This is a genomic window from Reyranella massiliensis 521 (assembly GCF_000312425.1).
Lineage (GTDB): Bacteria > Pseudomonadota > Alphaproteobacteria > Reyranellales > Reyranellaceae > Reyranella > Reyranella massiliensis.
This window is the reverse complement of the sequence record NZ_HE997181.1, coordinates 3,776,149-3,875,487: the sequence shown is the minus strand read 5'-3', so window position 1 is coordinate 3,875,487 and position 99,339 is coordinate 3,776,149. Positions and strand designations below refer to the sequence as shown.

103 protein-coding genes, 1 tRNA gene and 3 pseudogenes (1 of these 107 only partly in view) are annotated in these 99,339 nt (G+C 63.8%); 71 read left to right on the top strand and 36 right to left on the bottom strand.

Going from position 1 to position 99,339, the window contains the following annotated elements; translation table 11 throughout:
* The 8 genes from BN60_RS18855 to BN60_RS18820 form a co-directional block, all read left to right on the top strand.
* Window positions 1-1,857, top strand: a 1,857-nt coding sequence (locus BN60_RS18855) for a ParB/RepB/Spo0J family partition protein (RefSeq protein ID WP_043284109.1), incomplete at its 5' end; no start/stop codon positions are given.
* A 56-nt stretch (window positions 1,858-1,913) separates the two neighbouring features.
* Window positions 1,914-2,135: a hypothetical protein gene (locus BN60_RS18850; RefSeq protein WP_043286148.1), complete on the top strand. Its 222-nt coding sequence runs from the start codon at window positions 1,914-1,916 to the stop codon at window positions 2,133-2,135.
* 108 nt (window positions 2,136-2,243) lie between these two features.
* Complete coding sequence (locus BN60_RS18845) at window positions 2,244-2,801, top strand: hypothetical protein (RefSeq protein WP_020697685.1); 558 nt, start codon at window positions 2,244-2,246, stop codon at window positions 2,799-2,801.
* Window positions 2,802-2,865: 64 nt separating this feature from the next.
* Window positions 2,866-3,282, top strand: coding sequence for a hypothetical protein (locus BN60_RS18840; RefSeq protein ID WP_020697684.1), 417 nt, complete (start codon window positions 2,866-2,868; stop codon window positions 3,280-3,282).
* Window positions 3,275-3,919, top strand: a complete 645-nt coding sequence (locus BN60_RS18835; protein WP_020697683.1) for a hypothetical protein — start codon at window positions 3,275-3,277, stop codon at window positions 3,917-3,919. Before BN60_RS18840 ends, BN60_RS18835 begins: the two co-directional genes overlap by 8 nt.
* A 156-nt stretch (window positions 3,920-4,075) precedes the next feature.
* The gene (locus tag BN60_RS18830; RefSeq protein ID WP_020697682.1) at window positions 4,076-8,407 is read left to right on the top strand and encodes a strawberry notch family protein; all 4,332 of its coding nucleotides are present in this window, start codon (window positions 4,076-4,078) and stop codon (window positions 8,405-8,407) included.
* Window positions 8,407-9,447: a DUF7146 domain-containing protein gene (locus BN60_RS18825; protein WP_020697681.1), complete on the top strand. Its 1,041-nt coding sequence runs from the start codon at window positions 8,407-8,409 to the stop codon at window positions 9,445-9,447. The genes BN60_RS18830 and BN60_RS18825 overlap by 1 nt, the downstream gene beginning before the upstream one ends.
* 342 nt (window positions 9,448-9,789) lie before the next feature.
* Window positions 9,790-10,716 carry a DUF2493 domain-containing protein gene (locus tag BN60_RS18820; RefSeq protein WP_043286146.1) on the top strand — a complete coding sequence of 309 codons (927 nt, stop codon included), beginning with the start codon at window positions 9,790-9,792 and terminating at the stop codon, window positions 10,714-10,716.
* A 50-nt stretch (window positions 10,717-10,766) separates the two neighbouring features.
* Here the strand turns inward: BN60_RS18820 and map are convergent, their stop codons facing one another.
* Entirely contained in the window at window positions 10,767-11,558 is a 792-nt protein-coding gene (map, locus tag BN60_RS18815; protein WP_020697679.1) for a type I methionyl aminopeptidase, read from the bottom strand.
* Complete coding sequence (locus tag BN60_RS18810) at window positions 11,555-11,767, bottom strand: ParD-like family protein (protein WP_020697678.1); 213 nt, start codon at window positions 11,765-11,767, stop codon at window positions 11,555-11,557. The genes map and BN60_RS18810 overlap by 4 nt, the downstream gene beginning before the upstream one ends.
* 417 nt (window positions 11,768-12,184) lie before the next feature.
* Between BN60_RS18810 and BN60_RS31010 the strand changes: the two genes are divergently transcribed.
* The 29 genes from BN60_RS31010 (at window position 12,185) to BN60_RS29920 (ending at window position 34,509) form a co-directional block, all read left to right on the top strand.
* Window positions 12,185-12,352 carry a hypothetical protein gene (locus tag BN60_RS31010; RefSeq protein WP_020697677.1) on the top strand — a complete coding sequence of 56 codons (168 nt, stop codon included), beginning with the start codon at window positions 12,185-12,187 and terminating at the stop codon, window positions 12,350-12,352.
* A 134-nt stretch (window positions 12,353-12,486) separates the two neighbouring features.
* The gene (locus BN60_RS18805) at window positions 12,487-12,927 is read left to right on the top strand and encodes a hypothetical protein (RefSeq protein WP_020697676.1); all 441 of its coding nucleotides are present in this window, start codon (window positions 12,487-12,489) and stop codon (window positions 12,925-12,927) included.
* 575 nt (window positions 12,928-13,502) lie between these two features.
* Window positions 13,503-13,829, top strand: coding sequence for a DUF736 domain-containing protein (locus BN60_RS18800; RefSeq protein ID WP_020697675.1), 327 nt, complete (start codon window positions 13,503-13,505; stop codon window positions 13,827-13,829).
* A 189-nt stretch (window positions 13,830-14,018) separates the two neighbouring features.
* Window positions 14,019-14,267 carry a helix-turn-helix domain-containing protein gene (locus tag BN60_RS18795; protein WP_020697674.1) on the top strand — a complete coding sequence of 83 codons (249 nt, stop codon included), beginning with the start codon at window positions 14,019-14,021 and terminating at the stop codon, window positions 14,265-14,267.
* Between the two features lie 98 nt (window positions 14,268-14,365).
* Window positions 14,366-14,647: a DNA -binding domain-containing protein gene (locus tag BN60_RS18790; RefSeq protein WP_020697673.1), complete on the top strand. Its 282-nt coding sequence runs from the start codon at window positions 14,366-14,368 to the stop codon at window positions 14,645-14,647.
* Between the two features lie 100 nt (window positions 14,648-14,747).
* Window positions 14,748-14,969: a transcriptional regulator domain-containing protein gene (locus BN60_RS18785; RefSeq protein WP_020697672.1), complete on the top strand. Its 222-nt coding sequence runs from the start codon at window positions 14,748-14,750 to the stop codon at window positions 14,967-14,969.
* Between the two features lie 79 nt (window positions 14,970-15,048).
* Complete coding sequence (locus BN60_RS18780) at window positions 15,049-15,513, top strand: DUF2285 domain-containing protein (protein WP_020697671.1); 465 nt, start codon at window positions 15,049-15,051, stop codon at window positions 15,511-15,513.
* 143 nt (window positions 15,514-15,656) lie between these two features.
* Window positions 15,657-15,938 carry a helix-turn-helix transcriptional regulator gene (locus BN60_RS18775; protein WP_020697670.1) on the top strand — a complete coding sequence of 94 codons (282 nt, stop codon included), beginning with the start codon at window positions 15,657-15,659 and terminating at the stop codon, window positions 15,936-15,938.
* 17 nt (window positions 15,939-15,955) lie between these two features.
* A complete protein-coding gene (locus BN60_RS18770) occupies window positions 15,956-17,116 on the top strand; it encodes a replication initiator protein A (RefSeq protein WP_043284104.1) in 1,161 nt (386 codons plus the stop codon).
* Window positions 17,113-17,766, top strand: a complete 654-nt coding sequence (parA, locus tag BN60_RS18765) for a ParA family partition ATPase (protein ID WP_020697668.1) — start codon at window positions 17,113-17,115, stop codon at window positions 17,764-17,766. The genes BN60_RS18770 and parA overlap by 4 nt, the downstream gene beginning before the upstream one ends.
* Window positions 17,763-18,014 (top strand): ribbon-helix-helix protein, encoded by a 252-nt coding sequence (locus tag BN60_RS18760; RefSeq protein WP_020697667.1) that lies wholly within the window; start codon window positions 17,763-17,765, stop codon window positions 18,012-18,014. The genes parA and BN60_RS18760 overlap by 4 nt, the downstream gene beginning before the upstream one ends.
* Window positions 18,011-18,532, top strand: coding sequence for a DUF2840 domain-containing protein (locus BN60_RS18755; protein WP_020697666.1), 522 nt, complete (start codon window positions 18,011-18,013; stop codon window positions 18,530-18,532). Before BN60_RS18760 ends, BN60_RS18755 begins: the two co-directional genes overlap by 4 nt.
* Entirely contained in the window at window positions 18,529-19,074 is a 546-nt protein-coding gene (locus BN60_RS18750; protein WP_020697665.1) for a S26 family signal peptidase, read from the top strand. Before BN60_RS18755 ends, BN60_RS18750 begins: the two co-directional genes overlap by 4 nt.
* A gap of 38 nt (window positions 19,075-19,112) precedes the next feature.
* On the top strand, window positions 19,113-19,445 hold the full coding sequence (locus BN60_RS18745; RefSeq protein WP_020697664.1) for a DUF736 domain-containing protein: 333 nt from the start codon (window positions 19,113-19,115) through the stop codon (window positions 19,443-19,445).
* Window positions 19,446-19,449: 4 nt separating this feature from the next.
* Complete coding sequence (locus BN60_RS18740) at window positions 19,450-20,172, top strand: lytic transglycosylase domain-containing protein (RefSeq protein ID WP_020697663.1); 723 nt, start codon at window positions 19,450-19,452, stop codon at window positions 20,170-20,172.
* 243 nt (window positions 20,173-20,415) lie between these two features.
* Entirely contained in the window at window positions 20,416-22,155 is a 1,740-nt protein-coding gene (locus BN60_RS18735) for a relaxase/mobilization nuclease domain-containing protein (protein ID WP_020697662.1), read from the top strand.
* Window positions 22,156-22,303: 148 nt separating this feature from the next.
* The gene (locus BN60_RS18730; RefSeq protein ID WP_020697661.1) at window positions 22,304-24,289 is read left to right on the top strand and encodes a conjugal transfer protein TraG; all 1,986 of its coding nucleotides are present in this window, start codon (window positions 22,304-22,306) and stop codon (window positions 24,287-24,289) included.
* A 3-nt stretch (window positions 24,290-24,292) separates the two neighbouring features.
* A complete protein-coding gene (locus BN60_RS18725) occupies window positions 24,293-24,742 on the top strand; it encodes a CopG family transcriptional regulator (RefSeq protein WP_020697660.1) in 450 nt (149 codons plus the stop codon).
* A gap of 165 nt (window positions 24,743-24,907) precedes the next feature.
* The gene (gene trbB, locus BN60_RS18720) at window positions 24,908-25,891 is read left to right on the top strand and encodes a P-type conjugative transfer ATPase TrbB (protein ID WP_043284101.1); all 984 of its coding nucleotides are present in this window, start codon (window positions 24,908-24,910) and stop codon (window positions 25,889-25,891) included.
* Window positions 25,888-26,220, top strand: a complete 333-nt coding sequence (locus tag BN60_RS18715; protein WP_020697658.1) for a TrbC/VirB2 family type IV secretion system protein — start codon at window positions 25,888-25,890, stop codon at window positions 26,218-26,220. The genes trbB and BN60_RS18715 overlap by 4 nt, the downstream gene beginning before the upstream one ends.
* Complete coding sequence (locus BN60_RS18710; protein WP_020697657.1) at window positions 26,220-26,501, top strand: VirB3 family type IV secretion system protein; 282 nt, start codon at window positions 26,220-26,222, stop codon at window positions 26,499-26,501. The genes BN60_RS18715 and BN60_RS18710 overlap by 1 nt, the downstream gene beginning before the upstream one ends.
* 12 nt (window positions 26,502-26,513) lie before the next feature.
* The gene (gene trbE / locus BN60_RS18705; protein ID WP_020697656.1) at window positions 26,514-28,967 is read left to right on the top strand and encodes a conjugal transfer protein TrbE; all 2,454 of its coding nucleotides are present in this window, start codon (window positions 26,514-26,516) and stop codon (window positions 28,965-28,967) included.
* A 2-nt stretch (window positions 28,968-28,969) separates the two neighbouring features.
* Window positions 28,970-29,746, top strand: coding sequence for a P-type conjugative transfer protein TrbJ (gene trbJ, locus BN60_RS18700; RefSeq protein ID WP_020697655.1), 777 nt, complete (start codon window positions 28,970-28,972; stop codon window positions 29,744-29,746).
* A gap of 10 nt (window positions 29,747-29,756) precedes the next feature.
* Window positions 29,757-30,041, top strand: coding sequence for a putative entry exclusion protein TrbK-alt (trbK-alt, locus tag BN60_RS18695; protein ID WP_020697654.1), 285 nt, complete (start codon window positions 29,757-29,759; stop codon window positions 30,039-30,041).
* 3 nt (window positions 30,042-30,044) lie between these two features.
* Window positions 30,045-31,400 carry a P-type conjugative transfer protein TrbL gene (trbL, locus tag BN60_RS18690; protein ID WP_020697653.1) on the top strand — a complete coding sequence of 452 codons (1,356 nt, stop codon included), beginning with the start codon at window positions 30,045-30,047 and terminating at the stop codon, window positions 31,398-31,400.
* Window positions 31,397-32,086 carry a conjugal transfer protein TrbF gene (gene trbF / locus BN60_RS18685; protein WP_020697652.1) on the top strand — a complete coding sequence of 230 codons (690 nt, stop codon included), beginning with the start codon at window positions 31,397-31,399 and terminating at the stop codon, window positions 32,084-32,086. Before trbL ends, trbF begins: the two co-directional genes overlap by 4 nt.
* Window positions 32,083-33,063: a P-type conjugative transfer protein TrbG gene (trbG, locus tag BN60_RS18680; protein WP_043284097.1), complete on the top strand. Its 981-nt coding sequence runs from the start codon at window positions 32,083-32,085 to the stop codon at window positions 33,061-33,063. Before trbF ends, trbG begins: the two co-directional genes overlap by 4 nt.
* Window positions 33,060-34,232, top strand: a complete 1,173-nt coding sequence (locus BN60_RS18675) for a TraB/TrbI/VirB10 family type IV secretion system protein (protein WP_020697650.1) — start codon at window positions 33,060-33,062, stop codon at window positions 34,230-34,232. The genes trbG and BN60_RS18675 overlap by 4 nt, the downstream gene beginning before the upstream one ends.
* Before the next feature lies 1 nt (window position 34,233).
* Entirely contained in the window at window positions 34,234-34,509 is a 276-nt protein-coding gene (locus BN60_RS29920; protein ID WP_083856184.1) for a DUF2274 domain-containing protein, read from the top strand.
* On the opposite strand, the gene BN60_RS18670 is transcribed toward BN60_RS29920, so the two are convergent.
* From BN60_RS18670 to BN60_RS18645, 7 genes are all read right to left on the bottom strand, one after another.
* Entirely contained in the window at window positions 34,406-35,380 is a 975-nt protein-coding gene (locus BN60_RS18670) for a LysR family transcriptional regulator (RefSeq protein WP_202949899.1), read from the bottom strand. The genes BN60_RS29920 and BN60_RS18670 overlap by 104 nt on opposite strands.
* A 341-nt stretch (window positions 35,381-35,721) precedes the next feature.
* On the bottom strand, window positions 35,722-36,402 hold the full coding sequence (locus tag BN60_RS31005; protein WP_215905920.1) for a DUF6010 family protein: 681 nt from the start codon (window positions 36,400-36,402) through the stop codon (window positions 35,722-35,724).
* A gap of 99 nt (window positions 36,403-36,501) precedes the next feature.
* The gene (locus BN60_RS18665; protein WP_051150158.1) at window positions 36,502-37,179 is read right to left on the bottom strand and encodes a DJ-1/PfpI family protein; all 678 of its coding nucleotides are present in this window, start codon (window positions 37,177-37,179) and stop codon (window positions 36,502-36,504) included.
* A 307-nt stretch (window positions 37,180-37,486) separates the two neighbouring features.
* Window positions 37,487-37,918: a CopD family protein gene (locus tag BN60_RS18660; protein ID WP_020697646.1), complete on the bottom strand. Its 432-nt coding sequence runs from the start codon at window positions 37,916-37,918 to the stop codon at window positions 37,487-37,489.
* A 10-nt stretch (window positions 37,919-37,928) separates the two neighbouring features.
* The gene (locus tag BN60_RS18655; protein WP_020697645.1) at window positions 37,929-38,261 is read right to left on the bottom strand and encodes a DUF3817 domain-containing protein; all 333 of its coding nucleotides are present in this window, start codon (window positions 38,259-38,261) and stop codon (window positions 37,929-37,931) included.
* Complete coding sequence (locus BN60_RS18650) at window positions 38,261-38,524, bottom strand: hypothetical protein (RefSeq protein ID WP_020697644.1); 264 nt, start codon at window positions 38,522-38,524, stop codon at window positions 38,261-38,263. The genes BN60_RS18655 and BN60_RS18650 overlap by 1 nt, the downstream gene beginning before the upstream one ends.
* Window positions 38,517-38,840 carry an ArsR/SmtB family transcription factor gene (locus BN60_RS18645; RefSeq protein WP_020697643.1) on the bottom strand — a complete coding sequence of 108 codons (324 nt, stop codon included), beginning with the start codon at window positions 38,838-38,840 and terminating at the stop codon, window positions 38,517-38,519. The genes BN60_RS18650 and BN60_RS18645 overlap by 8 nt, the downstream gene beginning before the upstream one ends.
* Window positions 38,841-39,483: 643 nt before the next feature.
* Here BN60_RS18645 and BN60_RS30550 point away from each other — a divergent pair.
* From BN60_RS30550 to BN60_RS18635, 3 genes are all read left to right on the top strand, one after another.
* A complete protein-coding gene (locus BN60_RS30550) occupies window positions 39,484-39,831 on the top strand; it encodes a hypothetical protein (protein ID WP_148283480.1) in 348 nt (115 codons plus the stop codon).
* 146 nt (window positions 39,832-39,977) lie between these two features.
* Window positions 39,978-42,143, top strand: a complete 2,166-nt coding sequence (locus tag BN60_RS18640) for a TonB-dependent receptor (RefSeq protein WP_043286139.1) — start codon at window positions 39,978-39,980, stop codon at window positions 42,141-42,143.
* Between the two features lie 19 nt (window positions 42,144-42,162).
* Entirely contained in the window at window positions 42,163-42,981 is an 819-nt protein-coding gene (locus BN60_RS18635; protein ID WP_020697641.1) for a DJ-1/PfpI family protein, read from the top strand.
* A 330-nt stretch (window positions 42,982-43,311) separates the two neighbouring features.
* Here BN60_RS18635 and BN60_RS18630 read toward each other — a convergent pair whose 3' ends face one another.
* From BN60_RS18630 to BN60_RS18625, 3 genes and pseudogenes are all read right to left on the bottom strand, one after another.
* Window positions 43,312-43,719: a DUF2000 family protein gene (locus tag BN60_RS18630; protein ID WP_020697640.1), complete on the bottom strand. Its 408-nt coding sequence runs from the start codon at window positions 43,717-43,719 to the stop codon at window positions 43,312-43,314.
* Between the two features lie 182 nt (window positions 43,720-43,901).
* A pseudogene (locus BN60_RS29910) lies at window positions 43,902-44,326 on the bottom strand (transposase); the annotation flags it as partial.
* Between the two features lie 141 nt (window positions 44,327-44,467).
* Window positions 44,468-45,379: an NAD(P)/FAD-dependent oxidoreductase gene (locus BN60_RS18625; RefSeq protein ID WP_020697638.1), complete on the bottom strand. Its 912-nt coding sequence runs from the start codon at window positions 45,377-45,379 to the stop codon at window positions 44,468-44,470.
* 127 nt (window positions 45,380-45,506) lie between these two features.
* Here BN60_RS18625 and BN60_RS18620 point away from each other — a divergent pair, with 127 nt between their 5' ends.
* Window positions 45,507-45,968: an Rrf2 family transcriptional regulator gene (locus tag BN60_RS18620; RefSeq protein WP_020697637.1), complete on the top strand. Its 462-nt coding sequence runs from the start codon at window positions 45,507-45,509 to the stop codon at window positions 45,966-45,968.
* Window positions 45,969-46,120: 152 nt separating this feature from the next.
* Window positions 46,121-46,324: pseudogene (locus BN60_RS30160) on the top strand (CopG family transcriptional regulator); the annotation flags it as partial.
* 87 nt (window positions 46,325-46,411) lie between these two features.
* On the opposite strand, the gene BN60_RS18610 reads toward BN60_RS30160, so the two are convergent.
* Window positions 46,412-47,029 carry a TetR/AcrR family transcriptional regulator gene (locus tag BN60_RS18610; protein ID WP_043284091.1) on the bottom strand — a complete coding sequence of 206 codons (618 nt, stop codon included), beginning with the start codon at window positions 47,027-47,029 and terminating at the stop codon, window positions 46,412-46,414.
* A gap of 80 nt (window positions 47,030-47,109) precedes the next feature.
* On the opposite strand from BN60_RS18610, the gene BN60_RS18605 reads away from it, so the two are divergent.
* From BN60_RS18605 to BN60_RS18600, 3 genes and pseudogenes are all read left to right on the top strand, one after another.
* A complete protein-coding gene (locus tag BN60_RS18605; RefSeq protein WP_043284089.1) occupies window positions 47,110-48,084 on the top strand; it encodes an alpha/beta fold hydrolase in 975 nt (324 codons plus the stop codon).
* Window positions 48,077-48,247: a hypothetical protein gene (locus BN60_RS31340; RefSeq protein WP_020697633.1), complete on the top strand. Its 171-nt coding sequence runs from the start codon at window positions 48,077-48,079 to the stop codon at window positions 48,245-48,247. Before BN60_RS18605 ends, BN60_RS31340 begins: the two co-directional genes overlap by 8 nt.
* Window positions 48,222-48,866 (top strand): annotated as a pseudogene (locus tag BN60_RS18600) (tyrosine-type recombinase/integrase); the annotation flags it as partial. The gene BN60_RS31340 and the pseudogene BN60_RS18600, both read left to right, overlap by 26 nt.
* A 260-nt stretch (window positions 48,867-49,126) precedes the next feature.
* On the opposite strand, the gene BN60_RS18595 reads toward BN60_RS18600, so the two are convergent.
* Complete coding sequence (locus BN60_RS18595; RefSeq protein ID WP_020697631.1) at window positions 49,127-49,372, bottom strand: hypothetical protein; 246 nt, start codon at window positions 49,370-49,372, stop codon at window positions 49,127-49,129.
* A 380-nt stretch (window positions 49,373-49,752) separates the two neighbouring features.
* Between BN60_RS18595 and BN60_RS18590 the strand changes: the two genes are divergently transcribed.
* The 3 genes from BN60_RS18590 to BN60_RS18580 all read left to right on the top strand — a co-directional run bounded on the left by BN60_RS18590 (window position 49,753) and on the right by BN60_RS18580 (window position 53,982).
* Window positions 49,753-50,061: a hypothetical protein gene (locus BN60_RS18590; RefSeq protein ID WP_215905919.1), complete on the top strand. Its 309-nt coding sequence runs from the start codon at window positions 49,753-49,755 to the stop codon at window positions 50,059-50,061.
* 97 nt (window positions 50,062-50,158) lie between these two features.
* Window positions 50,159-53,266 carry an N-6 DNA methylase gene (locus BN60_RS18585; RefSeq protein WP_020697629.1) on the top strand — a complete coding sequence of 1,036 codons (3,108 nt, stop codon included), beginning with the start codon at window positions 50,159-50,161 and terminating at the stop codon, window positions 53,264-53,266.
* Window positions 53,266-53,982 carry a hypothetical protein gene (locus BN60_RS18580; protein ID WP_020697628.1) on the top strand — a complete coding sequence of 239 codons (717 nt, stop codon included), beginning with the start codon at window positions 53,266-53,268 and terminating at the stop codon, window positions 53,980-53,982. Before BN60_RS18585 ends, BN60_RS18580 begins: the two co-directional genes overlap by 1 nt.
* A gap of 163 nt (window positions 53,983-54,145) precedes the next feature.
* Here BN60_RS18580 and BN60_RS18575 read toward each other — a convergent pair whose 3' ends face one another.
* The 6 genes from BN60_RS18575 to BN60_RS18555 form a co-directional block, all read right to left on the bottom strand.
* Window positions 54,146-55,177, bottom strand: coding sequence for a hypothetical protein (locus BN60_RS18575; protein WP_020697627.1), 1,032 nt, complete (start codon window positions 55,175-55,177; stop codon window positions 54,146-54,148).
* Window positions 55,174-56,364 carry a GIY-YIG nuclease family protein gene (locus tag BN60_RS18570; RefSeq protein WP_020697626.1) on the bottom strand — a complete coding sequence of 397 codons (1,191 nt, stop codon included), beginning with the start codon at window positions 56,362-56,364 and terminating at the stop codon, window positions 55,174-55,176. Before BN60_RS18570 ends, BN60_RS18575 begins: the two co-directional genes overlap by 4 nt.
* Window positions 56,357-58,402 (bottom strand): DEAD/DEAH box helicase, encoded by a 2,046-nt coding sequence (locus tag BN60_RS18565; protein ID WP_020697625.1) that lies wholly within the window; start codon window positions 58,400-58,402, stop codon window positions 56,357-56,359. The genes BN60_RS18570 and BN60_RS18565 overlap by 8 nt, the downstream gene beginning before the upstream one ends.
* On the bottom strand, window positions 58,399-61,179 hold the full coding sequence (locus BN60_RS18560; RefSeq protein WP_020697624.1) for a class I SAM-dependent DNA methyltransferase: 2,781 nt from the start codon (window positions 61,177-61,179) through the stop codon (window positions 58,399-58,401). The genes BN60_RS18565 and BN60_RS18560 overlap by 4 nt, the downstream gene beginning before the upstream one ends.
* Window positions 61,176-61,352, bottom strand: coding sequence for a hypothetical protein (locus BN60_RS31515; RefSeq protein ID WP_020697623.1), 177 nt, complete (start codon window positions 61,350-61,352; stop codon window positions 61,176-61,178). Before BN60_RS31515 ends, BN60_RS18560 begins: the two co-directional genes overlap by 4 nt.
* Window positions 61,353-61,726: 374 nt before the next feature.
* Window positions 61,727-61,803, bottom strand: a tRNA-Arg gene (locus tag BN60_RS18555).
* A 431-nt stretch (window positions 61,804-62,234) separates the two neighbouring features.
* On the opposite strand from BN60_RS18555, the gene BN60_RS18545 reads away from it, so the two are divergent.
* A complete protein-coding gene (locus tag BN60_RS18545) occupies window positions 62,235-63,242 on the top strand; it encodes a Bug family tripartite tricarboxylate transporter substrate binding protein (RefSeq protein WP_020697622.1) in 1,008 nt (335 codons plus the stop codon).
* Window positions 63,243-63,248: 6 nt separating this feature from the next.
* Here the strand turns inward: BN60_RS18545 and BN60_RS18540 are convergent, their stop codons facing one another.
* A complete protein-coding gene (locus tag BN60_RS18540; RefSeq protein WP_281015347.1) occupies window positions 63,249-63,965 on the bottom strand; it encodes an SDR family oxidoreductase in 717 nt (238 codons plus the stop codon).
* Window positions 63,966-64,064: 99 nt separating this feature from the next.
* Between BN60_RS18540 and BN60_RS18535 the strand changes: the two genes are divergently transcribed.
* The gene (locus tag BN60_RS18535; protein ID WP_020697620.1) at window positions 64,065-64,445 is read left to right on the top strand and encodes a Rid family hydrolase; all 381 of its coding nucleotides are present in this window, start codon (window positions 64,065-64,067) and stop codon (window positions 64,443-64,445) included.
* A gap of 6 nt (window positions 64,446-64,451) precedes the next feature.
* On the opposite strand, the gene BN60_RS18530 is transcribed toward BN60_RS18535, so the two are convergent.
* On the bottom strand, window positions 64,452-64,754 hold the full coding sequence (locus BN60_RS18530; protein ID WP_148283478.1) for a hypothetical protein: 303 nt from the start codon (window positions 64,752-64,754) through the stop codon (window positions 64,452-64,454).
* 83 nt (window positions 64,755-64,837) lie between these two features.
* Here BN60_RS18530 and BN60_RS18525 point away from each other — a divergent pair, with 83 nt between their 5' ends.
* A complete protein-coding gene (locus BN60_RS18525) occupies window positions 64,838-65,155 on the top strand; it encodes a hypothetical protein (protein ID WP_148283477.1) in 318 nt (105 codons plus the stop codon).
* Window positions 65,156-65,172: 17 nt separating this feature from the next.
* Here the strand turns inward: BN60_RS18525 and BN60_RS18520 are convergent, their stop codons facing one another.
* Window positions 65,173-66,165, bottom strand: coding sequence for an alpha/beta hydrolase (locus BN60_RS18520; protein ID WP_043284084.1), 993 nt, complete (start codon window positions 66,163-66,165; stop codon window positions 65,173-65,175).
* A 25-nt stretch (window positions 66,166-66,190) separates the two neighbouring features.
* Between BN60_RS18520 and BN60_RS29900 the strand changes: the two genes are divergently transcribed.
* From BN60_RS29900 to BN60_RS18500, 5 genes are read left to right on the top strand one after another with little or no spacing between them, the layout of a single operon-like run.
* Complete coding sequence (locus BN60_RS29900) at window positions 66,191-66,373, top strand: zinc-finger domain-containing protein (RefSeq protein WP_215905918.1); 183 nt, start codon at window positions 66,191-66,193, stop codon at window positions 66,371-66,373.
* Between the two features lie 9 nt (window positions 66,374-66,382).
* Window positions 66,383-66,841, top strand: coding sequence for a MaoC family dehydratase (locus tag BN60_RS18515; protein WP_020697615.1), 459 nt, complete (start codon window positions 66,383-66,385; stop codon window positions 66,839-66,841).
* On the top strand, window positions 66,841-67,617 hold the full coding sequence (locus tag BN60_RS18510; protein WP_020697614.1) for a crotonase/enoyl-CoA hydratase family protein: 777 nt from the start codon (window positions 66,841-66,843) through the stop codon (window positions 67,615-67,617). Before BN60_RS18515 ends, BN60_RS18510 begins: the two co-directional genes overlap by 1 nt.
* Window positions 67,617-68,426 carry a phytanoyl-CoA dioxygenase family protein gene (locus tag BN60_RS18505; RefSeq protein ID WP_020697613.1) on the top strand — a complete coding sequence of 270 codons (810 nt, stop codon included), beginning with the start codon at window positions 67,617-67,619 and terminating at the stop codon, window positions 68,424-68,426. The genes BN60_RS18510 and BN60_RS18505 overlap by 1 nt, the downstream gene beginning before the upstream one ends.
* Window positions 68,423-69,052 carry a LysE family translocator gene (locus BN60_RS18500; protein WP_177324844.1) on the top strand — a complete coding sequence of 210 codons (630 nt, stop codon included), beginning with the start codon at window positions 68,423-68,425 and terminating at the stop codon, window positions 69,050-69,052. Before BN60_RS18505 ends, BN60_RS18500 begins: the two co-directional genes overlap by 4 nt.
* A gap of 10 nt (window positions 69,053-69,062) precedes the next feature.
* Here the strand turns inward: BN60_RS18500 and BN60_RS18495 are convergent, their stop codons facing one another.
* The 5 genes from BN60_RS18495 to BN60_RS18475 are packed head-to-tail and all read right to left on the bottom strand — an operon-like array spanning window position 69,063 to window position 72,921.
* Window positions 69,063-70,085, bottom strand: coding sequence for an NADPH:quinone oxidoreductase family protein (locus BN60_RS18495; RefSeq protein ID WP_020697611.1), 1,023 nt, complete (start codon window positions 70,083-70,085; stop codon window positions 69,063-69,065).
* 22 nt (window positions 70,086-70,107) lie between these two features.
* The gene (locus tag BN60_RS18490) at window positions 70,108-70,875 is read right to left on the bottom strand and encodes a crotonase/enoyl-CoA hydratase family protein (protein ID WP_043284082.1); all 768 of its coding nucleotides are present in this window, start codon (window positions 70,873-70,875) and stop codon (window positions 70,108-70,110) included.
* A gap of 9 nt (window positions 70,876-70,884) precedes the next feature.
* Window positions 70,885-71,265 (bottom strand): hypothetical protein, encoded by a 381-nt coding sequence (locus BN60_RS18485; RefSeq protein ID WP_020697609.1) that lies wholly within the window; start codon window positions 71,263-71,265, stop codon window positions 70,885-70,887.
* On the bottom strand, window positions 71,262-71,729 hold the full coding sequence (locus tag BN60_RS29125) for a hypothetical protein (RefSeq protein WP_020697608.1): 468 nt from the start codon (window positions 71,727-71,729) through the stop codon (window positions 71,262-71,264). Before BN60_RS29125 ends, BN60_RS18485 begins: the two co-directional genes overlap by 4 nt.
* Window positions 71,730-71,733: 4 nt before the next feature.
* Window positions 71,734-72,921, bottom strand: coding sequence for a urate hydroxylase PuuD (locus BN60_RS18475; protein WP_020697607.1), 1,188 nt, complete (start codon window positions 72,919-72,921; stop codon window positions 71,734-71,736).
* A gap of 87 nt (window positions 72,922-73,008) precedes the next feature.
* On the opposite strand from BN60_RS18475, the gene aceB reads away from it, so the two are divergent.
* The 4 genes from aceB to BN60_RS18455 are packed head-to-tail and all read left to right on the top strand — an operon-like array spanning window position 73,009 to window position 77,592.
* Complete coding sequence (aceB, locus tag BN60_RS18470) at window positions 73,009-74,631, top strand: malate synthase A (RefSeq protein ID WP_020697606.1); 1,623 nt, start codon at window positions 73,009-73,011, stop codon at window positions 74,629-74,631.
* A gap of 10 nt (window positions 74,632-74,641) precedes the next feature.
* A complete protein-coding gene (locus BN60_RS18465) occupies window positions 74,642-76,174 on the top strand; it encodes an acyl--CoA ligase (protein WP_020697605.1) in 1,533 nt (510 codons plus the stop codon).
* Between the two features lie 10 nt (window positions 76,175-76,184).
* Entirely contained in the window at window positions 76,185-77,153 is a 969-nt protein-coding gene (locus BN60_RS18460) for a 2-dehydropantoate 2-reductase (protein ID WP_020697604.1), read from the top strand.
* A 10-nt stretch (window positions 77,154-77,163) separates the two neighbouring features.
* Complete coding sequence (locus BN60_RS18455; protein WP_020697603.1) at window positions 77,164-77,592, top strand: GNAT family N-acetyltransferase; 429 nt, start codon at window positions 77,164-77,166, stop codon at window positions 77,590-77,592.
* 25 nt (window positions 77,593-77,617) lie between these two features.
* On the opposite strand, the gene BN60_RS18450 is transcribed toward BN60_RS18455, so the two are convergent.
* Window positions 77,618-78,319, bottom strand: a complete 702-nt coding sequence (locus BN60_RS18450; RefSeq protein WP_020697602.1) for a GntR family transcriptional regulator — start codon at window positions 78,317-78,319, stop codon at window positions 77,618-77,620.
* A gap of 86 nt (window positions 78,320-78,405) precedes the next feature.
* On the opposite strand from BN60_RS18450, the gene BN60_RS18445 reads away from it, so the two are divergent.
* Window positions 78,406-79,323 carry a TauD/TfdA dioxygenase family protein gene (locus BN60_RS18445; RefSeq protein ID WP_020697601.1) on the top strand — a complete coding sequence of 306 codons (918 nt, stop codon included), beginning with the start codon at window positions 78,406-78,408 and terminating at the stop codon, window positions 79,321-79,323.
* Between the two features lie 25 nt (window positions 79,324-79,348).
* Window positions 79,349-80,341: a Bug family tripartite tricarboxylate transporter substrate binding protein gene (locus BN60_RS18440; protein WP_020697600.1), complete on the top strand. Its 993-nt coding sequence runs from the start codon at window positions 79,349-79,351 to the stop codon at window positions 80,339-80,341.
* Window positions 80,342-80,344: 3 nt separating this feature from the next.
* On the opposite strand, the gene BN60_RS18435 is transcribed toward BN60_RS18440, so the two are convergent.
* Both BN60_RS18435 and BN60_RS31510 read right to left on the bottom strand, forming a co-directional pair.
* Window positions 80,345-81,190 carry a uracil-DNA glycosylase family protein gene (locus BN60_RS18435; RefSeq protein WP_020697599.1) on the bottom strand — a complete coding sequence of 282 codons (846 nt, stop codon included), beginning with the start codon at window positions 81,188-81,190 and terminating at the stop codon, window positions 80,345-80,347.
* An 11-nt stretch (window positions 81,191-81,201) separates the two neighbouring features.
* Window positions 81,202-82,269: an alpha/beta fold hydrolase gene (locus tag BN60_RS31510; RefSeq protein ID WP_020697598.1), complete on the bottom strand. Its 1,068-nt coding sequence runs from the start codon at window positions 82,267-82,269 to the stop codon at window positions 81,202-81,204.
* Window positions 82,270-82,387: 118 nt separating this feature from the next.
* On the opposite strand from BN60_RS31510, the gene BN60_RS18425 reads away from it, so the two are divergent.
* Genes BN60_RS18425 through BN60_RS18415 form a run of 3 tightly spaced genes read left to right on the top strand, consistent with a single transcriptional unit; the run spans window position 82,388 to window position 86,668 of the window.
* A complete protein-coding gene (locus tag BN60_RS18425) occupies window positions 82,388-84,043 on the top strand; it encodes an electron transfer flavoprotein-ubiquinone oxidoreductase (protein WP_020697597.1) in 1,656 nt (551 codons plus the stop codon).
* 5 nt (window positions 84,044-84,048) lie between these two features.
* Window positions 84,049-85,818 carry a tetratricopeptide repeat protein gene (locus BN60_RS18420; RefSeq protein WP_020697596.1) on the top strand — a complete coding sequence of 590 codons (1,770 nt, stop codon included), beginning with the start codon at window positions 84,049-84,051 and terminating at the stop codon, window positions 85,816-85,818.
* Window positions 85,811-86,668, top strand: coding sequence for a 4-(cytidine 5'-diphospho)-2-C-methyl-D-erythritol kinase (locus tag BN60_RS18415; RefSeq protein ID WP_020697595.1), 858 nt, complete (start codon window positions 85,811-85,813; stop codon window positions 86,666-86,668). Before BN60_RS18420 ends, BN60_RS18415 begins: the two co-directional genes overlap by 8 nt.
* A 3-nt stretch (window positions 86,669-86,671) precedes the next feature.
* Here the strand turns inward: BN60_RS18415 and BN60_RS18410 are convergent, their stop codons facing one another.
* Both BN60_RS18410 and BN60_RS18405 read right to left on the bottom strand, forming a co-directional pair.
* The gene (locus BN60_RS18410) at window positions 86,672-88,345 is read right to left on the bottom strand and encodes an SEL1-like repeat protein (protein ID WP_083856177.1); all 1,674 of its coding nucleotides are present in this window, start codon (window positions 88,343-88,345) and stop codon (window positions 86,672-86,674) included.
* Window positions 88,342-89,364 (bottom strand): COX15/CtaA family protein, encoded by a 1,023-nt coding sequence (locus BN60_RS18405; protein ID WP_020697593.1) that lies wholly within the window; start codon window positions 89,362-89,364, stop codon window positions 88,342-88,344. Before BN60_RS18405 ends, BN60_RS18410 begins: the two co-directional genes overlap by 4 nt.
* Before the next feature lie 153 nt (window positions 89,365-89,517).
* Between BN60_RS18405 and BN60_RS18400 the strand changes: the two genes are divergently transcribed.
* Window positions 89,518-93,018, top strand: a complete 3,501-nt coding sequence (locus tag BN60_RS18400; RefSeq protein WP_020697592.1) for an FAD-dependent oxidoreductase — start codon at window positions 89,518-89,520, stop codon at window positions 93,016-93,018.
* On the opposite strand, the gene BN60_RS18395 is transcribed toward BN60_RS18400, so the two are convergent.
* Both BN60_RS18395 and BN60_RS18390 read right to left on the bottom strand, forming a co-directional pair.
* On the bottom strand, window positions 93,015-93,710 hold the full coding sequence (locus BN60_RS18395) for a class I SAM-dependent methyltransferase (protein WP_020697591.1): 696 nt from the start codon (window positions 93,708-93,710) through the stop codon (window positions 93,015-93,017). The two genes, BN60_RS18400 and BN60_RS18395, sit on opposite strands and share 4 nt — an antisense overlap.
* Before the next feature lie 29 nt (window positions 93,711-93,739).
* Entirely contained in the window at window positions 93,740-95,053 is a 1,314-nt protein-coding gene (locus BN60_RS18390) for an MATE family efflux transporter (protein WP_281015346.1), read from the bottom strand.
* Between the two features lie 117 nt (window positions 95,054-95,170).
* Here BN60_RS18390 and BN60_RS18385 point away from each other — a divergent pair, with 117 nt between their 5' ends.
* From BN60_RS18385 to BN60_RS18365, 5 genes are all read left to right on the top strand, one after another.
* A complete protein-coding gene (locus tag BN60_RS18385; RefSeq protein ID WP_020697589.1) occupies window positions 95,171-95,467 on the top strand; it encodes a cupin domain-containing protein in 297 nt (98 codons plus the stop codon).
* Between the two features lie 151 nt (window positions 95,468-95,618).
* A complete protein-coding gene (locus tag BN60_RS18380; protein ID WP_043284079.1) occupies window positions 95,619-97,172 on the top strand; it encodes a DEAD/DEAH box helicase in 1,554 nt (517 codons plus the stop codon).
* Window positions 97,173-97,198: 26 nt separating this feature from the next.
* Entirely contained in the window at window positions 97,199-97,438 is a 240-nt protein-coding gene (locus BN60_RS18375) for an Lrp/AsnC family transcriptional regulator (RefSeq protein ID WP_020697587.1), read from the top strand.
* A gap of 83 nt (window positions 97,439-97,521) precedes the next feature.
* Entirely contained in the window at window positions 97,522-98,583 is a 1,062-nt protein-coding gene (locus BN60_RS18370) for a serine hydrolase domain-containing protein (RefSeq protein WP_020697586.1), read from the top strand.
* Window positions 98,584-98,687: 104 nt separating this feature from the next.
* Window positions 98,688-99,224 carry a hypothetical protein gene (locus BN60_RS18365; RefSeq protein WP_020697585.1) on the top strand — a complete coding sequence of 179 codons (537 nt, stop codon included), beginning with the start codon at window positions 98,688-98,690 and terminating at the stop codon, window positions 99,222-99,224.
* Window positions 99,225-99,230: 6 nt separating this feature from the next.
* On the opposite strand, the gene BN60_RS18360 is transcribed toward BN60_RS18365, so the two are convergent.
* Window positions 99,231-99,339, bottom strand: the final stretch of a protein-coding gene (locus BN60_RS18360) for an amidohydrolase family protein (RefSeq protein ID WP_020697584.1). It continues 1,034 nt past the right edge of the window; 109 of the gene's 1,143 nt are visible here — the last part of the coding sequence; the start codon falls outside the window, past its right edge — the gene reads right to left on this strand; it ends in the stop codon at window positions 99,231-99,233.

The following is a 99,339-nucleotide window of genomic DNA, read 5'->3' as shown; positions in this document are numbered from 1 at the left end:
CTGGCCAAGACCGCTCCGGTCCCCTGCGTCGTCTCCGACTCCAAGGCCGATGTGCTGATCGACGAGGTGTCGCTGGCCGAGAATATCGAGCGTGCGCCGTTGCATCCGCTCGATCAGTTCCGCGCCTTCCAGGCCATGCGCGACAAGGGCATGACCGACGAAGCGATCGCCGCCGCCTTCTTCGTTCCGGTCCAGGTGGTGAAGCAGCGGCTGCGGCTCGTCACCGTCTCGCCCGCGCTTCTCGATATTTACGCCGAGGACGGCATGACCCTCGAACAGCTCATGGCCTTCTCGATCTCGGAAGACCACGCGCGTCAGGAGCAGGTGTGGGAAGCGATCAGCCATAGCTGGTCGAAGGAACCCTATCAGATCCGCCGCATGCTGACCGAGACCACTGTCCGCGCCTCCGACAAGCGCGCGGTCTTCGTCGGTATCGATGCCTATCAGGCCGCAGGCGGCTGCATCCTGCGCGACCTGTTCCAGGACGACGACGGCGGCTGGCTGCAGGACCCCGTTCTGCTTGATCGACTCGTCGCCGAGAAGCTGAAGACCTGCGCCGACGAGATCGCCGTCGAGGGCTGGAAATGGGTCGATGTGGCCATGAGCTTCCCCTACGGCCACGATCATGGCCTTCGCGAACTCTCCGGCGCGATTGTCGATCTGACCGATGAGGAGCGCGCCACGCGCGAAGCGTTGCGGGCCGAGTGTGATCGGATCGAGGAGGAATATTCCGAGGCCGATGAGCTGCCCGACGAGATCGATCAGCGCCTGGGCGAGCTCGAGCAGGCCCTGGAAGCCTTCGAGCGTCGGCCCGTCATCTACGATCCGGCCGAGATCGCCATCGCCGGCGTCTTCGTCAGCCTCGACAGCGACGGCTCGCTGCTGGTCGAGCGCGGCTATGTGCGTCCCGAGGATGAGATCCCGGTCGATCTTGAAGGCGGAGAAGAGGCCGATGCCGATGCGCCCGCGGTGCAGCGCGCGGTCATCACCATCGGAGGCCAGCCCGCCGAGCCGGAGGAGGACGAGGACGACGGCCTCAAGCCGCTGCCCGAACGTCTCGTGATCGAACTGACGGCCCATCGCACTGTGGCGCTGCGCAATGCCGTGGCGGAGAATCCGCGGGTCGCCATGACCATGTTGCTGCACAAACTGGTCAGCGACACCTTTCGGCATACCGCGCCGACGGGGTGCCTTGAAGCCAGTGTCCGGCACATCTTCTTCCCGGCTCAGTCGGACGAGCTGAAGGATAGCGAGTCCGCGCGCGCCGTGAACGAGCGGCATGAACGCTGGGGCGACCATGTCCCGGCCGACGACCAGGCCCTCTGGGACTGGCTCACCCATCTCGATGACGGCACACGCATGGACCTGTTGGCCTTGTGCGTGAGCTACGGCGTCAACGCGCTCTTCGAGCGGCCGAACCCGCATTCCGGTTCGGGCGTCAGTCGCCATGGCCTCGACGTGCGCCTAGCGCAGGCCGACCGGCTCGCTCGCGAAACCGGCCTCGACATGGTGGCGGCGGGCTGGCGGCCGACCGTTGGCAACTATCTCGGCCGTGTCACCAAGCCGCGCATCCTGGAAGCCGTTCGCGAAGGCGCCGGCGAGCGGGCCGCGCAGCTCATCGACCACCTGAAGAAGGGCGACATGGCGAAGGAGGCCGAGCGCCTGCTGGCCGACACCGGCTGGTTGCCCGAGCCGCTGCGCCTCGCCTCGCTCGATGGCGATCAGGCTCACGATGCCAATGCGCAGACGGACGGCGGCGATGACACGGCCCTGCCGGATTTCCTCGCCGAGGATGGCGAAGAGGACGAGGGTGCCGACGCCGAGGACGAGGAAACCGTCCTGGCCGCAGCCGAGTGAACACGACAACGGGGAGCGGTCTCGGCCGCTCCCCTTACTTCTTCGAGGAGATCATCATGCCCATCATAAACGCGACCCCGACGCGCCGCGTCGTGTTCCAGTATCTCGTGCCCGTCCATGTCGAGGTCGAGGACGGCCTTGTCACCCGCGTCACCGTCATCGACGAAACCCCGGTGCGCGATCCCGCCGTCGTCGAGGGGGACGCGACCTACCTGGCCGAAGCGGTCATGGCCTCCGACGACGGTCAGCCCTGGCCGTCCTGGTCCTTCGGCTACTGACCGGATCGGCTGCGGCGCCGGCAATGAGAGTGAGAGTTCGGGCCGGTCGGCCGTGACGGGCTAGCAGGTGGAGGAGAGGCCTCCGCCGTCCGTCGCGGAGTATTACCGATGGCCCATGCCAGTCCTGCCCCCTTCGCCTCGGTCGGTCAGATCCTTGGCGAGACGGTGCTTCCCAGACTTCACCGCGCGCAAAAGCTCCCGCTGCGCGTCTCATGCCTCGGCACGATCAGCTATGAAGGGGCCACCGACGGCGAGTGCCGCGACCGTAGTATCTCGCTGGGGGACGCGGCTTCCCCTCAAGACGCCATGGCCCTTGCCGCCCTGCGCGTCGCGCGCGGCGATATCCGCATCGGTCCGGACGACACGCTGCATTTCCAGCCACGGCTGATCGCGGTCCAGGACAACGCGCTGGGCCTGGTCCTCGCCGGGGACATCCGCGCCGGCGTCATCCTCTGGCAGCATCCCGTCGCCAGCGACCGCGAAGCCCGGCGCATCGTCACCGAAGCGAGCCGGATACGCGGCCTGGCTTTCGCCGCCTCCGGCCGCGGCGATCACGGATCGGCGCGCGACCTTCGCTATCAGGCCTCCTGCCTCGAAGCGCGCCTAGTCGATCCGCTCTGGCGCGAAACCGCCGCCGACCTTCTCCGGCTGCCGCAGGCCGCCTGACCTGCGTCCCATTCCTTCAATCAGCCCGGCCTCGCGCCGGACTTTGATATTTCGGGAGCCTGTCATGGCCGACTATTTCACGCATTTTTCTTGTCTGCTCGACGTCGGCACCCCCGACAACGCCGCACGCGCACTCGACCTCTACAGTCAGCTTTCCGAAGAGGGAGCTTCGGAGGAGCCGCCGTCCGAGGGCTTTCTTCTTTCGATCCAGCCCGAGCACGGCGGGACCACGCTCTGGATGCGCGACGACGTCACCGGCGATCCCGAGCGGCTGATCCAGTTCGTGAAGCGTTGCGCCGCCGCCTTCGGGCTGACGGGGCGCTGGGGGTTCCAATACGCCAACACCTGTTCGCGGCCGCGCGTCGACGCCTTTGGCGGTGGCGCGCATGTGCTCGACCTCGCCACCGGCGCGACGGTGGCCTGGACCTACACCAGCGGCTGGCTTGCCGAGGTGCTCGACGGAGGCGATCCCGATGCCTGAGATCATCGAAACCACCGTCTATCGGCTCGCCGAACTCTCCGATTCCGCCAAGGAGAAAGCCCGATCCTGGTATCGCGAGATCGGCTTCGAGCACGATTGGTACGAATTCGTCTATGACGACTTCGTCCGCATCGGCGAAATCCTCGGCCTGTCCTTCAAGACCCGGCCGGTGCGGCTCTATGGCGGCGGCAGCCGCCAGGAGCCTTGCATCTGGTTCAGCGGCTTCTGGAGCCAGGGCGACGGCGCCTGTTTCGAGGCTCATTATCGCTATCGCAAGGGCGCGCCGAAGGCCTTGCGCGATTATGCCCCGCACGACGAAGCCCTTCACCGCATCGCTGATGCGCTTCAGGCTGTGCAGCAGCGCAATTTCTTCCAGCTCCGCGCCGAAACCACGCATGGCGGGCGCTGCTATCACGAATACTGCATGTCGGTTTCTGTGGAACGCGACAGTCCGACCTGGCAGCCCATGACCGACGGTGCGGAAGAAGCCGTCACCGAGACGCTGCGCGACCTCGCCCGGTGGCTCTACCGCCAACTCGAACGCGAATATGAGCACCTGACCTCGGACGAGGCGATCGACGAATCCATCGTCGGCAACGACTACACCTTCACCGAGGCCGGTCGCCGGTTCGGTTGATGTCCAAGCGCCCAGCCTTCGCGGTTGGGCGCTTTTTTCATGTGAGCCATTGCGAGTCCCTTGAGAGGGAGAGGACCGCCGGGACAGGACGAGTCCGGGCGGTTGAGAGAGAGCGCCGCGCGGGCTTGTCCCTTCCGCTCTCCCGAGGCTTTTCCCATGACCCTGGCTTTGACGTCAGCGGCGGCCGACGCCGCCGCATTCCCTCATGTCGCTCCCGTTCCCGCCGCAGAGGCCGCCGCCTTCGGCGCGGCCCAACGCCTTGTGGTTCACCTCGAACGCGGCGAACGCATCGACGCCGCAGCGCTGCGCAGTGCGATGGAAGCGGCGTTCGGCGCGTCGGATACGACCGGCGCCTGGACCTGGAAGACGGCCTATGACGCCTGCGAGGCTGCGACCGTCCTCTTCCTCCAGAAGTACGGCAGGGCGCTTTTCCGTAAAGCCGCTTCTCCGGCTGCACGGCTTTCCGCCATCACGAAAATCGCCGGACTCCTGCCGACGCACACGCGCCGCTCCGAGGAAAGCCAGGCGTTGCAGCAATTCTCGACGCCGACGCCGCTTGGGCTCGCTGCCGTGACCGCGGCCGCAATCATGCCGCGCGACATCGTGCTTGAACCCTCGGCCGGCACCGGGCTGCTCGCGATCCTCGCCCAGATCAGCGGCGGCGCACTCCTCCTCAACGAGTTGGCTGACGCTCGCGCCGATCTGCTCGCCGCGCTCTTCCCGGCCGTCGCCATCTCGCGTTTCGACGCGGCCCAGATCGACGATCATCTCCCGCCGACCGCCGCACCCACCGTCGTCATCATGAACCCGCCGTTCTCGGCCATGGCCAATGTCTCCGGCCGCATGGCCGACGCTGCCTATTGCCATGTCGCCTCCGCTCTCGCGCGTCTCGCCGATGGCGGCCGCCTGGTCACGATCACCGGCGCGAACCTCGGGCCTGAGACTCCAGCCTGGTCCGACGCCTTCAGGCGGCTTCAGGAGCGCGGCCGCGTCGCCTTCACCGCGGCGATCGACGACTCGGTCTACGCCCGCCATGGCACGACGATCGAAACCCGGCTGACCGTGATCGACAAGCTCCCGGCGGACGATCCGACCGTCTTCCCGACCTCTGCGGGCGTCGCGCCCGATGTCGCCACCTTGCTCGGCTGGATCGAGGCTCAGGTCCCCTCGCGCCTTGCCATGCCGACGCCAGCGGCTCAGCCTGCCAGCCTAGCCGCGTCGCCGCGTACTGTGCGCGGCTATCTCGCGCGCGCCTCGGCGCCTCGCCCATCCGCGTCGCTCGCCATCGAGCCGGAGGGCGTCGAACTCGCCTATGAGACCATCGACTGGACGCCGCCCGAGGGCGCGCGCCTCACCGATGCGATCTACGAAGAATACGGATTGCAGTCGATCCGCATCCCCGGCGCACAATCGCATCCGACCAAGCTCGTGCAATCGGCGGCCATGGCCAGCATCGCGCCGCCCAAGCCGAGCTACCGGCCGATGCTGCCGGCGAACATCTGCGATCTTCTTTCGGACGCCCAGCTCGAAACCGTCATCTTCGCCGGCGAAGCCCATTCCGACTTCCTCACCGGATCATGGACGGTCGATGAGACCTTCGATCTCGTGAAGGCTGCTCCGCCCGAGGCCGAAAACGCCGTGCGCTTCCGGCGCGGCTACATGCTCGGCGACGGGACCGGCGCCGGCAAGGGTCGTCAGTCAGCGGGCATCATCCTCGACAACTGGCTGCGCGGTCGCCGCAAGGCGGTCTGGGTCTCGAAATCCGACAAGCTGATCGAGGACGCTCAGCGCGACTGGTCGGCTCTCGGCATGGAACGGCTGCTGGTCACGCCGCTCTCGCGCTTCCCGCAGGGCAAGCCCATCACCTTGTCGGAAGGCATCCTATTTACGACCTACGCCACGCTACGCTCCGACGACCGCGGCGAGAAGGTTTCGCGCGTCCGGCAGATCGTCGATTGGTTGGGCTCCGATTTCGATGGAGCCATCATCTTCGACGAGGCGCACGCCATGCAGAACGCCGCTGGCGGCAAAGGAGAACGCGGCGATGTCGCCGCCTCGCAGCAGGGCCGCGCAGGCTTGCGCCTTCAGCACGCCTTGCCGAACGCGCGTGTGACCTATGTTTCCGCCACCGGCGCCACCACTGTCCACAATCTCGCCTATGCGCAGCGGCTCGGCCTCTGGGGCGGCGAGGACTTTCCCTTCGCCACCCGCGCCGAATTCGTCGAAGCCATCGAGGACGGCGGCGTCGCGGCCATGGAGGTGCTCGCGCGCGATCTGCGTTCGCTCGGGCTCTACACCGCCCGGTCGCTCTCCTATGACGGCGTCCAATACGAGCTGATCGAACACCAGCTCACCGACGAACAGCGCGGCATCTATGACGCCTACGCCGGGGCCTTCGCGCTCATCCATAATAATCTCGACGCGGCGATGCAGGCCGCCAACATCACCGGCAGCGACGGCACGCTGAACAAGCAGGCGAAGTCCGCCGCTCGCTCGGCGTTCGAGTCCGCCAAGCAGCGCTTCTTCGGCCATCTGCTCACGTCGATGAAGACGCCGACGCTGATCCGTTCGATCGAAGGCGATCTCGATGCGGGCCATGCCGCCGTGATCCAGATCGTTTCGACCGGCGAAGCCTTGATGGAACGTCGGCTCGCGGAGATCCCGACCGAGGAATGGAACGATGTGCGCGTGGACATCACGCCGCGGGAATACGTCCTGGACTATCTCGCCCATTCCTTCCCGGTCCAGCTCTACGAGCCCTTCACCGACTCGGAGGGCAATCTGTCGTCGCGCCCGGTCTATCGGGATGGCCAACCTGTCGAGAGCCGGGAGGCCGTCGCCCGACGCAACGATCTGATCGAACGGCTCGCTTCGCTGCCGCCGGTGCCCGGTGCGCTCGACCAGATCGTGCAGCGGTTCGGCACGGAGATGGTCGCGGAGGTGACGGGCCGATCGCGGCGCATCGTGCGCAAGGGCCATTGCCTCGTGGTCGAGAACCGCGCGCCATCGGCGAACCTCGCCGAGACCAGCGCCTTCATGGACGATCAGAAGCGCATCCTCGTCTTCTCCGACGCGGGCGGTACGGGACGCAGCTATCACGCCGAACTCTCCGCCCGGAACCAGCGCCTGCGCGTTCACTACCTGCTGGAGCCGGGCTGGAAAGCCGACGCCGCGATCCAGGGCCTCGGTCGGACGAACCGCACCAACCAGGCCCAACCGCCGCTGTTCCGGCCCATCGCGACGGACGTGAAGGCGGAGAAGCGCTTCCTCTCCACCATCGCCCGCCGCCTCGATACGCTAGGCGCGATCACGCGCGGCCAGCGCCAGACCGGCGGACAGGGCTTGTTCCGGCCTGAGGACAATCTGGAATCGAGCTACGCTCGCGATGCCCTTCGCCAGCTCTATCTCCAGATCGTGCGGGGCAAGGTCGAAGGCTGCTCGCTCCAGCGTTTCGAGGACGCCACCGGCCTGAAACTGATGGACGAGGGCGGCATCAAGGACGAGCTGCCGCCGATCACGACCTTCCTCAACCGGCTGCTCGCGCTCACCATCGAGCTGCAAGGTATCCTGTTCACCGCCTTCGAAATGTTGCTCGAGGCGAAGGTGGCGGGCGCCATCGCCAGCGGCGTCTATGACGTCGGCCTGGAAACGCTGACGGCGGAGAGCTTCGTCGTCACCGAGCGGACCACCATCTACACCCATCCGGCGACGGGTGCGGAGGCGCGTCTTCTCAGCCTTGTCGAGCGCCGTCGCAATCGACCGACATCGACGGACACCGCGCTGGCCTGGCTGGACGATCCGCATGCCCGGCTGCTCGTGAATGAGCGCTCTGGCCGAACCGCCGTGCAGATCCCTGCGCCGTCGCTCATGCTCGACGACGGCGAGATCGAACGGCGCGTGCGGCTGATCCGGCCGATGGAGCAGCATCACGCCTCGCTGAAGATGATGGCCGACAGCCACTGGCAGGAGGCTGATCGCGAGACCTTCGCCGCCATCTGGCAGCGCGAGGTGTCGGAGGTCCCGGCTTTCACCGAGAGCACGATCCATATGGTCAGCGGCCTATTGCTGCCCGTCTGGAAGCGCCTGCCCAACGAGTCGACGCGCGTCTATCGCCTTCAGACCGACGACGGCGAGCGCATCATCGGCCGACGCGTCTCACCGGCCTGGGCCGCCAACGCCGCCTCGACCGGCGCGACCAACCTCGGCGCGGAGGACGCCTATGCGGCCCTGATCGACGGCCGCACCATCCTCGACCTCGCCGAAGGTCTTCAGCTTCGCCGTGTCCGTGTGATGGGCGCAAACCGCATCGAACTCTCCGGTTTCACGGACGCTATGCGCGACCGGCTGCGGAGCTACGGGCTGTATAGCGAGATCATCTCGTGGAAGCTGCGCTTCTTCGTGCCCATCGATGCGACCGGGCCGGCCGTCCTCGAAAGACTGCTCGACACCTATCCACTGACCGGCATCTCCGAGCGGTTGGCGGCATGATGGCTCGGATCGATGCCTCCGATCTGGCACATCGTCTCGGCCGACAGGCCGAGGCGGTCTGCCGCCACTATCTTTCCAACGGCCGCCGTCAGGGCGGCTATTGGCAGGTCGGCGACGTCCGCAACACCAAGGGCCGCTCGATGTTCGTGCGGCTCCGCGACACGCCCAAGGGGCCAGCGGGCAAATGGAATGATGCGGCCACCGGCGAGCATGGCGACCTGCTCGACGTGATCCGGGAATCGCTCGGCCTCATCGACTTCACCGATGTCGTCGAAGAAGCGCGCAGCTTCCTCAGCATGCCGCAACCCGAACCGCTGCCGGCGCCATCGCGACAGGGCAGAGCGCCAACCCCATCGGGATCGTCCGAAGCTGCGCGCCGCCTCTTCGCCATGTCGCAGCCGATCGCGGGCACCCTCGTGGAAACGTATCTCCGCAAACGCGGGATTACGGCTTTGCACGGAACCGGAAGCTTGCGCTTTCATCCGAGGTGCTATTATCGTCCCGAGGACGACGGCCCGACCGAGATCTGGCCGGCGATGATCGCCGCCGTCACCGATCTGGGCGGCACGATCACCGGAGCGCACCGCACCTGGCTCGCACCGGATGGCTCCGACAAGGCGCCGATCGACACGCAGCGCAAGGCGATGGGCAATCTGCTTGGCGCTGCAGTCCGCATCGGCGTGCCGGGCGACGTGATGGCGGCAGGCGAAGGCATCGAAACCATGCTGTCGCTGCGTCAGGTCGTGCCCGACATGGCGATCGCGCCCGCGCTCTCCGCAGCGCACCTTGCCGCCATCCTGTTCCCGTCGGCGCTTCGTAGACTGTACATCGTCCGCGACAACGACCCGGCAGGAGACGGCGCGGGGGACAATCTGATCGAACGCGCCAACGCGGCCGGGATCGAGGCGATCGTGCTCTCGCCGGTGCTCGGGGACTGCAACGAAGATCTGCGCCTGCTTGGGCTGGATGCGCTACGGTCCGGAATCCGCGTGCAGCTCGCCCCCCAAGACGTCGCCCGCTTCATGGCGATCGCAGCATAGCCGGTATCTGAAGGCGAGGCGGCCCGGCGCCGCCATGCTCGCTAGCTGCTGGATCCGTCAGAGGGACCGCGCCTCGGCCTTCGAGAGGGCGATCGGCCGTCAGCCGGGCCGGATCGGCAATGGCTGCGGCCGACGATTTTCCGGCGGCGCATGTCCACCCCATGCGGTAGGCCGCATGGGGACCCCGGACCCGCCCCTTTCCATCGCGAACCAAAATCGCCGGCCTCTGCCATCCTCCGCTGACGCTTCGGCCCTGCGCCTTGCTCCGGGTGCAGGTCCGACCCGTCCGACGGCTTCGTCGCCATGAAGGCCGCGGTCGCGGTCCAACCGACGGAGCATCCCATGAACGAGCACGACGACTTCGAACCGCATCACGACTCGTCCCCGACTGACGACATGCTGCAGGAACTCCAGCTTTACGGCTATCGCCCCTCCGAGGACGAACCCGATCCCCGCCCGGTTCCGGAAGACCGCGTCATCGAAGGCGCTGTCGCAGACATCTTCGACGCCCTCATCGCCACCCTGGCAGACACCAGCCTCGATCACGACCTGGGCGAACTGCTCTGGTCGACCGTCAATATGTTCCACCGCGCCGTCAGCCGCGTCGAGGATACGCTCGACGACAACGAGCAGGGCCAGAAGCGCCTCCAGCGCGAACAGGACGGCTCCGAGGTCAAGTCGCTGCAGCTCGAGAACCTGATCGACATGGGCAGGAGCCTCATCGAACGCCGCGACAGCCTAGAGGTCTTCCGCGAAAGCGCAGCCGAGCATTACCTTCGCGTCACCGGCTCGCCGTGGTCGCCCCGGACCGGATCACGGGTCAGCCATTGCCATCTCACCGCCGCGATGATCGACAGCCGCGACTTCCTCGCCGCCAAGCGACGCGCGGAAACCGAGGTGCTGGTTCCGGCCGGGCCGAAGATCGCCTTCTCCGGCGGCGACACCACCGACCACCAAGCCATCTGGGCCAAGCTCGACCAGATCCACGCCAAGCACCCCGACATGGTGTTGATGCACGGCGGTACGCCCAAAGGCGCCGAGAAGATCGCCGCCCGCTGGGCCGACACTCGCAAGGTGCCGCAGGTCGCCTTCAAGCCCGACTGGACGAAGCACGGCAAGGCCGCGCCCTTCAAGCGCAACGATCAGATGCTGACCGTCATGCCGATCGGTGTCGTGATCTTCCCCGGCACCGGCATTCAGGACAATCTCGCCGACAAGGCCCGCAAGCTGGGCATTCCGGTCTATCGGTTCGGATCGGGCGGCGCGTGAGCGCCGCCCTCAGCCTCGACGGTCTCGGTAGTTTGCTGGCGTTAGAGGGTCTATGCGCCTACGCCGCGCATAGCGGCGGCGGACCGTGCCTCGTCCGAACGCAACGTCAACACGCGGACGCCGTCACGAGTGACCGCAACGGTGTGCTCAAACTGTGCGGAGTGCTTGCTGTCCGCTGTGACAACGGTCCATCCGTCGTCCTCAGTCCGGACCGTCCTGCGCCCTTGGTTCAACATGGGCTCGATCGTGAAGACCATGCCCTCCCGCAGCGTAAGACCGGTGCCCGGCTTCCCAAAATGTAGAACCTGCGGAGCCTCGTGCATCTCGCGCCCGATGCCGTGGCCGCAGTATTCCCGCACGACTGAATAGCCGTTCCGCTTAGCGTGCCGCTCGATAGCGAAGCCTATGTCGCCAAGCTTTGCACCCGGGCGCACGGCGCGGATGCCCTTCCACATGGCCTCATAGGTGGTGTGAACGAGCCGCCTTGATGGGGGCGCCACATTCCCGATCAAGTAAGTTTTGCTGGAATCTGCAATATAGCCGTGCTTCTCGAGCGTGATGTCGAAGTTGACGATATCGCCGTCCCGCAGCACCTCGTCACTCGACGGGATTCCGTGGCAGACGACCTCGTTTCTTGAACTGTTCAAAACGAAGCCGTAGCCATACTGGCCCTTGCTTGCAGGTCTCGCGTCAAGTTGATCGACAATGAACGCCTCGACGAGGTCGTTAACCTGCAGGGTGCTCATCCCGGCGAGAGGCAGCCCATCCAGGTGCGCGAACACGGAAGCGAGCAGACGCCCGGACTCCGCCATCAACTCCACCTCAGTCGGTGTCTTCGTCATGCCGCCGCAGCCGCGAGATCAAGAGGGTCGACGCCCGCCGCCTTCAGCTCACGCGCCACAAGCTCCTGGAAGGTGAGGCCCGGGTTGAGCTCACAGAGCATGCCGATCCTGATCCAGAACGTCGCCTGGCCATTGATCGATCGACAGGACGCCTTGCTCGCTCGGCGAAGCTGCTCGTGGAGCTCATCCTCGATATTGACGATGCCCATTGCGCACTCCCACATACATCATATACGATTCGTAAATGTTTTATATATTCAGAGGCAAGGTGCGGCAAGAGGTACGCGGCAGGGTTACGCCGCAGCTCTCTCTTCTGCGACTCCAAGTGGGGAAGACCTCGTCGACGGCTCCCGCCCATGACCGCAAAGGGTCTCGTCACCCGCCACGTCGATGGTCAAACCTTCCTTGAGGGCAAGACTCGCGGCTCCTGAAGCGAAAACCACCCCCGCTTATCTGCGCTGATCCTTGGTCAGACTGATCGCCTGACGCCATCAACCCGTAAAGGGTCGGCTATGCGAGCATGCCGCCGCTTCGGCTGCGCCTACGCGGTGATTGCAGCGTTCAATCCGACACTTCGGGCGCCTGTCAGCGGGGGACGGTCCTCCGCTCAAACAGGAGCCGGAGCAATGTCCTTTCCCGACGCGCACGCCTACGCCTTCAGCCTCGCCACCACCTTGATGGCCGTCATCGTCATCTTCCGCGCCGGCGACGGCACTCTCTCGGTCACGCCCGCCAACGAGTTCGACGGCGACGAAACGGAGATCGTCAGCGAGATCGATCCGTTCGCCCCATGACGGGGCGACGTCCGTCCGATTGAAGCGGCAACCGATCGGTTTCCGCTCCCCGATGGCGCCATTCCCTGCTACAATTGAGCGGCGCCGTGGTGGTGGTGGCGCAACCGTCAGACCATTCTCACGGAGACACCACCATGATCTTCCTTGGCATCCTTCTCAGTTTCGCCGCCATCGGCTTCCTCTGCTGGCTGCTCTTCACTCTTGCCGTCTATGCGCTCCCGTTCTTCGCGGGCGTGAGCCTCGGCATGTGGGCGTATGGCACAGGCGCCGGCTGGCTCGGCGCGATCATCATCGGCTTCGTCGGTGCCGGCCTGACCTTCGGCATTGGCCAATTCCTGCTCGCCACCGTGCGTCCGATCTGGGCGCGGCTCCTGATCGCTATCGCCTTCGTCGCGCCTGCGGTGATCGCGGGATTCCACGCCACTCACGGCGTCGTCAAACACACCATGCCGTCAGACACCTGGCAGCTCGTGTTCTCGGTCATCGGCGCCCTTGCCGTAGGCGTGACGGCGTTTGCGCGGATCACCGGCATGGCGGCCACCGACCAATCGGGAGGGCATCTCTCCCGCGCCTGATACGAGGGCGTGCGTGGTCAAGCCTCATCAAGGACTCTTCCATCCTCGTCGTCGAGGCTGGGATCAGGTCGGGGGATCGCACCAATCGTCGGCACAAGCCCAATTGTGCGAATCTCGGATGGGGAGGGCTTGGATGGGAGGCGGTCTGCTGCACACGACCGACCGCCCTCAGGCCGGCGAACATTTCCGAGAATGGCGTCGAGGGCCTACGGATCGCGTCATGACCCGACAGGGAAGGCGAAGCCGGTGAGACTGGATCGGGGCGGTCTGTCGGTTCGGGCAGGTCGCCAGTGTCTCCGGTTTCTCTCCATTCAGCGACCGCTCCAAACGGCCTCTCCAATGGCCTGATCTGGCCGAAGGACGGCTGCGCCTCGAGCGCCTATGCCACAACGGCGCCTCCCGACTTTCTTCCCCTGCCGGCTGCGCCGTCATTCCTCGCGAAACAACAAAGTCGCGCCTGCGCCATCCTCCGCTGCGCTGCGGTCGCAAGCGATGTGCCGGCGCTCGCCCCCGGCCTGCCGATCGCCATCGAGGCCGCAATGGTGCGGGCTCGAAAATGGAAACGGAGACTTATCATGGCGACCATCGGCACCTTCAAGAAGACCGCCTCGAACGAATTCACCGGCGACATCGTCACCCTGAGCGTTCAGGCCAAGAACGTCCGCATCGTCCCCGACCTGCGCGCCAACGGCGAAAACGCCCCCAGCCACCGGGTCCTGGTCGGCCGAGCCGAGATCGGCGCTGCCTGGTCCAAGCGCTCCAACGAGGGCCGCGACTATTTGGGCCTCAAGCTCGACGATCCGAGCTTCAACGCCCCGATCTACGCCAACCTCTTCGACGACGAAGACGGCGAAACCTACTCCCTCATCTGGTCCCGGCCCAACGGCCGCCGCACCGACTGAAGCGACAGGAAACGGCCCCGACCAATCCGGTCGGGGTCCTTTCTTTGGCTGCAACGGACCTCGAATCAGTTCGCCACCCCTCGAACTTTCATCGCGACAAGGGGAGCTGAGGCGGTAGAGGGCTAGCAGAACGACTAAAATAGTCGTAGTTCTGGAGTACGCGAAGGCCCGAGTGGGAGGTGATCATGCATGATCACCGCCCGACAGTCACGGGCCGCACGCGCGTTACTGGGTTGGACACAGGAGACGCTCGCTGACAAGGCCCGAGTATCGCTGACCGCGCTCAAGCGCCTCGAATCCGAAAGCGGACTGGAGGTGTACGAGTCGACGCGGGATCAGGTTCGAAGGGCTCTCGAATCTGGCGGGATCGTCTTCCTCTCCACCGACAAGGGCGAAGGCGTGTTGCTCCTGCACGATAGGAGCGGTCTGCCGCGCTAGCGGCGCCGATCTCATAGCCGCCATCCTTGTCGTGCAAAGAGGGCGTCCAACCTCATAAGAAGGTTAACGAGGTTGATGCGCGCGACTATGGTAGCCTGATGGGACAGCCCAAACAGACCCTTCTGGACGAACCGCCGTCCAGCGATACGCTCACATCTTACGACCGCGAGCACATGAAGCTCTACCTGCGGCTGCTGGACGCCGAACGCGACGGCGCCGACTGGCGCGAGGCCGTCCATATTCTGTTCGGCCTGGACCCAAATCGTGATCCCCAGCGATGCCGCGGCATGCACGAGGCGCATCTCGCTCGCGCGCATTGGATGACCGAACACGGATATCGCGAATTGGTCAGAGAAAGCCAGCAGCGACCGTTCGCGTGATGCCGCTCCGGCATCACCTGCTGACAAATCACTGACTTCCCCGATGCAACTCACAAGGGAATCGTAAAGCCCCTAAAATGCGTAACTGGAGGGGATTGCGATGACACCCGATGCATCCACATGGCGCTCCGTGGCGGAATATGACCATCTGGATGCATTGACGGCGTCCGATCTGGCCTGGGAATGGCTTCGCCGCAATGAAGCGTATGACGCGGATTTCGAAGCGCTGGCTGCGGCCGATGTGCCGAAAGACCTGACCATCCAAATTCAGCAGCGCTGGGGTTTGCGATTTCCCCGTCGACCCACGGACGCCACCGCCTGAAGCTGCGGTCCTGTGGCTTCCGCAAGATGACACGAGCATCGTCATACTGACTGAAGCCCCGGCAGACCTCGAACGAGTGATGTCACGCACGCGCATCAGGGGCGACAGCTATCGGCCGTCCAACGACGAGGGCGAGACGGCGTTCCGCTACGTGCTCGGAAATGGTCAGCGCCTTCAGATCGTCGATTATGCCGAGAAAGGATCTGCAGAAGTCGCGGTCATTCCACTCGGCCTCGACGGCTTCGACCGGATCGAGGCCGTTCATCGGCTCCTATCGGCTTTGCATGGCCGCGCCATTCCGCCCGACAGGCGCTTGACGCGGCAGCAGCGCACGCGGTTGCGCAAGATGCTGCAAGCGATTGACGGGGATCGCGATGGAGCGACCCAGCAGGAGATCGCGCAAGTCCTCTTCAACATCGGCCATCTCGATCGCGACGAATGGCAGGCGTCGTCCGCACGTCACAGCGTGAAGGCCCTGCTGCGCGACGCCCGCGCGATGATCGCCGGCGGATATCGAAAACTGCTGCGCCATCGGCGCCGATAATAGCTGCCCTCGATCCTCCGCCGTTGGGCGAAATCAATACCCCCTAATTTCGCCCTGCAACACGCCAGCTTTCCTTCGCCACCGTGGTCGTTGTTCGCCGCTGAACCGCAGCGGCTTCCCGCAACACCACGGAGGCCCGTTCCATGCGACCCGATACCGCCGTTCTGCCGCCACGCTTCCTGCGGACCAAGGAGGCCGCAGAATTCCTCAGCCTTTCCGCCCGCACGCTCGAAAAGCACCGTACCTACGGTACGGGGCCAGCCTATCGAAAGCTCGGCGGCCGCGTCGTCTATTCCGTTGAGGACCTTGAGACCTGGGCCGCCCGTGGTGCGGTCACCTCGACCTCCGATCCACGCGGCTCCGTCCTTCCCGCCAAACGCCATACGCCATCGACGGGCCAGCCCGTCGGTCGCTTCGCCCGCTGATCGCGCCCGGTCCGTTCATGGCAGTGCGGCGTCGTCACCCATCGGAGCGCGGCCAGCTCGACCTGTTCCGGGCGCTCCCTGGCGACTTCGCGCCAAGAGACGCGCAGGATCTCATGGCCTATCCCTTCTTCTCCCTCTCCAAATCCCATCGCATCGCGCCGATCGACTTCGCCGTCGGCGGCGTCGCGATCCGCGTGGAAGCGGTGCCCGATCACGGCATGGCGACCATCTGGGACGCCGACATCCTGATATGGGCGGCGAGCCAGATCGTCGAAGCCCGTGACGCCGGACTGCGCACATCGCGCCTGATGGCTGCCACCCCATACGAGATCCTGACCTATGTCGGCCGCGGCACCAGCTTGCGCGACTACCAACGGCTCAAGGCTGCGCTCGATCGCCTGCAATCGACCACCGTCTCCACCTCGATCCGGCAACCGGCCGAGGGGCGTCGCCACCGCTTCTCATGGATCAACGAGTGGCAGGAACGCACCGACGGCAATGGCCGGCCGGACGGGATCGAACTGATTGTTCCCGACTGGTTCTACAAGGCCGTGCTCGATGACGCGCTCGTCCTGACCATCGACCGCGCTTATTTCGATCTGACGGGCGGCCTGGACCGCTGGCTCTATCGCCTGGTGCGCAAGCATGGCGGCCGCCAGCGCAGCGGATGGCGTTTCGACCTGCGCCATCTCCACCAGAAGTCGGGCAGCCTCTCGCCGTTCAAGCGTTTCGCTTTCGAGCTGCGCGACATCGTCCGCCGTCAGCCGCTCCCCGGCTACGCGCTCTTTCTCGAGGTCGAGACCGGCGGCCGCGTCCTGCTCGCCTTCGAGCCGCATGCGCCCTGTGGAAAGCCTGTGCACGGGCTCGTGCTATCAGGAACCCGAACTATCGTGCCATCGGGAACCCCAGGCTCGTGCTATCAGGAACCCAAACAGCGTTTAACGCACGGAAAGAAAAGCCGAAATCGGCCCCTTAACTTAGAGTCTAACCAAGAATCTAACTCTGAAGAGCGCGCGCGCGATGTGGAAAACCTCATCCGGGCGACGGCGCGCAACCTCAGCTCTGGCTCGTCGGATCGCAGAGCGACTGCGCCGAACGGCGCCCAGACAAAGCTGTTCGACGATCAATCCCAAGCCGGACAACGTCCCTTTCGGGGTCGCTCGGGAGGGGTGCGATGATCGTCGCATTCCTCAACCAGAAGGGGGGTGTCGGAAAGACGACGCTCGCCCTCAACCTCGCTGGTGAACTGGCCAGCCGCGGAAAGCGAGTCACCGTCATCGACGCCGATCCGCAAGGGTCAGCGCTCGACTGGTCGCAACAGCGTAGCCGCGAGGGCCTTCCGCGCCTCTTCGGCGTCGTCGGCCTGGCGCGCGACACGCTGCACCGCGAAGCGCCCGAGCTGGCACGCGATGTCGATCATGTGGTGATCGACGGCCCGCCACGCGTCGCCGCGCTGATGCGCTCGGCTCTGCTCGCCGCCGACCTCGTCCTGATCCCGGTGCAGCCGTCGCCGCTCGACGGATGGGCGTCGGCAGAAATGCTCGCGCTCCTCGCTGAAGCGCGCATCTACCGGCCCGATCTTCTGGCGCGCTTCGTTCTCAACCGCTGCGGCGCGCGCACTGTCCTGGCGCGGGAGACCGCCGAGACGCTGGCCGATCACGATCCGCCCGTGCTCGCCACAACCATCGGACAGCGCATCGCCTTCGCATCGGCGGCGCAGACCGGCCGCCTTGTCTGCGAGCTGGATGATGCGGCGACGGCGGCCCGGGAGGTCGTGGCGCTGGCGAACGAAATCGGCCGCCTTCGTGCAGGGAGGCCAAGCGCATGAGCGAGCGCCCAACGCGACGCGGCTTCGCAACGCGCCCTGCCGACGCCGAGCAGTGGATCAAGGCGGCCGATGCGCCGCCGCGCGAGGTCGCCGCTTCCAATTTCACCGCACGGCTCACCGTCGACATCACACCGGACCTGCGGGGCCGCATCAAGATTGTCGCCTTCCAGCACGGCGTCACCGTCGCCGACATGCTGCGTGCGCTGCTCGAGCGCGAGTTTCCCCCGAACGATGGAGCCACCTCATGACCGGCATTGCGGCCTCCCGCGTGCGCAGCGGTCCAGTGCCGCCGGCGCATCTTCACAACGACATGACCCGTGTCGAACTGACGTGGCTGGAGAAGAAGATCGAATACTGGATCAGGTTCGGCCGCCAAGCCCACGAACAGATCCTCGACCGCCGTCGACGTGTCGTCGGCTTCCCGCCGAACGCTGTCTTCGCCTTCGTTCGTTGGGCCGCCAACGACTACGGCACGATCATCTCACGCATCGACATCCTTCGCGCGATCGCGCGGGGCGAGGCCTACCAGACAGTTCCCTTCGTGCGCCCCGGCGGCGAAATCCTGCTCAAGGTCGAGAGCTGGCCGAAGGTCGAGGACGTGCTTCGACATATCGATGCCATCGAAGCGCTCGGCATCGACGCCTGCGATGTTGCGCCCGACCATTGGCGTCACGTCGCCCACCGGATGCAGGCCGGTCACGCGCCGCGCCCCTACACGACCGAGCGCCATCTGGCGTGGCTCAAGCGGCACGGAGTCGAAGGATGACCCGAGCCGCCTACGTCAAAGCCACGGTCATCGCCACGCTCGGCGCTACGATCGCCATCGCCGTTCCGACAACTACTAAGCTTGTCTGGAACATCACACCGAGCGTGCCGATCGGCCTCTACAGCATCGCGCCCTCTCACCGGCTCGAGGTCACCGATCTCGTCGCCATCATGCCACCCGAACCGCTCGCCGGTTTCATGGTCCGGCGCGGCTACATCGGTCCCGATGTGCCGCTGCTCAAGCGCGTGATGGCGCTGCCGGGACAGCGCGTCTGTCGCATCGGCGCGGCGATCACCGTCGATGATGTGCCGCTCGGCGATGCGCGCGATCGCGATCGCATCGGCCGCGAACTGCCGATCTGGCAGGGCTGCCGACAGCTCGCCGCGGGCGAACTCTTCCTCATGAATCCCGACGCCGGCGACAGCCTCGACGGGCGCTACTTCGGTCCGCTTGCCGACACGACCGTGATCGGCCGCGCGACGCCCGTCTGGACCGACGAGGACGGCGACGGCCGCTTCGTCTGGCGCGCGCCGACGCGCTGATCGCTCCCTTTTCCCACCCGCAACCAAGGAGACTTCCCATGCAGATCGGTATGTTCACCCGCGAAGCGAACGGCTTCACCGGACAGATTCACACGCTGACGCTGACCCGTGATCTCGCCATCATCCCGGCCGAACCGTCCGAGACGGAGAACGCCCCGGACTACCGCATTCACCAAGGCGGCGACGAAGGTCCCGAAATCGGCGCGGGCTGGACGCGCACCGGCGAACGTGCAGGCGAATACGTCGCACTCGTCATAGACGATCCGGCTTTCCCGCACCCGATCCGCGCCAATCTCTTCCGCGACGACGACGCCGGTTCGGCCTGGTCCCTGCATTGGAGCCGTCCGACCAAGCGCGACGCAAAGGACTGACGCCATGCAGCGCGCCGTCCTTCTCCTCCTTTCCGGCCTGGTCCTGACAGCGAACGCGGCGTTGCCCGTCCGCGCGCAGACCGCGCCACCGGCGCGCACGGCATCCGTCGATCCGCACGCCGGTCATGTGGCCGAAGCCTCGCAGCGCTTCGGCATTCCCGAAGCGTGGATCATCGCCGTCAAGCGCGCCGAAAGCGCAGGCGACGTGCGCGCGATCTCGTCGGCCGGGGCGATGGGCTTGATGCAGGTCATGCCCGACACATGGGCAGGGCTTCGCGTGCGCTATCGCCTCGGCCGCAATCCTTACGACCCGCGCGACAACATCTTCGCGGGGACGGCGTATCTGCGTGAGATGTATGACCGCTACGGCACGATTCCGGCGATGCTCGCGGCCTACAATGCGGGACCAGGCCGCTACGACGAGCACTTGGCGACGGGCCGAGCGCTGCCCGCCGAAACCCGCGCCTATGTCGCTCTTCTCGCCCCGCAGCTCGGCTCTGCGGCGCCCTCGAGCGGCGCTCCGGCTCCGCCGCCGCTGACGCCAGATTGGCGCGAGGCCCCGCTGTTCGTTACGCGATCGGCCGACGCTGGTTCTGCAAACGGCGCACCATTCGGCAGCCGTGCGGTCAACGCTCGCTCGTCCCTTACGGCTGCGCCGGATGGCGACGGAGGATCGCAAGCAGCGCCCATTATTCTCGCTCGCGACGATACCGGAGACCCGCAATGACGGCCCCGGTCCAAATTCGCACCCCGTCGGGCTCCAGCGTGGCATGGAGGGCGCGAGGGAGGGGGACAGGCACAACAACCGCACGATGGCAGGATAAAAGGGCGCACGGTGCGCCTCGGTCGGTCGGTTGTTTTTACAGCATTTTTGGGCGCGCCGCGCACCGTGCCGGGTTTGCCCGCACGGTGCGCGACACCCTCAATCTCTTATGTCCCCGCGATTTTTCGCACCGTGCGGGGCTGCGCCATGGCCGATGAGCACGAATTCCGCGTCCGGCTTGGGCGCATTCGCTCGACCCGTGCGCAGTCGGCGCGACCCTTCATCGCCCAGGCGCTGGCCGCGGCGAAGAAGGCCGGCGGCGGCGTGCCGCGTTCAGGCCGCGTCGTCTCCGGCAACCGCTCGCGGTTCGGGCGCGGTCAGCGCGCCTCCATCCAGGCCAACAGGCTCATCACCGCCCACACGCGCGGCGCCGTCATCAAGGCCCGCGTCGTGCGGCACTCGGCGCGATCGGCGCCGCTCGGCACCCACCTCGACTATCTGCGCCGCGACGGCGTGACCCGTGACGGAGAGAAGGCCCGGCTGTTCGGGCCGGGTGATGGGGAGGCGGACGGCCGCGCCTTCGCCGATCGTTGCGAGGACGACCGGCATCATTTCCGCTTCATCGTCTCGCCGGACGACGCGCTGGAAATGTCGGATCTCAGATCCTTCACCAGCGACCTGGTCGGCCAGATGGAAAAGGACCTCGGCACGCGGCTCGACTGGGTCGCCGTCGACCATTGGAACACCGAGCATCCCCACATCCACCTCATCGTGCGCGGCGTCCGTGACGATGGCCAGGACCTCGTCGTCTCCCGCGACTACATCAAGGAGGGGATGCGCGACCGTGCGCGCGATCTCATTACCCAGGAACTCGGGCCGCGCACCGATCTGGATATCCGCCGAACGCTCGAGCGGCAGATCGAGACCGAGCGCTGGACGCAACTCGACCGGCAGCTTGTCCGCGACGCGGGCAAATCCGGCATCATCGATCTCGCGCCGCGCGCAGACCAGACGCCGAATGAATTCCACGCGCTGAAGGTTGGTCGCTTGCGCAGGCTCGAAGTTCTCGGTGTCGCGGGACAGGTCGGCCATTCGCAATGGTTCATCAAGCCCGACGCCGAGTTGGCCCTGCGCGAGCTCGGCGAACGCGGAGACATCATCAAACGCATGCACCGCGCCCTGACCGAGCGCGGCATCGAGCGCGGCTCGGCCGACTATGTCATCGCCGGGGAAAGCCTCGACCTGCCCATCATCGGCCGCCTGGTCGAACGCGGCCTGGATGATGAGCTGAAGGGCACGGCCTACGCCGTGGTCGACGGGGTGGACGGGCGGACCCACCACATCAAGCTGCCCCATCTCGATGCCGCTGGCGACAGCGCTCCGGGTTCGATCGTCGAGTTGCGCAGGTTCGAGGACGCCCAAGGCGAACGCCGCGCCGCGCTCGCCGTGCGCTCCGATCTCGACCTCACCGCCCAGATCACGGCATCCGGCAGCACCTGGCTCGACCGGCAGGCCATCGCCCGCGAGCCGGCCTCGCTCTCCGAAAACGGCTTCGGCGCTGAGGTCCGCGATGCGCTCGACCGGCGCGCCGATCATCTGGTCGGGCAAGGGCTGGCCGAACGCCAGGGCAGACGGATCATCTTCGCCCGCAACCTGATCGAAAACTTGCGGCGGCGCGAGCTGGAGACGGTCGCCAACAAGCTCGCGGCCGATACGGGCCTGCCGCACAAGCCCGCCGCCAACGGCGAGTTTGTCGCCGGCGCCTATCGCCAGCGCCTGACGCTCGCCTCCGGCCGCTTCGCCATGATTGACGACGGCCTCGGCTTCCAGCTCGTGCCCTGGAGCCCCTCGTTGGAGAAGCAGCTTGGCCGTCATGTCTCAGGCGTCGCCCGCAATGATGGGGGCGTCGATTGGAGCTTCGGCCGTAAGCGCGGACTCGGTCTCTAGCCGGATCGAGGAGGAAGGCCGTCAGGCGAAACCGTCCTATGTGCGCGCCACAGTTTTCGGCTGTACTTCGCCTACATCTTTCCTGTTGCTTGTCCCGTGTCCGGCTACTTTCTGAACGGCTCCATCTTATTCGTCGATTGGAGCCAGCGTGCGCGGAGGCCAAGTCCTTTGGGGACAGATTGCAGTCGTCTTCACCATTATCTTGGTGACGACCTGGACAGCGACACAATGGACGGCCTGGCGTCTCGGCTTTCAAGGGCAGCTCGGCGAACCCTGGTTCGAACTTGCGGGCTGGCCGATCTACTACCCGCCTGCGCTCTTCTGGTGGTGGTACTTCTACGACGCCTATGCGCCGGAGGTGTTCGCCACGGGCGGGATCATCGCCGCATCGGGCGGTTTCATCGCCATCGCGGTCGCCATCGCCATGTCCGTCCGCCGGGCCCGCGAGGCGAAGAATGTCGCGACCTACGGTTCGGCTCGGTGGGCCGAGAAAGCCGAGGTCAAGGCGGCCGGATTGCTCGGACCGGACGGCGTCGTGCTCGGCCGCTACAACCACGAATATCTGCGGCACGATGGACCCGAGCATGTCCTGTGCTTTGCGCCGACGCGATCCGGCAAGGGCGTCGGCCTCGTCGTCCCGTCGCTCCTGACCTGGCCGGGCTCAGCCATCGTCCACGACATCAAGGGCGAAAATTGGCAGCTCACCGCCGGTTTCCGCGCCCGGCACGGCCGCGTGTTGCTGTTCGATCCGACCAATCCGAAATCGTCAGCCTACAATCCGCTGTTGGAGGTGCGCCGCGGCGAATGGGAGGTCCGCGACGTGCAGAATATCGCCGACATCCTGGTCGATCCCGAAGGCTCGCTGGAGAAGCGAAACCACTGGGAGAAGACCAGCCACGCCCTGCTGGTCGGCGCCATCCTGCATGTCCTCTATGCCGAGGACAACAAGACGCTGGCCGGCGTCGCCGCCTTCCTGTCCGATCCGCGGCGGCCGATCGAGTCGACGCTGGCGGCCATGATGAAGACCGCGCATCTCGGAGAGGCGGGACCCCATCCGGTGATCGCCAGCGCTGCGCGCGAGTTGCTCAACAAATCCGACAATGAGCGATCGGGCGTGCTGTCCACCGCCATGTCTTTCCTCGGCCTCTATCGCGATCCGGTCGTGGCCGAGGTCACGCGGCGATGCGATTGGCGCATCACCGACATGGTGGAAGGCAAGCGGCCGACCACTCTTTACCTCGTCGTGCCGCCCTCCGACATCAACCGCACCAAACCGCTGATACGCCTGATCCTCAATCAGGTCGGGCGGCGCCTGACCGAGGATCTGCAGGCGAAGGCCGGACGGCACCGGCTGTTGCTCATGCTCGACGAGTTCCCGGCTTTGGGCCGCCTCGACTTCTTCGAATCCGCGCTGGCCTTCATGGCGGGGTACGGGCTCAAGAGCTTTCTCATCGCCCAGTCGCTCAACCAGATCGAAAAGGCCTACGGCCCGAACAATTCGATCCTCGACAATTGCCATGTGCGGGTCAGCTTCGCGACGAACGATGAGCGCACCGCCAAGCGTGTTTCCGACGCGCTGGGGACCGCCACCGAGATGAAGGCGATGAAGAACTACGCCGGCCACCGTCTGTCGCCCTGGCTTGGCCATCTGATGGTGTCGCGCTCGGAAACCGCCCGCCAGTTACTCACCCCCGGCGAAATCATGCAGCTCCCGCCCAGCGACGAAATCGTCATGGTGGCCGGGACGCCCCCAATCCGGGCGAAGAAAGCCCGCTATTACGAGGACGGCCGCTTCAAGGAGCGCATCCTTGCGCCGCCCGCGTTGGTCAAGCTCGCGCAGGGACGTAAGGACGACTGGAGCAGCCTTCCTGTCCCGACTTGTCCCGAGGGGATCGATGCGACCGCCGCATCCACGTCGTCCGATGAAGACCCGACCGAATCCGAATGCCGCCATCAGCCCGAGCTCAATCGCACGGCGCCACAGGAGAAGAAGGCTCCGATCGAGAATGAATTCGAGTTCGATCTTCCCGAGGAGCCTGATGAAGAAGCGGCGCAGAACCGGCGCATGACCCGCTTGATGCAAGGGGTCGCCCGTCAGGTGTCGCTCGACCCCAATGACGGCATGGAGTTGTAGGCCATGGCCGGACAAAGGAAGAAGGTTAAGATCTCGGTCTATCTCGACCCGGACGTTACGACGATGCTCGGCGACTACGCCGCGCGACGGGAACAGTCGCAGTCGATGATTGCTGAGGCGGCGATCGCATCCTTTCTGTCTCCAGATGATGCCGAAAGACGTGAGGCGATTGTCGCAAAGCGTCTGGATCAGCTCGACCGCCGACTGACCCGCATGGAGCGGGATGTCGGCATCTCGGTTGAAAGCCTGGCGGTGTTCATCAAGTTCTGGCTGGCCACCACGCCGGCCCTCCCTGAGCCAGCGGCCCATGCCGCTCGCGCCAAAGCGGCGGAACGCTATGAGGGCTTTGTGACGGCGCTCGGTCGCCGTTTGGCCCAGGGCCCGAAGCTCCGACAAGAAATCTCCGAAGATATCGGAGCCGACTCGGAGAGCATTGGAGGCGGCAACCAGTAGGACGATGTTTGGTAGCGTCAGAAGCTGGCCGCCGCCGTTCTCCTGTATTTGCACGCCACACTACTACTACGCCCGATACTTGTTGAAGCGACCTGATTTCAGGCTCTTTTAATTGACCCCGATCCGGGGATCGACTTTCGCGCCCCGTCAAGAAGCGGGGCCGAGATGACGACCACAAGTCATAAACCTGAGGCGTTTGTTCGCGGCGCGCGCATGCTGCGCACAGCGCTCGGCCCGTCCATCACGCAATTTCTCGAAGATCCCGCCGTCGTCGAGGTGATGCTCAACCCCGACGGCCGCCTGTGGGTGGATCGCCTGTCAGAGGGCCTCGCCGATACAGGGGAGCGTCTTTCGCCCGCCGATGGCGAACGTATCGTGCGGCTGGTCGCCCACCATGTCGGCGCCGAAGTCCATCCGCGAAGCCCGCGGGTCTCGGCGGAGCTGCCGGAAAGCGGCGAACGCTTCGAAGGGCTGCTGCCGCCCGTCGTCTCGGCGCCCGCTTTCGCCATCCGCAAGCCGGCTGTCGCCGTCTTCAGCCTCGCCGACTACGTCGCCGCGAACATCATGACCGCCGACCAGGCGGAGATTCTTCGCCAGGCCGTAGCCTCACGCGCCAACATCCTGGTCGCCGGCGGAACCTCCACCGGCAAAACCACACTGACGAACGCCCTCCTGGCGGAGGTCGCCAAGGGCGCCGATCGCGTCGTCATCATCGAGGATACGCGCGAGCTGCAATGCGCAGCGCCCAACCTCGTCGCGATGCGCACGAAGGACGGCGTCGCGACGCTCTCCGAGTTGGTCCGTTCGTCCCTGCGCCTACGGCCCGACCGCATCCCGATTGGCGAAGTTCGCGGCTCGGAGGCGCTGGACCTGCTCAAGGCTTGGGGCACGGGTCATCCGGGCGGGATCGGAACGATCCACGCCGGCTCCGGCATTGGCGCGCTGCGTCGCCTCGAGCAGCTCATGCAGGAAGCGGTCATCACCGTGCCGCGCGCCCTGATCGCCGAGACGATCGATCTCGTCGCTGTTCTGTCGGGCCGCGGCACTGCGCGCCGGCTCGCCGAACTCGCGAGCGTCGAGGGGCTCGGCTCGGATGGCGACTACCGCATCACGCCAGCCACCACCCCCAGCACAGGAGAACTCTCATGATCCGCACGCTCGCGCGCGGCTGCCATGTCATTGCGACCTCGGCCGCTGCGATTTCCATCAGCGTCCTATTTTCCCAAGCGGCCCACGCGTCCGGCTCGTCCATGCCCTGGGAGGCGCCGCTGCAGTCCATCCTGCAGTCGATCGAAGGCCCCGTCGCCAAGATCATCGCCGTCATCATCATCATCGTCACCGGCCTGACGCTGGCCTTCGGCGATACCTCAGGCGGCTTCCGGCGGCTCATCCAGATCGTCTTCGGACTGTCGATCGCCTTCGCCGCCAGTTCCTTCTTCCTGTCGTTCTTCTCGTTCGGCGGCGGAGCGCTCGTCTGATGGCGGCTGTTCTCGAACAGCTCGCCGAAGTGCCCGGCTTCACCGTCCCGGTCCACAGGGCGCTGACCGAGCACATCCTGCTCGGCGGCGCCCCGCGCTCGATCGCGATCATGAACGGCACACTCGCCGGCGCGATCGGTCTGGGCCTGCGCCTCTGGCTTATCGGCCTCGCGATCTGGGCGATTGGTCATTTCGCGGCGGTTTGGGCGGCCAAGCGCGACCCGCTCTTCGTCGAGGTCGGCCGCCGACACCTGCGCATCCCCGGCCACCTGTCTGTCTGAGGAGCGCGACCGATGATGAATCTGGCTGAATATCGCCGAACCGCCACACGCTTGGCCGACTATCTTCCCTGGGTCGCGCTCGTCGCGGAAGGTGTCGTCCTCAATAAGGACGGATCGTTCCAACGCACGGCCCGGTTCCGCGGCCCTGATCTCGATTCTGCGGTCGCCGCCGAGCTGGTCGCCGTCGCCGGCCGCCTCAACAACGCTTTCCGGCGCCTGGGATCGGGCTGGGCCATCTTCGTCGAGGCCCAGCGCCATGAGGCGTCGACCTATCCGGCGAGCGTCTTCCCCGACGCCGCATCCGGTCTGCTCGACGCCGAGCGCAAGGCCGATTTCGAAGAAGCGGGCGCGCATTTCGTTTCCGGCTACTTCCTCACGATCACCTATCTGCCCCCTGCTGAGGAGGCGGCCCGTACCGAAGCCTGGCTCTATGAGGGCCGAGAGCGCGGCGGCCTCGATCCGCACGAAGTTCTGAACACCTTCGTTGATCGGACCGATCGGGTAGTGGCGCTTCTGGACGGTTTCATGCCGGAATGCGCGTGGCTCGACAGCGCGGAAACCCTGACCTACCTGCATTCGGCGGTTTCGACGAAACGCCATCGCGTACGGGTTCCGGAAACGCCGATCTATCTGGATGCGCTGGTCGCCGATCAGCCTCTGACCGGAGGGCTCGAACCACGCCTCGGAACCGCGCATCTGCGCATCCTCACCATCGTCGGCTTCCCGACCGCGACGACGCCCGGAATCCTCGACGACCTCAATCGCCTCGCATTTCCTTATCGCTGGTCGACACGCGCGATCCTGCTCGACAAGACCGACGCGACCAAGCTGCTGACCAAGATCCGCCGTCAGTGGTTCGCCAAGCGCAAGTCGATCGCCGCGATCCTCAAGGAGGTCATGACCAACGAGGCCTCCGCCCTCGTGGACACCGATGCTGCGAACAAGGCGGCCGATGCAGACCTCGCCCTGCAGGAACTGGGCGCCGACTACGCCGGCCAGGCATACGTCACCGCCACAGTCACGGTCTGGGATGATGATCCGCGCACGGCGGACGAGAAGCTGCGCCTCGTCGAGAAGATCATCCAAGGCCGCGACTTCACTTGCATGGCCGAAACCATCAACGCCGTCGATGCGTGGCTGGGCTCTTTGCCAGGGCACGTTTACGCCAATGTGCGCCAGCCCCCGATTTCGACGCTCAATCTCGCCCACATCATCCCGCTTTCAGCGGTGTGGGCGGGGCCGGAACGGGACGAGCATTTCGGAGCGCCCCCCTTGCTGTTCGGCAAGACCGAAGGCTCGACCCCGTTCCGGTTTTCCCTGCATGTTGGCGATGTCGGCCACACGCTGGTTGTCGGCCCGACTGGCGCGGGCAAGTCGGTTCTGCTTGGCGTCATGGCCTTGCAGTTCCGGCGCTACGCCAATTCCCAGGTCTTTGCGTTCGACTTCGGCGGCTCGATCCGGGCGGCGGCGTTGGCGATGGGCGGCGATTGGCACGACCTGGGCGGCGACCTCACCGAGGGCGTTGATTCATCCGTCTCGCTGCAACCTCTGGCCCGAACTCATGACACGCCCGAGCGCGCCTGGGCGGCTGACTGGCTGATCTCCATCCTGACCCGCGAAGGCGTGACGATCACGCCAGAGGTGAAAGAGCACGTGTGGTCCGCGCTCACCTCGCTCGCTTCCGCGCCCGTCGAGGAGCGCACGATCACCGGCCTGACCGTTCTGCTGCAATCGAATGATCTGAAGCAGGCGCTTCGTCCCTACTGCGTTGGCGGTCCATACGGCCGGTTGCTCGACGCCGAAATCGAGCATCTGGGATCGGCGTCGGTGCAGGCGTTCGAAATCGAAGGCCTTGTCGGGACAGGCGCGGCCCCGGCCGTCCTGTCCTACCTCTTCCATCGCATCGGCGACCGCCTCGACGGCTCGCCGACTATGCTCATCATCGACGAGGGCTGGCTGGCCCTCGACGACGACGCTTTCGCCGGCCAGCTTCGCGAATGGCTGAAAACGCTGCGTAAGAAGAACGCCAGCGTCATCTTCGCTACCCAGTCGCTGTCGGACATCGACAACAGCGGCATCGCGCCCGCGATTGTCGAAAGCTGCCCGACGCGGCTTCTTCTTCCCAATGAGCGCGCGATCGAGCCGCAGATCACGGCGATCTACCGACGCTTCGGCCTGAATGACAGACAGATTGAGATACTGGCAAGGGCCACGCCCAAGCGCGACTACTACTGCCAGAGCCGCAGGGGAAACCGCCTCTTCGAATTGGGCCTTTCCGAAGTCGGTCTCGCGCTCGCCGCAGCCTCCTCCAAGACAGATCAATCCCTGATCGCGCGCACCATGGCTGAGCACGGCCGCGAACGCTTCCTCGCGGCCTGGCTGCGTTTGCGCGGCGTCGATTGGGCGGCTGACCTCATTCCCGACCTCACCAACCTCATCCCTACGCTGCCCGAGAAGGAGGCTTGACCATGAAGACCCATAGTTCCCCCCGGCGCGCGCTCATGCTCGCCGCAACCATGCTGGCGATGCCGCTGGCTTTGTCGCCCATGTTGACGGCGCCCGCTCATGCGCAGTTTTTTGGCCGGATTGTTTACGACCCCTCGAACTACGCCCAGAACGTCCTGACGGCGGCGCGCACGCTCGAGCAGATCAACAACCAGATCAAAAGCCTCCAGAACGAGGCGCAGGGCCTGATCAACCAGGCGCGCAATCTCGCCAGCCTGCCGTACTCGTCGCTTCAGCAGCTCCAGCAGAACGTCCAGCGCACCCAGCAGCTCCTGCAACAGGCGCAGAACATCGCGTTTGACGTCCAGAATGTCGACCGGATGTTCCGGCAGCAATATGGCCGGGCTTCGCTCTCGGCGACGGACGCCGAACTGATCGCCGGCGCCCAGACCCGCTGGCAGAACACGGTCGGCAGTCTTCAGGACGCCATGCGCGTGCAGGCCGGCGTCGTCACCAATATCGACACCAACCGGACCGAGATGTCCTCGCTGGTCAGCCAAAGCCAGGGCGCGACCGGCGCACTGCAGGCGACGCAGGCTGGCAACCAGCTCCTCGCGCTCCAGTCGCAGCAGCTCTCGGACCTGATCGCGTTAATCTCGGCCAACGGCCGGTCCGGAGCACTCACCGAGGCCGAGCGCGCGGCCGCTGCCGAACAGGGACGCGAACAGCGCCGCCGCTTTCTGACGCCGGGCGCCGGCTATCAGCCGGGCAACGCCCGCATGTACGGCAACGGCAACTGAGGGCGTTGCCATGGACGGCAAGTTGCTGGCCCGGCTGGGCGCGGTCGTCTTCATCGCCATCGCCATCACGGCGACGGCGATCGAGATGACCCGAAAGGAATCACCTCCATTGCAGCAATCGGCCAGTCCGGTTCAGCCGATGCGAGATCCGCTTCGGGACGCGCAGCGTCGGTGCCAGCAGCTTGGTCAGGCGGCCGCCAGCGACACCGACTGCATGCGGGTATGGGCGGAAACCCGCGATCGTTTCCTCGGGCGTGCGCCGCTCCCAGCAGATCAGCAACAAGAAGGACGCTGAACCATGGGCGGCGCAGGCGTCATTGACAACTTCCTTGGAGTCTTCAGCTCCTACATCGACAGCGGCTTCGGCTTGCTTGGCGGCGAGGTCGCCTTCATCGCGACCACGCTGATCGTCATCGACGTGACGCTCGCAGCACTGTTCTGGAGCTGGGGCGCCGATGACGACATCATCGCACGGCTTGTCAAGAAAACACTCTTCGTCGGTGTATTTGCCTATCTCATTGGCAACTGGAACAATCTCGCCAAGATCATTTTCGAATCCTTTGCGGGCCTCGGGCTCAAGGGCTCGGGGACAGGCTTCACAGCTCAAGACCTGATGCGCCCCGGCAAAGTGGCTCAGACCGGCCTCGATGCCGCGCGACCGTTGCTCGAATCCATCTCCGATCTCATGGGTTGGATCAGCTTCTTCGAGAATTTCATCCAAATCGCGTGTCTGCTCTTCGCCTGGGCGCTCGTCATCCTCGCTTTCTTCATTCTCGCTATCCAGCTCTTCGTCACGCTGATCGAGTTCAAGCTGACCACGCTCGCCGGCTTTGTGCTCATCCCCTTCGGCCTGTTCGGAAAAACCGCCTTCATGGCTGAACGGGTGCTGGGCAACGTCGTTTCCTCCGGCATCAAGGTTCTGGTCCTCGCCGTCATTATCGGCATCGGTTCGACGCTGTTTTCGCAGTTCACGACCGGCTTCGGCGGTCAGACGCCAACGATCGACGACGCCATGGCCGTCGTGCTGGCTGCCCTATCTTTGCTCGGTCTCGGCATCTTCGGCCCCGGCATTGCAGCCGGCCTGGTCCAGGGCGGACCACAGCTCAGCGCAGGGGCTGCCGTCGGCACCGGCCTGGCAGTTGGCGGCGCGGCGCTTGCCGCCGGCGGAGCAGCCGGCCTTGCCGTTAAGGGAGGAGCGGCGGCGCTGTCCGGCGGCGCCGCGGTTGCGCGTGGAGGTGCAGCCGCCGCTGGTGGCGCAAGCGCCGCCTACAGCCTCGGCTCCTTGGGCAAGTCCGGCGCATCGGGCGTCGCCTCTGGTCTCGGCGGCGTCGCCCGCGCGGCCGGTGCGGCCACGGTTTCCCCTCTGAAACGCGCGACGTCGCGGGCCGCGGAGAGCATGAAGTCCAGCTTCTCCGACGGCGCGAAAGCAGGCTTCGGCGCCACTGGCGGCTCCTCGACCATGGGGACCATCGGCGGCGAAACCGCCGCCGACACGTCCTCCGCTTCCCGCGATGGTCCCCCGGCCTGGGCCAAGCGCATGCAACGCAGCCGCTCCATTGCCCACGGCGCAACCCTCGCGGCCCACGCCGTTCGGGGCGGCGACAGCCACGGCGGCGGCTCATCCGTCAACCTTTCCGAAAGTGACCGCTCATGAGCTTCTTCAAAAGACCCGCAGCCCATTACGGCAAGTCGCCCGAGCCCGTGACGCCCTACCAAAAGGCCGCACAGGTCTGGGACGACCGCATCGGTTCGGCCCGCGTTCAGGCCAGAAACTGGCGCGCCATGGCCTTCGGCTCCCTGATCCTGTCCGCCGGCTTCGCTGCGGCGCTCGTCTGGCAATCGGCGCGCGGGACCGTCGTGCCTTGGGTCGTGCAAGTCGATCGCCTCGGCCAGGCGCAGACCGTCGCGGCCGCTACGGCCGATTATCGGCCCACCGATCCGCAGATTGCGTTCCATCTCGGCCGCTTCATAGAGCAAGTCCGCGCCATCCCGGCCGATCCCATCATCGTCCGCCAGAACTGGCTTCGGGCCTACGAATGGACAACGGACCGAGGCGCAGCCGCGCTTAACGACTATGCCCGCGCCAATGATCCGTTCACCCGCGTCGGGCGTCAGCAGATCGCGGTGGAAGTCTCCAGCGTCATCCGCGCGTCACCGGATTCCTTCCGCGTCGCCTGGACGGAGAGGCGCTACGAGAACGGTCAACTCGCCACCACTGAGCGCTGGACCGCGATCCTCACCATCGTGATCCAGACCCCGCGCGATGCCGAACGGCTGCGCGCCAATCCGCTCGGGATCTACGTCAACGCCATCTCATGGTCGCGGGAGATGTCCCAATGAGCACGTCTTTGCGAAAACCAGGCAATCCGGCTTTCCGTAAACACGCTTTGGCGTTTGTGCTGCTCTCCGCCACGGCGCTGGCGGGATGCGCGACGACCAAACCCCCTCAGATCAGCTACGACGACAACGTGCCGTCCCTGCCGGCCGTGCCGCCGCCTGTCACCGAGGAGCGACCGCGACCCCTTCACACCCCACCGGCCTGGACGCCGGCGCGTGGGGGAACCGCTGCGAACACGCCGACCGGGCGCGTTCAGAACGCCAACGCCGCAGCACGCGTCGAGCCCCGGCGCGAAGGGTACTACAATTCCATCCAGATCTATCCGTGGAGCGAAGGGGCCCTCTATCAAGTCTATGCCTCGCCCGGTCAGATCACGAACATCGCGCTCGAGCCCGGTGAACGTCTCACCGGCGCCGGTCCGATCGCCGCCGGGGACACCGCCCGCTGGATCATCGGCGACACCGAAAGCGGATCGGGACTCTCCCGCCGCGTCCATGTCCTGGTGAAACCGACGCGCACGGGCATCACCACCAATCTGGTGATCACGACCGACCGGCGGATGTACATGATCGAGCTGCGCGCCGCCGAGACGCCCTACATGCCGGCGATCGCCTGGGCTTATCCCGAGCCTCCCACCTCACAGCGCGCGAATGTTTCGGCGACGCCAGTCATTCCCGCCGCTTCCGCGCGCCGATATCGATACGGACTGACCGGCGACACGCCGCCGTGGCGGCCGATCTCCGTCTATGACGACGGTCGACGGGTCTATGTCGAATTCCCCCGCGGCATCGTCCAGGGCGAAATGCCGCCCATCTTCGTCCTCGGCTCGGGCGGCGAAGCCCAGATCGTCAACAGCCGCATCTATCAGAACATCCTGATCGTCGACCGGATCTTCGGCGCCGCCGAGCTGCGCCTCGGCAGCGGCGATCGCCAGCAAACCGTCAGGATCGTGCGTACCGACGGGAGACCCGCGTCATGAGCGACAACGAAACGACCAATGACGAGGCCCCGACGACGGCGGCTGCGGAGTCTGCGGCGCCCATGCGCTTACGCGCTGAACCGCCCCGCGTGACGCGCCTTTCCCGCAAGGTCCTCGCGAGCGCGGGCCTCGTCGTCAGCATCGGCATCGGCGGGGCCCTCATATACGCGCTGCAGACGCGCGATGCCGGGCAGAGCAATGAGGAACTCTATTCGACGGAGAACCGCCCAACCGCCGACGGCCTTGCTGGCCTGCCGCGTGACTACACGGGTCCCGTGCTCGGTCCAGCTCTGCCCGGCGACCTCGGAAGGCCCATCCTTGATGCCCAGAATCGCGGCCAGCCAGTCGTTCCGCCATCGATGGCGACGCCGCAACCCGATCCCGAAGAACAACGTCGTCTCGCGGAGCTGGAAGCAGCGCGAACCAGCCGCGTCTTCTTCCAGACCGGACCGGGAGCAACCGCAACGTCGGCAGGTACGGCTGCGCCCGGCTTGCCAGGCTTGGGGACACAAGTCGGCGCCCAGACGGCGCAGGATCGCCAGCTCGCCTTTCTGAACGGACCGGTGGATCGTCGCACGGTGGCTGCGGATCGCGTGATGGCCCCGGCCTCTCCCTACGTGCTTCAGGCCGGCGCCGTCATTCCAGCCGCGCTGATCACCGGCATCCGCTCCGATCTTCCCGGGCAGATCACCGCCCAGGTCACGGAGAACATCTATGACAGCCCGACGGGCCGCATCCTCATCGTGCCGCAGGGAACGCGCATCATCGGTGAATACAGCAACGACGTCGGCTTTGGGCAACGCCGGGTGCTCCTCGTCTGGAACAGGCTGATCCTTCCCAACGGACGCTCCATCGTTCTGGAGCGACAGCCGGGAGCCGATCCGCAAGGGTACGCGGGCCTCCAGGACGGCGTGGACTATCACTGGTGGGATCTCGCGAAAGCCGCAGGACTCTCCACGTTGCTGGCCGTCGGCTCGGAGCTGGCCGTCAGCGATGAGGATCGCTTGATCCGCGCCATACGGGATGGAGCGCAGGACACCATCAATGACGCCGGTCAGCAGATCATCCGCCGTCAGTTGCAGGTCGCGCCCACGCTGACCATTCGTCCGGGCTATCCGGTCCGCGTCATTGTCACGCGCGATCTCATTCTCGAACCCTATGGAGGCTGATGTGGCGAAACTGAAGCTCGGTCCGATCGTCGACGAGAAGCCCGTAAAGGCGACCGTGGAGCTACCGGCGTCGCTTCACCGGGACCTTGCAGCCTATGCCGATGCCCTCGCTCGCGAGTCAGGCCAGCCCATCACCGATCCCACCAGGCTGATCGTGCCGATGCTGGAGCGGTTCATTGCAACTGACCGCGGCTTTGCGAAAGTTCGGCGCTCGCTTCAATCGACGAAGGCGGCGGTGGAACGCTTGACTTCGCCATCGAGCGGCCAAGCTCAATGAGCTGGAGCAGGGCTGGATTGTCATTCCTGGCAGACCACAGCGCGCAAAAGGGTAGAACCTCGCCAGCGATTGGCCGGTACAAGATTCCCGGGAACCGGGCCGCCGTCATCGCTTCGCTGACGACGGTCAGTCCCCGGTTCAGCGCGACAAGCGGCAGAAGATTTTCCCTACCAACATGCTGCACCTGTATCTCTGGATGATATCCGAAGGCTGCGAGGCGTTGTACCAGGTAGTCGTGAACCTCCTGACCTGGCGGAGCTTCGTTGACAATGAATTTCTCTCTCGCTAGCTGCCGCCACTCAACTTCGTCGCGCCCAGCCAAGCGATGGTCTTCGGGCAGTACGACGAACACGCGTTCCCACCAGAGCGACATTCGCTCACAGTCCGGCCACTCCCGCTCGCCGGTCACGAAGGCGGCCTCGAGCCTGAGCTGCCGGATTCGGCTAACGTGCTCGGCAGGATTGTCATCGATCAGATCAATCTGAATGTTGGGGTACTGATCGACATAGCGCCGCAGCAGCTCCGCCAGAAAACCGGACGCGATCGAGGAGTAGATGCCGATCCTGACATGACCGTGCTCGGAGCGGCCGATGGCGGCGACATCCAGCATGCCATCGCCGATGCTCCTTAGTATCTTTCGGGCGCGCCGCAGGAAGCGTTGACCAGCGAAGGTCAGGCTGACGCCTCCATTATGCCGATGGAACAAGGCGGCGCCGAGGTGATGTTCGAGATCGCGGATGCGTCGGCCGAATGCGGATTGGTGAACACCGATAGCAGCTCCAGCCTTACGGAAACTGCCATGCTCAGCCGCGGCCACGAAATAGCGAATATGGCGAAGCTCTATAGCATGGATCATCATTTTCACAGGCATGATCACACCTGCGGGCAGACGAGCGCGGCTCGCCACTGCTCTCGTCCGTATAGGATGGATCGAACGCTTGAGTGACGAAGCCGCGCTCGGTCATGGTCTGCGCATAGGTTCGACGACCGCCCCCTCATGGTCCTCAGTTCCATCGTTCGACTAGCCTCAGTATCGGTTGGATTTTCTTGAGGGCCGCCAATGCGGCGCATGGCTCCACCAGACCGACGACTAGTGCGTGTGTCAGCCGGTCCCGTAAAACGGAGGCATCCGCCTACTCTTGCATCACACGTCGACGCTGCCCCCCATAAAGCAGATGATCAAATTGTTGGCATGGACCACAAACCGCACGATCAATCAGGGCCATTCGGTGACGACGTGTCGCGTACACTGCCGCGTAAGAAAATTGCGAAGGGCACCAGAGCTCCGAGAATCCAATTATCCCGAGTTGCCCTGTTGCGCACCGTGTATGTGTGGACAGCAACGGCAACGACATGACTGACTAACGCCGCCGCGATCGCGTCTTCGAGATTAAACAGAAGCTGTGCTGGAATCGCGATGCATACAAGCGCAACGAGCGTGCAACCCTGAAGAATGGCGGTGAACTCACTCAATTTCTTCAGCCAGGTCTCGCGCCGCCACGGACTTGGTGCGCCGGCAAAATACCAAGCAGCAAGCCAGAAGTCGCTGACAAAACAGCCATAGGACGAAGTCGGAGCGAAGGGCAGAATGGGCTCCCCCCACAGATCGTGGGCAGCATCCCAGCAGGAATGTAGCACCCAAGCCAAGCCGATCGCCCGATAATCGCTCAATCCGCGATACGCGAGCAATGTCACGACACCGCAAAAGACCAGCTCAAGTGGACCAAACCCCGAGCCGAGATAGGCAGCCCCTGCGCCTGCCACGAAGATTGCGCTGAACCTTTGGCGAGTTGGCTCTGACGGAAGGGATAATACGGCAATTGCAACCAGCGCGACCAATACAGGCGCGATGGTCATCAATAGAGTAGCAGATGTTGGGGTCATCGGCGGCATGGGTGATTCCATTTCCAAGATAGACATGGATGGAGAGAAAGGGTTTCCGACGAAGTCGGGAACTGCATCGCAATAAGGCTCGGATGAGCCTGGGCGTGCCTAATCAGATGAGGTGTACCTGCGCATATCGGCTCCAGCAGCTCGAGCCGTTCCCACCATGTCGATGCCGTAGCCTTGTATCCACGCGACAGCCTCCTCGGTGAGGTCCGGGCCGGCCTTCACCGGAACCCCAACGTTGAATGGGGGCTGTGGATCGTATTGCATGGCAAGTTCTTGAACCTTGGCGACCCTCTCTCCCTGAAGCACCTTCAAGAGCATGAGCCCAAAATCGAGGCCTGCTGTGACGCCTCCACCTGTCATGCGATTGCGGTCAACAACCACGCGCTCGTCCACGGGCGTTGCGCCAAAAAACTGCAGAAGTGAAAGGGCAGCCCAGTGCGTTCCAGCCTTGTAACCTTGCAAGAGTCCCGCAGCTCCGAGCACAAGCGCTCCAGTGCACACGGAAGTAACATATTTTGCCCGCGAGCCACGGTCTGCGAGAAAGGCCAGCAACTCAGGATCCCGCATGACTTCCACTTGTCCAGGGCCACCAGGAACGAAAAGAACATCAAGATCTCTGGGACATTCATCTGGCGTCGTGTCAGGCTTCAGAACCATGCCGTTGTCGGACACGAGCAGATTCTTGTTTTTCCAGATAAGGTAAATGTCACTGGTGGCCGCCAGTGCCGACTGTGGGCCAACCAAATCCAGCAGCGTCAATCCCGGGAACATAAGCATGCCTATCTTTGGTCTAGGCCGTTCAGTGGAGCGGGATATGCGGTACCTAGAGCCCTGCAAGCTATGGTTTCCTGCTTTGCTCCCCGTCGCGCCGAGTAATGGCGCCGCCATAGCGCCAATTGCTATTATGCCGACAGTTCTTCTTTTTAGCGTGAGCACAATTAAGGTCTCCTTTTAATTAGATGCTGTGAAGTTTTAGAAGCGCGGGGATCCTTGCGACTCATCGCTCGATGCTTCGCATGTCGATTGCTCAACCGCTTGCGCACACCGGAACGCAAACGAAGAACCGATTGCCCCCCGAAAGTCTTCAGACAGGCTTCGTAACCACGAGAATTGCAACGACGGAGACCGCAAGAATAACCGCAAAGGGAATGCACCGCAGGCTGGGAGGCATTCGGGTCGAGTTTTGCTGGTGCAGTCGGCGGAGACGACCTGATAGCCATCCGTGCAGAGCCGAGAGCAGAAGGACGACACCAAGTTTGACAATCAACCACACGTCTGGGAACCAGCCGCCCAACAAAGCGAGCGCTAACCCCAACGCCCAAGTCAGGAGCATCGCAACGGAAGTGACCCTCTGATCCCAACGACGCATTGATGTGATGAACGCCGAGGGGCCATCGCTTTGTCTCTGCGGGCCGTTGCGAGTGGCTGCCGCTATCACGACCGCGGCAGCGAGCATTCCTCCGATCCAGGTGATTGCCGCCCCAACGTGAAAGGCTTTGAGCCAAAGGTAGACCATGGCAGCCTCGTCAAACCGCTTCGATCAATAAAGCTTGGCGACGCGCCAACGCTCGTTCATTTACGAATGCCCCGAACGGAACGAGAGCAGCTACAATCATGCGGGTCACTTCGCCCCGAGCCCATCCTCCGCCGGACACGATCTGGATGAGCATCCAAAAGTAAAAGACGAAGGCTATTCCGTGAATGGGCCCCATGATCGAGGTGGCGACGGCCAATCCGGCGAAGTGCTTCAGCGGAACAGCGATTCCAACCAGAATGATCAGAGTAGAGCCTTCCAGAAGCGAAGCTGCCCGCATTTTTCGTAATTGCCAGATTTCTTCGGCGGTCTCGGACGACTGCATCACTCGACCTCCTTGAGTACCTTTTCGATATTTACGAGACGGCTTTCTATCTCGGCGATCGCCTCCTTCATGGCCGGCATTGCACTGGCACATTCTTCTTGTGCTTTGATGGAGCGTGCGGCGAGATCGCGATAAGCGTCTTCGCTCATGATACGAAGCCGCGCAGATCGCGCTGCAGAGAAGTATTTCATTCCGAATATTAGCAAAACCACCATCAGCGCGAGAATGGTAACAAGTAGAAACGTAGAGGCATGATCATTCATGTTCGTCCCTTTCAGAGGCTCCGGATTTTATGGAAATGGCTAACGAACGAGCGGCGTCAGCAACAGAACTAGGATTCAGGACGACGTTGAACGGTGCGACCTCATAGAAATTCAGCGATTTCCCGTCCTGCGACAATTCCATCCTGCTCGTTACGAGCCCTGCATCCTCCAGCTTCTTGAGGTGGAGATGCAGCAAAGGACGGCTGATGCCCAGCTTTCGAGCAAGCTGACTGACATAAATCCGCCCGTCTGTATGGAGTGCCTCGAGGATCCGCAGCCGATGTGGATTCGCAAGAGCGGCCAACGTCTCCAGCATCCGATCTCCATTCATCCCCACCGCCGATGCAGCATAAAAATTCATTGCACATGTCATTTTTTTATGACACGTTGGCTGATATGTCAATAAATTCTTTCAGGTGGGGCGCATGTCCAAACTGACAAGCCGGCGTCGTCACAACAGGTCGGCAGGTGGAGAACAGTTCCTTGCAATGCAACCATCGGCGGCGCATCTCGTGCAGGATGGGTGCCACCCGACGTATCTCGGAGTATCGGAGCTCCGGCCGTCCTGGAGAGACCTGGGCCAAGTCTGCGATTCTGATCCGTCGGCGGAGCTACGGTGGATGGGCGTATCAACTTCGATTTCGTGAAAAAATTTGTACTTTTGAAAGTTCCATGATGTGCGGTTGTCTGTCGACTTCGGCTCCGAACCAGTTCGTTCTCAGCTCTGAAGGCCACTACGAACAGGGACACGCGACCATAAGACGTGCTGCATGTGCTTTTTGCATCTCGATCAGATCAAAGTGCCTGTCACGTCCGAAATCCTGCCCCTCGGCATGGGAACAAAACCGGCCGTCCTCGGGCTCACCATGTGGGGTCTCAAGTTCCCCCGTCACCTTTGATGGCTGCGACGCGAGGGAGCAGTCCCAATGAGAAGATGGTGGCAGCGTTCATGGGTTGCGATGATCGCAGCCTACGCGCTTGTCCTTCAAACGCTTTTCAGTTTCGCTGGTTTTGGCTCTATCAGTCAGCCGAAGCTTGATGCCTTCGGCAATGTCATCTGTTCCTCGGTCGAACAGCCGTCGCTTCCCGGCAAGGGCAACCCTTCAGAACGCAAGCATGTCCCCGACTGCTGCCTTGTCGGATGCACGATGACCGGCCACGTGGCCGTGCTCGCCTCAGACACCAGTAATCTCATCCAGCAACGGATATCGCTGTCCGAGCCCATTATTGTCATTCGCTCGGTACATCCAGGGCCGGGCCGAGAAGGCTCATCAGGCAATCCTCGAGCTCCACCTCAGACCGTTTGACTTCTCAATGGCCGGGCACCGGCCAGAGTGAATTCGTTCGTCGTCAATTCCTTCGCTCTGCCGAAATGCACGTGTGGGGGCGATCACCTGTGGAGTTCATTGTGCTATATCGACCGACCGCGTTCGCGCGTCGGGCGCGACGCAACATGCTTGCAGTCGCGTTGCCCGGCTCGCTTTTGCTCACAACGCCGAATCCTGCCGTTGCCCAGGAGAGTGGCGAAACCATTACCGTCCTGGATCCGATTGTCGTTACAGGTTCTTCTTCCGGGGTGCCTGACCCGCGCGACGCGACGCGACTTTTGCCAGCCGCATCCGGCGGACAGGTCGCAACTGGCAGTCAGCTCGGTATACTCGGCAATCGCGACACCATGAGCTCGCCGTTCAATGTGACGAGCTACACGGCCAAACTTATCGCGGATACGCAAGCACGTAGCATCGCCGATGTCGCCGCGAGCGATCCATCCGTTCGCGCCATCTTTCCGCGTTCCAGCTACCGGGATGTCTATTCGATCAGGGGCTTCAATCTCTTTTCTTACAACATGGGGTTTGACGGTCTTTACGGCATTGCGCCGAAGCAGCGTTTTCCAGCGGAGCTCGCTGAACGTATCGAAATACTCAAGGGTCCAGACACCTTTCTCAACGGCATTGCACTTGGTGGAAGTGTCGGAGGCGCCATCAACATCATTCCAAAGCGCGCAACCGATAATCCGGTGACCTCCGTTACGACGAGCTATGTGTCGGACGGTAATATGGGGACGCACCTTGATTTTGGTCGCCGTTTCGGTTCGCGCAACGAGTTCGGTGTCCGCTTCAACGGCATTATGCGCGGGGGCGACCTCGCTATCGATGATCAATCAGACCGTCTCGGTGCCGGGTCCCTAAGTCTTGATTACCAAGGCGATCGATTTCGATTCTACGGAGATTTCGGCTATGTGAACGAACGCTTCGATGCGCCTGATTGGGCCGTCACGGTTGCGCCTGGCGTAACGCGCGTTCCGGTGCCTTCCTCTACCGCCAGCCTTTCGCAACCATGGGCGTGGGTGAAGACAAAAGACGCCTATGGCGTCGTCAGAGCCGAATACGATCTTTCCGATAACTGGACCGTGTTCAGCGCCTTCGGCATCAGTTCGACTGAGACGACCGGCATCTTCGTGCAGCCGACGAGGTTGCAGGCCAATGGCAACTTCATCGGCTCAATCGCTTCGTTTCCTTCAGCCGGAGTGCATTACTCCGGGCAGGCCGGAGTTCGCGGGCGGTTTGAGACCGGACCAATCGAACACAATGTAACTGTCGCGATCGCCCGCTGGAATCAGGATCTTAAGGCGACCAGAACGGGACTTGGAACGTTTCCGTCCAATATCTTCAATCCGGTCATCATTCCGCGGCCGGACTCGTCATCCATCATTGATCTTGACGACATCCATCGCACCGCTGAGCATCGCTTCACCAGCCTGGTATTTGCAGACACGCTCGAAATGTTCGACGATCGGCTGTTGGTGACGTTGGGTGGGCGATTGCAGAATGTGGTCAGCACCAACTTCGCCGCGACGACAGGGCTTGAGACGTCCTCCTACGACAGGACAAAGTTCTCGCCGGCAGCCGGCGCTGTGTTCAAGCTCACCGACAATATTAGCTTGTATGGGAACTATGTTGAGGCTTTGCAGCAGGGAACGTCCGCGCCGGCAACAGCCAAGAACTATGGCGAGACATTTGCGCCGATCGTCTCCCGCCAGCTTGAGGGCGGTGTGAAGGTAGATTGGGGCGCTTGGACAACAAGCGTCGGCGTGTTTCAAATCGAACAACCCACAGGCATTACCGACCCCTTCACCAACATTTATTCCCAGGACGGCGAACAGCGGAATCGCGGATTTGAATTCAACGTCGCTGGCGAGCCATTCGACGGCTTCCGTATCCTCGGTGGCCTGATGCTGCTCGATGGCCGACTCACCCGCACCGCCGGTGGGAAGTTCAATGGCAACAAGGCGATTGGCGCACCGGATTACCAGATCAATCTTGGGGCTGAGTGGGATACCCCGTTCATCGAAGGCCTTACTGTGTCAGCTCGCATGATCAACACGGGTACACAGTTCGTTGACGCCGCCAACACGCAGTCGATCGATAGCTGGACCCGTTTCGATGTTGGTGCGCGTTACGTCTTCGAGCGCTCCGAAGGCAAGCCGATCACTCTTCGCTTCGCCGTCGAGAATCTTCTCGACACAAAATACTGGGCTTCGGCCGCATCTGGCCAGGCGGCAGGCATATCTCGCGGAGCGCCACGCACCTTCCTCGCCTCGACCACCTTTCAGTTCTGAATAGAACGGAGTCAAAACTATGATCAAGGCAATAGACCGACGCACCCTTCTCACGCTCAGCAGTCTTCTTGCAACTGGCACAGCTTTCTCAGCTGCAGCCGACGACAAACCCGCCAGTGATCAACGGCGTGCGATGATGGAAATTCCGCCGGATGCACCGAAGGTGGCAATGCTGATCCATCCCAAGATGGTCGCGATTGATCTCATCGGCCCGATGAGTGTGTTCAATATCATGCGCTTCAACGTTCAGTTGGTGTGGAAAGACAAGACATCCGTCACAACGGAACTGGGGATCCCGATTCAGGCGACGCAGACGTTTGAGGAATGCCCACGAGACCTTGATGTCCTGTTCGTCCCGGGCGGCCTAATGGGCACGATCGACTGCATGAGCGACCCGGAGGTGTTGGCGTTTCTCGCGGATCGCGGTGCACGAGCAAAATGGGTCACCAGCGTTTGTACGGGTGGGCTCCTGATTGGGGCGGCGGGTCTTCTCAAAGGATACGATGCGACCGCCAACTGGACCGTAACCGACCTTCTGCCGCTGCTCGGCGCGCGCCATGTCGATAAGCGCGTTGTGCGTGATCGTAACCGAATGACCGGAGCCGGCGCGACTGCAGGACTGGACTTCGCGTTGGCACTGTCTGGTGAGATGAGGGGCGAGGAAGCCGCGCGTCGCGTCCAGCTCATTCTCGAATATGCACCCGAACCGCCATTCTCGAATGGCACGCCAAAGGAAGCCGGGCCAGAGCGTGTTGCGGAGATGCGCAAGCGGCGTGCCGGGATGGACCGACAGGCTCGAGCTGCCGCACAAGCCGCGGGCAAACGCCTAGGAATCTAACGGGAATCCTGTGCTCCCCCTTAGCGAGATGAACCGCCCCCTGGGTTTCCCGAAGCCCCAATTCCTGAGTATCCTTGTTGGTCAAACACGGGTCGCCGCACCTCGACGACCGTCGCGGATGACTCAAGCGAGAGGGCCTCTGGAGAATCCGCTGCGGTTCAGAACATGACCGTGCTGGTTCAAGGTTTCCGCGAGCGGCTTGGGCAGCAGAACGAGCAGCCAGCCTTCACTACATCGGGATCTTCCGCTCCATATTGCTACGTCAAGGCGCGAATCGCGCCCTGACTTATGCGGGCAATGTAAACGCCGCCAATTGTCCGTCAGGGCGTGTCAAGAATGCAATTTGGCGCCCTTGGTGATCTTGTCGACCAACTTCTTTTCGGCATGCAATGCGGCGCCGACAATGGCTGCCTCAGGCAGTGAAAACTTGGCGAACACATCCCGGTTCGCTGCATCATGACCAGTCAAGAACATCTCTTCGATATAGGTCGAAATTCTTATCCCTCTTTCGATCGCCCGTTTACAGATCGTTCTCAACGCATCCTGGCTGGCAGACAAGACCACCATCGGTTGGCGCACCATCGGATTGAAAGCGGAGCCTGTAGAGTCGATGTAGGGCTCGCCGATCAGCCCAGGAGCCTGGGCGACAATTCCACTGGTCAGAAAAGCTGTGACGTTAAGCTTTTGCCAACTGGCAAGATCGTCACGAACAATGATAGCAATCTTGGTGTCGAACATTCCGATACTCCTCGATATCTAGTTTCTTCTGGTCAGAAAATCCTCCAGCCACGATTTGGCGCGCCCCAAGGTCGGTTTGTACAAGCATTGCGAACATGCTCGATGAACCGGGAGATCGGGGCGCCGTCGCGGATAGTGTTGGAATTTTGCCGAGCGGCCTCCGGTCGGCTAAGACTATCGGTTCAAGCGGTGAGGTCGATCGGTTGAGCGAGAGGTGCGCCAAGGGTCGCCCATCCGCCGATCTTTCGCATTGAGATTTGCCCCAGACGCCATCAGCACCCAGCATAGCATGACCGCCGTGTCGGCCGAAGGCAGCACGGTCTGCAGTTTGATGCGTCGTTTGAATTCCTCGTGCGGGCGTTCGATGGCGTTGGTCGTGCGGGCGCTTTTCGTAGAGCCTGACCCGAACCACCCTCCCGTCGAGGATCAGGCGCATGATCGGCTCGTTGGCACGCGGGCGGGCGTTCCAAGCATCCCAATCGCTCCTGACCTTGCGCCAAGTCCGGCTGACGACGTCCTTGTCGACGGCGCTCCCGAACAGGGCGACAAGCGCCCGGCGCACCCGGCGCGTGTTGGTGCCGACCAGATAGACCGAGGCGACCAGCGCGTGGCCGCCATTGGGATGGCATCGCCTGGTGGCTGCCGAGTCGGCAGACGCCCAGACGGCACGGTCCCTGCTGGCTGGCCGCCAGCTGCTGCAGGGCAAACTGCTCGATGTCGAGCTCAGCATCCGCGGGATCCTGCGCCGTTATGCGTGCTCCCCGGCACCGTAGATCAATGAGTGATGAGCACTGCCTGCGGCCATGGCGCCGGCGGCAGCAGCCATCGTTGCGTTTGCAATAGGGCTGGCGACATCTCCCGCCGCGAAGACGCCGGGTACGGAACTCTGCTGCCGCAAGTCTACATCGATAAATGGGCCCAACGGCCCAGCCTCGAGTTTGCAGCCAAGCTGCGCTGCCAAATCACTTGTTAGTTCGGTCCGTGGCGCTATGAAGAGGCCAGAGATCGCAACGGTTCTGCCGTCGGAAAGCCGCACCGCTTCGAGTGCTGGGCTGGTCCCGAGAAGCTCTGCAATCGGTGTAGGTTCGATCGTTACGCCACGAGCGACAAGCTGCGCTTCCTGCTCCGGCGTCGGTGTGAAGATGCCTTGCGTGAACAGGGTCGTCGGTCCCCAGTCCGGCACCAGCATAGCTTGGTGAAAGGCTATCTCGCTTGACGCCAGAACCCCAACGGGTCGCTCGTTCAACTCATATCCATGACAGTAGGGGCAATGCAGAACGCTTGAGCCCCATCGGTCCTTCACGCCGGAAATATCCGGCAAAGCATCTCGCACTCCGGTTGCCAAAATGATCCGACTGCTGGTTACTTCACTGCCATCTCCGAGCAGAACCCGGAACCCATCGTGGACCGCCCTGGCTTTGGTTGCGCGCCCTTCGCAATGCTCTACGGTCCGGTATTTGGCAAGCTGCTTCTTTGCTGTTGCTATGATTGCAGATGGTGCCTGTCCATCCTGCCCCAGAAAGCCGTGTGACGATTGAGCGAACCGATTGCGGGGCTGCCCCCCGTCGATAAGCAGGACTCGGCGTCGCGCCCGCGCCAGTTGCAGCGCTGCGGCTTGGCCAGCAAAGCTTCCGCCAATGATGATGATTTCGAAATCCATGAGTGAACGCTCCGCAGTACGCACCTTTGAATGTTACGAGACACTCCGGCGGCCGTCAACTCATACAACTTACATTGTTACGTGATAGGTAAGGTGATAGCTTCGTAAGTTTGAAAGGATAGGATCGATGCCTCGCGACAATCGCATGTCCCGCATGCTCCATGTACTCATCCATATGGGAAAGCACGTGAAACGGGCAACGTCGGAAGACATCGCCAAGATGCTCGGGACAAATCCCGTAGTGGTGCGTCGTATGATGGCTGGCCTGAGGGAGAAGGGAGTTATGACTTCGGCGAAAGGTCATAACGGCGGCTGGGAGTTAACCCGTGGACTAGACGCAATCACGCTTCTGGACGTCTATGAGGCAGTTGGCGGGCCTCCATTATTCAATATCGGCCCCCATCGAGATCAGCCACAATGCGTCGTCGAGCAGGCAGTTGACGCACGAATGGAGAAAACATTAAGCGAAGCGGAAGCGCTGCTCATGAAGCGTTTCCAGATGATCACCGTTTCGGATTTGGCAAAGGACTTCGAAGAGGCATTAGCCAAGCGTCGAGAAAGCGACAAAAAAATTTGCGTCTCGAAATAGATGGACACGATTCGCGTCGGAATTTCGCGGTGAGTTCAGTCACGATGAGGGGCAGCTCACGAGCCAGTCCGAATTGCTGGCCGGTAGGCACTGCTGTGAAGGATCTGCCCCTCGACGAGGACGTCGAGCATGTCACGGGCACTGCGCCCGTCGCCGTCGAGACGCTGGCGATCTTTGTCCGCTTCTGGCTGGCAACAACGCCGGTATTGCCCGAGCCCGCTGCCCAGGCCGCCCGTGCCAAGGCGCGCGAGCGCTATGATGCCTTCATCGCGGCGCTCGGACGTCGACTCGCAAACGAACCAAAGCTGCGGCAGGAGATTTCCGAGGACATCATCTCTCAATCCGACCAGGATTGACCGGACGATGGTCCGGCAGCAGTTGTTCGAAATCCTTGTGCTCCGCCAGTCCTGCCGATTCTGGGCTTGGCTGCACTTCGAGCTCCATCAATGTTTTCGCGCGTCCTTGGGAAGCCGTGCTGCGACGCCCGCCACCACGTCTTCAACGATCTCCTCCAGCTCTGTTGGCTCGCTACCGTCCCGCGCCTGGATCGAAATCCCCTGCATGACGGCAGCCAGATGGCGCGCCAAACGCCGAACCTCGTCTGCGCCGGCAAAGGACTGGAGCGCTTCCGCGATCCGCTGGCGCATAGCATCACGCCGCGCGGCCGCGTCGCGGGCGAGCGACGTATGCTCCGGGTGACATGCAATCATGCCGCTTGAGATCATACAGCCACGCTCAAGGTGAGGGTCTGTTACGGCTCTCACGGCTCCCTCGAGCAATACTCGCACCGCCTCCGCCAGCGACCCTGCCGATTTGACAGACGCCACGTCAAGGCATCCGAGCGTCTCTTCATAGCGGGTAACCGCTTCCCGATAGAGCTCCGCCTTGCTGCCAAATGCAGTGTAGAGGCTTGGGGGCGCTATCCCGATCTCCTTCGTGAGATCGCCGATCGACACCCCCTCATAGCCGTAACGCCAGAACAGCCTCATCGCGGTCTCGACCGCCTTATCCCGGTCAAAACTCCAGGGGCGCCCACCGCGCGATTTTGTATCTCGTTCCATAGTGAACACTAAACAACCCTTGACAGACCGAGTCAAGAGAGAATTAAATAGCGTTCACTAAACAACATGGAACAATACGCATGAACCACTCAAGACGTACCTTCCTCGCCGGCGCAGCCGGCATTGCCACCCTGGCCATCAAGGCCGCCTATGCGGCACCTCAAGCTCATGCGGCATCTAGGAGCAACGCTGCCCCCGGCTCATCCGCGGATGGAGTGCCCGCAGCTGCGCGTGAGCCATTTGCCGTCCGCTCGACGGATGGCGTGATGCTGGCTGGTGAGGCGCAAGGCGACAGCCAATCACCCGAGATCCTGTTCATCCACGGCCTGCGTCAGAGCCGTTTGAGTTGGCAGAAGCAGTTCGCTGATCCCGCGCTGGCGGGATTTCGCATGGTCGGCTTCGATCTGCGTGGCCATGGCGATTCCGACAAGCCGACCTCGTTCGATGCCTATTCTGATGCGGATCGATGGGCAGACGACGTTGCCGCCGTGATCGCAGGCGCGAGGCTTCGCCGGCCGGTGCTGGTCGGTTGGTCGCTCGGTGGTTTCGTGGTTGGCGCCTATCTGCGCAAATACGGAGGCTCTGCAGTTGCCGGCGTCAATCTGGTCGACGCCGTCACCAAGCTGTCGCAGGATCTCCTCACCGACGAGGCGGCGACCTTCACGCGCACATGCACCTCGCACGATCTGGCAGAACGCACCGCGGCCACGGTCGACTTCCTCGCCGCCTGCTTCCATCAGCCGCCGACCGCGGCGGAGATGCAACGCATGCTGGTCATCAACGGCATGACGGCCCGCGCGGTAAACGAGGGTTTCATCAAAACGCAGACATCCGATCTCGAGCCCGTCTTCAAAGCCTATGCTGGCCCGATCCTGCTGACGCATGGCGTCCACGACCGGCTGGTTCGCGTCGCGATGTCGGAACGGATCAAGTCCATTCACGCAAACAGCCGGCTGTCACTCTTCTCCGAGAGCGGACACAGCCCCTTTTACGAGGAGCCAGTGCGCTATGGACAAGAACTTGCGGCATTCGTGACGGCAGCAAACAATGGCTGAGAAGATAACCGTGAGCTTGGATCGACAACACAGTCCTGCAAATCTTTCAGCCGTTGATAGTACTGGCATCGACGCGGCGGCGTCGTTCTTTCCGGGCTTCCGCCCCCTGGACATCGACGTCGGCGGCGTGCGCTTCCATACTTCGTACGGCGAGCAAGAATGACAGGTATGGGATGACGGTGGAGATCATCCGACAACTCGCGCTGACCGGATGTCGTCGGTCGGAGATGATCGCGCTCCGCTGGGAAGAAGTCGATATTGAAGCAAGCTGTTTGCGACTGGCCGACAGCAAGGAGGGGGCGTCTATCCGACCGATCGGCCTGCCTGTCGTGGAATATCTTGAGGAGCGCGGCGCGAGGATTTCAAAGACTTACGTGTTTCCAGGAGGCGAGGAGGACAACTCTTTCGGCAGCTTTCCCAATCACTGGGAGAAAATTTTCCGGAATACGGGCTTGGCGGATGTCACGCCGCATGTCCTTCGGCATAGCTTTGCGAGTGTAGCCAACGACCTTGGATTTACAGAGTCCACTATCGCAGCATTGATCGGCCACTCGCGAGGCTCGGTCACCAGCAAATATATCCATACTCTAGACGCGGCGTTGATCATGGCGGCCGATACGATCTCTGGCTATATCGAAGGCCTCCTTGACGGTGTGGAGTTCAAGCAGACGTCCTATTCGCTCGACCGTGGTGCGAGGAAGTCTACCTTGACTCGGTTCCTAAGGAAGATGAGCAGCGCGCCAGACAATGGCCCGATCCCCGAGGAGCATTTGGCTGCATGATATTGAATCGTCAGCGCGTTGCATCTCGAAGGGGGAGCGCGGGTGCGGAAGTCATCCAACTCGTCGAACTTGCTGAACAGGATCGGCGGTCAATCGCGTCATCGCCCGTGCTCGATGAGCGTGACGCGATCGAGTTGCGAGCGCTCAGGAGCAACGGTGAAGTTCAAATTGTGTATTTACCGCCAAGGGCGGCGGGGATGATCAGGGCGTTGCTGGATAGCCTGAGCCGTGAAGAGCGAGTCGTTGTGTTATCGAAAGCTCTAAAACCTTACTTGCTGATCTAACCTACCGTAAGGGTTGAAGCAGTTCAATTCAGCTAGGATCGGATCTGCGCCGCGATCGAGCAGGGCCAGATACTGGATAAGCGTATATCCGGCTATCTGCCCTGTCGTCTCGTGGGTGATGCCGAGTTCGGTCAAGGTCTCCAGCGCCGCGCCGGCGGTCGGGAAAGGAAATCCCGAGCTTCCGGAGACCGTCTGAATGGTGACGATCGGACTACCCTGCATCAGTTCGTGGGCTATGGCTGACCGACGAGACCCTCGACGATAATCATACAATGCGCCTGCTGTAGGGGCTTCCCTTGCAGCGTGACGAAGCCCCCTCCACGACTGTTTACGGCCGAGGTCGGGTATGTTACCCGTTCTCTCGACGAGATCGGGTAACATACCCGACCTTGAGGAGGTGCCACCTGCGTTTCGTATCCACCCCGATCGCCTCGCAATTGACGGGGCTCTCAACGGACAAGCTCCGTGAATGGACCAGCCGGCGCGCGCTGATCCCTGCGGATCAGCGTCCGAAGAGGAAGGGTTCGCCGGCCAAGTTTAGCTGGCAGACAATCCTTGTCCTCCGGGTAGCGGTTCTTCTACGCAATGAGTTCAGCCTAGAATTGCAGGTGCATAAGGCGGCGTTCGCCGAGCTGCGAAAACAGCTGCGCTCGCAATCCTTCATCGCGCTCTGGGGAAAGCGGCTCGCACTTGTACCGGGTCGGACGTGGGCATTCCTGGATGGTGCCGATGCGATTCCCCCGACCGACGCACTGCTGATCTCCCTTGATCCCCATCTCGCCATTCTCCGGGACGGCTTCGCTTTGCCGGGCGCAAGCAAGGAACGGCAGTTCGATCTTTTCTCGCTGCCGAGCGTTCACGGCAAGCAGCGCGCCATACCTCAACAACTCCCTAATCGGCGAGCGTCATGAAAATGGCGCTGCCACATGCCCCGGCGCTCCTGAGCGACTATCCCCGCTGGCGTGTTCGTAATATGTTCTCATCGATGCAGTGGCGGATGGAACGGACATGACCGCTACCGCGGTCCAGAACTGGCTTGAAAAGCTTGGCTATGCGGCTGAGCCGGACGTGCTGCATCTGCGCGGCGAGGCGATACCTGAGACGCATCCCTATGCGCTGGAGATCAAGACCCTCCTGAAGCCGGATGGGGCGGTTCGCGCCCAGGCCGTCTTCGACGTGGAAGGCGTGCCAACCGTCGTCTTTGTGGCGGAGGACGGTGCATCGCTCACCAACGCAGAATTGGACAAGACGCGTCAGCGGATCTGGAACCAGAATCTCGCGACGATCGTCATCGAACTCAAGGGCGACGAAGCGATCGCACTTCCTGCCCGCAAGCTGAAGAACGCAGGCGAGCGCTTGCGCCTAGACGAAGCGCGGCCGGATGGTCCGTTTTCCGCCCTCGACGTCTCAACGGCGAACCTATCGCGGCGCATGCCGAAATGGTTCGACGTTAAGGCTAGGGTCGATCGTAAGCTCCTATCGAATTTGTCGACTACTGTCGCGAAGCTGACCGACGAAGGGCTGGACGGGATAGACGACAAACGTGCGCGCAGACGGCTCGCTGAGCTCCTGATGGGACAGGTGTTGTTCATCTCCTATCTCGAGCATCGCGAGATCGTCGGCGAGACCTATCGTGCCCGGCGCAAGGTCGACCAGCTTCCCGATTTGATCGCCAAGCGAAACCTTACGGGGATCGCCAAGCTGATCGACCGGCTGCGGTCGGATTTCAACGGCGACTTCCTTGGCGATGACCGGCATGATCCATGGACGGCGCTCTCCATCGGCGGCTTTGGTCTCCTCGACCAGTTCCTGAGCCGCACCGACATGCGCACTGGCCAGGGCGATTTCTGGAACTATGACTTCAGCTACATTCCGGTCGAGCTGCTGTCGGGCCTTTACGAGCAGTTCCTGACGCCGGAGCAGCAGGCCGAGGATGGCGCCTATTACACGCCCCGCAATCTCGCCATGCTCGCGGTCGACCAAGCATTGCTCGCCTCGCCCGATCCGCTTTCGGAGACCATCTTCGACGGTGCCTGCGGATCGGGAATCCTGCTCACGACGGCCTATCGCCGTCTAATCGCGCTCGCGGAAGCACGTGAAGGACGGCAACTCGGTTTCGCCGAGCGTGGTGAACTGCTCAAGCGGAGTATATTCGGCGGCGACATCAACTTCATGGCCTGCCGCGTTACCGCCTTCAGTCTCTATCTGTCGCTGTTGGAAGGGCTTGATCCGGCCGACATCCTGGAAGCCCAGGAGCGCGATGGCACTAAGCTGCCGCCACTCAAGGATCGGAATCTCGCGCACGGGCGTGATCGCGCCGACTTCTTCAAAGACAACCATGCCTTCTATGGTCGCCGGTTTTCCCTGATCATCTCCAACCCGCCCTGGGCCGAGCCGGAAGGCGAAACGCATACCTCGGCGGACGACTGGGCCGATCGCGCGGGAACGCCCTTCGCCCGCCGGCAGATGGCCGGGGCCTATGCCCTGCGCGCGCTCGACTTTCTGGAGGAGGGCGGACGAACCTGCCTGATCCTGCCGATCGGTCAGCTGCTTGGCGCGTCGAGCGAGGCGTTCGTCTCCTATCTCCTGCACGCCTACAAGCCGAGCCGCATCATCAACTTCGGCGATCTCCAAGGGCTGCTGTTCCCGACGGCCGAAAATACCTGCCATGTGTTCCTGGGCGCGCGCCGCGGCGAGGCGGTTCCCTCGACTATCCCGTTCGGCGAGACGTTCGACTATCTCGTTCCGAAGGCGGACCTGAGCTTGGCGCTTGGCCGCCTCACCATGCAGTCGGCCGATCGGCATGCGCTGCAGACCCGCTCGGTCGCGGAGGATCCACAGCTCCTCGTCACCATGATGTGGGGCGACGCCAACGACTTGGCGATCTGGAGCCGTCTGAGCATGCGCGGCACCTTCGCCAATTTCTGGCGCGGACCTCGCGAGTTCAGGCGCTGGACCTACCGCAAGGGCATTCATCTCGAAGACAAGAGCCGGGTGGCGGTCGATCCGGGTCCGCTTCGTGACATGCTTCACGTCCCGATCGCCGCGCTCAGCGCCGGCGTACCTGTCCTGCATCCCGATCTGCTTCGGCCCTGGCCCGAGGACAAGAATACTGTTGTCGGCCTCAACGAAGCCGTGCTCGCTGTGTTCGACGGCCCGCGCGTGATCTTTCCGGATGGCTTCTCGCGCGAGCAGCAGAATGTCCGCGCAGTTTACTGTGATGAGCCTGCGAGCTTCACCCACAGCATCGGCGTCATCGCCGGCCCGAAGCCGGACGCGCCGCTGCTGAAATTCGCCGCCGTCTATCTGCGCTCCACGCTGGCCCGCTATTTTCTGATGATGCGCGGCTGGAAGATGCTGTGCGAGCGCAATGGCATCCATCTAACGGATGTCGATGCCTTTCCGTTCTTCCCGCCCGAAGACGCGCCCGATCCTGGCGCAGCCGCCTCGGCGCTGGTGTCGATCACGGACCACGTCGACCAACTGAGATCCCAGCAGGAACTACTCCAGCTCAATCAGTACCAGTCGCTTCGCGGTGAACTCGACGCGGCCGTCTTCGCCTATTTTGGCCTGACGGACGAAGAGCAGACGCTGGTCACCGAGACCGTCGAGGTGCTTATGCCGTCGATCCGACCCCGGAGCTTCAAAAGCCTCGACACACCGGCCCAACGGACCGCCAACGCGCAGGATTTCCGGATCTACGCAGAGGCGCTGGCATCGGCACTCACCGCCTGGCGCGATAAGACGGGTGGCCGAGGGCGCTTCCATGTCGACGTCGTCGCCAATGACCCGGCCCGAGCCGGGCGCTCGGGGATCGTGAAGGTCAGCTATGCTGAAAAGGGTCGGGCGGCACCCGGTGTCGCGACCGCCGTGAACGACGAACTGGTGATCGAGACGCTGGCTGCGCTCAGGAGATCAGGCCTGCGCACCATTCCGTCGGGGGATTATCTCACCCTCGTCCCGGACGCGCAGCTCTGGATCGACGGCAACCTCTATCTGGTGCGACCGCTTACGCAGCGCAGTTGGACCGTTCGCCAAGCGCTGCGCGACGCCGAACATATTGTGCGGACCGTTCAATCCCGTGCGGGGTCCGACAGTTTGGCGGTGAGTGCGTGATGGCGGCTGCCGATTGGCTTTCGGCCTTCCCGCTGCAACCGGCAACTGAAGCGGTCGAAGCGCTGCGGCAGGGCTGGTCGGAGCTCGCGGAGCGACCAAGGCCAGATTTCAATCCCAAAACCAAGGAAGACGCGCTCACCAAGCGCCTCAAGGTCTATGTCGAGAACCATGTCGCGCGCGAGCGCGGCCTACTCGGCATGTGGGCGGCCGAGGACGTAATTGGTGAGGTCGATACGACGACCGGCGAGCTGATCGAGGAGCGCAGGACCGACATCGTCTACGGCTGGAACAGCGAGGTTCAGTCCATGAAGCTGGTGTTCGAGTTCAAGCGGCTCGGACGCCAGAAGAAGCACCGCGACCATTATCTGCGCGAGCAGGGGCTCGGGCGCTTCGTGACCGGAATCTACAGCCGGCGGCAGGCGGTCGCCGCTATGGTCGGCGTGCTTCTTGATCCGGAAGAGGAGATCGTGCCACCGATCCGGGATGCGCTGGCCGAGACAGCGCTAGCCACCCTCTTGCGATTGCGGCCGACGGTCGCCGGGGAACCTTACGCGCGACCGTCTCCGCTCTTCTCGGCCGCAGACTTCGACACGGAACATGAGCGCGAGCCGGCGCTGGCGCCCAGCCACGGAACGATCCGGGTGTCGCACTTCTTCTTTGCCTTTGGTTATCCCACGAGCACCTTGAAGCCGAAGACGGCGAAGTCCGCCGCGTAAGCCGCGGCGTTCGCTCAAGGCGCCGAGTTGGTGTCGACTCTCACATCTGGCAACGGGAACGCCTAGGCAGAACAGCTCCGCCATCGCTGCCACGTGCGACCGCGTAGACTGCTGCAAAGGTTGAAACTGGCTCCGTCATAACGTCGTGCCAAATAGTGATGCACTATGCGGCGATTGGTCCATAACGTCTTCCGCTCCCCATAGCCTTGACGTCGTACAGCCTGTTGCCAAAGGCCGTGAGGAAATCATCCGCTTCCAGTGCCCACATTTTGAACTGGTTCCCGCTGCGTCGGAATACCAGAACTTTACCGTCATAAAGGTCGAGCCCATGTGTCTCGGGGATCGGCAGCGTTATTTTCTCCATCAGATTATTGCCAAGTCTTAGGTCTCGCGAAACGAGGCCGCCGCTCGGCGGTTCAAATGTGATGGTGCCGATTACGGAATTGCGAGCGAGGTTCGCAGGGGGATTAAAGCCAAAGAAACCGCTCATCCCTCTCGGCAAATCGATTTGGTTGCCAGGGCGATCTGGCCCGCGATTCTGGGTGACATAGCCAGCCTCAATCCAGAACATGTCGGACGCTGGCTGGTCGGCTTCCGCTTCGTCTTCAGCTGTTACCGCAGCGAAGTCTACTTTCCAGCGCTCCTCATAGATCTCCAGAATATCATCCAACGGTGTGGCTTGTGCCCAAAGGTCGTTGGCCATCGCCTCTATATTACGGATACTGCGCTCGTATTCCGCCTGAACGTCGGTGCAGATCGAAGCTCCGGCCTCGATACTCTTGCGCAGGCCGTTCGAGGAAAAGTTGCCGGAACCTACGATCATCCCCGATCGACCGTTGGTACGGTTTGCCAATATCGATGACTTCGCATGGAAGTCTCGGCGGGGCAGAAATCCGCTTTGCTCGACGATCCACGCCCCATCATAGATGCGGACCTCAGCATTGGGTTTGCCGCTGATGATCCGTAAAGCCTGAGGCTGGGTCCGTCCATAATCCAGCCCGAACAACCATCGCGAACGCGTTCCGGCCCAAAAGACAGGTGACATCGCAATACTAAAGGAAGAAGCGCCGGACTGGGTAGCGTATGCGAATATACCCAAATATTCTTCCGAATCGACCCAGCCGTGAGCCCTTTGTATCTCCGAGAGGGTCGTAGGCGAATTCTCATCGTTGTGCAGAAACGTGCGCAGCTTCATGCCTCATTCCCCGATCGAACGAGCGCGGCTTTACTCGGATCGTAGATAAACCGTGTGATCGAGCCATCTTTGATCCGCTCGACCGCTTCGTTGATCACAAATAGCGGCACAAGGAACCACTCCTGCGGCACAACGGGAGTTCCGAAGCGATCGGTAATGGTGATGTTCAGCCTAGCAGGATTGAACACACGGTGGATGAGACGCTCCAGCTTCGCACGGTTGATGTTGAAGAGATCGTAGGTAGCGACGATTTCCACGTCGGCCATAATGAACGTTGGCTGCAAGCGCGCACCGGCGATGCGCTGCTCGACGCTCATGTTCGTCACGCCGATCTTGTGGACGAGATCACGATTGGCGGCGACGGTGGGATGATCGGATTTGCTCCGAAGGACATAGATCGTACCCGACGCCAAATCGTCTTCGGTGTGCACGCCGGAAAACAGCGGCCCCGCGATGGGATCGGTAATGCGTCTTCCGACCTCATCCTTGTGAAGCGCGCGCTGAAGCGAGCGCATGAGCATGTTGCTCTCGGTGCCGTTGTCGAAGATCACGCGGAGCCGCGCGTCGGTACGGCCCTGCGCGTTGATGAAGACCTCCTCCATGTCGGCGACATAGGCCTTCTGCCCGCCGACTATGAACCAAGCGCCAGGGCCGATCTCCGCTTTCAGCTCGAAGGGCCGCGTTTCGCGCACGCCGGAATCGAGTTCGGCTTGAACGGCGTCAAACAACGGTTTGAACCGATCGAAATCCTCACACCGCTCGCGATTGGCGATTTCCTCTGCCGCGCGTTTTTCAGCCGTGGGGCGCACATGGCGCAGTTCCGTGATGTCCGCCGATCCCGCCGCGCCTTCCAGTTCGGCGAGCAGCTCGTCCTCATCCATCTCCTCGACAGGCGAGGCAGACGCATTCTCGGCTCCCGCAAGCAACCCCTGGTGATCGAGCGGTGCTAAAAGCGAGCGGCACTCTTCAAGCTCGCATAACCGATCAAGCCGGACAGCGTAGAGCCGTTCGAAAATATCGCCGCCTTCGCCATGCCGCGGGACGCGACCACGCTCTTCGGTGAAGCGCTGGATTTCCTCGAATCCCGCAATGATGCGCTCCTCACGCGGGGTGCGTCCGGCCTTCTTCTCCGGCTGGGCAAACTCGGCCAGCTCTTCGCGCAGCTCATTAAGGTCGAGGTCACTCATAGCGTCCCTCATCCTTGAACCGAACAAAGGCGGCCGCCCCCTCGGCCATGCGCTTTTCCCACGCGTCAGTCGAGCTGATGGAAGGCAGCCGTCCGCGCTCCTTTTTGAATTTCACCGCACGCATAGCGAGGTCCTTGGCCTCTTCCGGCGTCAGGCTGGTGCGCTTTGCGGCGATGGCAGCGGCGACCTGCTTGAGGCTCTCCTCGCTCATCGTTTTGGCGAGGATGGCGTAGGCCTCGCCAAACGGGTTGATCCGGTCGATCAGATCGATGTCGAGCTCGGTGACACTCAGCGCGAATTTTCGCACGCCATCGATCAAGGCGGTGTTGGCACTTGGCTCGCGATCGGCTTCCTTCTTTGCCTGCTGCGTCAGCGTGAGTGCGGCGATGGCGTGCTGGCGCACGGTCTCCTGATCTTCATTGCTCAGCTCGGGATACTTATCTTTAATGATCTTGCCAAGGCGCACCTGTGTGAGTTCCTCAGCCACCAATTCCTCATCGAACAAGCCCCGCTCGATCGTGGTCTTGTCCTGCACGAAGGCGGCGATCACCTCGTTCAGGTCCTCCTGACAGATGCGCGCGGCTTCCTTGGACTTGGGTTCGGCGAGCCCGTTGATCTCGATCTGGAACTGGCCGGTCTGCTCGTTGAAGCCGACATTGCACTTGGTCGGATCGTATCCACCGTCGCCGTAATCGAAGCCAGGCACAGGGCCATTCGCAGGATTCTTCGGCTTGAACTCGAAGCGCGGCGCAAGCACCTGCTCCATGAGGAGGCTGGCCGCGATGGCCTTGAGCGTGTCGTTAACGGCCTCGGTAACAGCCGCTTCCGACGCGTCAGGCTCGGCGATCAGATTGGTAAAGCGCGCGCGGGTTTTATTTGGCGCGTCGCGCGTGGCGCGTCCGATGATCTGAACGATCTCAGTCAGGCTGGAGCGGTATCCAACCGTCAGGGCGTGCTCGCACCAAATCCAGTCAAAGCCCTCTTTCGCCATCCCGAGTGCAATGATGATGTCCACGAAATCGCGATTGTTCTTTTGAGCGGGATCCTTCAGCGCAAGCGAGACACGATCCCGCTTGGCCGGATCGTCATCAACAAGATCGGCAATGCGCAGAACGCGCCCCTCGGGCGTTTTGACGAGTTGGAAGCCTGTGAGCGGATCGGCACCCTGCCAGTCGCCCAGCTCGCCGATAATATGCTCAACCTCTTTAATCTTGTCCTTCGTGCTCTCGCGCGAATTAACGTTCGGAATGTGGATGATGGTTTTTTCGCCGGGATTGAGTACCCGGACAATGTCATCGGCGTAGGAACCAGAGTAGAAGAAGTATCCGATGTCGAGCTGCTTGAGATATTCATAGCCGTTAAGCTGCTCGTAATAAGTGTAGGTAACGCTTTCGAACTTGGCTTCGTCATGCGGGGCGAGGACGGCCTCGGCATCTCCGCGAAAATACGAGCCCGTCATGGCGACGATATGCACGCGATCACGGGCCATGAACTGGCCGAGATGCTGGCCGAGTTTGTTGTCGGGATTGGTGGAGACGTGGTGGAACTCGTCCACCGCAATCAGCCGGTCGTCAAATTTCTCAACGCCATACTCGTCTACTGCGAAGCGGAACGTTGCATGGGTACAAACCAGCACCTTCTCGTCACTTTCAAGAAACGCGGCGACGGATTTAATCTTCCCGCCATTGTCTCCGCCAGGTGCGTTGCAGAGGTTCCACCTCGGTTCGACGTGCCAGTCGGCCCCGAAGCCATATCTGGTAAGCGGCTCGTCGTTGAAACTTGAGCCGATCGACTTTTCCGGCACGACGATGATGGCCTGCTTCACGTCCTGATGCGCCAGTTTGTCGAGCGCGATGAACATGAGCGCGCGGCTTTTCCCCGACGCGGGCGGCGATTTGATGAGAAGGTACTGCTCGCCGCGCTTTTCGTAGGCGCGCTCCTGCATGGGCCGCATGCCGAGCGCATTAGCCTTGGTCGAAGCGCCGTTGCGCGCATAGGAAACCGAGACAGAGGGGATGGATTTCTTTTTGTCGGTCATGCGTTTGCCCCCGCCCTGCGTTTTTTGGTTTCGCCCTGCGCGGTGGTCATTTTGGTGTAAAGATCGAATAGCTTCTCCAGCCTCTCTGTATCGTTGCGAAATCTCCGCCCGATATAGATGCGCTCCAGAACCTCATCGTTGTGCTCATGCGCCTCCCGCAGGTCGGACGGCATGTGCTCGGGGTCATAGAGATCGGCAATCGTTGCAGGAAAATGGGCCTCACGGGCGAGGAGAATATCTTCCGCGCATCGTGTTAGGTCAGCCTTGTTCTTGTCGGTGAGGATTGGAACCGGAAAGGTGTTCCATCCAATCGTATTTGAGTATCGAAAGTCCGTTTTCAGCTTTCCGCAAACGGTAGCGACCCAGACTAGATGAAGCCGCGACGCCACGATCGACATATTCCACAACGGCGCATCGTAGAGAGCGAACAACAGATCGCTTACGATCGTCTCCCGATCGAAAAGATGCACCGGCAGGTAGGGGCGTCTTTCGGAAGACACCTTCGCCACGGCCAGTGTGTAGCGCTTGGCTGTGCCCGCAATCTGGACAAAACGATAGGACTTGGAAGCGAAATCTCGCGTCGATGCGGCTGCGCTGGCGGCGCGGAAATCGCGCACGCGTGCTAACAGCGCCCGCAAATAAGGGTGCTCTGCCGCAAATTCTGAGTCTTTGGCCTCGATCCACACGCACCAGCGGGGTTTTCCCTGAATCATCTGCTCGGAGCCCAGGTAGGGCCTAACAAACCGAGCCAGCTCGGGATATTGGTCGAGGATCTGCTTCCGCTCATCTGGCGACAATATGAAGTGGCCGCCATCTCGCGGCATGTTCCCGAAGAGCATCGGAGATAGACCTCCGATCGGGCTCCGCGCCGCCTCAACCGAAGTGTTGGAGCCTGCTGCAAGGTAGGCGTTGATGTTGCTCACCTGCCGCTCAATCACCGCGCCGTCATCGGCGATAGAGAATAGCCGTTTAGAGGCTGGCGCATTCCGTGAAATTGCGACGATGGCCACAATCACGCCTGCGTTGTGGCTTGCCAGATTGGACCATTTGAACGAGGTATGAGCGAAGGAAATCTGGTGTCCAGTCTGAAAAATCAGAGGCCACAGGATCGGGACCTGTTGTCCTTGGCAAACAGAATTAGTGGAGACGAATGCAGCAGAGGCGTTCGATCTCAGACCGTAATCTGCCGCTTTCATGAACCATCCGGCGACATAGTCGAGGGATTTCCATGCGGGCGTGCGGCTGTCAAAAATTGCTCTCAGATCGTCCTTCTGATCGTCGTTCTGCCACTTGCTCCCGAGGTAAGGCGGGTTTCCACAGATGTAGGTTTCGCCGCCCTCATTCTCGAAGTCGATTTGGGCCTGATCGAGCGGCATGCTGAAAAGGTCATCGCCGACCAGTTTCACGCCTGTACCGGTTGGTGGGCAAATGCTCAGCCAATCCAGTCGCAGGGCGTTGCCTCTGAAAATCCAGTTCTGAGCGTCAAGCGGCAATAGGTCCGCAAGAGCGAGTTTCTGCCCTCGATAGAGCACGTCGCACTGATATTCGGCGATTATGAGCGCAAGTCTCGCGATTTCCGCAGGAAAGTCGCGCAACTCGATACCGCGAAAGTTCGTCACAGGAATATCGGAAGGTCGATCGGCTTCGCCGCGCCGCTTGTTGATCGTAGCTTCGATGTCGCGCATCTCCTTGTAGGCAATGACAAGGAAGTTTCCGCTGCCGCAGGCTGGATCGAACACTCTGATTTTCGACATGCGTTTGCGCAGGTTGAGCAGCGTGCGTGGGTTGTCGCCTGCTTCTTCTAGGCGCTGGCGCAGATCATCGAGAAATAGCGGGTTGAGTACCTTCAGGATGTTCGGCACGCTGGTGTAGTGCATCCCCAGCGCGCTGCGTTCTTCGTCGTCCGCGACGGCTTGAATCATCGAGCCGAAAATGTCGGGATTGATCTGCCTCCAGTCGAGCTTTCCAATATGGATCAAATACGAACGCGCGATACGGCTGAAGCGCGGTACGTCCATGTTTCCGGAGAATAGCCCGCCGTTCACATAGGGAAAGGGCTCTGCCCAGCGAGGAAGGGACGCCGAACTCCGATCTTCACCCTTGGTGTTCATCGCGCGGAAGAGCGTGCCGATCACCTCATGGGTGTTCGACGAGTCCTTCGCGCTCATTTGATCGATTGTATCGGTGAACAGCCGTGTCTTGCTGAAGATGTCGGTGTCTTCGGCGAAGAAGCAGAAGATCAGGCGCGCCATGAAATGATTCATGTCGGGGCGGCGCTCTGCTGTGCCCCAGTCGGAGTTGTCCTTTAGAAGCTCAACATAAAGGCGATTGAGGCGGCTAGTCGCCCTGATGTCGAACGAGTTATCTCGGATTTGCTTAACGGTCGAAATTCCTGCTAGCGGCAGGAAGAAGCCGAAATGATCAGGAAAGTCCCGATAGGCGGACGCGACGGTCTCGCCGCTCTCAAGGTCCTCCGCCTCGAACATGTCGCCATCGGTCGCGAGCACGAACTGCGCCTTGGCCCGCGATGTGGCTGGACTTGCCTTGAGCGCAGAAAGGGTTTTCGTGACCTCTCCCGCAGCGCAGGCGACAATATGGATGTTGTTGGTTTGAAGGACACCACCCATGTCGGACTTGTTCGACACCCCGCTTCGTAGGCGCTTGATGGTGGTTTGCTTGTTGGCGAAGGCCTCCAAGAACGCGAAGGGAAACTCCGCTGGGTCGAATGGACGTTCGGCCAAAGCGCTGACAGCTTCCTCGATTTCGACCGCGTTCATTTCCTTTCCAACCCGCCCCTCGTTGCACCCGCATCACTAGCGTGGGCGCTGATATAGCTCTTCATAAATTCGCGAATGACTTGCGCGGCGGGCCGGTCCTGGTCGCGGCAGACTGCAAGGAATTTCTCCCTCAGCTCGCGTTCGATGCGGATACGAAGCCCCGAGTCCTTCATGGCACCATGTGTACCCGGTGGATACACACGGCGCCATCACTTTCCAACTTGGCGTGTCGCAGCAGCCCAGAATATCGGGGACACTTCGGTTAGCAGGCGGTCCAAGCGTTAGGGAACAATCCGTTCACTACACAGAAGGACCGACGTCCGGCAGCGAAGCCATCGTCGGGTCAGTTGGCGCTGCGCCGCAAACCTTAGTGAGCACCTCGGGGCTCATCGCCAATCTCGCCCAGGGTCGTAATCAGGTTGAGAGTTACGGAAACCCGACGCGGGTTCACTCCGGCTCTGCCGGCACGAACCAACACGTATGACAGAAGTCTGGGAAGCTCAAACGGGGAGCAGTCGCTCGACCCGAAGCCAACCTATGAGAGGGGTGGCGCGCCCGACACGATTCGAACGTGTGGCCTCCACCTTCGGAGGGTGGCGCTCTATCCAGCTGAGCTACGGGCGCATCGATATTCAGATAGTGTCCGAGATCGAACAGGGTCAATCCCGAATCCAACAATCGAATCGGCTCAAGCGGTGTGGGTCTGAACCCTACCGATCGTCGCCGTTCGTTCTCTAAAACCTCCTTTTGGTTTGCTTCCGTGGTGCTTCCGCGACCTCAGAAGCGATTTTGCTGCTTCCTTCGAGTTTTCCCAATCGCTTGGTTTTCCTCGATTTTTTCCACGCCCCCAACAAACCCGCTTGACTTACGCCTGCCTTCGGAGGGCAGCGCTCTATCCAGCTGAGCTACGGGTCCAATGCGGCCGGAACATAGCGGAGGGGTCCCGGCCACGCAACGCGGCCCTTTTGGCGTTTGGCCGCAATCGCCGCCTTGGCGAGGGCCGGCGATTGAGCGACAGTCCGGCCATAACGAACAACATTTCCGGGAGACGCACCGTGTCGAGCTACAATCGTAGGGATTTTGTCCGCGCTTCGGGCGCGGCCGCCGCACTCGCGACCTTGGGGCTTGCCACGCGCGCCGGCGCACAGGGTGCCGCGCCGCTGGAGACCGTACGCATCGTCACCGGGTTCCCGCCCGGCGGCACGTCCGACACGCTGTGCCGGCGCGTCGCCGAAGGGCTGCGTGGCACCAGCTACACCAAGCTTGCGCTGGTCGAGAACAAACCCGGTGCCGGCGGGCAGATCGCCGTGCAGTCGATGAAGGGCGCAGCGACCGACGGCAGCGTGATCCTGCAGACGCCGGCCTCGATGCTGATGATCTACCCGCACATCTACAAGAGCCTGGCCTACAACGCCTTCACGGATGTGACGCCGGTGTCGCTCGCCTGCACTTTCGACTTCGGCTTCTGCGTCGGACCGGCCGTGCCGGAAAGCGTGAAGACCATCCCGGAGTTCTTGGCCTGGTGCAAGGCGAACCCCGACAAGGCGAACTACGGCTCGCCTGCGGCCGGTTCGGTGCCGCATTTCATCGGCGTGCTGCTGGGTCAGGCGGGCGGTGTCGAGCTGAAGCATGTCGCCTATCGCGGCACGCAGCCCGCCGTCCAGGACCTGGTCAGCGGCCAGATCCAGGCTGTGTCAGGGCCGGTCGGCGAGTTCACTCAGCAGGCCAATGCGGGCAAGATCCGCTTCCTCGGCGTATCGGGCGACGCGCGCAACCGCTTCGCGCCGAACGTGCCGACCTTTGCGGAGCAGGGCTACAAGGACCTGGTCTTCTCCGAATGGTTTGGCTTCTTCGCGCCAGGCGGCACAGGAGCGCCGGCCGTCCAGCGCGCCAACGCCGCCCTGCGTACCGCGCTGGCGCGAAAGGATGTCGTCGACGGGCTCGCCGTGATGGGGCTGGAAGCCAAATCCTCGACGCCGCAGGAATTGGCCACGCTCCTGAAGGAGAGCTACGACCGCTGGGGGCCGATCGTGAAGAAGATCGGCTTCACCGCAGACTCCTGATCTCGCTCAGCCGCGCTTGTGGAACTGTGAGCCGCCGTAGGACTGATCGGTCGGCACGATCTCCATGTAGCTCACGTCCATGCGTTGCGGCGCGCCCAGGACGAACATGATCGCCTCGGCGATGTCGGCAGGCAGAAGGGTTTCAAAACCGTCGTAGAACATGCGACGGCTTTCCTCCTGGTTCTGCGACAGAATGAGATGCGCGCCGGTCTCGACCCGGCCCGGAGAGATTTCGCTCACTCGAACGCCGGAGCCATGCAGATCGAGACGGAGCGTGTGGCTGAGATTGTGAATGGCGGCCTTGGTCATCGCGTAGACCGGCATGCCGGGAAGAGGCCAGGTCCCGGATGTCGAGCCGAGATTGACGATATGGCCAAGCCCGCGCGCCTTCATGCCGGGTACCACCGCGGCCAGACAATTCAGCGTGCCGTGCAGGTTCACGTCCAGCAACGCATCGATGTCGTCGGGAGCGGTCTCCCACGACGCCGTCGAGCGGGCCAAGGCCGAGGCGTTGTTGATCAGCACGTCGGCATCGAGCGAACCCAACGCACTCATCACCGCGTCGCGATGTGTGATGTCGAGCGCCACTGGCCGGCACCCCGTCTCGTTGGCCAGCGCCACGAGATCGTCGGCCGAACGGGCCACGGCGTAGACTTCGAGGCCGCCGACCCGAAGCTCTCTCACCGTTGCCGCGCCGATGCCGCGACTTGCGCCCGTGACGATGGCGGTGCGATAGCGATCAAGAGACAGGGGCTCCTCCTTTGTGTGGCGCGAACGTCAGCTTACACTTTCACCATAGCGTATCGACAGCGGGGAACGATCATGGCCAAGAAACTCTTTCCGGACGGCACCGAGGTCGCGGGCTTCTATGTCCGTACGATCCGCAGCGGTCCTTTCGTCTTCGTGTCCGGGACGACCTCGCTCGACTCGAAAGGGCGCGTCCAGGGCAAGGATGCCGCGCAGCAGACCGCCATCACCATGCGCAAGATCGAGGCCGGTCTGAAATCCGCCGGCGCGCGCCTGTCGGACCTCACGCGCACGACGATCTACGTCACCGACATTCGCGACATGACGGCTGTCACCAAGGCGCTGGGCAAGGCCCTCAAGGGTTCGGTCGTCGTCTCGACCCTCGTCGCGGTCAGCGCGCTCGCGGTGCCGGGCTTGCTGGTCGAGATCGAAGCGACGGCCGTCGTCGATCGCTGACGTCGATCAGGCCGGCGGATAGGAGATCCTGTTGCGTTGGAGGAGATCCTCCAGCGTCTTGATGCCTTGTTGGTAGCGGCCTCTCTGGCAGTCGATGCCGGCGCCGAGGCGCTGCATGTCCGGCCCGCCGGAGCCTTCGCCGCGTCGCGTGTTGAACCTGTCGAAGAGGGCGCCCAGTTCGGCACAGCGTGCGGCGAGCTGTTCGTTGGTCTGTTGCGCCTGCACTGCAACCGGCAGGCTGGCAAGGGCGGCAAGGATCGATAGAAGGCTGGTTCGATGGCATCGCGTCATCATTGAACTATAAGCCATAACCTGCATCGCCTTGAACCTGCAGATGGCGACGATGTACTGTCATTCGATCGTCCGACCACTGGACGTACGGGGGGATGAAGATGGTTTCTCGATCGACGGTTCGGTTGGCGCTGGCTGTTGGCCTCGCGGCGTTGGCGACGGCCTGTGCCGTGGCCAAGAGCACGCCCGGCGAAGATCCGAGGAGCGGGACCAACGCCTCGATAATCACCTGGGCAGACGGCAAGGAAGCGATCGCCATCAGTTGCGGCGAGCCGGGGGCCTGCCAGACCCGCGCGGTCGCGATGTGCAATCGCACCAACGGCGACTACACCGTGCTCAAGATGGAGAACATGCCGACGCGCGGCGATCTCGGCACTGTACGCGGTGCGGCGTCGGCGGTCGTTCGCTGCGGCAAGTAACGGCGGTCGACTCCCAATCAGCGGCTTCGACGGGAGCCCCAGGCCGTCGCCATCTTGGGCTGCGACGAGGTCGCCTCGGCGCCCGAGGGCAGGGCCGCCTCGTGATCGGCGATCCAGGCCGCGACGTCGGCGGCCACAGTTGGCCCGGCCTTGTCGCGCATCAACAGGTGATAGCCGTCCTTGTAGAAGGCGAGCTTGGAGTCGGCGCGCGGCGGCATGACTTCGATGGCAGCCCGGACCGGCTCCTGCGGCACGATGCGATCGCCCAGCCCGTGCATCATCAAGTAGGGACGCTGCACGTGGCTTGCGGCGGCCGTCGCATCGTCCATCAGGTTGATCAGCCCGTAGGCCATGTCGAGCCGGGTCTGGCGCAGGATCATCGGGTCGTTGCGTAGCTTGTCGAGAGTCTTCGGATTGTCGGTCGGCTTGTAGTCGATCGAGGTGGGGCCCGACGGCATCCAGGGGATCGTATGGCCGAAGAACCAGAGCCCGGCACTCGCCATCGGTCCGAAGGTCTCGCGCGAACGAAGGGCGGTTGCCGACAGGATCAGCCCGTCGGCCTCCACGCCACGGTCGGCGGCCACCAGGACGACGGCGCCGCCCATGCTTTCACCTGCGAGGTAGAGCGGCACGCCGGGATATTTCGCCCGCAGCAGCGCCGCCACGGCCTTGGCGTCGTCGACCAGCGTGTCGGTGCCGGGCCAGCGGCCGCGTGTCGGGCTGCCGCCGAAGCCGCGCTGGTCGTAGGCATAGGTCGTGATGCCGTCCTTGGCCCATACCGTCGCGGGCTCTTCCCAGGCATTCCGATAATCGCCGAAGCCGTGCAAACCCAGGATCACCGCGGTGGGCGCGCCGTTTGCCGCAGGCCATGTCGACAGCGGTAGCGCGGTGCCGTCGGCCGCGACATAACGGTCTTCGGTCAGCCGCGGCGCCTGCACCGAGCCGCCCGCCGGAACGACGGTGGGGGCACAGGCGGAAAGCATGACCGAAACGGCGACGGCGGCTATCATGCGCCGGCGCAGAAGGAGTGGGATCGTGACTGAGCCGTTTGAAGTCATCACTGTCGATACTGACCGCGTCGCCTGCGATGGCGGTGGCGGCGCGTTAGGCCATCCCAAAGTGTATCTCAACCTGGGCTCGGAAGGGCATGTCGAGTGCCCCTATTGTAGCCGGCTGTACAAGCTGCGCGAAGGCGCCCACCCTGCGCACGCCCACTAGGATCGCCCCATGAAACAACTCGGCGAAGGCTGGAACTGGCGCGATCTCAAGATCGGCGACAAATTCACCACCTATGGCAGGACTCTCTTCGAGGCCGACCTTCTGAATTTCGTGACGCTTTGCGGCTTTTCCGAGGAGCTGTTCACCAACAAGGAATACATCAAGGAGCACGCCCCGATGCGCGGCGGGCATCCCGTTCCCGGGGCGCTGGTCTACTCCATGGCCGAAGGTCTGGTGATCCCGACCACCCTGCAGGGATCGGGGCTCGCCTTCCTGTCGATGGGCTTCGACATCAAGGGGCCGACCTACGTGAACGACACGATCCATGTCGAGATCGAAGTCACCGAGATCAAGCCGACGTCCAAGGATCCCTCGCGGGCGCTGGTCCGCACGACCAACCTGGTGAAGAACCAGAAGGGTGAGACTGTGCTGATCTACACGCCGCTGCGCATGATGCAGGGCCGGTGATGGCCAAGGTCGCCGTCGAGAAGGAAGGGACGACCACGATCGTTTCGATCGACCGCTTCGCGGAGGCGCGCAACGCGGTCGATCCCGAGACGGCGATTCTGTTGCGCGAGGCCTTCTTCGCCTTCGACGCCGCCGACTCGCAGTCCGTTGCCATCCTGACCGGCCGCGGCGGCACCTTCTGCGCCGGCTACGATCTCAAGGTCGCGGCCAGCCGCGAAAGTCCGTCGGCATTCGATCCGGCCGGTCCCGGTCCGATGGGGCCGACACGGCATCTCCTGTCCAAGCCGGTGATCGCCGCCGTCGAAGGCTATGCTGTCGCGGGTGGCCTCGAACTCGCGCTGTGGTGCGACATGCGTGTCGCCTCGGAGAGCGCCAAGTTCGGCGTGTTCTGCCGGCGCTGGGGCGTGCCGCTGATCGATGGCGGTACGGTGCGCCTGCCGCGTCTCGTCGGTCACAGCCGCGCCCTCGACATGATCCTGACCGGCCGCGAGGTCGGCGCCCGCGAGGCCTTCGACTGGGGGCTGGCCAACCGTCTTGCGCCCGAGGGGCAGGCGCTCGCCGAAGCCAAGGCGCTGGCCAATGTGCTGGCGAAGTTTCCGCAGACTTGCCTGCGTTCGGATCGCCAGTCGTCCTACGAGCAATGGGCGCTCGACCTACCGGCGGCGCTGATCAACGAAGCGCGGCATGGGATGCCGGCACTGCAGGCGGAAACCCGCAAGGGTGCTGCCCGCTTCGCCGCCGGCAAGGGACGCGGCGGCGATTTCGGAGAGATTTGATGAGCCTGCCGACCGACGCCGAGATCGCGCAATACCGTAGCGACGGTGCCATCTGCCTGCGCGGCGCCTTTTCGCCCGATTGGATCGAACGACTGCGCGCGGCCGTCGAAGCCGACATGGCGACTCCCGGGCCGATGGTGCGCATCAATACGCCCAAGGGTGCGCCGGGACTGTTCTTCGTCGACTTCCAGCTCTGGCAACGCCATCCCGACGCGCGCGCCTTCGTCTACGAGTCGCCGGCACGCGAGATCGCGGCGCGCCTGATGGGCTCGCGCGAGGTCGTCTACTATCACGACCATCTGCTGGTGAAGGAGCCGGGCACGCAGGAGCGTACGCCGTGGCATCACGACCAGCCCTATTATCCGATCGACGGCGAGCAGATCGTCTCGCTGTGGCTGCCGCTCGATCCGGTCGATCGTGCGACGTGCGTCGAATATGTGAAGGGCTCGCACCGCTGGGGCCGCTGGTTCCAGCCCAAGTTCTTCAAGCAGGGCGGCGTCGATCTTGCCGTGCAGGACCCTCGCTTCGAGCCGCTGCCCGACCTCGACGCCGAGCGCGACCGGCACGAATTCCTCGCCTGGGACATGGAGCCGGGCGACGTCATCGCCTTCCACGCGCTGACGCTGCACGGCGCTTCCGGCAATCGCTCGACCTCGCGCCGTCGCCGCGCCTGGGCGACCCGCTGGTGCGGCGACGATGCGCGCTACGCCGCACGCGTCGGCCAGGTCTCGCCACCGCTCGAAGGCCACGGCCTGAAGCCGGGCGACCGGCTCGAATGCGCGACTTTTCCAAAAGTCTGGCCGCAGTGAACGAACTGTTCGTGTTTGCCGGCGTGATCGCGCTGGCGTCGGTGTCGCCCGGTCCTAATGTCGTTCTGGTCGTCGATCACAGTTTGAGCTTCGGCGTGCGGCGCGTTGCGCCCACCATCCTCGGCAACATTTCGTTGCTGTTCCTCGTGGCGCTTGCCGCGGCGCTGGGCGTCGCCGCACTGCTGCTCGCGATGCCGGGGCTGTACGACGGCTTGCGGCTCGCGGGCGCCGCCTATCTCGTCTTCCTTGGCGTTCGGGCGCTGCGCAACGCCTGGCGATTGCGGAGCGATGCCGTCGTCGGTGCGCCGGCTGCCGAGGTGAGTGCGCTACGCCGATATCTTCAGGCCTTCTTCGTGAGCGCCACCAACCTGCAGTCCGTGTTCTTCCTGGCGGCGTTGTTTCCCAACTTCGTGCACCACGATCAGCCGCTTGCACCGCAATTCTGCGTGCTGTTCTCCGTGCTCATCCTGGTGGTGGGCTCAGTCCACTTTGCCTATGCGCTGTCCGCGGCGATGATCCAGTCCCGCGTCGGCGACCGCCGTTTCCGGCGATCAGTCCAGGCAGTGTCGGGCGTGGCGATGCTGGGCTTCGGAACAGCGATCGCCGCCAGCGTCCTGCGCCGCTAGCAGACGGGCTCTACGGAACGAGCACGGCCTTGCCGACGACGGTGCGTTCCTCGATGAGCTTGAAGCCCTTGATCCAGTCCGCGAGGTCGTAGGTCGCGGCGACCGTGGCCTTGAGCCTGCCTTCGACGAACCAGCGGGTCAGGTCTCGCTGGGCGTCGGCCACCATGGCGCGGCGCGTGGCAAGCGCTGCTTCCTCCTTGGGCGAGGGAGTTCCTTTGCCGCCCCAGCCATTCCAGTAGCCGTAGTAGAAGCCGATCACGGTCACGTTCTTGACCAGCAGGATATTGGCCGGGATCTGCGGGACGGTGCCGCTGGCGAAGCCCATCGGGATGATACGGCCCTCGGGCGCCACGCAGCGCAGCGACGCGTCGAACGCCGAACCGCCGACCGGATCGTAAATCACATCGGCGCCGCGTCCGCCCGTCAGCTCCAGCACCTTGGTGCGTATGTCTTCCGAACGGTAGTCGATCAGGTGGTCGGCACCGGCTTCCTGCGCGGCCTTGAGCTTGTCGGCGCCACCGGCACTCGCGATCACGACGGCACCCATCGCCTTGCCGACCTCGATGGCAGTCAGGCCCGAGCCGCCGCCGGCCCCGTGGACCAGCAGCACTTCGCCGGGCTGCATCGCCGCCTTCCACTTCAGCGCGCCGTAGGCGGTGGGATAGAGCGTCGGAAAGTTGGTCGCCTCGGCATAGGGCAGTTGCTCGGGGATCGGGATCAGGTTGGCTGCGGTCGCGACGGCATATTCGGCAAAGGCGCCCTGGCTGACGCCAGTCGCGATGCGGTCGCCGACCGCGACGTTGCTGACGCCCTCGCCCAGAGCCACGACATGGCCCGCGAGTTCGTTGCCCGGCACGTAAGGCAATGGCGGCTTGTTCTGGTGCTTGCCTTGCACGCCCAGCATCGCGGCGAAACTCACGCCGGCGGCGCGCACGCGCACCAGCACCTCGCCGGCCTTCGGCACGGGCTGCGGGATGTCCTCGATCTTCAGATTCTCGATCGGACCATAGGCATGACAGACCAGCGCCCGCATCTTCGTTTCCTTTACTTCTGCGCTACTTCTTGAACTGGCCGTGCCGGCCTTCGCCCTTGGCGAAGCGCGCCGCACCGCTTTGCGATTCCTGGCGCCGCGCTTCCAGCGACAGCTCCATCTCGCGCTGGATCGCGGCCGCCTGGTCGCGGTCGAAACTCTCATAGGCCGACTGGCGATCCGACGTCATGGCGATCGGTGGGAAGCCCGCGATCTGGAGGGCGAGCTTTTCTGCCTCGGCGCGCGTCGTGCCGCGCGCCACCTTGCGGGTAGCCAATCCAATGGCGATGGCTTCGTCGGCGCCGACCGCGCGGCCGGTCAGCAGCATGTCCATGGCGCGCCCCTGGCCCACAATGCGCGGCAGGCGCACGGTCGTGCCATCGCTCATCGGAACGCCCCAGCGGCGCGAGAACACGCCGAAGGAGGCGGTTTCGTCGACGATGCGGATATCGCAGAACAACGCCACGCCCAGCCCGCCGGCACAGGCATGGCCTTCGATGGCGGCAATCACGGGTTTGCTGAGCTGTGCGCGCAACGGCCCGTCCGCGCTGCCGGCCCAAGGGAAATAGTCCGTGCCGCCGCCCAGCTCCTTGAGGTCGGCCCCGGCGCAGAAGGCGCCCCCGGCGCCGGTCAAGACGGCGACTTTCGCCTGCGGGTCGGCTTCGAAGGCACGCAGCGCATCGGCAAGAGCGTGTGCCGCTTCGTTGTCGAGGGCGTTCTTGGCCTGCGGCCGGTTGATGGTGATCGTCGTGACCGGGCCCTGGGCCTCGACCATGATTTTGGGGGTACTCATGGCACCGTCTTATCTAACGGTCGCGAGTTCGTCTTCAAGCTGGGCGTTGGACCGCCTCGGTGTGCGGAAGTACCACCAGTTTTTCTGCGGGGTCCATTTTTCCTTGCGGGCCGTGCCATGGCCCCAGACACAACGCTTGAAGTCGCGCGTCGCTGCCGTGAAGGTCTTGTCGGCTTCATCTAGCTTCAGCGCGTGGTCACCCATCTCCTCGCGGCTGAACATGGGCAGCGCTTCGAGGATCAACTCGCGCACGTCGACGTCGTTCAACCAGTTGTCGAGATCGAAATTGTAACCCTGCCGTTCGAGATCGGCCGCGAATGTCGTCCATTGGTCGATCAGCTCGCAGAGGTCAGCTACGTCGGGAGGGCCGGGAGGGGGAGGAGGCTTCATCCGCGTCCTCGCTCGGCCTGTCGGCGATAGTATCGCTCGCCATCGTTCGGTTTGAAGAAAGTGCGGATCACGCCATTTGGATTGAAGGCGATGAACGCCCCGGTCTGCTTGTCGAAGCGGGTCGTCACCCCGTCGGCGCGCACTGTCTCCAGGATCGGACCGCCTGCACGGGCGTCGCGCAGCAGCTGCGCCTGCCTCAGATAGTCTTGCTTGGTGATCCGGCCAAACTCCGCCCCATGCTTCTCGAAATGCTCGTCGAGACGCCGCGAGTCTGCAAAACCGACACTGGCGCCCCAGCCGCCGGTATTCGAGACGGGCTCTCGTGCCTCTGCAACGGTGGCATTGCGCGCAGCGTCTCCGGCACTGCGGTCGCCGACCTGGAACCAGTAGAGAAAGATCGCGACCGCCGCCAAGGCGGCCGTCAGGAGACGACGCCACGGCAGGCCGCCGGTGCGGACATTCATTTCGCTATTGTGCGCCACCCTTGAACCACCGCGCAATCATGCGGCGCTCTGCGTCGGTGATCTCGGTCAGATTGCCGGGGGGCATGACCCGCGAGGCGGCGGCCTGCTGGTTGATGGCGGCGGCCAGGGCGCGGATCTGCGACGGCGTCTCCAGGAGGATGCCCTTGGGCGGCGCCAGGAAGCCTTCCTGTGTGGGCTTGGCGGCATGGCAGGAAGCGCAGCGGGCCTGAACGATGGGCTGGACCTGATCGAAGGCGACCGGCCCGCCGCCATCGGCGCTCGGTCGCGGCAGGGCGAGCAGGGCGGTGAAGGCGATGAACACGAAGCCCGACGCCAGCACCAGCGGATTGGCATTGCCCTTGTGGCGTTGCACGAACCAGACGCGGATCAGCGCGCCCGCCACCGAGATCAGGATCAGCAGCACCCAGTTCCACTCATGGCCGTAGAGGCCGGCATAGTGGTTGCTGATCATCGTGAACAGCACAGGCAGCGTAAAATAGGTATTATGGACCGAGCGCTGGCGACCCCTCAGGCCGTATTTGGGATCGAGCGGCCTTCCTTCCTCCTTGGCCTTCACCATTTCGCGCTGGCCCGGAATGATGACGAAGTAGACGTTGAGCACCATGATCGTGCCCAGCATCGCGCCGAAGTGGATGTAGGCGCCGCGGCCGGAAAAGATGTGGCAGAGCGCCCAGGCGGAGGCGATGCAATAGAGGAAGAGCAGGCCGCCCAGGACGGCATCGTCCTGGCCCAGGGCAGAGCGGCAGAGCCAGTCGTAGACCAGCCAGCCCAGGACCAGGAACCCCAGCCCGATGGCGATCGCGGCGGGCTTGCTGAGGTCCATGACCGAGGGATCGATCAGGGCGACTTCCGCACCGTAATAGTAGACGAGGCACAGCAGGAAGAAGCCGGTGATCAGGGTCGTGTAGGCTTCCCACTTGAACCAGTGCAGTTCGGGCGGCAGGCGCTCGGGCGCCAGGGCGAACTTCTTGGCGGTGTAGAAGCCGCCGCCATGGACCGCCCAGACTTCGCCGCCGATGCCCTTGGCGATGTCGGCCGGATCGAGCGGCTTGTGCAGATGGTTGTCCAGCCAGATGAAGTAGAAAGACGCTCCGATCCAGGCAATGCCCACGATCATGTGAGCCCAGCGCAGCAGCAGATTCAGCCAATCGACGATAAACGCAGCGTCCATGCTTCCTCGTAGCGCCTTGCCGGGCGGGGTCTCAAGGCGGTAAATCGCCCATTCACAGTGATTCGAACGATTTCAAGGGGAAATGCAATGACGGCTCTGGACCTTCCGGCGGGTGTTTCGATCGACGGCGCGATGAAGCCCGGCTTCGAAAAGGTGCTCACCAAGGAGGCTGTCGCGTTCATTGCCGACTTGCAGCGCAAGTTCAACGATCGTCGCGAGGAGTTGCTGGCCGCCCGCGTCGAGCGCCAGAAGCGGCTCGATGCCGGGGAAAAGCCGGACTTCCTGCCGGAAACGGCGAAGATCCGCGAGAGCGACTGGACGGTGGCGCCGTTGCCCAAGGACATCCTGGACCGCCGCGTCGAAATCACCGGGCCGGTCGATCGCAAGATGATCATCAATGCGCTGAACTGCGGCGCCAACGTCTTCATGGCCGACTTCGAGGATGCCTCGACGCCGACCTGGGCCAACATGGTCGAAGGCCAGTTCAACCTCGCCGACGCGGTGCGTCGCCAGATCGACTATGTCGATCCCAACAGCGGCAAGGCCTACAAGCTGAACGACAAGACCGCCGTGCTGTTCGTCCGTCCGCGCGGCTGGCACCTGCTCGAGAAGCACGTCACGGTCGATGGCAAGCCGATGTCGGGCTCGCTGTTCGATTTCGGCCTCTATTTCTTCCATAACGCCAAGGAAGCGCTGTCGCGCGGTACCGGGCCGTACTTCTACCTGCCGAAGATGGAGAGCCATCTCGAAGCGCGGCTGTGGAACGACGTGTTCGTCCATGCCCAGGACGCGCTCGGCGTGCCGCAGAAGTCGATCAAGGCCACGGTGCTGATCGAGACCATCCTCGCTACCTTCGAGATGGACGAGATCCTGTGGGAGCTGAAGGACCATTCGGCCGGTCTGAACTGCGGCCGTTGGGACTACATCTTCTCCTTCATCAAGAAGTTCCGCGAACAGGAGTGGGCGGTGCTGCCGGATCGCGGCACGGTCGGCATGACCTCGCACTTCCTCCGCTCCTACAGCCAGCTCGTCATCAAGACCTGCCATCGCCGCGAGGTCCACGCGATGGGCGGCATGGCGGCGCAGATTCCGATCAAGAACGATCCGAAGGCCAATGACGAGGCGATGGCCCGCGTGCATGCCGACAAGAAGCGCGAGGCCGGCGACGGCCACGACGGCACCTGGGTCGCTCATCCGGGGCTCGTGCCGATCGCCAAGGCCGAGTTCGATGCGGTGATGAAGGAAGCCAATCAGATCGCGCGCAAGCGCCAGGACGTGAACGTCACCGCGGCCGACCTGATCCAGATGCCGGCAGGCCCGAAGACCGAGGCCGGCCTGCGCCAGAACGTGGCCGTAGGCATCGGCTACGTCGAGGCCTGGCTGCGCGGCATTGGCTGCGTGCCGCTGTTCAACCTGATGGAAGACGCCGCCACCGCCGAGATCAGCCGCGCGCAGGTCTGGCAGTGGGTGCGCCACAACCAGAAGCTCGACGACGGCCGCGCCATCACCAAGGAGCTGGTGCGCGAGATCGTGCGCGAGGAGAACGACAAGGTGAAGGCGCAGATGGGCGAGGAGAACTACGCCAAGGGTCGTTACGAGGATGCCGCCCAGCTCATGATCGACCTGGTCGAGCAGCCGCAATTCTACGAGTTCCTGACCCTGCCGGCATACGACCGCATCATTGCCGACGAGAAGAAAGCTGCGGCCTGAGGGACGGACAATGGTTAACAACGTTTACGACGTCACGTCGGCCGGCAAGGCGGACGCGCCGGCGATCGGAGCCCCGGGACGCCCCTGGCTCAGCTATGCCGGTCTCAAGAAGCTCACCGACGACACGCTCGCCGCGTTGAACGGTGTCGGCATCGGCCGCGGCGATCGCGTCGCCATGGTCGTCCCGAACGGCCCGGAGATGGCCTCGTCGTTCATCGCCGTCGCTTCGGGCACGACGTCTGCGCCGCTCAATCCCGCCTATCGCGCTGACGAGTTCGAGTTCTACCTCGAAGATCTCAAGCCCAAGGCCGTGATCGTGCAGCAGGGCATGGACAGCCCCGTGCGTGCGGTCGCCGGCAAGGTCGGTGTGCCGATCGTAGAACTGGTGCCGACAGCCGACGCGCCCGCGGGTACCTTCACGCTCGACGTCTCGGCGCTGAGGCCTGCCAAGGCGGCCAAGCCCGGCACGTCGGTAGGCGAGGAGATCGCCCTGGTGCTGCATACGTCGGGCACGACGGCCCGACCCAAGATCGTGCCGCTGTCGACGGCGAACCTCGCGGCGTCGGCGCGTCATATCGGCAAGTCGCTGGCGCTCACGCCGGCCGATCGCTGCCTCAACATCATGCCGCTGTTCCATATTCACGGTCTGATCGCGGCGACGCTTTCGTCGCTGGGCGCGGGCGCTTCGGTGTCGTGTACGCCGGGCTTCAACGCGCTGCGCTTCTTCGCCTGGCTCGAGGAAGTGAAGCCCACCTGGTACACGGCCGTGCCGACCATGCATCAGGCAATCCTCGGCCGCCTGCGCAGCCATGTGAACGCGGCCAAGGCCGCCAAGCTGCGCTTCATCCGCTCCTCGTCGGCCTCTCTGCCGCCGCAGGTCATGGCCGAACTCGAAGCCGCCTTCGACTGTCCGGTGATCGAGGCCTACGGCATGACCGAAGCCAGCCATCAGATGGCGTCGAATGCGCTGCCACCCGGCAAGCGCAAGCCGGGCGCGGTCGGCCTGCCGGCCGGCCCGAAGATCGCCATCATGGACGATGCCGGCAACATGCTGCCGCAGGGCACGATCGGCGAGGTCGTGATCCAGGGGCCGAACGTGACGGCGGGCTACGACAACAACCCGGACGCCAACCTCAAGGCCTTTGCCAACGGCTGGTTCCGCACCGGCGATCAGGGCCGCTTCGACGAGGACGGCTACTTGTTCCTGACCGGCCGCCTGAAGGAGATCATCAACCGTGGTGGCGAGAAGATCAGCCCGATCGAGATCGACGTCATCCTGATGGATCACCCGGCGGTCGAGCAGTGCGTGACCTTCGCCATCCCGCATCCCAAGCTGGGAGAAGAGGTGGGCGCTGTCGTCGTCCTGCGCGGCGGCACTGAATGCACGGAGCGCGAGTTGCGTGATTTCGTGGCCAAGCACGTCGCCGACTTCAAGGTGCCGCGCAAGGTCGTGTTCGTGACCGAGATCCCGAAGGGCGCGACCGGCAAGCTGCAGCGTATAGGCCTTGCCGCCAAGCTCGGCCTCGGTGAAGCGACGGCCTGATGGAGAAGCCGTGACCTCGATCTGCGTTTTCGGCGCCGGCGCCATCGGCGGCTTCATGGCCGCCAAACTCGAGATGGCCGGCACGCCGGTCACAGTCGTGGCACGAGGTCCGCATGGCGATGCCCTGCGGACCAAGGGCCTGACCCTGCTGAGCGAGGGGCAGAAGTCCGTCACGCGGCCGCGCGTGGCGGCCGATCCCAAGGAGATCGGCCCACAGGACTATCTGGTGCTGACGCTCAAGGCACATTCGCTGTTGCCGGCGATGGCGCAGCTCGAGCCGTTGATCGGGCCGAACACGACCATCGTGGCAGCCATCAACGGCGTGCCCTGGTGGTACACCTACAAGCTTGGCGGTGAGTTCGACGGCCGGCGCATCGAGTCGGTCGATCCCGAAGGCAAGCTCACCGCCGGGCTGCCGCCCCCGCAGGTGCTGGGCAGCATCGTCTATCCGGCGGCCGACGTGGTCGAGCCGGGCGTCATCGAACATACCTACGGCGATCGTTTCTCCCTCGGCGAGCCCGACGGCAGCCGCAGTGAGCGCGCGACCAAGTTGTCCGAGCTGATGATCAAGGCGGGCCTCAAGGCGCCGGTGCGGCCGCGCATCCGCGACGAGCTCTGGGTCAAGCTCTGGGGCAACATGGCGTTCAATCCGCTGAGTGCGCTCACCACGGCGACGCTCGACCGGCTGATCTCCGAGCCCGGCACGCATGCCGTCTGCCGCGCACTCATGGTCGAGGGCCAGCAGGTGGCCGAGAAGCTCGGCGTGAAGTTCGCCATCGGCGTCGACAAGCGCATCGCGGGCGGTGCCGAGGTCGGCGCCCACAAGACGTCGATGCTGCAGGATCTCGAACGCGGCCGCCCGCTCGAAATCGAAGCGCTGTTGGGCGCCGTGGTGGAGATGGCCGAATGGGTCGGCGTCGACATGCCGATCGGCCGAACCGTCCTCGCGCTGGTGCGCCAGCGCGCCGCAATGCGCTGAGAGGGCCGACATGGACGAGAAGATCGATCTCGTCTTCGATCCCGACAATGAGCGCGCAGCCACTTATGTGCGCGACCGTCTCTCGATGTTCAATTCGAGCCGGACGGGCAAATCCGACTACTATCCCTGCTACATCTTCCTGAAGGGCGAGAGGAACGAAACCCTCGGCGGCCTGCTGGGCTACATCTGGGCCGACTGGTTGTTTGTCTCCATCCTTTGGGTCGACGAGGCGCTGCGCGGCAAGGGCCATGCGACGCGTTTGATGGATGCCGCCGAGGATTACGCCCGCCATCGCAACTGCCATTCCGCGTATCTCGACACGCACTCCTTTCAGGCCAGGCCGTTCTACGAGAGGCGTGGCTACGAACTCTTCGCCACGCTCGACGACTTCCCGCCCGGCCACCAGAAATTCTTCCTGAAGAAGACGCTGACGAAGTAGCGAGAAGCCGAAGCTCCTCGACGCTTCACTCCGCGCCCTGAAGCTCGGCGCGGACGGCGGCGGAGGAGTGTGCGAACAGAAGCCGCGCGCCAGCTTCGGCCGCGCTCGCATCGCCAGACCTGATCGCGCGTTCGATGATCCGCCAATCGTTGGCGGCTTCGCGGCGGCGTTCGGCTTTGAGAAAGCTCGTGGCGCGTCCTCGGATCATGCGCCAGCTGCTGATGTCGGAGAGATGATCGTACAGCGCCGGCAGCCGGCCGTTGCCGCTGGCATTGATCAACAGCGTTTGGGCGGCGACGGAACGCTCCGAGAAAGTCTGCGCGGGCGTGTCGGGATCGGCGGCAAGCCGCTCCATCTCGCCGGTGAGTTCCGCGAGCTTCTCGCGGGGCGCCGCGGGATCGAGCGCGCAGTTGCGCGCGGCGATCGCCAGCAGGGCGGCCCGGATCTCGAAAAGATGGAAGACGTCGTCCTTTGCGAAGGGGGCCACGCGCGCGCCGAAGCGCGGGACCTGCTCGACATAGCCGAGCTTGGCCAGCGCGATCAGCGCCTCGCGGACGGTGGCTCGGCTGACGGCGTGCTCTTCCGCCAGCGCGATCTCCTTCAGCCGCTCACCCGCAGGCAGGCGGCCGGACATGATGTCCTCGAGAATCTTCTCGGCCAGAAGTTCGGGAAGGGATTTGACAGCTTTGCCGAGGGGAATCGGCGCTTGGGGAGCGGTAGGGGACACGGCGTGACCCTATCACAATTCGTCAAATTGATTATTGTCAGACAATCGACAGTCGGCAATAGTGTGACAACGCGAGGAGGTAACGCATGAGCACGCTTCAGGTGAAGCCGATCGGGTACGCGCTGGGGGCTGAAGTCACAGGCGTGGAGCTGCGCCGGCCGATCGAGCCGGCCTTGAAGGACGCCATCAACGAGGCGTGGCTGCGTCACCTGGTGCTGGTGTTTCCCGGCCAGGATCTTTCGACGACGGAGCAGATCGCCTTCTCACGGTGCTTCGGCGAGCTCGACAAGCACGAGTTCCAGCCGCGCTACACGCACCCGGATCATCGCGAGATCCTGATGATCACCAACAAGCTCGTCGACGGCAAACCTTCGGATACCCGCAACACCGGCCGCAACTGGCACACCGACCTGACCTTCACGCCGCGGCCCGCCAAGGGCGCGCTCCTGCTCTGCCGGGAAAGGCCGCCGGTCGGTGGCGATACGATGTTCGCCAACATGTACCTCGCCTACGAGACGCTGAGCGCCCGTATGCGGGCTTTCATCGACGACATGGAGGCGATCCACGACGCCTCGCTGGTCAAGGGACTGGAGCAGCGCGATCCGGAGAAGGTCGCAGAGCTGAAGCGCCGCAATCCGCCGGTGGCGCACAGGATCGTGCAGACGCACCCGGAGACCGGGCGCAAGTCGTTGCTGGTCGGGCAGCGCATCCGCGGCATCATCGGCCTGTCGGATGGAGAGAGTGCGGCGCTCCTCCGCTTCCTGAACGAACACGCCGAGTCCCCGGAGTTCACGTATCGCCACCGCTGGACCGTCAACGATCTGGTGATGTGGGACAATCGGTGCACGCAGCACATCGCGTTGCCCGATTTCGATCAGCGTCAGCCGCGCCTGATGCTGCGCTGCTCGCTCCAGGGCGAGACGACTGGCCGTGTCCTGGAGCCTGCCGCGACGCGCACCGACGACCGCGAGGCGTTGATGCAGATGCTGGCTGCGGTCGCCTGAAAAACCAATAAACCGGAGGAATCACATGACGACGAGACGTGGGCTCATAGGGGGCCTGACGGCGGCTGCCGCCGTTCTGGCTGGTGGGCGTTCGACATTCGCAACGCCGGACTATCCGACCAAACAGATCAAGGTGATCGCACCGTTTGCGCCCGGCGGCGCGACGGACACCTGTGCGCGCATTGTCGCCCAACGGCTGGGCGAGCGCTGGGGCAAGCCCGTTGTCGTCGAAAACAAGACCGGGGCGTCCGGTTCCATCGGCGCCGCCGCGGCCGCTCAGGCCGCACCCGACGGCCACACGCTGCTGCTGGGCACGGTCGGCACGAGCGCCACCAACGCGCATCTCCTGCCCAACATGCCCTACGACACGCTGAACGACTTCACGCCGATCAGCCTTTTCGCGACGGTCGCGATGCTGGTCGTCGTCCATCCCAGCCAGCCAATCCATTCGATTGCCGAGCTGATCGCCTATGCGCAGAAGAACCCCGGCCGCCTCAACTGCGGGACTGCGGGCATCGGCTCGTCGCCGCATCTCGCGGCGTTGCTGTTTGAGAATCTGGCCAAGGTGCGCTTCGAGCATGTGGCCTATGCCGGCGTCGCGCCGATGATCCCCGACATCCTGCAGAATCGCGTGAACATCTCCCTGGGCGATGCGAGTTCCTTCCTGCCTCACGTGCGCAGTGGCGCATTGCGAGCGATCGGCGTCACCACGGCGACACGGTTCGAGGGGCTGCCGGACGTGCCGACGGTCGCCGAAGCCGGCGTGAAAGGCTACGAGGCGTCGGCCTGGTATGGCGTATTGGGCCCAGCCAAGCTGCCTCCCGCCATCGCCGCCAAGCTCAGCGGCGACGTCGCGGCGATCGCGCGCATGCCGGAGGTCAAACAGCAACTTGCGCCGCTGGCCGCCACGACCGTGGGCAGCACGTCGGACGAATTCGCAGCGTTCATCCGCGCCGAGTACGAGCGGTGGGGCAAACTGATCCGCGACAGCGGCGTGCAGGTGAAGAAGCCGAGTTAGCGCCTATCTCGCGCCCAGCTCTCTCAATTTCTTGTCTATCGACAGGAGATCCCACCAGCTTTGCCGTTTGCTGGCCGGGGTGCGCAGCAGATAGGCCGGATGGAAGGTCGGCAGCGCCGGCACTTCGGTGCCGTCGTCGAGGCGCAGGGTTGCCCACTTGCCGCGCAGACGCGTGATGCCCTCGGTCGTGTCGAGCACCGCCTTCACGGCCGTGCCGCCCGCCAGCACCACCAGCTTCGGCTTGGCGAGTTCGATGTGACGTCGCGTGAAGGCGAGACAGATCGCCTGTTCCGCCAGGGTCGGCGTGCGATTGCCGGGCGGGCGCCAGAAGAGAATGTTGGTGATGTAGAGGTCGCGCTCGCGGCTCATGCCGATGGCGTCGAACATGCGGTCCATGAGCTGGCCGCTCACGCCGACGAACGGCTTGCCCAGCCGGTCCTCGTCGGCCCCCGGCGCTTCGCCCACGATCATCACCGGCGCGCCGACGACACCGTCGGCAAATACCGTGTTCTTGGCCGTACGCTTCAGCGCGCAGCCTTCGAAGGCGCGCACCGCTGCTTCGAGTTCGGCGACGCTGGTGGCCTTTCGGGCAACCTCGCGGGCATCCTCGACGAGCTGCGGCGATTCGAGGGGGATCGGCGCGCGTTGAGGCAGTGGCGCAGCGGGGCGGATCGGTGTCGGCGCCGATGGCATTGCAGCCGGTGCAGCCAAGGGAGCCACGGAGGCAGCCGGTGGCGGCAAGGCGAAGCGGTCGATTGCCTCTTCGCCGATTGCCTCGTCGAGACCCTGATCGACGTACCAGCGGAGCAGGGCTGCCGCCGCATCAGGTGCCAGGGACAGCTCGGTCACGATGTGGGGCCTCAGGGCAGGCGCTTCAGGAAGGCGCCGAGAATCGGCGCCCACAGGGCGGCATCGGCATGGCTCGCCATATGGCCCTTGTTGGACGGCAGCTCCACATAGGTGACGTCGACTCCGGCCTTGCGCATGTCGCTGACATAAGCGGGCGACAGCGCGATGTCGAACAGCTTGTCGGTCGGAGACTGCACATAGAGCACCTTGGTGCCCTTGAGCTTGGCATAGTCGCCGGTGATGTCGATGGTGCCGATGGCCCGGCGCAGCGCGATCATCGAATGGCCGTCGTAGATTTGGGACCATGCCTGCGCGTTGGCACGGATCGCCGCCTCGCGCGCCTTGGGATCGGGCATGGTCTCGGCCAGGATCTCGTTCTGGCCGTAGTTCATCAGCGTCTCGAAGCGAATCTCTTCGAGGGTGCGGGCGATGCCGCCATTCTCGTAATACCAGCCGCCATTCCAGTTAGGGTCCGAGGCCAGCCGTTTCTGCAGGCTTTCCAGCCGGTCCAGCCCGCCTGGCGAGCGCGGCGCTGTCACCGAAGGCACGATCGCCTTCATGAAACCGGGGTAGGAGGCGGCCCACTGGAACGACTGGAAGCCGCCCATGGACGGCCCGATCACCGCCACCAGGCTCTTCAGCCCGAGCGAATCGATCAGGAGCTTCTGGCTGCCGACGATGTCCCGCATGGTGATCTCGGGAAAGGTCGGGCCGTAGGGTTTGCCGGTGCGCGGGTCCGTGCAGTTCGGCCCTGTGCTGCCATGTGCCGAGCCCAGCGCATTCACGGAGACGACGAAATAGCAGTCGGTGTCGACCGCCTTGCCGGGGCCGATCAGGCCGTCGAACCAGCCGACCGAACCCTCGGGAACGCCACGCCCCTGCTTACCAGGGGCATTTTTGCCTGCTGCGTGATGACTCGAGGTGTAGCCATGCACGACCAGAATGGCGTTGTCCTTGGCCGGCGAGAGCGTTCCGTACGTTTCGTAGGCAAGCTCCAGAGTGGGCAAAGTCTGGCCACTTTCGAGGCGATAATCGCGTGCAGAGAAGATCTTGCTCTCGATATCGGTCAACTCTGCCACGGGAATTCCCCCTCTCAGCGGGTGGCGATCCTGCCCCCGACAGGCTATCTAGAATCGAAGGATTGCCGCCCGACAGGCGCGCGTCCATCAGGAAAAGGCACTGCAGAGCGAGACAGGTATGACGCGCGAGGCGATGGAATATGACGTTGTGATCGTGGGCGGCGGTCCGGCCGGGCTGTCGGCGGCGATCCGCTTGAAGCAGCTCGCGGCAGAGCGAAACCACGAAGTCTCGGTCTGCTTGATCGAGAAGGGTTCGGAAATCGGCGCCCACATCCTGTCGGGCGCAGTCGTCGATCCGATCGGTCTGAACGAGCTCATTCCCGACTGGAAAGAGAAGGGAGCGCCGCTCGAGACGCAGGTTACCGACGACCAGTTCCTGTTCCTGACCAAGAGCGGTTCCTACCGCTTCCCCAATTTCCTGCTGCCGCGGCTGATGAACAACCACGGCAACTACATCGTGAGTCTGGGCGATGTCTGCCGCTGGCTCGGCCAGCAGGCCGAGGCGCTGGGCGTCGAAATCTATCCGGGCTTTGCCGCGGCCGAAGTGCTCTACAACGACGACGGTTCGGTGAAGGGCGTCGCCACCGGCGACATGGGCATCGCCAAGGACGGCACCCACAAGGACAGCTACACGCCGGGCATGGAACTGCATGCGAAATACACGCTGATCGGTGAGGGCGTTCGCGGTTCGCTGGCCAAGCAACTGATGGCCAAGTTCGACCTGCGCGACGGCGTCGATCCGCAGAAGTTCGGCATCGGCATCAAGGAACTCTGGCAGGTCGATCCCGCCAACTTCCGCAAGGGCCTGGTCGTGCATTCGCAGGGCTGGCCGCTGTCGGAGACCGGCAGCTCGGGCGGCTCGTTCATGTATCACTTCGGCGACAATCTGGTCGCCATCGGCCTCGTAGTTCATCTCAGCTACGAGAACCCCTACCTCTCACCGTTTGACGAGTTCCAGCGCTTCAAGACGCACCCCGATGTCGCCAAGTACCTGAAGGGCGGCAAGCGACTGGTCTACGGCTCGCGCGCCATCAACGAGGGTGGCGTACAGTCGGTGCCCAAGCTCACCTTCCCGGGCGGCGCGCTGATCGGCTGCTCCGCCGGTTTCGTCAACGTGCCGCGCATCAAGGGCAGCCATAACGCCGTGAAGAGCGGCATGCTGGCGGCCGAGGCGGCTTTCGAGGCGCTGGCGGGTGGCAAGACCGGCGGCGACGAGTTGATCGCCTATCCGGTGAAGCTCAAGGCGTCGTGGATCTGGAAGGATCTCGACAAGGTGCGCAACGTGAAGCCCGCCCTGAAATGGGGCACGACGCTCGGCACGCTCTATGGCGGCATGGACATGTGGCTGCACGATCTCGGTATCCGCTTGCCGTGGACCTTGCGCCATCACAAGGCCGATCACGAATGCCTCCGGCCGGCGAGCGAATTCCAGCCGATCCAGTACCCCAAGCCCGACGGCGTACTTTCCTTCGACAAGCTCTCCTCGGTGTTCCTGTCGAACACCAATCATGAGGAGGACCAGCCGGTTCATCTGAAGCTGCGCGATCCCTCGATCCCGATTGCGGTCAACCTGCCGCTTTACGCCGAGCCGGCGCAACGCTACTGCCCGGCGGGCGTCTACGAGGTGGTGACGGCCGACAACGGCCAGCCGCGCTTTCAGATCAACGCGCAGAACTGCGTTCACTGCAAGACGTGCGACATCAAGGATCCTGCACAGAACATCGACTGGTCCGTGCCCGAAGGGGGCGGCGGGCCTAACTATCCCAACATGTGAGACGCATGCGACGCATTCCTCTTGCGCTGCTCTCCGCAGCGCTGCTGTCCCTCTTCCCGCTCGCCGGCCAGGCCCAGCAGGGCAACCGGCCGCAAGCCAAGCCGTCGCAGACTCAACCCGGTGTCCGCCTTCAGCCGACTTCGTTGGCGGGCCGCTACCTGGCCGCCCGCGTCGGCGAACAGGGGCACGACTACGACATTGCCTCCGATCAGATGGATCAGGCGCTGGCGCTGACGCCCAACGATCCGGAAATGATCTACGCGGCCTTCCGGCTGCGCGTGTATGCCGGCCGGATCGACCAGGCGGCGCAGCTCGCACCTGCAGTTCTTGCGACGAGGCCGGGGGATGGTTTCGCCAACCTCGTTCTGGCTGTCGAGGCGATCAAGAAGGGCGACTATCGCGGCGCCGAGCGCCAGTTGGGCCGCATCGGGGCCGAGAACCAGCTTGGTGCGCTGCGCGAGTATGTGTTGGCTTGGCTGAAGGCCGGGGAGAAGGACTTCGCGTCGGCCCGGGCCCATCTTGCACGTCTCAGGCCTGCTGCGGGCGAGCGGGCGGAAGCGCCGGCGCTGGTTATTGAAGCGCAGATCGACGAGCTGGCGGGCGACAAGGCCGCGGCCGAGGCGAAGTATCGCCGTGCCATGACGCTCGACCGCAATGGTCTGCGGACGACGGTCGCGGTGGCCGAGGGGCTGCGCCGGCTCGGCAAGGATGCCGATGCGCGCGAACTCCTGAAGAACTATGCCGAGAAGTACAGCGACGCCGTTGTCGTCGATGCGCTGATTGCACCCAATGCGCCGATGCCCAAGCCGCCGTCGCCGGCAGCCGGCATTGCGGAAATCCTGTTCGACATTGGCGGCATCCTCGCTGCGGATCAACGCAACCAGCGTACGGATCTGGCGCTAATCTTCTACCAGCTCGCCACCGCCCTGAAGCCGGAGCAGGACTTCGCCTGGCTGATGATCTCGGGCCTCTACGAGCAGTTCCGCCAGGTCCCGAAGGCCGTCGCGGCGCTTGGCAAGATCGGGCCCAACTCGCCGCTCTACTGGCAGGCGCGGTTGCGCACGGCCGCGCTCGACGCCCAGGAAGACAAGCTCGATCAGGCGGTCAGCCGGCTGCGGGCTCTGGTGGCGGAGAAGCCCGCCCGGATCGACGCGGCCCTTACGCTGGCCGACTTGCTGCGCACCAAGGAACGTTATGCGGAGGCCGTTACGGCCTACGACACGGCGATCTCGCGCCTGCGCAATCCCGAGGAACGCCACTGGCAGGTCTACTTTGGCCGCGGCATCGCGCTTGAGCGCACCAAGCAGTGGCCGAAGGCCGAGCTGGACATGAAGAAGGCGCTCGAGCTTTCGCCGGAGCAGCCCTACGTCCTGAACTATCTCGGCTACAGCTGGATCGACCAGGGCATGAAGCTCGAGGAAGGCATGAAGATGCTGGAGCGGGCCACCGAGCTTCGGCCGGACGACGGCTCCATCACCGACAGTGTCGGCTGGGCCTTCTATCGCCTCGGCCAGTACGACAAGGCGGTCGATTGGCTGGAACGGGCGACCGAGCAGAAGGGCGAGGACCCGACGATCGCCGAGCATCTCGGCGATGCCTATTGGCATGTCGGCCGTCGCCGCGAAGCGCGCTTTCAATGGGAACGCGCCTCGAATCAGAAGCCTGAAAAGGATCGCGTGCCGATCATCCAGGACAAGCTCACGAACGGGTTGAACTCCGGCAACGACAAGCCGACGGTCTACGAGAAGGCTGCCGATTCCAAGCAGGGTGGCTGATCGCGCCGTGCCGCTCGCCCGAGCGAAGGTCAATCTGTGGCTGAACGTCGTCGGCCGACGGACTGACGGCTACCACCTGCTGGACTCCCTGGTTGCCTTCACCGATCTCGCCGATGAAATCGACGTGAGCGCCGCCCCCGACCTGACGCTCGAAATTGCAGGGCCCGGTGCCGGCTCACTCCGCGGCGAGGCCGATAACCTCGTCCTGAGAGCTGCTCGCCTGCTGGCAGGCCGTGCGGGATTGGCGCCGCGGGCCGTCCTTCGTCTCACCAAGCATATTCCCGTCGCCGCAGGGCTGGGCGGCGGTTCGGCCGATGCGGCGGCGGCGCTGCTGGCCCTGGTCGATCTGTGGCGGGTGGCGATGCCCGAGGAGGAACTGTTCGATCTGGCGGCCGAACTCGGCGCCGACGTGCCCATGTGCCTGGCCGGCAGACCGGCACTGGTTGCGGGTGTCGGCGAGCGTCTTGCGCCGGCGCCCCGGATGCCTCCCTGTGCCATCCTGCTGGTCAATCCGGGACTGCCCTTGCCGACGCCCCAGGTCTTCGCCGCGCGCCAGGGCAGCTTCTCGGCCGAACGCCCGGCGCCCGGAGGCTGGCCCGATCTCGCAAGCTTGGGCCGCGAGATCGCCGCCCGCGGCAACGATCTCACCGACGCCGCTGTCTCGCTGCGGCCCGAAATCACGAGTGTCCTGCAGGCCCTGAGGGGCAGCCAGGGAGTTGTTCATGCCGCGATGAGTGGCAGTGGCGCGACCTGCTTTGGCCTCTATGAAACCGTCGAGGCGGCGCGGCATGCTGCCGCGACCCTGCCGTCCTCCTGGTGGCGTCACGCCGGCCAGCTCGCGACGAGCTGACCTTTAAGGCTTCCCTGTCGTTCCAGAGCGCCGACGCTGCATCATCGAGTCGAACAACGCCTTGCTGGGCTCCCCCGTGATCTTGAGGCCGGCCGTTTTCTCGTAGTCACGGATCGCCGTGCGAGTCATCGGGCCGATTACGCCGTCAGGCGTGTCGCGCAGCAAATTGAGCTCGAACAGCAGCGTTTGCACGGCCTTGATCTGGTCGGCAGGCGCGGGCGGCCAGGTGGCATCGGCGGGCAGAGTAGGCCGCACGATATCCGCGGAGGTCGGGGGCGGCGGCGGGGGCTCGGGCCTGCCGATGTCGATTGTGTTTGCCGGCGGCTCGGCCTTGGTTTCCGCCGCGGCGGCCGCCACCTTCTCCTCGGCCTTCGGCGGCAGCGGCAGCGGCGAATTCGTGACGACGTCGCGATTGGCCAATGCCGCACGCATCGCGGCGTACAACTCCTTGCTGGGCTCGCCGGTTTCCCGCACGCCTGCGGTCTTCTGGAAGGCGCGGATTGCGTTGCGCGTCATCGGCCCGAGAGCGCCGTCCGGCGGATCGCGCAACAGCTTGAGGTCGAACAGGGCCTGCTGAATGGCCCTTACTTGCTCGGTGGCCGTTTGAGGCCAGCCGGGTGGATCGATGCTGGCGACTTGCGGCGGCGTCGGCTGCAGTCCGCTGGATTGCGGCAGCGAAGCGGGCTTGGGCGGCTGCAAGGCTTCGACGATCTGCTTGAACTCTTCCTGTCCGACCTGCTGTGCGCGCTCCAGCTCGGCGGGCGTGAGAAGGCGCTGCAGGGTCTGCGCGCGCTGCCCCGAAGTCTTGGAGAGCGGCGTTTCCTCGCCCTTGTTCATCTGGCGGTCGAGTTCGGAGGCGATGGTGAACCAGGCCAGGGCGACTGCCTGATCCTTCGGTGCGGCATCGCCGCGTTCGTAGATGTCGCCCAGGGTGAACATCGAAGCGACCATGCCCTGGCGTGACGCCGAGCGCAGCAGCTCGACAGCTTCCTTGCCGTTGCGGGCGGCGCCCTTGCCGTCGCGCAGCAGCAGGGCGAGGTTGTGCTTGGCCATCGGCAAGTCGGCCTCGACGGCCTTGCGATACCACTCGATGGCCTTGCTGGAATCGCGTTCGACGACGAAACCGCGCTCGTACATCACGCCGACATTAAAAGCCGCCTGCGTCGAGCCTGCCTGCGCCGCCCTCAGGAGCCAGCCGGCACCGGCCTGAGCATCCTTGGTGACGCCTGCGCCCTGCAGCAGCCGGCGCGCCAGCTCCTCCATAGCCAGAATCTCGTTGGCTTCCGCCCGGGTCCGCAGTTCCCGGATCGGCATCGCCTCCCAATCCGTCTTCGCATCGGCGGGCTTCAGTTCGGCAGCCTTCGTATCGACGGGCCTTGCTTCCTCAGCCTTTGCGTCGACGATCTTCACATCGACAAGGGTCGCGTCGCCGAAGTCGGCGCTGGTCGGCGGCGGTGGCGCACTAAGCGGCGGATCGACCTTGGCGACCGCCGCAGGTGTGGCGGCGTGCGCCGGATCCGCGGCGTTTGCGGCAACGGGCGACGCCCCGTAATTCGCTGGCCGCGTCAGCCAGGCGCCGCCTGCGGCCGCGGCCACAAGCACGACGGCAACCCCCGCCAGTACGGGGGGCCGTTTCAGGATGGCAAGCGGAGGGGGCCGGTCCGTGGTTCCGGTCATCGCTGGAGAATAGCCGAGACTGGCCGCTGCGGAGAAGCCATCGCGCGGTGACGGACGACGATCAGGGTGGTCAAAAGGAGTACCGCGCCGGCCTGATGTGCAGTCGCAATGCCGATATCGACGCCAGTCAGGATCGTGGCGATTCCGAGACCGAGCTGCAGGAAGGCCATCAGGCCGGCGGCCATCGTCTCGGGACGCGGCGCGCGCCAGGCCATCACCAGCACGCCCAGCACCAGAAGCTTGGCCAGCCAGCGATGGACGAACTGGATGGTCGTGCCGTTCTCGAAGAGGTTGATCCACCAGGGCGAGAGATCGAACAGGCCGGGCGGTATCCAGTGGCCCGACATGGTCGGGAAGGTGCTGTGTGCAGTGCCCGCGCGCAGTCCGGCCATGAACGCGCCCCAGGTCAGCACGACGAACAGGAAGCCGATGAGGGCGGTGGCCTTGCGCCGCGTCTTAGGATCGTCCCGGCGTGCCGACTGCGGTCCCAGTTCGAGGATCAGCCAGACCGTGTAGGCATAGAGGGCGATGGCGAGCAGGAGATGGGCTGCCAGGCGATAGTGACTGACCGACGGCCGATCGATCAGGCCCGACGCCACCATGGCCCAGCCAAGCGCACCCTGCAGTCCCCCTGCCACCAGCAGGGCGAAAAGCCTGGGCTTCAGATGTGCGTTAAGAGCGCCCCGCCACCAGAACCAGGCGAGCGGCAAGGCGAAGACGATACCGATGAGTCGTCCCCACAGGCGATGAATGTACTCCAGCCAGAAGATCTCTTTGAATTCGCCGACGGTGAAGGAATGATTCACCAATCGTCCCTGCGGCGAGGAAAGATACTTCTGCAGCTCGGCCTGCCATGCCGCATCGGAGAGCGGTGGCAGCCAGCCCGTGACCGGCCGCCACTCGACCATGGACAGGCCGGACTCGGTGAGGCGCGTGAGCGCGCCAATCACGATCATGAAGAAGATCATCGCCGCAACGACGATCAGCCAATTGCGCACGGAAGGAGGAACGGGCTGCATCGAGGCGGACCATGCGTGAAGCGGGCTACGCCGTCATCTGGCATAAATGTCGCTAATCGGCGACATGACTTGCGATGCCTTGCGCTTCCGGGGCACCTTGTTTAACGGTTCGTGCACGAACCATTTCCCCTCGCCTCATCCGGATATTTGGTAATGACTTCGTTCCCGCTGGCCCCGCCGGTTCCCTTCGGGCTCAGCTTCAATGACTTCTACGATCGCGAGGGACTGAGTCGTCTCGATGCCGCGTTCGTCGCTTGGCTGAAAGACGCCAGCATCGATCTCCATGCCCGCCTGATGATGGCGCGTGCGACTCCCGAAGCACTGGCGGTCAAAGACGAATCGAATCTGCTGATCGAGCTGGCGCGACCGCTTGAGGATTTCGTCGGCATCCTGTTCGGCGTCGGCGAGGAGGTCGCCGCCTTGCGCGGCCGGCACAGCCGCCTGGCGCCGCTGTACGATTGCAAGCGGCTCTTCGTGCAGCGCTACGTCACGCGCGCCATCAAGCCCGATGCTGCAGCGGTGCTCGACGGTGCGAGCGTCACCGCCAACATCGCTCTTCGCATCGACCCGTCTGCCGACTTGGAGGAATGGGAGCTCGCCTTCGCGCTCGCGGTTCGCGATCTCGTCGGAGCGGAGTTCAAGGTCGAAGCGCCGACACCGCAGATTACGGCGTTCGCGGAGTACGCTGCCTGGGCGCTGCACCATCCCGAAGGCAAGAAGCGTCATCGCGACGGGCCGCTGTTCAAGGTGCCGCACAAGCTCGACTTCGAGCACCTTGTGCCGATCGAGACCGAGACGGTCGACGGGGTCATCCGCATGAAGCTGCCGCGGCCGCTGCTGCGGCATCGCGAAGGCTTTGCGCTCACAGATCAGGGTTTCGATCTCGTCCGCACCCTTGATCAGGCAAACTACTGCATCTGGTGCCACAACCAGGGCAAGGACAGTTGCTCCCGCGGCTTGCGGGACCGCAAGACCGGCGCGTTCCAGAAGTCGCCCTTCGGCGTCACGCTCGCAGGCTGTCCGCTCGAAGAGAAGATCTCGGAGATGAACCTCCTGAAAGCGGAAGGTTTCTCCGTCGGCGCGCTGGCAATCGCCGCCGTCGACAATCCGCTGCTGGCGGCAACCGGCCACCGCATCTGCAACGATTGCATGAAGGCCTGCATCTATCAGAAGCAGGAGCCGGTCGACATCCCGCAGATCGAGACCCGCACCTTGAAGGACGTGCTCGGCCTCTCTTGGGGCTTCGAGATCTACTCGCTGCTGACGCGCTGGAATCCGCTCAACCTGCGCCGCCCGATTCCGCGTCCTGCGACGGGGCGCACCGTGCTGGTCGTCGGCCTGGGCCCGGCGGGCTTCAACCTCGCGCATCATCTGATGAATGACGGCCATACGGTGGTCGGCATCGACGGACTCAAGATCGAGCCCCTGCCCGAGGCGCAATCCGGCGTGGCGATGGATGGCACGCGCGTCGAGTTCCAGGCGGTGAAGGACGTTGCGGCCTTGCGCGAAAATCTCGGCGAGCGCGCGATGGCCGGTTTCGGCGGCGTCGCCGAGTACGGCATCACCGTGCGCTGGGACAAGAACTACCTGAAGATGGTGCGGCTCCTGCTGGAGCGGCGCGCCGAGTTCTCGATGTTCGGCGGCGTGCGCTTCGGCGGCACGGTGACGGTCGAGAGTGCGTTCGCAATGGGCTTCGACCATATCGCGCTCTGCGCCGGCGCGGGCAAGCCCACCGTGCTCGATCTGCCGAACGGCCTGGCGCGCGGCGTGCGCGCGGCGTCGGATTTCCTGATGGCGCTGCAGCTCACGGGCGCGGCCAAGAAGGAGTCCATCGCCAACCTGCAGATCCGCCTGCCGGTGGTGGTGATCGGCGGCGGACTGACGGCCATCGATACGGCAACCGAATCGCTTGCCTACTATCCGTTGCAGGTCGAGAAGTTCCTGTCGCGGCATGAAGCACTGGTCGCCGAGCGCGGCGAAGCGGCAGTGCAAGGCAACTGGACGCCGGAAGAACGCGAGATCGCCGGCGAGTTCATTGCGCACGCCAAGGCGATCCGCGCCGAGCGCGAGGCGGCGGCCCGCGAAGGCCGTGAACCTGCGATTGCCAAGCTGGTGAACGGCTGGGGTGGCGTGGCGCTGGTCTATCGTCGCCGTCTGATCGATTCGCCGTCCTATACGCTGAACCACGAGGAGGTGCTGAAGGCGCTCGAAGAGGATATTCGCTTCGTCGAAGGCCTCTCGCCGGTGGCGGTCGAGGTCGATGCGGTCGGCCAGGCCAAGGCGCTGAAGGTTGCCGGCGAGCAGAACGGCGCCAAGGTCGAGGCGACTCTGCCGGCGCGCACCATCCTGGTGGCGGCCGGCACGCAGCCCAACACCGTGCTGGCGCGCGAGGATGCCACGCACGCCTTCATCGACGGCAAGTACTTCCGCGCCCTCGACGAGGAAGGAAATCCGGCAACGCCCGAGCGCGTCGCCAAGCCGGCCGACGTGCGGGTGCTGATGTACCGCCATGCCGACAACCGCTTCATGTCGTTCTTCGGCGACCTGCATCCTTCGTTTGCCGGTAACGTCGTGAAGGCGATGGGTGGCGCCAAGCAGGGCTATCCGGTGCTGACGCGCGCCATGGCGGCGTTGCCGGCGCCCAAGCGGACACCGGCCGAGATCGTGAACGAGGTCAATCGGCAGTGGCGCGCCCGCGTCGTGCGCGTCGATCGGCTGACGCCCACCATTGTCGAGGTGGTCGTCGAGGCGCCCGCCGCGGCGCGCAACTTCGAGCCCGGCCAGTTCTATCGCCTGCAAAACTACGAGGCGCGGTCGCTTCAAAGCGAAGGCACATTGCTCACCATGGAAGGCTTGGCGCTGACCGGGGCCTGGGTCGACAAGGACAAGGGCCTGCTGTCGCTGATCGCACTGGAGATGGGCGGCTCGTCCGATCTCTGCGCGATGCTGAAGCCCGACGAACCCGTCATCGTCATGGGGCCGACCGGCGCGCCGACCGAGATCGAACCGGGCGAAACGGTCGTGCTGGTGGGCGGTGGCCTGGGCAACGCGGTGCTGTTCTCTATCGGCCAGGCCTTCCGCAAGGCCGGCAGCAAGGTGCTCTATTTCGCGGGCTACAAGCGGGTGATCGACCGTTACAAGGTCGAAGAGATCGAGGCGGCGGCCGATGTCGTCGTCTGGTGCTGCGACGAGGAGCCGGGCTTCGCGCCGGGCCGGCCGCAGGACAAGGCGCTGGTCGCCAACATCGTCGAGGCGATGCGCCGCTATGCGTCGGGCGAACTGGGCGACCAGCCCATTCCCTATAGTGCGGCGGATCGCATCGTGGCCATCGGCTCCGACGGCATGATGAACGCGGTGCGGCTGGCGCGGCACAACGCACTGAAGCCCTACCTCAAGGCCGATCATCGCGCGCTGGGTTCGATCAACTCCCCTATGCAATGCATGATGAAGGAGATCTGCGCCCAGTGCCTGCAGCTCCATAGGGACCCGGTGACCGGCAAGGAGAGCGTCGTCTTCTCCTGCTTCAACCAGGATCAGGAGCTGGACCGTGTCGACTTCGCAGGATTGCGCCAGCGGCTGCGCCAGAACTCCGTGCAGGAGAAGATCGGCGCGCTCTGGATCGATCGCGCGCTCAGAAAGATCGGCGCACGCTAAGGCGTGCGTACGAACCTGAACAGCACTTTATCCTGGCTGTAGTAGCGGAGCTGATCGACCACTTTCGGGAAATACTCGCTGCCCACCGTCACCGGCATGAAGGCATCGAGGTCGAGCGGGCGGACACCGACCGTGAAACCTGCTGCCGAGAAGGCCTTGGCGACATTGTCGAGCGAGTGATCGTAGATCGGGATCGACGAGGTCTCGCTGATCAGTTTGCGCCAGCGCGACCATACGGCGCTGTCCTTGTGGCAGCCCATGGCGGCGATATAGGCGCCGCCGGGGCGAAGGGCGGCTTTCATGTCGGCCGCATGCGCGGCAAGGTCGGGCAGCAAGTAGAGCACTTCATGGCTGAAGGCGAAGTGGAAGGGGCTGCCGAGCGCGGCCGCACTGTGGCCGACCTTGTAATCGATCGGACGCTGGCCTTTCAGCAGCTCGGCGCGTGCCACCGATTCGCGGGCGATGTCGATGCCGGTGGCCGCGCGAAAGGGATGCCGGTCGTAGAGCATCCGCAGGAAGCCGCCCTGATTGCAGCCATAGTCGAGGATCGTCGCGTCGCGGAGACTGCCGTGAATGGCGACGTCGATCATGCGTCGCCAGATCGGTGCATGCGCGGCGCCCATCGCCTCTTCGTCGGCGGGATTGCGGTTCCAGGTGTGGATCGTGCCGTAGGCCGGGGAGGGTCGTTGCATCGCTTCCTCCTGTTGAGGAAGCCAGCCTATCACGCCCGCGCGCGCCAGGGGTGAAAGAGCAACGGACCGGCGATCAGGCTGCCGAAGGCGATCATGCCGACGGCGATTGCCGTGAACACGCCGTGCAGGCCCCAGTCGAGACTTTCGATCATGAACCAGCCGCCGACCGTGGCGATGCAGAGGCGGGCGATGCCGGCGAAGAACGGCGCCGTCATGCGGCCTGCCCCCTGGCTCGCGAAGGAGAGCGTCATGCCGATCCCGAACAGGCAGTAGAACGGCGCCACATGCGTAATGTAGGCGACGGTAGCCGCGATCACCTGCGGGTCGCTGGTGAACAGCCTCGCCCAGCCTTCGGGCACGATCGCCACGATCCAGCCGAAGAGGCCGATGCCGAGGCCCGCGACCAGGCTGCCGGTCCAGGCGGCCCGCACCGCCCGCCGCCAGTCGTTGGCGCCCGCTGCCACGCCGACCAGAGTGGTGAGGCCCGAGCCGATGCCGAAGGCCAGCGGTACCAGCATGAACTCCAGGCGCACCCCGATGCCGTACCCTGCCAGGGCGGCCACGCCGAAGCGGCCGACCAGTCCTGTCACCAGCATGGCCGTGAGGTTGGCCGTGAAGGCGGAGAAGGACGCGATCAGGCCGACCCGCAGGATGTCCCAGAAGAGACGGCCCTGGAGGGAGAGGCCGCCGAGTGCCGGCACGAAGCCCAGCCTGCCGCCCCACAGCGCGCGCGCCTGCAGTAGAGCGGAGATGGCGGATGTCGCCAGCGAGGAGATCGCCGGCCCTGCCATGCCGAAGCCCGGCCAGTCGCCGATGCCCAGCGCCAGCACATAGGAGAGCGGCACCTGAGCGATGGAGGAGAAGAGCATGTAGCGGCCGGGCGTTGCGGCATCGCCGCCACCGCGCAGCAACGCCGACAGGAAGAAGTTCGCCCAGATGAAGAGGGAGCCGGAGAAGAGGACGTGCGAGTAAGTCAGCGCTTGCTCAAGCGACCGGCCTTCGCCGCCCAGCAGACGATAGAGCGTCGGCGCCACGGTCCAGGCGAGCAAGGTGAAGAGGAGGGCGAGCCCTGTCCCCAGCGCCAGAGCATGCAGCACCAGCGAGCGCGCATCGTCGCGCCGGCCCGCGCCCATGGCACGCGCCATGGCGGCAGCCACACCGCCGCCCATGCCGCCCGCCGCCATCATGGTCATCATCATCATGAGCGGGAAAACGAGGGCGAAGCCCGCCAGCGCGTCCGTGCCCAGCCGGCCGAAGATGAAGGTCTCGGCGATGGCGACGAAAGTCTGCGCGATCATGACGGCGGTAGTCGGTGCCGAGAGTTTCCAAAGGCTGGAGCCGATCGGTGCGGTCAGGAGAGGATGCGACAGGGGAGGCTCCGCATTATGTGCATATGCACCATATCAGCCCGCGCCCTCCTGTCACCTGACAAACCCTGCTGATCCCATTAGCTTTTCGCCATGACAGACAAGGACCGCCCGCTCGCCAAGCCCTCCGTCCAGGTCGAGAACGACCGCGTGATCGTCACGGAATGGCGCTTTCCGCCCGGCAGCCACACCGGCTGGCACCGCCACAATCACGACTATGTCGTGGTCCCGATAACGACCGGCGAACTGCACATCTTCGACGGCAAGGCGACCGTGCCGGCGCCGCTGCGGGCCGGGGTATCCTATTCCCGGCAGACCGGGGTCGAGCACGACGTCATCAACCCCAACGATTTCGAGTTCGTTTTCGTGGAAATCGAGGTCAAGGCCTGACCGTCCCGCGCGGCTGCCCCGCGCCTGGTCGCATTGACTTGGGGCCTCCCCGGGCTCATATGAGGTCCGCCCAGCGGTCCGGCACGAACTCGAGCCCTTTTGAGACCGCCCCCAGAGTCCAGCGGAAAATGGACTAAGTTACGGAAACTAAATGAGTTTTGAGAGTTTGGGGCTGAGTGCCCCGGTGCTGCAGGCAGTGTCTGAGAAGGGCTATACCCAGCCCACCCCGATCCAGGAAAAAGCCATCCCCATCGTCCTGATGGGTCGTGACATCCTCGGATGCGCCCAGACAGGCACAGGCAAGACTGCCTCCTTTGTCCTCCCGATGATCGACATCCTCGCCGAGGGCCGCGCCAAGTCGCGCATGCCGCGATCGCTCATCCTGGAGCCGACGCGTGAACTGGCCGCCCAGGTGGCCGAAAACTTCGAAATCTACGGCAAGAACCACAAGCTCAACATGGCGCTGCTGATCGGCGGCGTGAGCTTCGAGGACCAGGAACGGGCCCTCGAACGGGGTGTCGACGTGCTGATTGCCACGCCGGGCCGCCTGCTCGACCACTTCGAGCGTGGCAAGGTTCTGCTGAACGACGTCAAGGTGCTGGTGATCGACGAGGCCGATCGCATGCTCGACATGGGTTTCATCCCCGACGTCGAGCGCATCGTCGGCCTGCTCTCGCCGATGCGTCAGACCCTGTTCTTCTCGGCGACCATGCCGCCGGAGATCAAGCGTCTGGCCGACCGCTTCCTCAGCAATCCGAAGGAAGTGACCGTCTCGGCGCCGGCGTCGACCGGCAAGAACATCGTGCAGGGCTTGGTCGTCGTGCCCGAAGAAGACAAGCGCGAGGCGCTGCGTCGACTGATCAAGGATCAGGACATCAAGAACGCCATCGTCTTCTGCAATCGCAAGCGCGACGTGGCGATTCTTCAAGGGTCGCTCAAGAAGCACGGCTTCAACGCCGGTGCGCTGCATGGCGACATGAGCCAGCCGGCGCGCATGGAGACGCTGGAGAAGTTCAAGCAGGGCGAGATCCAGATCCTGGTCGCGTCCGATGTCGCAGCGCGCGGTCTCGACATCGTTGCCATGAGCCACGTGTTCAACTTCGACGTGCCGTTTTCGCCGGAAGACTACGTTCACCGGATCGGCCGCACGGGCCGCGCCGGAAACACGGGCCATTCCTTCACCTTGGCGTCGCCCGCCGAAGGCAGCCTGGTCGAGGCCATCGAGAAGCTGATCGGCGCCGAGATCCCGCGCGTCGAAGTACCGGGCATGGAAGCCGTTGCGTTCGATCCGTCCGAGGGCCGTGGCCGTCGGGGCCGCGGACGTGGGCGGGCTCCCGGCGGTGGCCGTAGTGGCCGCAGCGGCGAGCGTGCTCCGCGTGCGCCCCGCGTCGAGCGCGAACCGAAGCCCGCCGAGGCCGAAGTGCAGGCAGAGCGTGCGCCGCGTCCGGAGCGTACACCGCGCCCGGAGCGTTCGGAGCGTCCCCATCGTGAACCTCGCCAGGAGCCGCGGCAGGAGGCTCGTCATGAGCCCCGGCATGAAGCGCGCGAGCCCCGCGAACCTCGCAGCGAGGGCCGTGCTCCCCGCGAGCGCCGGCCGGAGCGCCGCGATCGTCCGCACCGCAACGATCGTCACGATCGTGACGAGGCCGTGCCGATGGGTCTTGGCGATCACGTCCCGGCTTTCCTCGCCCGCCCGACGCGCTAAAGTGTGCGCCGCTGGAGCGGAGGCACATGCAGACCATTTTCGTCATGGTGAAGTGCGAACTCGGTAAGGCTTACGAGGTCGCCGACGACGCGGTTAACATCGAACAGGTATCGGAGGTCTATTCGACCTCCGGCCAGTACGATCTTCTGATGAAGTGCTATCTCGACGAGAAGACCGATATCGGTCACTTCGTCACCAGCCACATCCAGACGCTGCGCGGCGTGAAGGACACTTTCACCCTCATCACCTTCAAGGCCTTTTCCTGAGTACGGCCGTCCCGCGACGGCATCTCCCGAGGGGCGAGGATTTCCTGCTCCTCCCGCCGTCGATCCAGCCCTACGCCTATCGCATGGTCGACAGCCTGTTCGCCCATCGCGTGATCCGCCGCGGCGACCATCCGCGCGAGCTGCCGCGCGGCGAGGAGATCGCGCCGGTCTATCGGGCCGAGGGCAGCGACCACGATCTCGGCTCCTTTATGGATCGCAACAGGATCGTGGGCGTTCTGGTGATCCGCGACGGCAGGATCGTTCTGGAGCGCTATGGACTCGGCCTCGGCGAGCACGATCGCTGGTCGACCATGTCGACGGTGAAGTCGATGACGGCCATGCTGGTGGGCGCCGCAATCCATGACGGCGCCATTGGTTCGATCGACGACCCACTGACGCATTACCTGCCGTCGCTCGCCGGCTCCGCCTACGAAGGCGTGACCCTGCGCCACGTCATGACCATGTCGTCCGGCGTGCGCTGGACGGAGGTCTATTCCGACCGGAACTCCGACGTGAACCGCTACAGCAAGTCGCTGGCCGACAAGGTGCCGGGCGGCGTGTTGAAGCTGATGGCGTCGCTGCCGCGCGCCAATCCGCCGGGCAGTACCTTTCTCTACAATTCCGGCGACACCTATCTGCTGGGCGCTGCCCTGACGAAGGCCGTGGGCAGGCCGCTGGCCGACTACATGTCCGAGAAAGTCTGGCAGCCGGCCGGCATGGAGTGCGATGCCTTCTACACGGTGGAAAGCGAGGGCGGTCAGGAGATCGGCGGCAGCCGCGCCGGCATGGTCCTGCGCGACTTCGGCCGCTTCGGGCAGTTCGTTCTGGACGACGGCGTGATCGCGGGCCGGCGCGTGCTGACCGAAGGCTGGGTCGACGCTGCCGCAACGCCAGCCTTCGCCGTTCCGGCGCCACCGGTGCAGGACATCACACACTACGGCTACAGCTGGTGGCTGGGCGACGGCGTGATGGCAGCACTCGGACACGCCGGCCAGCGCATCGACATTTTCCGCAAGGAGCGGCTGGTCGTCGTCACGCTCGCCGCCTTCCCGCAACCGCCCTACGTGCCTGCGACCGACCACGATCGCCGCAACGAGGTGGTCGCCTTCACGAACGCCGTCAGACGTCTCGGAGGCGAGTCCTGAGCAAGGACGGCGGCCGCGCGGTCCTCGCCCTCTGGGTCGATATCGATCCAGAGGACGATGCCCTTTTCGAGAACTGGCACAGCCGCGAGCATGTGCAGGAGCGGGTGGGGTGTCCCGGCTGGCTGCGTGGCAGCCGCTTCAAGGCCGTGACGCAAGCTGGCCGCTACCTCCTGTTCTACGATGCCGAGACGGCGGATGCCTTCGAGAGCGGGGTCTACTATGCCCGACTGCGTTCACCGACCGAGATGAGCCGCGCGATCTTCCCGAAGTTCCGCAATACCTGGCGCACCGTCTGTACGGTCCAGCGTCGGTTGGGCGACGGGATTGCCGCCGCCGTACTGACCTTGCGCCTCGGGGCCAACGATCCCGTGCCGTTCGAGGCGCTGGCGGCCCTCGATCCTGCCCGTCTCGACCTGCTGCAGGGACAGAAATCAGTCGGCCAAGCGCATACCACGGAGAAGGATCTGCGGCCTGCACCGGACCGGCAGATCGAACGGGCCATCGTCGCGTTTTTCTGGTCGGTCGAAGATGCAGATTTCTGGTCGGTCGAAGATGCAGAAAAGGCGCGTGCTGCGCACGCGCCTTCCGCTGAAGTCTTTGCCCTTCGCCACACCGTGTCGAAGAGCGATCTTGGTCCGTGAGCGCGGCTAGTTGATCAGCCCGTAGAACTTGCCGGCATTGGTGCAGGTGATCATCTTGACCTGCTCCTCCGGCACTTCGGCGAACTGCTCTTTGATGTACTTCTCCGAGTGCGGC

What these genes read in the sequence shown, in the direction of transcription:
- BN60_RS18755 (WP_020697666.1), top strand. Translation starts at nt 18,011, where the DNA reads ATGACCGGCATTGCGGCCTCCCGCGTGCGCAGCGGTCCAGTGCCGCCG.
- BN60_RS18805 (WP_020697676.1), top strand. Translation starts at nt 12,487, where the DNA reads ATGATCTTCCTTGGCATCCTTCTCAGTTTCGCCGCCATCGGCTTCCTC.
- BN60_RS18800 (WP_020697675.1), top strand. Translation starts at nt 13,503, where the DNA reads ATGGCGACCATCGGCACCTTCAAGAAGACCGCCTCGAACGAATTCACC.
- BN60_RS18845 (WP_020697685.1), top strand. Translation starts at nt 2,244, where the DNA reads ATGGCCCATGCCAGTCCTGCCCCCTTCGCCTCGGTCGGTCAGATCCTT.
- trbL (WP_020697653.1), top strand. Translation starts at nt 30,045, where the DNA reads ATGGGCGGCGCAGGCGTCATTGACAACTTCCTTGGAGTCTTCAGCTCC.
- BN60_RS18425 (WP_020697597.1), top strand. Translation starts at nt 82,388, where the DNA reads ATGACGCGCGAGGCGATGGAATATGACGTTGTGATCGTGGGCGGCGGT.
- BN60_RS18750 (WP_020697665.1), top strand. Translation starts at nt 18,529, where the DNA reads ATGACCCGAGCCGCCTACGTCAAAGCCACGGTCATCGCCACGCTCGGC.
- BN60_RS18825 (WP_020697681.1), top strand. Translation starts at nt 8,407, where the DNA reads ATGGCTCGGATCGATGCCTCCGATCTGGCACATCGTCTCGGCCGACAG.
- BN60_RS18560 (WP_020697624.1), bottom strand. Translation starts at nt 61,179, where the DNA reads ATGAACGCGGTCGAAATCGAGGAAGCTGTCAGCGCTTTGGCCGAACGT.
- BN60_RS18490 (WP_043284082.1), bottom strand. Translation starts at nt 70,875, where the DNA reads ATGAGTACCCCCAAAATCATGGTCGAGGCCCAGGGCCCGGTCACGACG.
- BN60_RS18395 (WP_020697591.1), bottom strand. Translation starts at nt 93,710, where the DNA reads ATGCAACGACCCTCCCCGGCCTACGGCACGATCCACACCTGGAACCGC.
- BN60_RS18840 (WP_020697684.1), top strand. Translation starts at nt 2,866, where the DNA reads ATGGCCGACTATTTCACGCATTTTTCTTGTCTGCTCGACGTCGGCACC.
- BN60_RS18710 (WP_020697657.1), top strand. Translation starts at nt 26,220, where the DNA reads ATGGCGGCTGTTCTCGAACAGCTCGCCGAAGTGCCCGGCTTCACCGTC.
- BN60_RS18645 (WP_020697643.1), bottom strand. Translation starts at nt 38,840, where the DNA reads ATGCTGGAGACGTTGGCCGCTCTTGCGAATCCACATCGGCTGCGGATC.
- BN60_RS18635 (WP_020697641.1), top strand. Translation starts at nt 42,163, where the DNA reads ATGATCAAGGCAATAGACCGACGCACCCTTCTCACGCTCAGCAGTCTT.
- BN60_RS18810 (WP_020697678.1), bottom strand. Translation starts at nt 11,767, where the DNA reads ATGGGCATCGTCAATATCGAGGATGAGCTCCACGAGCAGCTTCGCCGA.
- BN60_RS18515 (WP_020697615.1), top strand. Translation starts at nt 66,383, where the DNA reads ATGAAACAACTCGGCGAAGGCTGGAACTGGCGCGATCTCAAGATCGGC.
- aceB (WP_020697606.1), top strand. Translation starts at nt 73,009, where the DNA reads ATGACGGCTCTGGACCTTCCGGCGGGTGTTTCGATCGACGGCGCGATG.
- BN60_RS31010 (WP_020697677.1), top strand. Translation starts at nt 12,185, where the DNA reads ATGTCCTTTCCCGACGCGCACGCCTACGCCTTCAGCCTCGCCACCACC.
- BN60_RS31005 (WP_215905920.1), bottom strand. Translation starts at nt 36,402, where the DNA reads ATGCCGCCGATGACCCCAACATCTGCTACTCTATTGATGACCATCGCG.
- BN60_RS31340 (WP_020697633.1), top strand. Translation starts at nt 48,077, where the DNA reads ATGGCTGAGAAGATAACCGTGAGCTTGGATCGACAACACAGTCCTGCA.
- BN60_RS18785 (WP_020697672.1), top strand. Translation starts at nt 14,748, where the DNA reads ATGACACCCGATGCATCCACATGGCGCTCCGTGGCGGAATATGACCAT.
- BN60_RS18565 (WP_020697625.1), bottom strand. Translation starts at nt 58,402, where the DNA reads ATGACCGACAAAAAGAAATCCATCCCCTCTGTCTCGGTTTCCTATGCG.
- BN60_RS18630 (WP_020697640.1), bottom strand. Translation starts at nt 43,719, where the DNA reads ATGTTCGACACCAAGATTGCTATCATTGTTCGTGACGATCTTGCCAGT.
- BN60_RS18400 (WP_020697592.1), top strand. Translation starts at nt 89,518, where the DNA reads ATGACTTCGTTCCCGCTGGCCCCGCCGGTTCCCTTCGGGCTCAGCTTC.
- BN60_RS18745 (WP_020697664.1), top strand. Translation starts at nt 19,113, where the DNA reads ATGCAGATCGGTATGTTCACCCGCGAAGCGAACGGCTTCACCGGACAG.
- BN60_RS18775 (WP_020697670.1), top strand. Translation starts at nt 15,657, where the DNA reads ATGCGACCCGATACCGCCGTTCTGCCGCCACGCTTCCTGCGGACCAAG.
- BN60_RS18510 (WP_020697614.1), top strand. Translation starts at nt 66,841, where the DNA reads ATGGCCAAGGTCGCCGTCGAGAAGGAAGGGACGACCACGATCGTTTCG.
- BN60_RS18735 (WP_020697662.1), top strand. Translation starts at nt 20,416, where the DNA reads ATGGCCGATGAGCACGAATTCCGCGTCCGGCTTGGGCGCATTCGCTCG.
- BN60_RS18850 (WP_043286148.1), top strand. Translation starts at nt 1,914, where the DNA reads ATGCCCATCATAAACGCGACCCCGACGCGCCGCGTCGTGTTCCAGTAT.
- BN60_RS18570 (WP_020697626.1), bottom strand. Translation starts at nt 56,364, where the DNA reads ATGAGTGACCTCGACCTTAATGAGCTGCGCGAAGAGCTGGCCGAGTTT.
- BN60_RS30550 (WP_148283480.1), top strand. Translation starts at nt 39,484, where the DNA reads ATGATCGCAGCCTACGCGCTTGTCCTTCAAACGCTTTTCAGTTTCGCT.
- parA (WP_020697668.1), top strand. Translation starts at nt 17,113, where the DNA reads ATGATCGTCGCATTCCTCAACCAGAAGGGGGGTGTCGGAAAGACGACG.
- BN60_RS18440 (WP_020697600.1), top strand. Translation starts at nt 79,349, where the DNA reads ATGACGACGAGACGTGGGCTCATAGGGGGCCTGACGGCGGCTGCCGCC.
- BN60_RS18715 (WP_020697658.1), top strand. Translation starts at nt 25,888, where the DNA reads ATGATCCGCACGCTCGCGCGCGGCTGCCATGTCATTGCGACCTCGGCC.
- BN60_RS18535 (WP_020697620.1), top strand. Translation starts at nt 64,065, where the DNA reads ATGGCCAAGAAACTCTTTCCGGACGGCACCGAGGTCGCGGGCTTCTAT.
- BN60_RS18445 (WP_020697601.1), top strand. Translation starts at nt 78,406, where the DNA reads ATGAGCACGCTTCAGGTGAAGCCGATCGGGTACGCGCTGGGGGCTGAA.
- BN60_RS18610 (WP_043284091.1), bottom strand. Translation starts at nt 47,029, where the DNA reads ATGGAACGAGATACAAAATCGCGCGGTGGGCGCCCCTGGAGTTTTGAC.
- BN60_RS18830 (WP_020697682.1), top strand. Translation starts at nt 4,076, where the DNA reads ATGACCCTGGCTTTGACGTCAGCGGCGGCCGACGCCGCCGCATTCCCT.
- BN60_RS18520 (WP_043284084.1), bottom strand. Translation starts at nt 66,165, where the DNA reads ATGATAGCCGCCGTCGCCGTTTCGGTCATGCTTTCCGCCTGTGCCCCC.
- BN60_RS18625 (WP_020697638.1), bottom strand. Translation starts at nt 45,379, where the DNA reads ATGGATTTCGAAATCATCATCATTGGCGGAAGCTTTGCTGGCCAAGCC.
- BN60_RS18375 (WP_020697587.1), top strand. Translation starts at nt 97,199, where the DNA reads ATGCAGACCATTTTCGTCATGGTGAAGTGCGAACTCGGTAAGGCTTAC.
- BN60_RS18575 (WP_020697627.1), bottom strand. Translation starts at nt 55,177, where the DNA reads ATGAAGCTGCGCACGTTTCTGCACAACGATGAGAATTCGCCTACGACC.
- BN60_RS18605 (WP_043284089.1), top strand. Translation starts at nt 47,110, where the DNA reads ATGAACCACTCAAGACGTACCTTCCTCGCCGGCGCAGCCGGCATTGCC.
- BN60_RS18790 (WP_020697673.1), top strand. Translation starts at nt 14,366, where the DNA reads ATGGGACAGCCCAAACAGACCCTTCTGGACGAACCGCCGTCCAGCGAT.
- BN60_RS18465 (WP_020697605.1), top strand. Translation starts at nt 74,642, where the DNA reads ATGGTTAACAACGTTTACGACGTCACGTCGGCCGGCAAGGCGGACGCG.
- BN60_RS18420 (WP_020697596.1), top strand. Translation starts at nt 84,049, where the DNA reads ATGCGACGCATTCCTCTTGCGCTGCTCTCCGCAGCGCTGCTGTCCCTC.
- BN60_RS18665 (WP_051150158.1), bottom strand. Translation starts at nt 37,179, where the DNA reads ATGCTTATGTTCCCGGGATTGACGCTGCTGGATTTGGTTGGCCCACAG.
- BN60_RS18385 (WP_020697589.1), top strand. Translation starts at nt 95,171, where the DNA reads ATGACAGACAAGGACCGCCCGCTCGCCAAGCCCTCCGTCCAGGTCGAG.
- BN60_RS18640 (WP_043286139.1), top strand. Translation starts at nt 39,978, where the DNA reads ATGCTTGCAGTCGCGTTGCCCGGCTCGCTTTTGCTCACAACGCCGAAT.
- BN60_RS18595 (WP_020697631.1), bottom strand. Translation starts at nt 49,372, where the DNA reads ATGCAGGGTAGTCCGATCGTCACCATTCAGACGGTCTCCGGAAGCTCG.
- trbF (WP_020697652.1), top strand. Translation starts at nt 31,397, where the DNA reads ATGAGCTTCTTCAAAAGACCCGCAGCCCATTACGGCAAGTCGCCCGAG.
- BN60_RS18725 (WP_020697660.1), top strand. Translation starts at nt 24,293, where the DNA reads ATGGCCGGACAAAGGAAGAAGGTTAAGATCTCGGTCTATCTCGACCCG.
- BN60_RS18410 (WP_083856177.1), bottom strand. Translation starts at nt 88,345, where the DNA reads ATGACCGGAACCACGGACCGGCCCCCTCCGCTTGCCATCCTGAAACGG.
- BN60_RS18760 (WP_020697667.1), top strand. Translation starts at nt 17,763, where the DNA reads ATGAGCGAGCGCCCAACGCGACGCGGCTTCGCAACGCGCCCTGCCGAC.
- trbB (WP_043284101.1), top strand. Translation starts at nt 24,908, where the DNA reads ATGACGACCACAAGTCATAAACCTGAGGCGTTTGTTCGCGGCGCGCGC.
- BN60_RS18670 (WP_202949899.1), bottom strand. Translation starts at nt 35,380, where the DNA reads ATGCCTGTGAAAATGATGATCCATGCTATAGAGCTTCGCCATATTCGC.
- BN60_RS18475 (WP_020697607.1), bottom strand. Translation starts at nt 72,921, where the DNA reads ATGGACGCTGCGTTTATCGTCGATTGGCTGAATCTGCTGCTGCGCTGG.
- BN60_RS18380 (WP_043284079.1), top strand. Translation starts at nt 95,619, where the DNA reads ATGAGTTTTGAGAGTTTGGGGCTGAGTGCCCCGGTGCTGCAGGCAGTG.
- BN60_RS18530 (WP_148283478.1), bottom strand. Translation starts at nt 64,754, where the DNA reads ATGGCTTATAGTTCAATGATGACGCGATGCCATCGAACCAGCCTTCTA.
- BN60_RS18780 (WP_020697671.1), top strand. Translation starts at nt 15,049, where the DNA reads ATGTCACGCACGCGCATCAGGGGCGACAGCTATCGGCCGTCCAACGAC.
- map (WP_020697679.1), bottom strand. Translation starts at nt 11,558, where the DNA reads ATGACGAAGACACCGACTGAGGTGGAGTTGATGGCGGAGTCCGGGCGT.
- trbJ (WP_020697655.1), top strand. Translation starts at nt 28,970, where the DNA reads ATGAAGACCCATAGTTCCCCCCGGCGCGCGCTCATGCTCGCCGCAACC.
- BN60_RS29125 (WP_020697608.1), bottom strand. Translation starts at nt 71,729, where the DNA reads ATGAATGTCCGCACCGGCGGCCTGCCGTGGCGTCGTCTCCTGACGGCC.
- BN60_RS18585 (WP_020697629.1), top strand. Translation starts at nt 50,159, where the DNA reads ATGACCGCTACCGCGGTCCAGAACTGGCTTGAAAAGCTTGGCTATGCG.
- trbE (WP_020697656.1), top strand. Translation starts at nt 26,514, where the DNA reads ATGATGAATCTGGCTGAATATCGCCGAACCGCCACACGCTTGGCCGAC.
- BN60_RS18525 (WP_148283477.1), top strand. Translation starts at nt 64,838, where the DNA reads ATGGTTTCTCGATCGACGGTTCGGTTGGCGCTGGCTGTTGGCCTCGCG.
- BN60_RS18455 (WP_020697603.1), top strand. Translation starts at nt 77,164, where the DNA reads ATGGACGAGAAGATCGATCTCGTCTTCGATCCCGACAATGAGCGCGCA.
- BN60_RS18495 (WP_020697611.1), bottom strand. Translation starts at nt 70,085, where the DNA reads ATGCGGGCGCTGGTCTGTCATGCCTATGGTCCGATCGAGAATCTGAAG.
- BN60_RS18660 (WP_020697646.1), bottom strand. Translation starts at nt 37,918, where the DNA reads ATGGTCTACCTTTGGCTCAAAGCCTTTCACGTTGGGGCGGCAATCACC.
- BN60_RS18655 (WP_020697645.1), bottom strand. Translation starts at nt 38,261, where the DNA reads ATGCAGTCGTCCGAGACCGCCGAAGAAATCTGGCAATTACGAAAAATG.
- BN60_RS18740 (WP_020697663.1), top strand. Translation starts at nt 19,450, where the DNA reads ATGCAGCGCGCCGTCCTTCTCCTCCTTTCCGGCCTGGTCCTGACAGCG.
- BN60_RS18580 (WP_020697628.1), top strand. Translation starts at nt 53,266, where the DNA reads ATGGCGGCTGCCGATTGGCTTTCGGCCTTCCCGCTGCAACCGGCAACT.
- BN60_RS18795 (WP_020697674.1), top strand. Translation starts at nt 14,019, where the DNA reads ATGATCACCGCCCGACAGTCACGGGCCGCACGCGCGTTACTGGGTTGG.
- BN60_RS18405 (WP_020697593.1), bottom strand. Translation starts at nt 89,364, where the DNA reads ATGCAGCCCGTTCCTCCTTCCGTGCGCAATTGGCTGATCGTCGTTGCG.
- BN60_RS18485 (WP_020697609.1), bottom strand. Translation starts at nt 71,265, where the DNA reads ATGAAGCCTCCTCCCCCTCCCGGCCCTCCCGACGTAGCTGACCTCTGC.
- BN60_RS31515 (WP_020697623.1), bottom strand. Translation starts at nt 61,352, where the DNA reads ATGAAGGACTCGGGGCTTCGTATCCGCATCGAACGCGAGCTGAGGGAG.
- BN60_RS18370 (WP_020697586.1), top strand. Translation starts at nt 97,522, where the DNA reads ATGGTCGACAGCCTGTTCGCCCATCGCGTGATCCGCCGCGGCGACCAT.
- BN60_RS18620 (WP_020697637.1), top strand. Translation starts at nt 45,507, where the DNA reads ATGCCTCGCGACAATCGCATGTCCCGCATGCTCCATGTACTCATCCAT.
- BN60_RS18835 (WP_020697683.1), top strand. Translation starts at nt 3,275, where the DNA reads ATGCCTGAGATCATCGAAACCACCGTCTATCGGCTCGCCGAACTCTCC.
- BN60_RS18675 (WP_020697650.1), top strand. Translation starts at nt 33,060, where the DNA reads ATGAGCGACAACGAAACGACCAATGACGAGGCCCCGACGACGGCGGCT.
- BN60_RS18820 (WP_043286146.1), top strand. Translation starts at nt 9,790, where the DNA reads ATGAACGAGCACGACGACTTCGAACCGCATCACGACTCGTCCCCGACT.
- BN60_RS18770 (WP_043284104.1), top strand. Translation starts at nt 15,956, where the DNA reads ATGGCAGTGCGGCGTCGTCACCCATCGGAGCGCGGCCAGCTCGACCTG.
- trbK-alt (WP_020697654.1), top strand. Translation starts at nt 29,757, where the DNA reads ATGGACGGCAAGTTGCTGGCCCGGCTGGGCGCGGTCGTCTTCATCGCC.
- trbG (WP_043284097.1), top strand. Translation starts at nt 32,083, where the DNA reads ATGAGCACGTCTTTGCGAAAACCAGGCAATCCGGCTTTCCGTAAACAC.
- BN60_RS18505 (WP_020697613.1), top strand. Translation starts at nt 67,617, where the DNA reads ATGAGCCTGCCGACCGACGCCGAGATCGCGCAATACCGTAGCGACGGT.
- BN60_RS18650 (WP_020697644.1), bottom strand. Translation starts at nt 38,524, where the DNA reads ATGAATGATCATGCCTCTACGTTTCTACTTGTTACCATTCTCGCGCTG.